Raw genomic sequence first — 115,343 nt, 5'->3', positions numbered from 1 at the left:
ACCGACGATACGCTCTTCGAGACGGCGATGCAGCGGACGCAGGTTCTTGCGGTCGTCGGGCAGCGCTTTCAGCGTTTCGCGCAGGATGCCGGCCAGATCGCCGATACCGTCCAGATTGCCTTGAAGATGCGCGGAAGGCGCTTCCGCCCACTGGCGGCAGGCAGACGAGACCGCAATCAGGTGACCGGCAAGGTTGCCGCTGTCCACCGCCGAAACGTAGCGGGGGCCAAGCGTCTGCAACGTGTCCGTATGATACCAGTTGTAGAGATGGCCGCGATGTTTCTCCATCTTCTCGACGGTCTGGATCGTGTTCTCGATCCGCTCGAGAGTATCGGCAAAGCTGATCCAGCCGAACTGGCGCGCCGAAATGATGGAAAGCAGGTAGACGCCGATATTGGTGGGCGAGGTGCGCGAAGCGACGATCGGCTCCGGCGTTTCCTGGAAGTTGTCCGGCGGCAGGTGGTTTTCCTGCGGCGTCACGAAGGCCTCGTAATAACGCCATGTGCGGCGCGCGATCTTGCGAAGCTCGAAGGAGACATGTTCCGAAACGAACAGCCGGTCTTCGGTTTCCGCCGACTGGCTGACATACCAGGCAACGGCTGGAGACAGAACCCAGAGCAGCGTGAAGGGAATGCCGATCAGGAAAGCATTGTCACCCGGCAACGCCGCAAACAACAGCCCGAGCATGGCCACAACAGGCGCATGCCACATCTGGCGGAAATAATAGGTGATGCCACCCTGCGCGCTCGACTGCATGCTGGCGGCGGTACGCCATTCCAGCATCAGCTTGTGGCTGACGAGCAGGCGATAAAGCGAACGGACAATCGCATCCGTCATCATGCAGGCAGCATCGGCAATGAAGACGATACGCAGCGCCACCTGCGCATTGGTGGCGCGGATTTCCGACCAGATGGTGTGGAAATGCGCCTGCGGCACGATGTCGGTGGAGCGCGGCACGAGGCCGGAAAGCAACGAGAGCGTCGGTGCGACGAACAGCGAGAAGATCAGCAGGATCTGCCAGATCAGCGCGCCGAGCGGGTCCATGAAATACCAGCCGAGAATAGAAGCGAAGAACCAGGCAATCGGCGTCAACGAACGACGCAGATTGTCGACCATCTTCCAGCGGCCGATGGCGGTAACGCCACGGGCGCGGTCAACGATATAGGGCAGCAACTGCCAATCGCCACGCGCCCAGCGATGCTGGCGCGAGACTTCCACCTCGTAGCGGGTCGGGAAATCCTCGACCAGTTCCACGTCGGTCACCAGCGCGCAGCGCGCGAAGGAGCCTTCGAGCAGATCGTGGCTGAGGATGGAGTTTTCCTCGATACGGCCCTTCAGCGCCGCCTCGAAGGCATCCACGTCATAAAGACCCTTGCCGGTGAAGGTGCCTTCGGAGGTCAGGTCCTGATAAACGTCGGAAACGGTGAAGACGTAAGGATCGATGCCGCGGTTGATCGAGAAGACGCGCTGGAAGACGGAGGCGTCCTTGCCGGTCGTGAGCGACGGCGTTACGCGCGGCTGCAACAGCCCGTAGCCTTCGACGACCCGGCCGGACACCGGATCGATCACCGGACGGTTGATCGGGTGATGCATCTTGCCGACGAGCTTGGTCACCGCATCGCGCATCAGGCGCGTATCGGCATCCAGCGTCATGACATACTTGACGTCGGTCGGCACGATATTGGCGCCACCGAGGAATGTCGTGTCCTTGTCGCCACGCAGCAGCATGTTCAGTTCATGCAGCTTGCCGCGCTTGCGCTCCCAGCCCATCCAGCAGCCTTCGGCCGGATTGTAGATGCGGCGGCGATGCAGCAGGTAAAAACGCGTCTTGCCATCAAAGGCATAACGGCTGTTCAGCGCCGCAAGTTCGCGCTTGGCATAGTCGAGAATCTCGAGGTCGTCGTCAGACTGTTCGTATTGCGCATCACGCCAGTCGCTGACCAGCGCGAAATAAATCTCACCATGCGGATTGGCGAGATAATGCACCTCGATATTGCGCATCATCTCGTCGACGCTGTCGCGGCTGGTCAACATGCAGGGCACAGCAACAAGCGTGCGGGCATCCTGTGGAATACCGTTCTTGAACTCGTATCCGACCAACCGGAACGGCTTCACGAAGAAAGTGACAAGCGTGTTGAACAGACCGGTAGCGCCTTCCGAAGCAGGCAATGCGAACATCAGCAGGAATGCGGTCACCACATACCAGGGCATACCCGCTTCCGCCAGGAACCAGCCGACAGCAAGCATGACGAGTGCGGTAATGAGAAACACCGGCGCCGCAATCGCGAGCCAGTTGAACTTGCGCATCGAGCGGACGATATGCTGCGATACCAGCGGCCGGTAACCCAGCACCTTTTCAAGCTCGAACCGGCGCTGGCCGACAAGCACGGAGCCGACATTGACGCGGTGGTTTTCGGCCACCTCGGCAGGCTCGACGGATCGCGCCATTTCGACGGCGGCGCGCGCGACCTCTACCTCGCTCTTGGGAGAGCGGCGCGCGAGAAGCTCGATCGTGTTGCGGTAGGTGTTGCGGGAACCGAAATCGAGAACCTCGTAGTCGGTTTCCTCACGCAGAACCTTGTCGATATGGCTGACTTCCTCGAACCACACCGACCATTCGGTATCGTCTATCTCACGCAGGCTCTTGACGATATTGCCCATCGTCACGTTGCCGGATGCCAGGCGATTGTGTTCCGACATCATGACATTTTCGGCGTCGGTGCCGGCAGCATGCAGGCGTTCTTCGAGCCAGGCCACCGCAAAACCAGAGGTCTGCGAGCCGTTGCGGAGACGATAGAGGAACTGCGTCGCAAAAGTCGGGTCATCGACCAGCGAATCGACCTGCTTGAGAAGCGCCGCGGAGGCCTCCGCATCGTTGAGACGAATGATCTCGTCGACAACTTCATTCGCCTTCTGGCGCATGCGGCGCGAGCGCTCCACGCGAATGGAGATGCGTCGAAGATTTTCGATGAGAACGAAACGGATGATGGAGGGCAGCGCCCACAATTCGCCGATCTGCAGCGTCTTCGACGTCTGGTAGCCATCCACCAGCGCCGTCATGTTTTCGCGCGAAACCGTGCTGTGCGTGTGTGCGACATAAAGCCAGCCGAGCGCCATGACCCGCGGGATCGTCACGCCGCCCACCGTCATTGTCGGCAGCTGGCGATAGAACTTGCGCGGAAAATCGCGGCGGACTTCCTGGATCGCCTCTTCGATGACGTAATGGTTGTCGAGCAGCCATTCCGCCGCCGGGGTTATCGTCGCACCATTTTCCGCGTCGACGGCCGTTGTGCGGTAGACCCGCAGGATTTCCTTCTCGTTCTCGCGGTGGCGCTCGAAGAAATCGAACTCCATGAAGCCGGGAAGATTGTCGGCACCATCGCGCGAAAGCGCGGCACCGGCATCATGCAGTTCCTCGACCGTCATATAGGACGCGCGGATCGAATCATTATGATCGATCTGCTTCGTCTCGGAATCACGGGCGGCGGCGGTCGGGGTGATATGAAATGACATCGGGCTCGTATTCTGAACTTTATGGAAACTTGTTCGACTTGACCGGCATTTCGTCCATGGCGGGAACACGCACGAAATCGGGCCACGCTATATTTATGATTTATCCTGAACCTTCGGTGAACCGGACCAGCCGTCGTGCGCAACGCATCGTCAAACGGCGCATATCCGCAAGCACGGCGTTTTTCGGCGCAATCCGCCCGATATCCCTGCAAAGCCAGGGATCGGTGCGAAGAATGGATTTTCGACGACAGGAAAATTTCGCCCTCTGGCCCGGCAATGCCGTTCCAAGCGGATTTCGCACCTTCCCCCACGGCGAAAATTGTTCGCGCAACGTCCGATAATCCCCCTTTGACACCTGAAGGGCAACACGGGACCGAGAAGGCCCGCGCTACATCCGAAAAAAGCTAATGCCCCAGGACGTCAATAGTTCCATGCCACCTGTCGCGATACGATGCAAGCGCTGAATTTCAAGGCCTTTCGGCTCCGGGAGCGTCCCTTATGTGCGCCCTTACATACGTCTGCATATGCTGCTATGCCCTTTGCAAAAGGCGCCGGAAAAAAGCGGCGTAACCAGGGACTTCGAAAATGACCAGACAGACCGCGAATATCGCATCCTTTGCCAATCATATGCCGGATGTGGTGGCGATCCGCCACCACCTGCACCGTCATCCCGAGATCGGTCTTTCCGAATTCCAGACGTCGGATTTCATTGCCGGACAGCTGGTGGAAATGGGCTACGAGGTAACGCGTGGGCTTGCCGGAACCGGCATCGTCGCCACCCTGCGCAATGGTGAGAGCACCCGCACGCTCGGCATTCGCGCCGATATCGATGCCCTGCCGATCCATGAGGAAACCGGGGCGGACTATGCGAGCGCCAATGAAGGCGTGATGCATGCCTGCGGTCACGACGGACACACGGCCATGCTCTTGGGCGCGGCGAAGATCATCGCCGAACGCAGGAATTTCGACGGAACCCTGCATCTGATCTTCCAGCCGGCCGAGGAGAATTTCGGCGGCGCCCGCATCATGATCGAGGATGGGCTGTTTGACCGTTTCCCCTGCGATGCGGTTTTTGCCCTCCATAACGATCCCGGCCAGCCCTTCGGACAATTCGTCCTGCGCGACGGGCCGATCCTCGCCGCCGTCGACGAATGCAAGATCACCGTCAACGGTTATGGCGGCCACGGCGCCGAACCGCAGGATGCGGCGGATCCCATCGTTGCCGGCGCAAGCATCATCATGGCCCTGCAGACGGTGGTTTCCCGCAACATCCATCCGCAACTTTCGGCCGTCGTCACCGTGGGCGCATTTCATGCCGGCGTGGCCAGCAACGTCATTCCCGAAACGGCGGAAATGCTGCTCACCATCCGCTCCTTCGACGCGGGCGTGCGCGACGAGCTGGAAAAGCGCATCCGGGCGATAGCCGAAGGCCAGGCCGCGAGCTACGGCATGAGCGTCACACTCGATTACCAGCGCGGTTATAACCCAACCGTCAACCACAAGGCGGAAACGGACTATGTCGCCGGTCTCGCCCGTCGTTTTGCCGGGGCGGAAAAGGTGGTTGAAATGCAACGCCCGTCGATGGGCGCCGAAGACTTCGCTTACATGCTGGAGAAACGGCCCGGCTGTTATTTCTTCCTCGGTACTGCACGCACCGATAACGACCCGCCGCTGCACCATCCGAAATTCGACTTCAACGACGAAATCCTGCCAATCGGAACCGCCTTCTGGGTCGATCTGGCAGAGGATTATCTCAAGGTGTGAATGAATATAAAAAGGCCGGTCGGAGGAGCGACCGGCCTTTTTTTCTCAAGTTTCCTGATGAGAATATCTGGGAGGATCAGGGAACGAGACCAAGTATGACCGCAGCCACGAAAGCCAGGCACACGCCGACAAGAGCTGCATGAACCGAATCTCTCCAGCTGCGCGGCGACTGGGGTTGCGAGACAAAGTCTTTTACTTTTCCGGCCTTGGAATAAGACATTGTACACTCCCTTCCTTGCTCGGCCCGTCAAAGCGGGCACTGCTCATTTCCCCTAAAGAATAGCTTTATTCCCCACTGTTTCAGTAGAGATAAAATTCCATAAGTTCGGCGCATTGGGAAAAATACGGATCGCGACTTGCCGCCGGACAAGCATCAATCTACCCATTGCGCAGGATCAACGTGGCGGACGGCATTTCCGTTCAAAACCATCGGAGGGCTTGGATAAGGACCATGACGGACATCGACGCCATCATCATCGGAGCCGGGGTGATCGGATTGGCGACAGCCCGCGAGCTGGCGATGCGCGGCCTTTCCGTCATCATCCTCGAAAGCGAAAAGGAATTCGGATCCGCAACCTCGTCCCGCAACAGCGAGGTCATTCACGCCGGACTTTATTATCCGGCCGGAAGTCTCAAGGCTCGCCTTTGCGTGGAAGGAAGAGAGCAGCTTTATGCGTTCTGCCAGAGCCACGGCGTTCCGCACCGTCGTTGCGGCAAACTCATCGTGGCAGCAGATGAGGCCGAGACCACTCTGCTGGCAGCGCTCAAGGACAAGGGTTATGCCAATGGCTGCGACGACCTCGAACTGATAGACGAGCGGCAGGCGCTCTCGCTCGAGCCTGCGCTCACCTGCGCTGCGGCCCTGATCTCACCCTCGACCGGCATCATCGACAGCCATGGTTATATGCTGGCGTTGCTTGGCGACGCGGAAGACCATGGCGCCGCCCTTGCCTTGAACGCACCCTTCGAAAGAGCGGAAGCGACCGGTAACGGTTTCCGGGTTCACGTGGGCGGGAAAGAGCCTCTCAGCCTGACATGCCGGCTGCTCGTCAACTCCGCCGGCCTTCTGGCGCCGATGGCAGCAAAAAAGATCGAGGGCTTGCCGGAGCACGCCATACCGGAAGCGCGTTTCGCCAAGGGCAGTTATTTTTCGCTTACCGGCAAATCGCCGTTTTCACGGCTCATCTACCCTGCACCGCATACTCACGGCCTTGGCGTGCATTTGACGCTTGATCTCGCCGGTCAGGCCCGTTTCGGACCTGACGTGGAGTGGGTGGAAACCATCAATTATGCCGTCGATCCCCGCCGCATGGAGGGTTTCGGCGACGCGATACGCCGCTATTGGCCGGGCCTTCCCGAAAATGCGCTGGCTCCGGCCTATTCCGGCATCCGGCCGAAGATTTCCGGGCCAGACGAACCGGCCATGGATTTCCGCATCGACGGGCCGGAAACGCATGGCCTTGCCGGCCTCGTCAATCTTTTCGGCATAGAAAGCCCGGGCCTCACCGCATCGCTGGCGATCGCCAACGAAGTCGCGGCACGGCTCGAGGCCTGATCTCAGCCCTTGCCTCTCAGCCGAAGCGGGATAGCGCGTCAGCCATAATTCCCGGATCGACATTGCCGCCAGAGGCAACCGCAATCACCGTTTCGCTCTCCAGCTCGTCACCATGAAACAGGGCCGCCGCAAGAGCCACTGCACCGCCGGGTTCAACGACGACCTTCAGCCGATTGAAGGCGAGAACCATGGCTCGCAGCGCCTCTTCTTCGGTCACGGCAAGGCCTTTTCCACAAAGCCCGGTCATGATCGGGAAGGTGATGATGCCGGGCTGCGGTGTGACGATTGCGTCGCAGATCGATCCCGCGGTGGTGGCGTTACGCTCGACCTTGCCCGAGGCAAGGGAGCGCGCCACATCGTCGAACCGCTCCGGTTCGGATGTCCTGACCTTGTAGTTCGGGGCTTTCGCCGCAAGTGAAAGGGAGATCCCGGATGTGAGGCCACCGCCACCGCAGGGCACCAGAACCTCGGCTGCATCGATACCCAGCTCCGCGCCCTGTTCGGCAATCTCCAGCCCTACCGTCCCCTGCCCGGCAATGACCAGCGGTTCGTCGTAGGGCCTGATCAACGTCAGCCCACGCTCGCGCGAAAGGCGATCTCCGATAGCGTCGCGATCTTCGTTCTCGCGATCATAGAGCACCACATCCGCACCATAGGCGCGGGTATTGTCGATTTTGATCTTCGGTGCATCGGACGGCATGATAATGACGGCAGGAACGCCGTGCAGACGGGCGGCCAGCGCCACGCCCTGCGCATGATTGCCAGAGGAAAAGGCGATCACGCCTTTGGCGCGCACATCGGCCGGCAGGCCGGATACCGCCGACCAGCCGCCACGAAATTTGAACGAACCCGTCCTTTGCAGGCACTCGGCCTTCACGAACAGCTTTCGCCCGGCAATCTCGTCCAGAAAAGGCGACGACAGAAGCGGTGTCCGCACTGCATGCTTGCCGATGCGCTCGCGCGCAGCCTCGATCATCGAAATATCTGTCATGCCCTGCCCCTGTAATGCGGATCTACGGGTACATTAGGAGGTCGCAATCAATTGCGAAACCGCCTGAGCAAGAAAAATCCCCGGTCGTGACCGGGGATTTTTCGTCGCGCTTGATTAGTGATTATGCCGGGGCATCTTCTCAGCAATCCGGCGGAAATCCGCAGCGCCTTCGAGCACCGCACCATCCGAAAGCTGGGTCACGGATTGGCGATAGATGCGCTGCCATGGGGTCGCATCCGCGGGCACGGCGGGAATGCCGTCTGCCTTGCGGGCCTCGATCTCTTCATCCGGCACCAGCACATTGCATTGACCCTGATTAAAATCGATGCGGATCACATCACCGGTGCGAAGCCATGCCAGACCGCCACCGGCGGCACTTTCCGGCGAGGCATTGAGGATCGACGGGCTGTCCGCCGTTCCCGATTGCCGGCCGTCGCCGATCGTCGGCAGGCTGGTGATGCCTTTTTTCAGGAGCGCATCCGGCGGCTGCATGTTGACGACCTCAGCAGACCCCGGCCAGCCAAGCGGCCCCGCTCCACGAATGACGAGAATGGTGCGTTCGTCGATATCGAGGGACGGATCGTTGATGCGGGCATGATAGTCTTCCGAACCATCGAACACCACACATTTGCCTTCGAAAATACCCTCACGGCCCGGCTCACTCAGATAACGCTGACGGAATTCCGCCGAAATCACGCTCGTCTTCATGATGGCGAAATCGAACAGATTGCCCTTGAGAACGAGGAAACCGGCCCGTTCCTTGAGCGGCTTGTTATAGGGCAGGATCACATCGCGGTCTGTCGATTCCCGCCCGTCCAGATTTTCCGCCACGGTCTTGCCGGTCACGGTCGGACAGCTTCCATCGAGCTTGCCCACTTGCAGAAGCTCCCACATGATGGCGGGCGTGCCGCCGGCGCGGTGGTATTTCTCGCCCAGCCATTTGCCGGCGGGCTGGACATTGGCAAGCAGCGGAATGTCGTAACCGTGGACCTGCCAGTCCTCTTCACGAAGCTCGACGCCCGCATGTTTCGCCATCGCCGCCAGATGCGGCTGGGCATTGGTCGATCCGCCGATTGCCGAATTGACGCGGATCGCGTTCAAAAACGCCTCGCGCGTCATGATGTCGGAAGGCTTGATATTCTCGACAACCAGTTCGACGGCGCGGCGGCCGGTGCGATAGGCCATCTGGCCGCGTTCGCGGTAAGCGGCCGGGATTGCGCCGCAGCCGGTCAGCGACATGCCGAGCGCTTCGGCAATGGCGTTCATGGTCGAAGCCGTGCCCATGGTGTTGCAATGGCCGACCGAAGGGGCGGATTCGAGCGCCGCCTGCAGAAATTCCTCGCGGGTGATTTCGCCAGCGCCGTATTTGCGGCGCATGCGCCAGATGACGGTGCCGGAGCCGACCAGATCGCCATCATGGTATCCGTCGAGCATCGGCCCGCCGGACAAGACGATGGCCGGAATATCGACCGTGCTTGCCGCCATCAGCGCCGAAGGCGTGGTCTTGTCGCAGCCAGTGGTCAATACGACGCCATCGAGCGGATAACCGTAAAGCACTTCCACGAGGCTGAGATAGGCAAGATTGCGGTCAAGCGCCGCGGTCGGACGTTTACAGTTTTCGAACATCGGATGGGTCGGAAACTCGATGGGGATGCCACCCGCATCGCGAATGCCGTCACGAACGCGCTTGACCAGCTCCACATGGACGCGGTTGCAGGGCGTCAGATCGCTGCCGCTCTGGGCGATGCCGATGACCGGCTTGCCGGAACGCAGCTCTTCTGGCGTGACGCCGTAATTCATGAAGCGCTCCAGATAGAGCGCCGTCATGTCGAGATGATCAGGGTTGTCGAACCAGTCCTGGGATCGCAGCCGCCGCACGGGTGTATTCTCGTCGCTCATGAGATCGCCTCAGCCCTGTTCGCGGTTGTTGAGTTTTTCGAGGTAAAGCAGGATGCCGCTATGGTCGATATCGGCTCCGCCATCGCTGACGAAATCATCGAATTCCCGCGTTACCTGCTGGGTCAGCGGCAGCGTCAGGGACAAATCCTTCGCCGTTGCCAGCACGCCATTCAGATCCTTGAGCTGGAACTTGGAGGGACCGCCCGGCACGAAATTGCGCTTCACCATGCGTTCGCCATGCAGTTCCAGGATCCGGCTTTCGGCAAAACCGCCGCGTATGGCATTGCGGAACCCTTCGCGGGATGCTCCGCCCGCTTCCACCAGCATCATCGCCTCGGCAACCGCGCCGATGGTGATGGCGACGATCTGCTGATTGGCGAGCTTGCAGAGCTGACCCGCGCCCGAAGGACCGACATAGGTGAGCCTGCCCATCGGCGCGAAGAAATCCGATAGGCTTGACACCAGCGCCTCGTCTCCGCCGGCCATGATGGCAAGCGTGCCCGCAGTTGCGCCCGGCACACCACCGGAAACCGGTGCATCGATATGATGAAGGCCCAGCGCCTCAAGCCGGGAGGAATGTTCACGCGCAATAGGCGGCGCAATCGAGCTGCTGTCGATGACAACAGCGCCTTTTTCCAGCGCTTCGGCCACACCCGCTTCGAACAGCACCTCGCCCACGGCCTTGCCATCGCTCAGCATGGTGATGACGATATCAGCACCCTTGGCGGCTTCGGCCGGCGATGCCGCAAGAACCGCGCCATCGGCAACCAGCGCCTCAGCCTTTTCGACGCTACGGTTCCAGACCGAAACCGAAAAGCCAGCGCCCAGTAGGCGTCGGGCCATCGGCCCGCCCATCAGGCCCGTGCCGATAAAGGCGACAGACCGCTTCTTCTCCTCCCCACTGATACTCATTTCAGTGAACCTCCCAGTTCGTCCTCGATATGAACCTGAATGATCTCTTCAAAGGAGCTTTCAGCGGTAAAGCCCAGCTCGCGGGCGCGCTTGGCCTCAAAACCGGGCGCCCAGCCTTCGCACATGCGCATGATCATCTCATTCGGCTCGCGGCGGATGAGGGCAACGGCCTTTTCGCCTGCAACCTTGCGCAGCGCTTCGATCTGTTCGCCGACGGTGGCGCTGAGGCCGGGCATCGACAGGTTGCGGCGCGGACCGACCTTTTCCACGTCGATCGTAGCACCGTGGAGAAGGAAACCAACGGCGGAGCGCGGCGAAGCGTGCCAGTGGCGAATGCTTTCCGGCACCGGCAGAACCGCTTCCTGGCCGACAAGCGGCTCGCGCAGGATATTGGAGAAAAAGCCGGAAGCGGCCGCATTCGGCTTGCCGGGACGAATGCAGATGGTCGGCAGACGAATGCCGATACCATCGAAGAAACCGCGACGGCTGTAATCGGACAGCAGCAGTTCGCAGATCGCCTTTTGCGTGCCGTAGCTGGTCAGAGGCGTGGTGTGAAACTCATCCGGGATAGGATAGGGAAGCGGCGCACCGAACACGGCGATCGAAGAGGTGAAGACCACACGCGGCTTGTATCCGTCCTTGCCGTTGGCAATGCGGATAGCGTCGAAGAGATAGCGCGTGCCATCGAGATTGATGCGATAGCCCTTGTCGAAATCGAGTTCGGCTTCGCCGGACACAATGGCGGCAAGGTGAAAGATGACATCGGGACGGGCCTCGACCAGCTTTTCGGCCTCGCCCGGCGCGGACAGATCGGCCGCGCGCGCATCGACCGCACCGGAGAAGCCGGCGGGCGCTTCAGGCTGAAACACGTCAATAAGCGTGAACCTGTCGATCGACTTGCCGCCAAGCGATCCGTCCTTGACGAGACGCTGCGTCAGCTTGCGGCCAACCATACCTGCGGCGCCGATGATTGCGATATGCATGTCTTCCTCCTCTTTGGCCCGGTCATTCTCCCGAGACCGAAAAAAATCATCGGCTTATCGACCGATAAATTAGCTTGTAAGGTTGTCTGATAACCTTATATGGTCTGATTGAAAATAGTATTTTTTCACAAACCGGCAAAAGCAAGGGCGAAAGACCTTTGCCCGGATATTTTAGGGCGGATTGGACGGAGAGGGTGGAATGACGATCGTGAGCGAACACGATATCGAGGAATTGCGGTTCTCGTTGAAAAACAGGCTCGGTGAGGCTTTGCTGCTGACATCGCAGGAAGACATGCTGCGCTATTGCCGCGACTGGCACGGCGACGTCACCAGCTCGGCTGTGGCCGTGATCCGCCCTCGATCGACCAAGGAAGTCTCCGACACGGTTCGTGCCTGCGCCGAACTCGGCCTCGCCATCATTCCCCAGGGCGGCAATACCGGACTGGTGCTCGGCGGCATTCCCGATGCCCCCAAACGTCAGGTCGTCCTCAGTCTCGAGCGCATGAACGCCATCCGCACCATAGACAGCGACGATTTTTCGGCTGTCGTCGAAGCGGGCTGCATTCTGTCGGAATTCAAGGATGCGGTTCAGGACAAGGGAATGTTCTTCCCGCTGTCGCTTGGCGCACAGGGCAGCTGCCGCATCGGCGGCAATGTCTCCACCAATGCCGGCGGCATCAACGTTCTGCGTTACGGCATGACCCGCGAACTGGTGCTGGGTCTCGAAGTGGTATTGCCTGACGGCACCATCTGGAACGGCCTGTCGACGCTGCGCAAGGACAATCGCGGCATCGATCTGAAGCAGCTGTTCATCGGCGCGGAAGGAACGCTCGGCATCATCACGGCCGTGTCCGTCAAGCTTTACCCCAATCCCGAACATGTCGAGACCGCGCTGCTCGGCCTCAATTCACTTGACGATGCCATCAAGCTTTACCGTCGCGCCCGCCGCGAATGCTGCGACCTGATGTCCGCCTTCGAATTCATGCCGCCGGTTGCCTTCACACTGGCAATCGAAGCCATACCCGACCTCAAGATGCCGATCGCTGGCGATTACCCGGCCTATGTGCTGATGGAAATTTCCGGTTCCGGACTGGTTGATACCGCCGACCTGATGGGGCGGTTCCTCGAGGGTGTCATGGAAGACGGCCTGGTGCTGGACGGCGTCATCGCCTCCTCGCGGGCACAGGCACAATCGCTGTGGCTCTTCCGCGAGGGCATGAACGAAGGTCAGGCGCTGCGCGGTTCCCATATGCGCACCGATATTTCGGTGCCGCTGTCGAAACTTGCGGCCTTCGTGGCCGAAGCCGAGGCCGAACTGGCGGAAAAGCTGCCGGAGTGCCTTGCGGTTTCCTATGGCCATGTTGGAGACGGCAATGTCCATCTCAACGTCCTGCCACCGAACGGCGCGACGCCGCAAGAGCGCGAGGCGTTCATCTACAAGTCCAAAACGCTCGTCAACGAAGTGCTCGACCGTTATGTCGGCAGCATCAGCGCCGAACACGGCATCGGCCGCCTGAAACGCTCCGATTTCGAAAGCCGGCTATCTGATGTACAGCGCCGGATGATCACGGGATTGAAAAACGCCTTCGACCCCGATTTGCGAATGAATCCCGGTTGCCAGATAACCCTGCAACCGGATAGCTAATCGAGAAATAACAGAGGTGGCCGAACGTGCCGCCTCTGAAAAACCCGCTGACGGCGAAGGAGGAAGTCGCCTGCCGCGGGAAAACAGACCAATCGTTTCTGTGGAACGGGAGCAATCATGACGTTGGAGTTCAATCAGATACATCGCAACGATCATCTGCCCGGCCGTATCGCCGCAGAGATCGCCCGCGAGATCAATGATTCGAAACTCGGGCCGGGCGACAGGCTGCCAACGGAACATGTTCTGGCAAAAACATTCGGCGTCAGCCGCTCGGTCATTCGCGAGGCGATCGCGCAATTGCGCAACGAGGGTTTTGTCGAAACGCGCCAAGGCGTGGGCGCATTCGTCACCGATCCCCGGCAGCGACTGTCCATTCGCATCGAGCGGTCGCGCCTGAACGATCCGGAAAATTTCCGCGATCTGTTCCAGCTTCGCATGCCGATGGAAATCGAGGCTGCGGGTCTCGCAGCACTCCACCGCAACCCGCAGCAACTGGCGCGTCTGGCGGCCGCACTGGAAAAGATGCGGACGACCGACGACTGGTCGACGGAAGGTGTTGCAGCCGATCTCGACTTTCACCGCATTCTGGCGGAGGCGACGCAGAACGAATATTTCCTGATGTTCCTCGGCTTCATCGCGGAACGCATCAGTTCCGCCATCAACATCGCCTTCTCCCGCGCTGTTTTCGGGGAGATCCTCGAGGTGACGATCGCCGAACATGTGGCGATCTACGAAGCCGTCGAGAAAGCCGATGCGACGGCGGCCAAGGACGCCATGCGCAAGCATCTGCTCGGCGCCGCAAGCCGGGTCAATCTCGAACTGGATATCTTCTGAACGGTAAACAGAGGTACGAGCATGAAAGCTATAAGACAGCTTTCATGCGATCCAGAGGCGAAAGACGATAATTTTGTCCGCGAGGCCGCTAGACTCGTCGCAAAAGTCATACTAAGAAGAATAAGATTAGGTTGTCAGACATCCAGACAATATGACCGCAGGAGGCGGCTGTCGGAGGGCTGAAGGGGAGGATATACATGACCGGTTCAAGGTCCATCGACGCTACCGCTATTTTGCCTGAAGATTTTGAAAGCGCGCTGCTCGTCGGTCGCGTCTGGTCGAAAAGCGAAGGCGGCCCCTGCCCCGTGCTGCTCAAAGGCGGCGTGCTTTACGACCTGACCTCTCTTTCGCCCACCATGTCCGAACTTCTGGAAAAGACGGATCTGGTTGAGCGTCTTGCCGACACCGGCACATTCGTGGCGCTTGGCACGCTTGAGGCCTTTCTGGATGGCTCCGCCGGCGAGCTTCTTGCCCCCAACGACATTCAGGCTGTCAAGGCAGCAGGCGTTACCTTCGCCGACAGCATGCTGGAACGCGTGATCGAAGAGCAGGCCAAGGGCGATCCGCTGCGCGCGCAGGAAATCCGCGGACGATTGGCGCCCGTTCTCGGCGACAATCTCAAGGGACTTGAGGCCGGCTCCGAAAAAGCGGCCGAAGTGAAGAAACTGCTCCAGGAAATGGGCCTCTGGTCGCAATATCTGGAAGTGGGCATCGGCCCGGATGCGGAAATATTCTCCAAGGCGCAGGCCATGGCCTCCGTTGGTTGCGGCGCGCTGATCGGCGTTCACCCGAAATCGCAATGGAACAACCCGGAGCCGGAAGTGGTGCTCGCCATCGCCTCCGACGGCCGCATCGTCGGCGCAACGCTCGGCAACGACGTCAACCTGCGTGATTTTGAAGGCCGCTCCGCCTTGCTTCTCAGCAAGGCGAAAGACAACAACGCATCCTGCGCGATCGGTCCTTTCATCCGCCTGTTTGACGGAAGCTTCACCATCGAAGACGTGAAAAAGGCGCAGATATCGCTTCTGGTCGAGGGTGATGACGGCTTCACCATGACGGGGGCGAGCGCGATGCAGGCGATCAGCCGTACGCCGGAAAACCTCGCCTCCCAGCTCTTGAACCGCAACCATCAATATCCAGATGGTGCCGTCTTTTTCCTTGGTACGATGTTCGCGCCGGTAAAGGACCGCAATGGCCCGGGCCTCGGTTTCACCCACTCCAAGGGCGACCGCGTTGAAATCTCCACGCCCAAGCTCGGCAAGCTGATCAACTGGGTCACGACGACAGACGAATGCCCGGAATGGACATTCGGCACGGCGGCCCTGATGCGCAACCTGGCGAAACGCGGGCTGCTCTAGGCAATCCGGCAAAACTGCATCGCGGTTTTGCCTCAGGCATTGCGAAACCAATAGGTGAAGCATTGACGGCGGTCCCTCGCCGAAAATGCTTCAAATATTCCTTCGGGAGGGGAAATGCAAAAGACCATCAATCTCTTTTACCGGATTCTCGAAGTCATTCTCGTCCTGCTGCTCGCCGGCATGTCGATCATGGTCTTTGTCAACGTCGTCATGCGTTACACGATGAATTCCGGCATCAACATCTCGGAAGAACTGTCGCGATACTTCTTCGTATGGCTGACCTTCATCGGCGCCGTGCTGACCTTCCGTGAAAACAGCCATATGGGCATCGAAACTCTGGTGATGTTCCTGTCGCGCCGCGCCCGCGTCGTCTGCATGATCGCGTCGAACATCATCATTCTGGCCTGTTCCGCCATCTTCTTCTGGGGAACGTGGAAGCAGTCCGGCATCAATGCCAGCATGCATGCTCCCGTCACCAAGCTGTCGATGATCTGGGTCTATGGCATCGGCATGTTCACCGGTGGCCTGATGTTCATCATCGCGCTGGAACGCCTGTACCGTTACTTGACGGGCCGCGTGACAGAGGACGAAATCGCCCAGTTCGCGGGCGAGAACCTGACGATCGAACAGCTTTCGGAGCGCTGATACTATGACACTTCTCGTTTTTGTCGGCTCTCTTCTAGGAGCCATGGCGATTGGCGTTCCCGTCGCTTTCTCGCTGATGTTCTGTGGCGTCGTGCTCATGTGGTACATGGACATGTTCAACACCCAGATCATCGCTCAGAACATGATTTCGGGCGCGGACACCTTTACGCTGCTCGCCATCCCTTTCTTCATTCTGGCTGGTGAGTTGATGAATTCAGGCGGTCTTTCCCGCCGCATCATCGACTTTGCAATCGCGCTCGTCGGCCATATCAGGGGCGGTCTCGGCATCGTGGCGATCGTCGCGGCCATCATCATGGCCAGCATCTCCGGTTCGGCCGCAGCCGATACTGCAGCCCTTGCCGCAATCCTCATCCCGATGATGGCGAAGGCCGGTTACAATATTCCGCGTTCCGGTGGCCTTATCGCCGCAGGCGGCATCATCGCCCCGGTCATTCCGCCGTCCATGGCCTTCATCGTCTTCGGTGTCGCTGCCAACGTCTCGATCACACAGCTGTTCCTCGCGGGTATCGTTCCCGGCATTCTGATGGGCATTTCGCTGATCATTGCCTGGCTGATCGTGGTCCGAAAGGACAACGTCCAGCCGCTGCCAAGAACCAGTGCCAAGGAACGTCTGGTTGTCACCGCTCGCGCGGGCTGGGCGCTCGGCATGCCGGTCATCATTCTCGGCGGCATCAAGGCGGGCATCATGACGCCGACGGAAGCTGCCGTCGTCGCGGCAGCTTACGCACTCTTCGTCGGCATGGTGATCTACCGCGAACTGAAGCCGGCGGATCTGTTCCACGTTCTTCTGCGCGCCGCCAAAAGCACCTCCATCATCATGTTCCTCGTCTGCGCCGCGCTCGTTTCCGCCTGGCTCATCACGGCTGCGAACATTCCGAACGAAATCGCAGGCTATATCGAACCGCTGATCGATCGCCCGATGCTTCTGATGGTCGTCATCATGGTGCTGGTCTTCGTTGTCGGAACCGCGCTCGACCTGACGCCGACCATTCTGATCCTGACGCCTGTTCTGATGCCCATCATCAAGCAGGCGGGCATCGACCCAGTCTATTTCGGCGTTCTCTTCATCGTCAACAACGCCATCGGCCTGATTACCCCTCCGGTAGGCGTCGTGCTGAACGTCGTCAGCGGCGTCGGGCGCATCCCGCTCGGCAAGGTCACGATCGGCGTCTGGCCGTTCCTCGTCGCCGAAACCATCGTTCTGGCGCTGCTCGTGATTTTCCCGGAAATCGTCATGGTTCCGTTGCAGTACCTTCGTTAATCGATACTTTTCTCGACAACAATCCAAGGGAGGATATTATGAGAAAGCTTCTTCTGACCACTACGGCGATCGCTTTTGCGGTCGGCGCTGCAGCACCGGCAATGGCTGAATTCAAAAGCCGCAACATCCGTCTCTCGAACGGCATCAACCAGGATCACCCGGTTGGCAACGGCGTCAAGGCCATGCAGGCCTGCCTCGATGAAAAGTCCGGCGGCAAGCTGAAGCTGACCGCATTCTGGGGCGGCGCTCTCGGCGGCGACCTTCAGGCGACGCAGGCCCTGCGCTCCGGCGTTCAGGAAGCGGTCGTGACGTCTTCGTCGCCGCTCGTCGGCCTGATCCCGTCGCTCGGCGTCTTCGACCTGCCGTTCCTCTTTGCCAACGACAAGGAAGCCGATGCCGTGATGGACGGCACCTTCGGCGACATGATGAACAAGAAGCTGGAAGAACAGGGCCTCGTAAACCTGGCTTACTGGGAAAACGGCTTCCGCAACCTGTCGAACTCCAAGCATGCCGTGAACAAGTGGGAAGACTTCTCCGGCCTCAAGGTTCGCGTGATGCAGAACAACATCTTCCTCGACACCTTCCAGAACCTCGGTGCCAATGCGACGCCGATGGCTTTCGGCGAAGTGTTCTCGGCGCTTGAAACCAACGCGATCGACGCACAGGAAAACCCCTATGTAACGATCGACACCTCCAAGTTCTACGAGGTGCAGAAGTACATCACCGAGACGAACCACGCCTACACACCGTTCCTCTTCCTCTTCTCCAAGCCGATCTTCGACAGCTACTCGCCCGAAGAACAGACGGCCCTGCGTGAATGCGCAGTCGTCGGCCGTGACGAAGAGCGTAAGGTCATCCGCGAACTGAACCAGAAGTCGCTGGAGAAGATCAAGGCTGCCGGTCTCGAAGTGAACACGCTGTCTCCGGAAGAACAGACCCGTATTCGCGAGAAGTCGATGGTCGTCTACGAAAAGCACAAGGCTGAAATCGGCGCTGACGTCGTTGACGCCGTTCTGGCGGACCTGAAGAAGATCCGCGGCCAGTAATCCTGTCAGGATAGAATTGAAAACACCCGGAGGTTCGCCTCCGGGTGTTTTTGTTTATGGACACGACAGCTAAGAAAAAAGGCTGCCGAAGCAGCCTTTCTCAATATGGTCGACCGTCAGGAGGCGGCCAGCCGGTTCTGCCGGTTGGCGATGAGATCCTCGACCACTGCCGGATCGGCGAGTGTAGATGTATCCCCCAGCGCACCGAAATCATCCTCGGCGATTTTCCGCAGGATGCGCCGCATGATCTTGCCGGAACGGGTCTTGGGCAGACCCGGCGCGAACTGGATCTTGTCGGGCGTCGCAACCGGCCCGATCTCGTTGCGCACGTGCTTTATAAGCTCCTCGCGCAGCGCATAATCGCCATTCTGCCCGGCCATCAGCGTGACATAACAATAGATGCCCTGACCCTTGATGGGGTGCGGATAACCGACCACGGCCGCTTCCGAAACCTGGTGATGCGATACCAGCGCCGATTCCACCTCGGCTGTGCCGAGGCGGTGGCCGGAAACGTTCAGCACGTCATCGACGCGGCCGGTGATCCAATAGTAGCCATCCTCATCGCGCCGGCAGCCGTCGCCAGTGAAGTACTTGCCCTTGTAGGTCGAGAAATAGGTGTCGATAAAGCGCTGGTGATCGCCATAGACGGTTCGCGACTGGCCCGGCCAGCTATCGATGATGCAGAGATTGCCGTCGGCCGGCCCTTCCAGCACATTGCCTTCAGCATCGACAAGCTGCGGCTGCACGCCGAAGAATGGCCGTGTCGCCGAACCCGGCTTCAGATCGGTCGCGCCCGGCAACGGCGATATCAGAATACCGCCAGTTTCCGTCTGCCACCAGGTATCAACAATCGGGCTCTTGTCCTCGCCGACCACATGGTAATACCACTCCCATGCTTCCGGATTGATCGGCTCGCCGACCGTTCCAAGCAGCCGCAGGCTGTCGCGCGACGAGCGCGTGACGAACTGGTCGCCCGCCCCCATCAGCGATCGGAGCGCCGTCGGCGCGGTATAGAAGATATTGACTTTATGTTTGTCGATAACTTCCCAGAAACGACCCTGATCCGGGAAGTTGGGAACACCCTCGAACATCAGCGTCGTCGCACAATTCGCAAGCGGCCCATAGACAATATAAGAATGTCCGGTAACCCAGCCGACATCGGCCGTACACCAGAAGACCTCGCCATCCTTGTAGTCGAAGACATATTCATGCGTCATCGACGTATAGACGAGGTAACCACCCGTCGTGTGCAGAACGCCCTTGGGCTTACCGGTGGAACCTGATGTGTAGAGGATGAACAGCGGATCTTCCGCTCGCATCTTCGCCGGTGGGCAATCCGGTTTCACCGTGGCGATTTCCTGATGGTACCAGATATCGCGGCCTGGCGCCCAGCCGGTCTTGCCGCCCGTGCGGCGCACGACAAGAACCTTGTTGACGATGACATATTGCTTGGCGGCGATATCGATCGCCTTGTCGGTGTTTTCCTTGAGCGGGATCGGCTTGCCGCCGCGCACGCCTTCATCGCAGGTGATGACGAAGGTTGATTCACAGTCGACGATACGGCCGGCCAGCGCTTCCGGCGAGAAGCCGCCAAAGACGACGGAATGCACGGCACCGATGCGGGCACAGGCAAGCATGGCATAGGCCGCCTCGGGGATCATCGGCATGTAGATGGTGACGCGGTCGCCCTTCTTGACGCCGTGCTTCTTCAGCACATTGGCCAGACGGCAGACATAATCGTAGAGCTGGTTATAGGTGATCTTCTTGTCGATATAGGGATTGTCGCCTTCCCAGATGATCGCCGTGCGCTCGCCATGCGTCTTCAGATGCCTGTCGATACAGTTATAGGAGACGTTGGTCAGGCCGTCCTCGAACCACTTGATCGGCACTCTTCCCTTGAAGGAGGTGTTCTTGACCTTGGTATAGGGCTTGAACCAGTCGATCCGCCGGCCATGCTTGTCCCAGAATTTTTCGGGGTTCTCGACGCTCTCCTGATACCATTTCTGGTAACGCTCATTGTCGATGAGCGTCCGGGCTTTTGCCGATTTGAGCACCGGGTAGATTTTGGCAGACATGAACTCCTCCTGGAACCAGATATAGCTAGATATGCGTGGCCTTGAGACTCCCACCTCAGGCATGTGTTGAATTCATAGCAGTTCAAATGCACACGGCAATTAGACAAAGGCATTTGTTTCGCAAAGAATTGCAATTATGATGCAATCCAGTTATAGAGCGCCAATTATCCCGGAAATCAGTGGTTGATACCACGCCCGCGACCCCGGCGCGGACGGACAGAAGGACTGTATCTATGGCTCAACAATTGCTCATGCCAAAAGCTACGGCTGTATGGCTGGTTGACAACACCGCGCTGTCGTTCGATCAGATCGCCACGTTCTGCAAACTGCATCCGCTCGAAGTCAAGGCAATTGCCGACGGTGAAGCCGCGCAGGGCATCAAGGGTCTGGATCCGATAGCGACCGGACAGCTTTCCCGCGACGAGATCGCCCGCGCTGAAGGCAATCCCAACCACAAGCTCAAGCTTTCCGAGCCGAAGGTCCGTGTGCCTGAATCCAAGCGCCGTGGCCCGCGCTACACGCCGGTTTCCAAGCGCCAGGATCGTCCGAACGCCATTCTCTGGCTGGTTCGTAACCATCCGGAACTGAAGGATGCGCAGATTTCGCGCCTCGTCGGCACCACCAAATCCACCATCGAGCAGATCCGCGACCGTACCCACTGGAACTCGGCCAACCTGACCCCGATGGACCCGGTAACGCTTGGCCTCTGCAGTCAGATCGATCTCGACCTCGAAGTCGAACGCGCATCGCGCGGCCGCCCGCTGCCGACCGCAGAAGAGCTTGGCAACACGCTGCAGCCGGCAACGGCGACGGAAGGTCTGGACTACAGCTTCCAGCGCGAAGAAGAAGAAAAGCAGATCGACGCGGACGCCGTCTTCAAGAAGCTCAGCTCGCTGAAATCGGCACCGAAGGACGAAGACGAGGACGATCACTACTGATCGAAAGTCTTTCCGTTTATGAAAACCCGGCCGCTGTGCCGGGTTTTTTGTTTTCAGAGCCTACCGCGCGCCGAAGATTGCCGAGCCGACGCGCACGCTGGTGGCGCCGAATTCTATCGCCGTCTCGAAATCGCCGGACATGCCCATGGAAAGCTTCTCAAGGCCGCATTGTTTGGCAAGCTTCGCCAGAAGCGCGAAATGCGGGCCGGGATTTTCCTCAGCCGGCGGAATGCACATCAATCCCTCGACCGGCAATTTCAGCTCGTCCCGGCAAAAAGCCACGAAAGCGACTGTCTCGCGCGGATCGATGCCCGCCTTCTGCGGCTCAAGCCCGGTATTGACCTGAACATAAAAACGAAGGCTGCGCCCCTGTTTGCCGCATTCCTCGGAAAGCGCACGGGCGATCTTTTCCCGGTCAATGCTCTGCACGACATCGAACAGCGCAACGGCATCCGCCGCCTTGTTGGATTGCAGCGGACCGATCAGGTGCAGCTCGATGTCAGGTGTCTTCTCTTTCAGCGCGGGCCACTTGCCCTGCGCTTCCTGCACGCGGTTCTCGCCGAACACGCGCTGACCGCTGTCGATCACCGGCTGGATCTCTTCCGCTTCGAACGTCTTCGAAACGGCGACGAGGGTAACATCCGCCGCCTTGCGGCCGGACTTTTCCGCTGTCTCCGCTATGCGCTGCCTGACATCCTCAAGACGTGCTTCGATTTCCATCACAGGACCTTTATTTGAACCATTCTGAACGCTAACTAGACGCCGATTGCCTTGATGCCAAGCGGCTTTAGCACCATTTGAGGAACGCTGGCCAAGATTGAACGCCCGAACGTCCCGCCAAACTTGACGCCCCGGTCGTTTCATGGTGAAGGTCAGCGCAAATTTTTCCCCTCGATACCCGGAATTCTAAACAATGGCCATCGAACGTTACAATCCTCGCGACGCCGAGCCGCGCTGGCAGCAGAAATGGAACGAAGACAAGGTTTTCGTAACCGACAACAGCGATCCGCGTGAGAAGTATTACGTTCTTGAGATGTTTCCCTACCCGTCGGGACGCATTCACATGGGTCACGTCCGCAACTACGCCATGGGCGACGTCGTCGCCCGTTACAAGCGCGCGCGCGGCTTCAACGTTCTGCACCCGATGGGCTGGGACGCCTTTGGCATGCCTGCCGAAAACGCTGCGATGCAGAACAAGGTCCACCCGAAAGACTGGACCTACCAGAACATCGCCACCATGCGCGACCAGCTGAAATCCATGGGCCTGTCGCTGGACTGGACTCGTGAATTCGCGACCTGCGATGTGGAATATTACCATCGTCAGCAGGCGCTGTTTGTCGACTTCATGGAAAAGGGTCTGGTCTACCGCAAGCAGTCCAAGGTCAACTGGGACCCGGTCGACCATACGGTTCTGGCCAATGAGCAGGTGATCGACGGCCGCGGCTGGCGTTCCGGCGCGCTGGTCGAACAGCGCGAATTGACGCAATGGTTCTTCCGCATCACCGATTTCAGCCAGGATCTGCTGGATGAGCTGGACACGCTGGACCAGTGGCCGGAAAAAGTGCGGCTGATGCAGAAGAACTGGATCGGCCGCTCCGAAGGCCTGTCGCTGCGCTGGCAGACCGTTGCTGGCACAGTGCCGGAAGGCTTTTCCGACATCACCGTTTATACGACGCGTCCCGACACCCTGTTCGGCGCATCCTTCCTGGCAATCGCCGCCGATCATCCGCTGGGGAGAGAGCTGTCGGAGAAGAACGCTGATATTGCCGAGTTCTGCGACGAATGCCGCCGCCATGGCACGTCTCTCGCAGCGCTGGAAACGGCGGAAAAGAAGGGTATCGATACTGGCGTTAAGGTCGTGCATCCGCTGGACCCGACGTGGGAACTGCCGGTCTATGTCGCCAACTTCGTGCTGATGGACTATGGCACCGGCGCAATCTTCGGCTGCCCCTCGGGCGACCAGCGCGATCTGGATTTCGCACGCAAATACGATCTGCCTGTTGTGGCCGTCGTTGCGCCGGAAGGTCCCGACGCTGCCAGCTTCACCATTGACGACATCGCCTTCACCGATGATGGCGTGATGATCAACTCCGGCTTTCTGAACGGCATGAACACGACCGATGCCTTTGAGGCGGTCGTGCAGAAACTCTCTGCCCAGACGCTGGGCAACACGCCGCAGGCCGAGCGCAAGGTCAATTTCCGCCTGCGCGACTGGGGCATTTCCCGCCAGCGTTACTGGGGTTGCCCGATCCCCGTCATCCATTGCGAAGTCTGCGGCGTGGTGCCGGTTCCGAAAAAGGACCTGCCGGTCAAGCTGCCGGACGACGTGACCTTCGACGTGCCCGGCAACCCGCTGGACCGGCACCCCACATGGCGTCACGTTGCCTGCCCGCAATGCGGCCATGACGCGCGTCGCGAAACCGACACGATGGACACCTTCGTCGATTCCAGCTGGTATTACACCCGCTTTACCGCGCCGTGGGAAGACCAGCCGACCGACCCGAAGGTCGCCAACCACTGGCTGCCCGTCGATCAGTATATCGGCGGCATCGAGCATGCCATTCTGCATTTGCTCTATTCGCGCTTCTTCACCCGCGCCATGCGCGAGACCGGCCATGTCGGCGTCAAGGAGCCCTTCAAGGGCCTGTTCACGCAGGGCATGGTGGTGCACGAGACCTACAGCCACGGTGAAGGCACCGGCCGCGAATGGGTGGCGCCCGCCGACCTGCGCATCGAAGAGACGGACGGCGCCCGCCGGGCATTCCTCCTGTCCTCCGGCGCGGAAGTGAAGATCGGCTCGATCGAGAAGATGTCGAAGTCGAAAAAGAACGTGGTCGACCCTGACGATATCATTGCATCCTACGGGGCGGATACCGCACGCTTCTTCGTTCTGTCGGACTCTCCGCCCGATCGCGACGTCATCTGGTCCGAAGCCGGTGTGGAGGGCTCAAACCGCTTCGTTCAGCGCGTCTGGCGCATCATCGGCGAAGTCGCCAATGAGCTGAAGAGTGTCACGCCGAAGCCCGCGAGCGAGGGTGAAGGCCTGGTAGCCTCCAAGGCGGCCCACAAGACACTGAAGGCCGTTCAAGAGGATCTGGACAAGCTCGCCTTCAACAAGGCGATCGCCCGTATTTACGAACTGGTCAACGCGCTCGCAGCCCCGCTTGCCGATGTTGCGGCCGGCGGCAAGCCTGAAGACGTCAAGGCGGCGGCACGCGATGCGGTCGAAATCCTCATCCGCATCATCGCCCCCATGACGCCACATCTGGCGGAAGAATGCTGGTCGGCGCTGGGCAACGAGGGTCTCGTCGCCCAAACGCCATGGCCAACCTTCGTGGCTTCGCTGGTCGAAGAAAACGATGTGGTCATGCCCGTTCAGGTCAACGGCAAGAAGCGCGGTGAATTGACAATCGCGCGCGATGCGGATCAAGATGCGGTCCGAGCGGCTGCCCTTGCGCTGGATGCCGTCAAATCCATTCTTGCCGGTGGCGAGCCCAAAAAAGTCATCGTGGTTCCGCAGAGGATTGTGAACATTGTTGTCTGACGTTTTTTCGAGATGGAGCCGCGTTGCGGCAGCAATTTCCGTCGTGATGATGGCCGGGCTTCTGGCTGGCTGCCAGGTGCGCCCGCTTTATGGCGAGGCGTCTGGAACCAAGGAGAGGCTGGCGGCTGTCAGCGTTTCGAATGCCGGTGACCGCATAACGCAGGAAGTGCGCAACCAGTTGATCTTTCTGATGTCCGGCGGCGCGGGCGAACCGGCCACTGCTCAGTACAACGTCAAGATATCCGTAAGCTCGAGCGCCACTTCCACGGAAGTCGAGAACTACGACCTGACGACCCGCACCAACAACAACTACAACGGCCCTTATCCCGGCCGCGTGGTGATGAATGGCAATTACGTTCTGACGCGCATTTCCGACGGCCAGATCCTGCGCTCCGCACGGCGCAACGTCACCGCGCAGGTGGATCTGCCACAGCAGGAGTTTGCCAAGATCAGGGCGATCCGCGACGCAGAAAACCGGGCGGCCCGCGAACTGGCTGAAATCATCCGCACCGATATCGCCGCCACTCTCGGCCGCTGAGAGCCGCGGCGGTGACGGAGATAAAATCGCATGAATTTGAGCGCTTCGCCGAAAATCCGGCGGAGCGCTTTCGCATTTTCGTGCTCTACGGCCCGGATCGCGGCCTCGTATCGGAGCGAGCCAGCTTCATTGCCAAAAGGACCGGCATCGATCCCGATGACGCCTTCGCATCACTGAAGCTTAACGCATCCGACCTGCAGGGTGATCCCGGTCGCCTTCTCGACGAGGTAAACGCTATCGGCCTTTTCGGCGGCGAAAAACTCGTCTGGGTCAAAAGTGCTTCGGCTGAAAAGGCGCTGGTGGATGCTCTCCAGATTCTGGCCGAGAGGCCACCCGAAGCGAGCTTCCTCATCATCGAGGCAGGCGATATCAAAAAAGGCACCGGGCTGCGCAAGATCGCAGAGCCCGCACGCTCGATCGCGGCAATCCCCTGTTATGCGGACGACGCCCGTTCGTTGAATGCGTTGATTGATCAGGAACTGTCCGCTGACAATCTGCGCATTGCTCCGGCCGCACGGCAGAGATTGATCGACCAGTTGGGCGGCGATCGTATTGCCTCGCGCAACGAGATCCGCAAGCTGGCGCTCTACTGCCGGGGCGCCGACGTGATCGAAGAAGACGATGTGCTGGCGATCATCGGCGATGCCAGTACGGTTTCGGCTGATGACGCTGTCGATGCCATCCTGAAGGGTGACAGAAACGCCTTTTTCCACGCGACCCAGAAGATCGTTTCGTCGAAGACGCCGATTTTTCTTGTGCTTCAGGGGTGCCTCAAGCAATTCCAGCTGCTGGACCAGATGCGGGCCGAAATGGACGAGAAAAAACAGCAGGCCGGGCAGGTCATGCAGACACTCGGACGCCACATCCATTTTCGCAGAAAGCCGGTCATCGAACGCGCACTGCGGACCTGGCAGCCGGCAGCGATCGCCCGCGAGATGAACCGTCTGCAAGCCGCCATATTGCAAAGCCGCCAGCGGCAAAGCCTGGAAGACAGTGTCGCGCTTTTGACGTTGCTGTCGACCACCTTGCAATCCGGCCGCGGCGGATAGCTGGCTGAAGGTCAGCAAAAAGCCCTCGTGCTTACGCTGCGAGGGCTTTTAAAATTACGGCATAAAAGACACCGGGGTGTCGGAAACTCAGTCGCCCTGACCGGGCTCGGCGGAGAAATAAAGCTCCAGCTTGCCTGTCACGCCGTCCATTTCCTTGGCTTCCGGCATGGGGTCACGCTTTATCGTGATATTCGGCCAGATCGCCGCATATTCCGTATTGAGCTTCAGCCATTTGTCGAGACCCGGCTCCGTGTCGGGCTTGATCGCTTCGGCAGGACATTCCGGTTCGCACACACCACAATCGATGCATTCGTCAGGATTGATGGCGAGGAAATTTTCACCCTCGTAAAAGCAGTCGACGGGGCAAACCTCAACGCAATCGGTATATTTGCAGCGAATGCAATTGTCGGTCACGACATATGTCATGATGAACTCCAGAATATGCAGGCCGGGTCTGTGGGCTTCGGAACACAAGCCGTCGCCCGGAATTCAGACAGGGCAATTTTGCAAGTGAGGTAATGCCTTTGCCTTCAGATAGCAAGGATAAACAATTCTGAAAAACGGGTATGACTTGGAGGTTTATTCTATTCTTTGCTTCCGTCGCTGTCCGACAGAAACTTGTCGATCGCCCGGCGCTCCTTTTTGGTCGGGCGGCCGGTGCCCGGCTGGCGTATCGCCTGCTCAAGGGGGCTAAAACGGTCGGAGGGCTCGCGTGGCGGCGTCAGGTCGTCGTAGAGAAGTCTGGCTTCCTCGTAGGGTCCACGCCGCTCACCCCCGGATTTGACGACGAGCACCTTGTCCATGCGCTCGAAACCGATATCGAGCCTGTCTCCCGCCTTCACCATATGGCTGGGCTGGCGGATGCCGACACCGTTGACCTTGACCTTACCCGACTGAATGTAGCTCTGGGCAAGTGAACGGGATTTGGCCATGCGGGCAAAGAACAGCCACTTGTCCAGACGCTGACGCGTGCTTTCGAGTGGCTGTTCGTTGCTCCCCATAGCTTACTTCTTCAGCTGCTCCTTGAGAGCAGCGAGCTTTGCGAAGGGCGAATCCGGATCGATCGGCTTTTCCTTACGCGGCGGCTTGGCTTCGAAACGCTGCTGACCCTGCGGTTTCCCACCACGATCGTTACGGTCCGGCCTGTCCTTGCGCTCCCCGCGATCCTGACGATCATTGTTGCGGTTGTTGCCACGGTCGGGACGTCCGCCATCACGCTTGCGTTCGCCTTCACCGCCTCGATTGGCAGCTTCGCGATTTGCTCCGTCACGATTGTCGCGACGGCCTTCGCCGCGACGTTCACCCTGCTCGCGTGGTGCCTGATCGCGACCCTCGCCACGGCCTTGATCGCGATTGCCGGGACGACGGTTTTCGCCACGCTGGTTTTCGTTGCGACCACCCGGACGCCACAACAGAACAGGCTTCGGCTCGGTAGCCTCAGTGCTCTCTGCGGACACGACCTCGCTTGCGACAACCTCTTCGCTGACGGCTTCCGCAACCGGAGCTTCCTCAGCGGTTTCGGTCTCCACAACAGCCGCTGCCTCGGAGACCTGCTCTTCGGAAGCCGGTTCATCCTGCTCGGTCTCTGCGCTCTCGTCTTCCGTTACCGCTTCAGAAGCGGCAGGAGCCGCAGCACCGGTCTGGCTGGCGAGGAAGGTCTGAGCCTCTTCCGCCGTTACCTGATCGGCACGGTAACCGAGGCCCTTGAGGATTTCTTCCATGTCGTCGAGCGTTGCGCCGAGAATGGAAAGCATCGCGGTCGTCGTCGTGAAACGGCGGCCGTCATAAGCGCCTTCCGGACGCGGCTGCTGGCCGGGTTTCCACTGCAACAGCGGACGGATGAGATCGGCCAGACGCTCGAGAATGTCGATACGCACGGCGCGCTTTCCGAGGAAACGGAAACCGGCGAGCTTGTAGAACATCCGCTCGAAGGTGGGGTCCGTCACAACAGAGGTGCGGCCGGCGGCAAGCACCGGAATGAGATCGCCATAACCCGGCTTGCCGAGACCATCGTTCTTCAGCGCCCAGAGCAACGTGACAAGCTCCGCCGGAGCGGGTTTCAGAAGCGCGGGCAGGAAGACGTGATAGGCACCGAAACGCACGCCGTAACGGCGCATGGAGGCACGGGCGTCCTGATCCAGAGACTTTACGTCTTCGGTGACGTCGCGGCGGAAGAGAACGCCAAGATTTTCGACCAGCTGGAACGCCAGGCCCTTTGCCAAACCCTGAAGGTCTTCGGCGCGCGAAATATCGTCCAGCGGCTTCAGCACGGTCGCAATCTGGTGATTGACGAAACGTTCGACGCGCGCCAGCGCATGATCACGGGCATTTCCGCTCAACTGCTCGTCGGCGAACAGGATCACGCGCGGCTTCATGATATTGTCGCCTGCCGAAAGGCGGGCCACCGGCTCGCCCAACCAGCGAACCAGACCATCGGAGCTCAAAGCGAGATCACCGTTTCCACTGGCGTGCAGACGCGCGGCACGCGCCTCGTATTCGAGCGCGAGCGCCTTCTGCGCCGCAGCCTGCACGGCCTTCTGATCCGGCCCTTCCATTCCCGGCACCGGCGTGAACCGGAACCCGGCCAACTGGCCGACGTGATGTCCTTCTACAAAGACATCACCATTTACACTGATTTCAGCTTCAAGCATCGTATTCTCTCTCAGGCGCCTCATGAGCACAGATGTCCTGCGATCAACAAAGCGTTTCGTCAACCTTTCATGTAGAGCATCGGACAATCGATCTTCGATTTCCCGCGTCTTTTCTTGCCAGTGTGTCGGATCGGCAAGCCATCCTGGGCGGTTCGATACATAAGTCCATGTTCTGATCTGCGCAATCCTTGCAGACAAGGTATCGATCTCTCCATCGGTACGATCGGCACGACGCACCTGTTCGCCCATGAAATCTTCGTTCACCGTGCCACGTTTTACCAGATCGAAATAGAGCGTTGAGATCAGATCCGCATGTTGAGCGGGCGCAATGCGGCGATAATCGGGAAGCGCACACGCCTCCCAGAGTTTTTCAACCCGTGCATCCGTCGTCGTCACGTCGATGATCTCAGGGTAACGCGACAAATATTCGAGCGCCTGCTGGTCGATCGCCGGCAAGGCCCGTGAAAGCCCCTGGATCGCCGGAGCAGCATCAAGGCTCAGGCGCAGATTGGCGATGGAGGAAAAATCGAAATTTTTCGTCCGCCATTGCAGCACCTTTACCGAATCGAACTGATGGGTCTCGATGCGCTCCACCAGCTCGTCGTCAAATGGATCGACGCGCCCCGTCACACCAAAAGTGCCATCGCGAAGATGGCGACCGGCGCGACCGGCAATCTGGCCGATCTCGCCCGGATTGAGATTACGGAACTGGTAACCGTCGAATTTGCGGTCCTGCGCGAAGGCAACATGATCGACATCGAGGTTGAGGCCCATGCCGATGGCATCCGTCGCCACGAGATATTCAACGTCGCCCGATTGGTAGAGCCCCACCTGGGCATTGCGCGTGCGCGGCGAAAGCGCGCCCATCACCACGGCGGCACCACCGCGCTGGCGGCGCACCAATTCGGCAATGGCATAGACCTCTTCCGCCGAAAAGGCGACGATTGCCGTGCGTTGCGGCAGGCGGGTTATCTTCTTCTGGCCCGCATAAAAAAGCTGAGACAGGCGCGGCCGCTCGACCACGGTAATTCCCGGCAGCAGCTTTTCGAGGATCGGGCGCATCGTACCGGCGCCGAGAAGCAGCGTTTCTTCTCGCCCGCGCAAGTGCAGCACGCGGTCGGTGAAAATATGCCCGCGCTCCAGATCGCCGGCCAGTTGCACTTCGTCGATTGCGACGAAAGCGGCCGTCGTCTCGCGCGGCATGGCTTCCACCGTGCAGACGGAATATTTGGCTTTTGGGGGTGAGATTTTCTCTTCGCCGGTAATCAGCGCCACATTCGGCGCGCCCACCTTTTCGACAAGACGGGTATAGACCTCGCGCGCCAGAAGACGCAACGGTAGGCCGATGACACCGTTGCCATGCGCCACCATCCGCTCGATTGCGTAATGGGTCTTGCCGGTATTGGTGGGGCCGAGAACGGCCGTGACACCGCGGCCGCTCAGGATCATGGGGCGAAAATTCAACGTACTATCCGCGAATCGACTTCATCTGCTTGCCGTGCCGCCCACAATCGCTGAATGCGGGCCGCACGCATCACACACATGGCAATGCCCGCCGACAAAGGCAATAGGCCTCGCCCGCAAACTGACATGAGGTATTTGCTTAGCCGAATTTTCCCTAAAGATTCAAATGGTTGAGTAAATAAAAAGAATCCGGCGAAACCGAGATCGATTCGGATACGGAACAGTCTGCGAACGAATCGAATACGAATCGCTGACTCGACGGGATTCAGCTTTTGTTCTCCGCAACATCTGGTTGGCAAATGCACGCGCCATACCAGATTGTGAATCCGGATAAGTCCTTGGCCGGATTCAGCTTTGCGGCACCGTCTTCCGGCGGAAAATGCCGGAATCGGCTGTCAAGCGGCAATCACAGGAGTTAGAGCGCCTCGCCGGCAAGCAGGCGCGGCGCGCCCGCATCCGTCGTGCCGGCGGCCTGACCGATGAAATAGGATTTCAGACCCGGCAAACGATCGACCACACCCAGGCCGAGATCGCGCATGATGCGAATGGGACCGACATCGTTGGAGAAAAGCCGGTTCAGCACATCGGTCGTCACGCCCATCCGCAACGTGTCGAAACGCCGCCAGGACTGGTAACGCTCGAGAACATTGAGAGAGCCGATATCGAGACCGAGCCGGTCTGCCTCGACCACGGTTTCGGCCAGCGCCGCAACGTCCTTGAAGCCGAGATTGAGGCCTTGGCCCGAGATCGGGTGAATTCCATGCGCGGCATCGCCGGCCAGCGCGAAACGCGGCGCGACGAAGGAGCGCGCCAGTGTCAAGCCCAGCGGAAAGGCGCGGCGGGGACCGACGGGACGGACAGGGCCGAGCTTGTGGCCGAACCGGCGCTCAAGTTCTTCCTCAAACACCAGATCATCGGCAGCCACCAGCCGGTCGGCATCGGCCGTGCGCTCGGTCCAGACAAGCGACGACCGGTTTCCCTTGAGAGGCAGGACGGCAAAAGGCCCCGACGGCAGGAAATGTTCCTCCGCGCAGCCTTCATGCGGCCGCTCGTGTTCAACGGTCGTGACGATACCGGACTGATCGTAATTCCAGTGCACGGTCTTTATGCCCGCCATATCCCGCAAGGCCGAGCGGACGCCGTCGCAGGCGATGAGCAACCGCGCTTCGAGCGACGAGCCGTCGGAAAGGGCAATGGCCGTCGATTGCGGGCCGGCGGTAAAGCCGGAAACACTGAGACCGTGGCGGATCTCGACGCCGAGGCGCTCGCACAGGCCTCGCAACGCACCGACCATAGCAACGTTCGGAACCATGTGAGCAAAGGGCCTGCCCTCTTCCACCGCGCCATCGAATGTCAGAAACACCGGGCGAACCGGATCGGCTGTCTTCGGATCGGTGACGATCATCTTGTGGATCGGCTGGGCTTCCGGCTCAATTTCGTTCCAGATGCCGAAAACGTCGAGCATGCGCGTGGCCGCCGCAATAATGGCGGAAGCACGGACGTCCTTCTTCCAGACATCCTCTGGAGCGGCCTCAACCACCTGCACATTCAGATGTCCGGCTGCCTGCTTAATTGCGACAGCAACGGAAAGACCGACATAACCGCCGCCTGCCACCACCACGTCCAGCATCGCGCTTCTCCTCAAATCTTGTGCACGCATCATTGGCGCACTATAGACCATGTGACGTCTTCCTACAGCCGGAGCAGGCCGAAAAAATGTCGCATCCTTCGCAAACGTCAGACCCGATGGCCAATCTGATCTCCACACTCGATCTCGAGAAGCTGGAGGAAAACCTGTTTCGGGGCGAAAGCCCGCAAATCGGCTGGCAGCGCGTCTTCGGCGGCCAGGTCATTGCCCAGGCCCTGATCGCGGCGCAACGAACCGTGGATGACGACCGCTTCGTGCATTCGCTACATTCCTATTTCATGCGCCCCGGCGATCCGCTGGTGCCCATTCTCTACCAGGTCGAGCGCATTCGCGATGGCGCGAGCTTCTGCACCCGGCGCGTGGTCGCCATCCAGCATGGCAAGGCGATCTTTTCCATGTCGGCGTCGTTCCAGATCGTCGAGGACGGCTTTAACCATCAGATAAAAATGCCTGATGTGACGCCGCCCGAAAAGCTGATGAGCGAAGAACAGATGCAGGCGGCCTTCCTCGCCAACGCACCCGCCTCGATCCGCAAATACTGGAGCAACAAGCGCCCGATCGAGATAAGGCCGGTTTCGCTGACCCATTATATTTCGAAAGAAAAGCTGGAACCGCAGCAGGATATCTGGGTTCGCGCCGTCGGCGATGTACCGGACAATGCGCATTTCCAGTCGGCCATTCTCGCCTATCTGTCGGACATGACCTTGCTCGACACATCACTCTACGCCCATGGAACGACGATCTTCGATCCGTCCATTCAGGTGGCGAGCCTCGATCATGCCATGTGGTTCCACCGCCCCTGCCGGTTGGACGACTGGCTGCTCTACACGCAGGATAGCCCCAGCGCCTCGGGAGCGCGCGGTTTGACCCGTGGCAATATTTTCACCAGACAGGGTGAACTCGTCGCCTCCGTGGCGCAGGAAGGTTTGATCCGCAAAAGGGCAAATGATTAAATAATGCGCTTTTTTCAAAAATCGCACATTTAATAGACGAAAATTTCGCGGCCCAGTGCCCCTTTTTCAGACGCTTGTCATATAAATTTTATATTTCAATAACTTAGAAGCCACATCAAAACTGGCACGCCCTTTGAATGTATGTCCGTAGTCGCTGTTACTGATCTGCCAGCGCGAGGAGAGTCGGCTCCGTGCCGAGGACAAACAAAGGATGGGAAACCAGATGAAAATTGTGATGGCCATTATCAAGCCGTTCAAGCTGGATGAAGTGCGCGAAGCGCTTACCGGCGTCGGCATCCAAGGCCTGACCGTGACCGAGGTAAAGGGTTACGGACGCCAGAAGGGGCATACCGAGATTTATCGCGGCACGGAATATGCGGTGAGCTTTCTTCCCAAACTGAAGATCGAGATCGCGGTTGCATCCGACGTCGTCGACAAGGCTGTCGAGGCGATCGCATCCGCCGCGAAGACCGGGCAGATCGGTGACGGCAAGATCTTCGTCTACTCTATCGAACAGGCCGTGCGCATCCGTACCGGCGAAACCAACACAGAAGCGCTTTGAAGCACGGCTGACAGGGAGTTTTCTAGATATGCAACTCAACAAGTTCTCAACACTCGGCAAACTGGGCGCCGGTGTGGCGGCCCTGATGGCCCCGGCAATCGCCTTTGCGCAGGATGCCGCGCCGGCAGTGGCAGCGGCGGCACCCGTTCCGGAAAAAGCCGACACCGCATTCATGTATGTCGCGACGATCCTCGTGCTTTTCATGATCATTCCGGGTCTGGCCCTGTTTTACGGCGGCCTCGTCCGCACCAAGAACATGCTCTCCGTTCTCATGCAGTGCACGGTCATCGGCGCAGTCATGATGCTCGTCTGGGTGATCTACGGTTATTCCTTCGCCTTCGGCGGCGGCACCGGCCCCTATTTCGGCGGCTTCGGCAAGCTGTTCCTGTCCGGCGTTTCGCTTGACAGCACCTCGGCAACCTTCTCCCAGGGCGTCGTGATCTACGAATACACCTTCATCGCCTTCCAGATGACCTTTGCGGCCATCACGCCTGCGCTGATCATCGGTGCATTTGCGGAACGCGTGAAGTTCTCGGCTGTCATCCTGTTCACCATCCTGTGGGCCACTTTCGTTTATTTCCCGATCGCTCACATGGTCTGGGACGCAAACGGCCTGATCTTCGGCATGGGCGCTCTCGACTTCGCCGGCGGCACGGTCGTTCACATCAATGCCGGCATCGCCGGCTTGATCGGCGCGATCATGGTCGGCAAGCGTACCGGCTTCGGCAAGGACATGATGGCACCGCACTCCATGACGCTGACGCTGGTTGGCGCAGCCATGCTGTGGTTCGGCTGGTTCGGCTTCAACGCCGGTTCCAACCTCGAAGCTTCGGGCGGTGCGGTTCTCGCAACCATGAACACCTTCCTCGCGACAGCAGCAGCCATCGTTTCCTGGTCGCTGGTTGAAAGCTTCACCCGTGGCAAGGCTTCCATGCTGGGCGCCGCTTCGGGCATGATCGCCGGCCTCGTCGCCGTAACACCTGCGGCCGGTTCTGTCGGACCCATGGGCGCGATCGTTCTCGGCCTCATCGTCTCGCCGATCTGCTACTTCTTCGTCTCCGTGGTGAAGAACAAGTTCGGTTACGACGACACGGCTGACGTCTTCGGCGTGCACGGCATCGGCGGCATTATCGGCGCCCTCGGCACCGGCATCTTCACCTCGCCGCTGCTTGGCGGCACAGGCAAGGCAGACTTCTCCATCTCCTCGCAGCTCTGGACACAGTTCGTTGCCGTGGCCATCACCATCGTATGGTGTGCGGTCGTCTCGGTCATCCTCTACAAGATCGTCGACGTGATCGTTGGTCTCAGGGTTCCGGTCGAAGCGGAACGCGAAGGTCTCGACCTTGCGACCCACGGCGAAGCCGCCTACCACTCCTAAGACCCGGGAAAAGGGGTTCTCCATCCCCTATCCCAAAAGAAGGCCCGCTTCGGCGGGCCTTTTTCTTTGCCGTAAATCCGCAAGTCGCCTCAAAAAACCGCATGGTTAACACGACATTAACCAGCGAGCTGTTAGTTTTCCCTGTCAATCCGGGATTGCGGTAGCCTGCCGTATCTTGCCGAAACCACAGAAACTACGGGTTCAGGGACATGGGCAGAATGAATTCTCCGACATTCGACGGCCGTCACACGCGTTTCGTGCTGACGGCGTTTTTCGTGCGGCAGGTCATGGCTCTGGCCGGTTTCGCATTGCTTGCCACCATTGCGCTGGGGGTTACGGCGCTCGCCACATGGAACGTAGCGGATCCGAGCCTGTCCTACGCCACGGGCAACCAGCCCACCAATCTGCTGGGATACGGCGGCGCAATCTTCGCCGATATCGTGATGCAGTTCCTCGGGCTCTCCGCGATCATCGCGCTTTTGCCAGTTATCGCCTGGGCAATCGCCCTGATCGCCGGACGCAAGTTCAACCGGATACCCGCCCGCCTTGTCGCCTGGGTCGCCGGCGCAATCGTCTGCGCCGCCTCGCTCGGCTGTTTTCCCGCACCCGTAACATGGCCATTGCCGAACGGCATTGGTGGCGTCATCGGCGATATGATCCTGCGCTTTCCCGCCCTTTTCATCGGTGCTTACCCAACCGGCACAATTGCGACGGTGCTGGGCGCGATATTCGCTGCTCCCGCCGCCTGGATGATGCTGTTTGCCGCCGGTCTCGTGGGGCGCCCTGAAGATGACCTCGAACAGGAAGAACGTGCGCCGGTCGCCAGCAAAGCCCGTGCTGCCCGTCAGGTCGAGGAAGAAGACGATGACGACGGCGAAGGCTTCTTCGCCAATATTCTCGCCTTCGGCGCGATCGCGCACTACTGGTACATCACCCAGGCCCGCCTTCGTCGCCTGTTCGGCCTGAAGTCGAAATCCCTGCACGGCGAATTCGAACACCCTTACGACTTCAACGAATATGAATTCGGCACGCTGAACGAGCCCTCCCGCCTCAAGACGGCGATCAACCGCCTCGACCAGCGCGCGGAACCGTCCTTCGAGGAACGCGCCGCCTCTCGCCGGCAGATGTCGCCTCCCTCCATCGCACTTGACGATGACGCAGACAGGGACGACGAACAGCCTTTTGACCACGACGGACGGCGGTTGCCCAACGGCATTCTCTCGGACGACGACAGTCTGGACGAGTCCGACCCGAAGTTCGTGGCAAGACAGGCGCCGGGACGCGGGCAGCCCAGAATAACCGCCCCTTCCGCACGCCCGAAGCCGAGCGAGCGCGTAGCGCGGGAGGCACAGGCCTCCTTCATCGCCGCGGACGGTTTCCAGCTGCCCACCGTGCATCTTCTGGCGGAACCCAAGAACGTCGTTCGCGACCATACGCTGAACGAGGAAGTGCTGGAGCAGAATGCCCGTCTGCTGGAAGGGGTTCTCGAGGATTTCGGCGTCAAGGGTGAAATCATTCATGTACGTCCCGGTCCGGTTGTCACGCTCTATGAACTGGAACCGGCACCCGGCATCAAATCCTCGCGTGTCATCGGTCTTGCGGATGACATCGCCCGCTCCATGAGCGCGATTGCCGCCCGTGTCGCCGTCGTTCCCGGCCGCAACGCCATCGGCATCGAGCTTCCGAACCAGACGCGTGAAACCGTGTTCCTGCGTGAACTTGTCGGCAGTCGTGATTTTGAAAACAGCAAGGCCAAGCTCGCCATGGCGCTCGGCAAGACCATCGGCGGTGAACCTGTTATCGCCGATCTCGCCAAGATGCCGCATCTTCTCGTTGCCGGCACCACGGGTTCGGGCAAGTCCGTCGCCATCAACACGATGATCCTGTCGCTCATTTACCGCATGTCGCCGGAACAGTGCCGCCTGATCATGATCGATCCGAAAATGCTCGAACTATCGATCTATGACGGCATTCCGCATCTCCTCTCCCCCGTCGTCACCGATCCGAAAAAGGCCGTCGTGGCGCTGAAGTGGACGGTGCGCGAGATGGAGGAACGCTACAAGAAGATGTCGAAGATCGGCGTGCGCAATATCGACGGCTTCAACAGCCGCGTACAGCAGGCGATCGACAAGGGCGAAATCCTCACCCGAACGGTGCAGACCGGTTTCGACCGTCAGACAGGCGAGGCGATTTACGAGACGGAAGAATTCGACCTGAAGCCCCTGCCCTATATCGTCGTCATCATCGATGAAATGGCCGATCTGATGATGGTCGCGGGCAAGGACATAGAAGGCGCCGTGCAGCGCCTCGCGCAGATGGCGCGCGCCGCCGGCATCCATGTCATCATGGCCACCCAGCGCCCGTCCGTCGATGTCATTACCGGGACCATCAAGGCGAACTTCCCGACCCGTATCTCCTTCCAGGTAACGTCGAAGATCGACAGTCGCACCATTCTGGGCGAACAGGGCGCCGAACAGCTGCTCGGCATGGGCGACATGCTCTACATGGCCGGCGGCGGCCGCATCCAGCGCGTGCACGGTCCCTTTGTGTCCGATAACGAGGTCGAAGAGATCGTCGCCTATCTCAAGACACAAGGGTCGCCGGAATATCTGGAAGCGATCACCGAGGAAGACGACGAGGAAGGCAATGGCGGCGGCCCGGCCGGCGCAGGCACTTTCTCCGATTCCGAAGACCCTTACGATCAGGCCGTAGCGGTCGTGCTCAGGGACGGCAAGGCCTCCACCTCCTACGTCCAGCGGCGTCTCGGCATCGGCTACAACCGCGCCGCCTCGCTGATCGAGCGCATGGAGCAGGAGGGCATCATCGGTCCAGCCAATCATGCCGGAAAACGCGAAATACTCGTACCGACGGAAGCAGACATCATCGAGCGATAGGATCGGCAACCAAGCGGGGCGCAGAAGCGTTAATACACGCTTTCAACGTCATGAAGCCGCCGCCTTTTATGCGGACAATCGCTGCGATGAAGGAGAACAGAATGAACGACCTCACCACCGGCGAAACTGCCACCGCAAACGCACCGGAAAACGGCGTGACGCGCCGTGGCGTGCTGACGGCATTTTCCATGGCCGCAGCCATGGCCGGCCTGTCGCCGCTCACCGCATTTGCGCAGGCCGCCGGCAACAGCGCGACCGCGCAGAAAATCGCCAACCACTTCTCGTCGGTCAAAACCATGATGGGAGAGTTCGTCCAGTTCGGCCCGCGCGGTGAACAGACCGGCGGCAAATTTTATATCGAGCGGCCCGGCAAGCTTCGCTTCAATTACGAAGACCCCTCGCCCATGCGGGTGATCTCCGACGGTAAGAATGTCGTCATCGGCAACACGAAGCTGAAGACGTGGGATCTTTATCCGCTGTCGAAGACCCCGCTCAGCCTGCTTTTGTCCGACAAGATCGATCTGGGTAACCAGAAGGTCCGAAACGTGAAGGAAGAGTCGGACCTGACCACCATCGTGCTGGGCGACAAGAGCGTATTCGGCGATTCCACCATCACCCTGATGTTCGACCCTAAAACCTTTGATCTCAGGCAATGGACCACCACCGACGCCCAGAACAAGGACACGACCGTCATGATCTTCAACGTCCAAACGGGCGTGAACCTTGACGAACGCGTCTTCAGCATCAATTACGAGGAAGTCCGCAAACGCGGCTGAGGCTTCCTCGCCCGTGGAAACCATTTGAAAGGCGGCCTTGCGGTCGCCTTTTTTATTTTGCCGCTAAAATACATTCCCGTTTTCATCGCGATGTTATAAGCCTGCGCCCCGGAAACATGTCTCGAAACAAAGCGGTTCGGGGCGATAAAAGCGGAGCACATGCATGTCGTTTTCGATAACCACCTGGAACATCAACTCGGTCAGGCTCAGAATGCCGATCGTTGAACAGTTTCTGGTGCGTTGCAAACCCGACATTCTCTGCCTGCAGGAAACGAAATGCCCGAATGGCGAGTTTCCGATGAAGCCGCTGAAAGCGCTCGGTTACGAGCACGTCATCATCCATGGCCAGAAGGGTTATCACGGCGTAGCGATCGCCTCGAAAATTCCGCTGACTGAGGACCACCGGCAGGATTATTGCGGTATCGGCGATGCGCGGCACATCTCCGCGATTTTTCAGGTTGGATCGCGCCGCGTGCGGCTGCACAATTTTTATGTACCGGCTGGCGGCGACGAACCCGACCGGTCGATAAACCCGAAATTCGGCCACAAGCTCGATTTCATTGAAGAAATGAAAGCGCTCCGTGCCGATGGTGTGCCCGGAACCTCGTCCATTCTCGTCGGCGATCTCAACATCGCGCCGTTTGAAAATGACGTCTGGTCGCACAAGCAACTGCTGAAGATCGTCAGCCACACGCCGGTGGAAACCGACGGGATGCTGGATATCATGAAGAAGGGCAACTGGCTCGATCTGATGCGACTGAATGTGCCGGAAAGCGAGAAGATCTATACTTGGTGGAGCTACCGCGCCAAGGATTGGGAAGCAGCCGACCGCGGTCGCCGTCTCGACCATATCTGGTCGTCGCAGGACCTCGGCCCATCGCTTGAAAAAATCGACATCCTGCGCGAGGCACGTGGCTGGAACCGGCCATCGGACCACGTTCCGGTTACGGCTCATTTCAGCTTCTGAACCGCTGGTCGGTTGAAATCAGGTGAAGCGGTTCTGCAAACGGGCCGCACCCGCCGCCAGAGAGGCGATATTGTCGCGAATGCGCGCCGATACGATATCGGCGACCTCCGGAAACTCCTCCACCAGCCGGTGAAAGAGGATACGCGTTATCCGGATGACCTCGGAATCCTCCGCGGCAATGGCGGTGAATTTCCGTTCGCAGAGTGTGAAAAGTGCCAACTCAGACAGCAGCGCGCCCTTGCCGGGCGTCGCCTGCAACACCGGCTTGCCGTCCCGTCCGGCCGTGAACAGCTCGAAATGGCCTGATGTCACCGCAAAGGCGCATTCGGCCGGCGAATGTTCCCGGAACAATGTCTGACCCGCCGACACGCGGCGGCGTTCCGCGCCGAAGGCGATCAGCCGCAACTGATCGTCGCTGAAGCCCGCAAACAACGGCACTTGCCCCAGAAGCATGATGTCGTCTGTCAAGGCCATGTTGATCGTTACTCCGGAAAACCGCCTGCACCACTATAGCGGTTTTCGGATATCGGCCTTCAAAATACAAGACGTTAGAATGTTCTGCGTCCTTTCGGACGCAGAAAGGGTGCCAGAGCGGCATCCGCTCAGGGAACGATCTTGTAGCCGCCGTTCTCGGTCACCAGAATTTCGGCATTGGAGGGATCCCGCTCGATCTTCTGGCGCAGACGATAAACATGCGTTTCGAGCGTGTGCGTCGTCACCCCGGAATTGTAACCCCAGACCTCTTCCAGCAGGACGTCGCGGGTAACGACGGCGCTTCCGGCGCGGTAGAGATAACGGATGATCGCCGCTTCCTTTTCCGTCAGCCGGATTTTTTTGCCGTCTTCCGTCGTCAGCAACTTCTGGCTGGGTTTGAACTGATAGGGGCCAACGGTGAAAACCGCATCCTCGCTCTGTTCGTATTGACGCAGCTGCGCCCGGATGCGCGCCAGAAGCACGGCAAAACGGAAAGGCTTCGTCACATAGTCATTGGCGCCGGCTTCAAGCCCGAGGATCGTATCGGAATCGGTATCGTGCCCGGTCAGCATGATGATCGGCGCCTTGAAGCCGCCCTTGCGCAGCAGCTTCACGGCTTCCCGGCCATCCATATCCGGAAGGCCGACATCCATGATCAGAAGATCAACCTGAGCAGTCTTTGCGGTCTGCATCGCCTGTGCGGCGTTTGCGCCGCTCAGGAGCGAGAATTCCTCATAGGGAGATAATTGCTCGGTCAGCGTCTCCCGAAGATCGTCGTCGTCGTCCACCAAAAGGATAGTGCGAGCCGTCATTCGGATTCTCAGCCTTTCTTACTTTAGCGCATCAACCCGAAAATCGAGCTCGATTTTGGGAAAGCACGATGCGTAGTTTAAAAGAGTTAGAGCGTCCATTGCGCGTCCGAAAGGACGCCCGGCGCTCTAATTGTCAGCCAATTCAGCGGTTTGCCCATGAAAGGTCAACCCATTGCCATGATATTACGAAGTGCTATGACTTCACGTTAGATAACCTGCAAAGCAAAATCTCGTGAAAAACATGAGCAAACAGCCCGTAAAACAACATAAACGCGCATCGACGCTCATGGTTCGGCCCGCACCTTTGAAAATAAGCCGTGCCATCGTCCAACTCGGGCATCTCACCTTTCCCGCCGCGATCGGTCGCAATGGCCGCACCGTGCTGAAACGCGAGGGAGACGGAAAGTCACCCATTTCCCTCACCCGCCTGCTGCACGGATTTTATCGAGGCGACCGTAACCCCGGAATCGCCACAGCATTGCCGATGCAACGGACGCGACAATCAATGCTGTGGTGCGATGCACCCGGCGACGCCAATTACAACAGGCTGGTTACGGCACCCTTTGCGTCGAGCCATGAGGAGATGATGCGGAAGGACGGCCTGTACGACGTCTGCCTGGTGCTTGACTGGAACATTACCTCGCGCAGCCGCAACCGCGGCTCTGCAATCTTCATGCACATGATCCGTCCGGGATATGAACCGACCGCTGGCTGCGTCGCTCTCCACCCCCGCGATATGCGCCGCATCCTGCCCCATATGCGCAAGGGTACGAAAATTCGCATTCTATAAATCGGGCAACAAAAAACCCGCCATTGTTGGCGGGTTTTTTAAAAAGGAGAAAGCCGGTAAATTACGCGGCTTCTTCCTGAGAATCGTCTTCTTCGACGGCCTTGCCGCGCTTGGGACCCTTGGCAAGGTTGACTTCCACCAGGCGAACAGCCTCGGTTTCGGACATCTTGTTGACGGCGGCAATTTCGCGCGCCATGCGATCGAGAGCAGCTTCGTAAAGCTGACGCTCGGAATAGGACTGCTCCGGCTGATTTTCCGCACGGTAAAGATCGCGCACAACTTCCGCAATCGCGATAAGATCGCCGGAATTGATTTTCGCATCATATTCCTGCGCACGGCGCGACCACATGGTACGCTTCACACGCGCCTTGCCCTGCACCACTTTCAGTGCCCGCTCGACAAAATCGCCTTCGGAAAGCTTGCGCATACCGATGCTGACGGCTTTAGCGACGGGAACTTTAAGACGCATCTTGTCCTTTTCGAAATCGATGACAAAAAGCTCAAGCTTCATGCCAGCGACTTCTTGTTCCTCGATGGCAGAAATGGTACCGACACCATGAGCGGGATACACAATCGCTTCACCGGTCTTGAAACCGTGATGTGCTGGAGATTTCTTCTGCTGGGTCGTCATTCGTTCTAAAAACTCCCTGTTACATACCCGGCGACGCCGGGGTTGGGTCGGTCAGGCCCTGATGAGACGGGGGAACCGTCAGGTGACTCCGCACTGGTCCAGCCGTGCACGCAAAAACACACCTTCCCGCATTGCGGGATTCGATAACGTAAACGCTCGATATGTCACGGAAACCGCGTGCAAAAGAGGTGTTGCTTTCGTGGTGTTTTTGGGCACACAAATGCCACGCTGTGGATCAGTGTCGTTGGTGTACCACAAAAATAGGCACAAATCAATAATTTGCTTCGACCGTGGCCGCAACATCACATGGCGGTCAAAGAACCACCTATAAATGGGCTACCGAAATACTGTCAAATGCTTCGTGACAGGCCCTCATGGCATAAGAAGCAAAAAAATTTCGTTCTCCGACTGAAGAAACACGAAAGCCTCTTAAACTCTTCGTAATTACACGCCAATATCCGATTCGACTGAAAAGGCAAATTCCGTAAATTGACGGTGCTTTTTTGTATTTAAAGTGTGATTTTTGGAGGAATCCACGTCAAATGGGCTACAGAAACAATCCAAAACGCGAAAAACAGATCGAAAAAGCGCGCCAGCAGGCAATTGCCGAAAATGCGCCATTTCTTGATCCGGGTATTCTCTATGGAAGAGCAAGCGCCGACGACATAGAATATTATTCCGCCGAAATGCTGGCCGCAAGCGCGGCGCACAGTTTCGAGGCTCTTTCGCGCTGGACTGGAGATGCACCCCATATCAGCATTGCCCAGGTTGAGGGCGTTACCCCGCGGGATATTCCGGTAACGGTTCTGACGATTATCGGCCGCAATATGCCCTTCCTCTACGATTCCGTCATGGGGGAAGTCACCAACAGCTATCGCGGCCTTTATCTGGCGGTCCATCCCATTCTGGTGCCGGACGCGACCGCGCAGGCGGGTTACCGCCTTGCGGAACCCGATGACAACCCCGCCGAAAACATCAGCCTTATTCAGCTGCATATTGCACCGCTGACCCAGCAGGCCGCAGCGGCGCTGGAAGAAAGGCTGCGCTTCGTCCTGGCACAGGTCCAGTCCGCCTATAGCGACTGGCGGCCCATGCTGGCAAAACTCGACGAAGCTCTCGACGAATTGTCGAAACGCGGCTCCTCGCGGCGCAAGACCGAGCGAACGGAAGCGGTCGAGTTTCTCAACTGGCTTCGCAACGACAATTTCACCTTCCTCGGCATGCGTGACTACACCTATTCCGGAACGGGAAAGAACGCGAAGATCGAACGCGGTGACGGCGTCGGCCTCGGAAGCCTGAGCGATCCGGATGTGCGTGTGCTGCGCCTCGGCAAGGACGCCGTGACGACGACGCCTGAAATCCTCGCCTTCCTCGACGGCCCGGATTTCCTCATCGTCACCAAGGCGAATGTGAAATCCATCGTGCACCGCCGCGCCTATATGGATTACATCGGCATCAAGCGCTTCGACGAGGACGGCAATGTCATCGGCGAATTGCGCATCGTCGGCCTTTTCACCGCTACCGCCTATACGCGCTCGGTAAAGCACATACCGCTGCTGCGCGCCAAGGTCGCGGATGTGGAGCGGCATTTCGGTTTCGATCCGAACAGCCACTCCGGCCGCATCCTGCAGAACACGCTGGAAGCATACCCTCGCGACGATCTCTTCCAGATCGAGACGGATCTGCTGATCCGCTTCATCGAGCAGATCATGGAACTGAGCGACCGCCCGCGCGTGCGCGTCCTTGCACGCATCGACCGTTTCGACCGTTTCGTCTCGGCAATCATCTTCGTGCCGCGTGAAGAGTACAATTCCTATGTGCGCGAAAAGATCGGCGATTATCTGAGCAAGGTCTATGACGGGCATATTTCCGCCTATTATCCCGCCTTCCCCGAAGGCGCTGTCGCGCGCGTCCACTTCATTGTCGGCCGCACGGAAGGCAAGACACCGCGCATCGCACAGGACAAGCTCGAAGATGCCGTCAGCGATATCGCGGCGCGCTGGATAGACCACTTCATCGCGCTCTCCGAACCGGGTGCACCAGTGCTGGAGGTGGATCAGGCCTATCAGGAAGCTTTCACGCCGGAAGAAGCCATTGGCGACATGGCGGATATTCTGGCCACCGTGAAAGGCGAGCCAGTCCGCATCGAATTTTACCAGCAGGAAGGCCAGTCGGCTGAAACGCTCTCGCTGAAGATCTTCCATCGCGACGGTCATCTGCCGCTTTCGCGGCGCGTGCCGCTGCTCGAAAATCTCGGTTTCAATGTCATCAGCGAGCGCACCTTCGACATCGGTGTCATCTCCGATGGCGAAAAACGCGACATCGTGCTGCATGACATGGAACTCGCGGTCGCCAAGGGCGTGACGCTCGATCTGCCGCATTATGGGCCGAAGCTCGAAGAGGCATTTCTTGCCGCCTTCTCGGGCAAGGTCGACAACGACAATTTCAACCGGCTGATCCTCGCCTGCGGCCTTACCGTGCGTGAAGTGTCCGTCCTGCGGGCCTATGCCCGCTATCTGCGCCAGACCGGCATCGTTTATTCGCAGGAGCATATTTCCGAAACGCTCTTCAAATATCCGGCCATTTCCCGCAGCATTTTCGCTCTCTTCAAGGCCGGGTTCGATCCGTCGATCGCTGAAAAAACCCGACTGAAAAAGCTTGGCGATATTCACAAGTCGATCGAGACGGCATTGAGCGGCGTCCCCAATCTCGACGAAGACCGCACTTTGCGGCGTTACGTCAACGCAATCGACGCTACGCTTCGCACCAACTACTTTCAGAAGAATACCGACGGCACGCCGCGTGACCTCTTGGCGTTCAAGTTCGATCCAAAGCATCTGGATGGCCTGCCCGATCCGCGTCCTTTCCGCGAAATCTTCGTTTATGGAACCGAGGTCGAAGGCGTGCATCTGCGCTTCGGCAAGGTCGCGCGCGGTGGTCTGCGCTGGTCGGATCGCGGCCAGGATTACCGCACCGAAGTGCTCGGTCTCGTCAAGGCGCAGCAGGTCAAGAACGCGGTGATCGTGCCGGTTGGCGCCAAGGGTGGCTTTTTCCCGAAGAGCCTGCCCGTCGGCGGCTCCCGCGACGAAGTCTTCAACGCCGGTCGCGAGGCCTACAAAACCTATATCCGCACCCTGCTGTCCATCACCGACAACATTGTCGATGACGCCATCGTGCCGCCGGCCGATACGTTGCGGCTTGACGGCGACGACCCCTATTTCGTCGTCGCTGCCGACAAGGGAACCGCAACATTCTCCGATACGGCAAACGGCCTTGCCCACGATGCCGGCTTCTGGCTGGACGATGCCTTCGCATCGGGCGGCTCCGCCGGTTACGACCACAAGAAGATGGGCATCACCGCGCGCGGTGCATGGGAAACGGTGAAACGCCACTTCCGCGAAATGGACACCGATATCCAGACCACGCCCTTCACAGTGGCAGGTGTCGGCGACATGTCCGGTGACGTTTTCGGCAACGGTATGTTGCTGTCGGAAAAGATCAGGCTGATTGCCGCCTTCGATCACCGCGACATCTTCATCGATCCGGACCCCGATACCGACAAATCCTTCGCTGAGCGCAAACGGCTTTTCGAATTGCCACGTTCCAGCTGGCAGGATTATGACCGCTCGACCCTCTCCGGCGGCGCGATGATTATCTCGCGTTCCGAAAAATCGGTGACGCTGACGCCGGAAGCCGTGGCCGCCATCGGCCTCGACAAATCAGTCGCCACGCCCTTCGAGATCATGACCGCCATCCTGAAGGCACCCACCGATCTCCTGTGGTTCGGCGGCATCGGCACCTACATCAAGGCGGCGGTGGAAACCAACGCCGAAGTGGGTGACAGAGCCAACGACCCCATCCGCGTTAACGCCACGGAGCTGCGTGCCAAGGTCATCGGCGAAGGCGCCAATCTTGGTATCACCCAGAAGGGCCGCATCGCCTATTCGCTGGCTGGCGGGCGTTGCAATTCCGACGCCATCGACAACTCGGCCGGCGTGAATTCCTCCGACGTCGAGGTCAATATCAAGATCGCCCTCGCCTCCGCCGTTAATAGCGGTCGTCTGACGATGCCGAAACGCAACCAGCTTCTCGCCTCCATGACGCCGGAAGTGGCGCAGCTGGTGCTGCGCAACAACTACCTGCAATCGCTGGCGATCTCGCTGACGGAACGACTTGGGCTCTCGAACCGCGAAGAACTTGGCCGCCTGATGGGCGCACTGGAGGCTGCCGGACAGTTGAACCGCAAGGTCGAAACCCTGCCGGACAACGCCGAATTCAGCGAAAGATACGCCACCGGCAAGCCGCTGACCCGGCCGGAAATCGGCGTGCTTCTGTCCTATGCCAAGCTGACCCTGTTCGATGCGCTGGTGGCAAGCCCGCTGCCCGACGAACCCTATCTCCAGCATCTGCTCGTCGATTATTTCCCGGCCAAGATGCAGAAGAACTATGCGGACGATATCAAGTCGCACCGCCTGCATCGTGAAATCGTCGCGACAGCACTCGCCAATGCCGTGGTGAACCGCGGTGGCCCGGGCTTCGTGCAAAAGCTCGCGGATGCAAGCGGCCTTCTGGCGGCCGATGTCGTCAAGGCGGCGGTGATCGTCGAGGACGGTTTCGGTCTGAAACGCCTGTGGAGCGAGGTCGACGCGCTTGACGGGAAGATTTCGGGTGAAGTCCAGAACGGGCTTTATGCCACGATTACCCGTATCTTTTCCGATGCGAGCAGGCTTTACCTGCAAACCCGAAGCGCGGGCGCTGGAACGAGCGATATGGCGACCGAGATCGAGCGCTTGAAAACCGCCATCAAGACGCTGTCGCCGGCAGCGGCGAAATATCGCCGCGAGCTTGGTGCCACGGAAATCGCCGGCGTTCCCTCCGGTCTTCTGGAGGAACTGGATACGCTTTCCCTGCTGGTCTACGTGCCGGAGATCATGCGCATCGCCGAAAGTGCGGGCACCACACTTGCCCGCGCCGCCGAGAGCTACGCCACCGTATCCTCAACCTTCCGTGTCGCGCGTCTGCTGGATGCCAGCCAGCGCATCGCGCCGGCCGATCATTACGAGAGCCTCGCCCTTCTGCGCAGCCAGGATCAGATCGCCTCGTCGAGACGCCGGATCGTCATCTCCGCACTGACGGAGCATGCGAAGGAAAAGGACCCGGTTCAGGCCTGGTATGCGGCCGACCGTGTTCGCGTCAACCGCATCGTCTCCGAACTGGGTGCGCTCAGCGAAAGCGGCGACACCAACCTCGCCCGCCTCACCGTGGCGGCAGGACTGCTTGGCGATATCGTTCAGGCGCGCTGATCGACCAACTGAAAACGCCATCCGGGTTACTCGCCCGGATGGCGACAGATAGAACGCTTGCGCCGACATCCCGCATTTTATTCTCCCCCGACTTGCCGATAGGACGATGAATGACTGTCCCCTCCCCGACTGCGGAAACAGTGGTTGCCAAACGCGGCATCTGGGGCTGGATCATGTTCGACTGGGCGGCGCAGCCCTTTTTCACAGTCGTTACGACCTTCATTTTCGGGCCTTATTTCGTCGCCCGCCTCACCGATGACCCGATTTCCGCGCAGGCGACATGGAGCAATATGGCGACGGTATCGTCGATCATCATCGCCCTGTTCTCGCCCATCCTTGGCTCCATCGCCGACCAGTCCGGTGCGCGCAAACCGTGGATCGCGTTTTTTGCCGTCATCAAGATCGTCAGTCTCCTCTTCCTTTGGTTTGCGGCACCAGGCTCTCCGCTCATCCTGCCGATCGTCTGCATGATCCTCGCCTCCATCGCGGCGGAATTTTCGATCGTCTTCAACGATTCCATGATGCCGCGACTCACCAATCCGCAGAATGTCGGACGCATTTCCAATCTTGCCTGGGGGCTCGGTTATCTCGGCGGCATGGTGGTGCTGATTGCCGTCGTGGCGCTTCTGGCCGCAAACCCGCAGACCGGGCTGACCATCGCCGGCATCAAGCCGCTTTTCGGTCTCGATCCGGCAAGCGGTGAGGACGCCAGAATAACCGGCCCGATCGCCGCTGTCTGGTATCTGCTCTTCATCCTGCCGATGTTTCTTCTCACCCCGGATGCCGACAAGGGCCTGCCCTTCGGAGCAGCGATCCGCTCGGGGCTTTCCGAGCTGAAGACAACCCTGCGCGAGCTTCGAAACCGACCTGTCCTGCTGCGATTCCTGATCGCCCGTATGCTCTATCAGGACGGCGTCAACGGTGTGCTTATTCTGGGCGGAGTATTCGCCGCCGGGATGTTCGGTTGGGCAACGATGGAAATCGGCCTCTTCGGTATCCTGCTCAATGTCGTCGCCATCGCCGGTTGCTTTGCTGCCGGACGCGTCGACCAGAAACTTGGCTCGCGCGTCACCATCCTCATAAGCCTGGTTCTCTTGCTCGTGGCCACGCTTGGCATCGTCTCGACGGAAAAGGGCTCAACCCTGTTCGGCTGGATACAATTATCGACGGCAGACAATGGCGGCATCTTCGCGACTGGTGCGGAAAAGGCCTATCTGCTCTACGGCATATTGATTGGCCTGGCCTTCGGTCCCGTTCAGGCCTCGTCGCGCTCCTATCTGGCGCGCAATATTACTGTTGCCGAGGCGGGACGCTATTTCGGCATCTACGCGCTCTCGGGACGCGCCACCAGCTTCATGGCGACGCTGTCGTTTTCAATAGCAACCTATATAAGTGGCTCCGCCCATATCGGCATGGCCACCCTCATTGTGTTTCTGGGGTCGGGATTTCTGCTGTTGCTGCGCGTACCGGAACGGGCAGCAAACTGAAGAGCCGAGGAGAGCATTGAGGGGTCCCACCCGAAATGCTCCGGCCTCCGTCAGAGCTGATCAAGTTTTTGCTGCAATGCGCGCAGCTGTGCCTTCAACTCATCGATTTCGGATGCATTCGGCTTGCGGTTTTCCTTGGGCGCCTGCGGCATTGCAAAAGGTGTGAAACCCTGCATTGCCTGCCGGAACAGTTCCGTATTACGACGGATCTGCTCTTCCATCATCTGCAGCGGCGCCTGAAAATTGCGGGCAAGCGAACCGTCGCCGAAAGCCTTGGCCATATGCTCCTGCATCTGGCTCTGCTGATCGGAGAAGGTTTTCATCGAATGTTCGAGAAATGTCGGCACGACCATCTGCATCTGATCGCCGTAATAGGAGATCAATTGCCGCAAAAACGCCGTCGGCAGCAGCGTATTGCCGGTTTTGGCTTCCTGCTCGACGATGATTTGCGTCAGAACCGCATGGGTGATGTCTTCGGAAGATTTGGCGTCCTGAACCTTGAAGTCCTCACCGCGTTTGACCATCTGCGCCAGATCGTCCAGCGTCACATAGGTGCTGGTTCCGGTATTGTAGAGCCGCCGGTTGGCATATTTTTTAATGATTGTTTCGCCGTCGTGTTTTGCCATGCCCGCCTCCTCGCGATGATGGTATTTTCTTGTTTTTTGGTGTTATTGCTCTTCCCGCGCGAAGTGTATGCGCAAAACAAGCTCCGTGACAAATGTTTTGTGCATCGCAACAGTTTGTTTTTTGCGCAGCAATTTTCCGCAAGATTCCGGCGTGATTTAGCAACATCTTTTAAAGCAACTTTCGGCATTTGACTTGTATTGAAAGCTTTGCCAGTCTCCGCCCGCAAGTGAGGAGAAAACAGATGACGCCTTCAATCGTGATTGCCAGCGCTGCGCGCACTGCTGTCGGTTCCTTCAATGGTGGCTTTGCCAATACGCCCGCCCACGAGCTTGGAGCAACCGTCATCAGTGCCGTGCTGGAACGCGCTGGGGTTGCGGCTGAGGAAATCGATGAAATCATCCTCGGTCAGGTGCTGACGGCAGGCGAAGGGCAGAACCCGGCGCGGCAGGCGGCGATGAAAGCCGGTATTCCGCAGGAGGCAACCGCCTTCGGCATCAATCAGCTCTGCGGTTCGGGCCTGCGCGCCGTTGCCCTTGGCATGCAGCAGATCGTTACCGGCGACGCGGCGATAATCATTGCCGGCGGCCAGGAATCCATGTCCATGGCGCCCCACTGCGCCCATTTGCGCGGCGGCGTGAAAATGGGTGATTTCAAGATGATCGACACCATGCTGAAGGACGGCCTGACCGACGCCTTTTACGGCTACCACATGGGGATAACCGCCGAAAACATTGCCCGGCAATGGCAGCTTTCCCGCGATGAACAGGACCAGTTCGCCGTCGCATCGCAAAACAAGGCCGAAGCCGCGCAAAGCGCCGGCCGTTTTGCAGACGAGATCGTGCCTTTCACAGTAAAGGGCCGCAAGGCCGATATCATCATCGATGCGGACGAACATATCCGTGCCGGCGTCTCGCTGGAAACCATGGCAAAGCTGCGTCCCGCCTTCGACAAGGAAGGCACGGTAACGGCAGGCAACGCCTCCGGCCTCAATGACGGCGCGGCGGCCACACTTTTGATGTCGGAGCAGGAAGCGGCAAAGCGCGGTATCAACCCGCTGGCCCGCATCGCCTCCTGGGCAACGGCCGGCGTCGATCCGCAGATCATGGGAACCGGCCCCATCCCCGCTTCGCGCAAGGCGCTGGCCAAGGCAGGCTGGTCGATCGGCGATATCGGCCTCGTCGAGGCCAATGAAGCTTTCGCTGCGCAATCCTGCGCGGTGGTGCGTGAACTTGGTCTTGATCCTGGTATCGTCAACGTCAACGGCGGTGCGATCGCCATCGGCCATCCGATCGGCGCTTCCGGTGCACGCGTCCTGAATACACTGATTTTCGAGATGCGCCGCCGCAACGTATCAAAGGGTCTTGCAACGCTCTGTATCGGCGGCGGCATGGGTGTCGCAATGTGCATCGAGGCGCTCTGAAAAATCGCTGCACGGCTCTCCAGAAAGCAATTCCGGTTCAGCGGGCAATAGGGTAGAAGCAGCCTCCCATTGGCCGCATTTCTGTGGCCGTTGAGCACGGCAAAAGCAGTTCAGGAAATGGAGGCCGATATGAGCCGGGTTGCGTTGATTTCCGGCGGGACGAGCGGCATAGGCGCCGCAATCGCCCGCGCCTTGCAGGCCGCCGGCTACCGGGTGGCCGTCAACTATGCCTTCACGACGGACAGGGCAGAGGCCTTCCAGAAGGAAACCGGCATCCCCGCGTTTCAATGGGACGTGCGCGACTACGACGCCTGCGCAAACGGCATCGCGCAGGTGGAAGAAACCTTCGGGCCGGTCGAGGTCCTCGTCAACAATGCCGGCATCACCCGCGATGCGATGTTTCACAAGATGACGCCGCAACAATGGCGCGAAGTAATCGACACCAACCTCACGGGCGTGTTCAACATGACGCATCCCGTCTGGCCGGGCATGCGCGACCGCGGCTTCGGCCGCATCGTCAATATTTCCTCCATCAACGGCCAGAAGGGTCAGGCGGGTCAGGCCAACTATTCCGCCTCAAAGGCGGGCGATATCGGCTTCACCAAGGCGCTCGCCCAGGAAGGCGCCAGCCGCAACATCACCGTCAACGCCATCTGCCCCGGCTACATCGGCACGGAGATGGTGAGAGCCATACCGGAAAAAGTTCTGGCCGAGCGCATCGTGCCGCAAATTCCCGTCGGTCGGTTGGGCGAGCCGGAAGAAATCGCGCGCTGCGTTCTGTTTCTCGTATCCGACGAGGCCGGCTTCATCACCGGCTCCACTATGACCGCCAATGGTGGGCAATATTTCGCCTGAGATCGGCGCGCTTGCCTCTCCGACTAGAGGCAAGCAGTAAACTTTTTGTGATATTAGCTGCCGTGAGATTGCCGCGCACAAAAACTTGAACGCAAAACACCGCAATAATGCAACCGCTAAACCAATGAAAATACGATAGTTTTTGTATAGTTTAGAATGAGTCTAGAAAAATGACAGACGTGTCGCCGGAGGTTTTTCTTGACAGTTGGTGTCCTGTTTTGGTTTAAGAACGAAAACAACGTGTTGCGTCATACAGGCAGTCCATCATGCTGGTTTGCAGCTGCAATTACATTACCGACCACGATATCCGGGACGTCATTAACGAGCTCCTGGACGAGGACTGTTGGCAGCTCATCGTTCCCGCAAAAGTGTATCACGCCATGGAGAAACGCGGTCGCTGCTGCGGCTGTTTCCCAACCGTCGTCGACCTGATCATCCAGACCACGGAAGAATATCACGCCCGTCGCCACTCGACGGAGGCCGATGTTTTTGATTTTATGTCCCGCTTGAAGCGATTCCATGAAGACAACAGGAGAGCGGACATTGAAAGGCGACAAAAAAGTCATCGAGCGGCTTAACGAAGCCCTTTTTCTAGAACTCGGTGCAGTAAACCAGTATTGGCTCCACTACCGGCTTCTGAACGATTGGGGCTACACCAAGCTCGCAAAGAAGGAGCGTGCGGAATCCATCGAAGAGATGCAGCACGCCGACAAGATCATCGATCGTATTATCTTCCTGGAAGGCCATCCCAACCTCCAGACCCTGGCTCCGCTGCGCATCGGCCAGAACGTCAAGGAAGTGCTTGAAGCGGATCTGGCTGGCGAATACGACGCCCGGACCTCCTACAAGAAATCGCGTGATATCTGTTCCGAAGCTGGAGACTACGTCTCCATGAAGCTGTTCGAAGCCCTGCTGATCGACGAAGAAGGTCATATCGACTTCCTCGAAACCCAGCTCGATCTGCTCGGCAAGATTGGTGCAGAAAAATACGGCCAGCTCAACGCCGATTCCGCTAACGAAGCGGAATAAGCTTTCGCACGTGATCAAAGAAAAGGCGGCCACTGGCCGCCTTTTTTATTTTCCGGAGAGGTGCCGGAATTCTGTAACCACCTTCTCGTAGACAGCCCTCTTGAAGGGCACGATCAGCTCCGGAAGGCTTTCCATCGGCTTCCAGCCCCAGGCGTCGAATTCAGCCGTATGCCCGGTCGGTGGAGGATCGATCTGGATTTCGCTTTCGTCGCCGTCGAAACGGAAGGCAAACCAGCGTTGCGCCTGCCCGCGATATTTGCCCTTCAGGCCGATACCGATCAGTTCGGGCGGCAGATCATAATGAATCCAGTCGCTCGCTTCCGCCAGCAACGTCACCGTCTTCATTCCCGTTTCTTCGTAGAGTTCGCGAATGGCGGCCGTCAAAGGCCGTTCACCATCATCAATTCCGCCCTGCGGCATCTGCCACAATTGCGGTGAACCGTCATATTCGGAGTTGCCTTCCCTGATCCGCCTGCCGGCCCAGACGAGGCCTTCGGCGTTCAAAACCATAATCCCCGCACAGGGACGGTAAGGCAAATCTTCTGCTTTGATTGTCATAGGAAACCCGCACTGTCTGGGCGCCGAAAAGGCGCTAAGGAATGGCCGCGCAGAAGGTTTACTGCCCCGCCTGCTCCGAAACAAGCGCAGAAACACCGACAATCTCGATACCGCGACCACCGGCCTCCCGCGACCACTTCGCGATTGCGCCGATGCTTTCGTCAAAAGCCGAGGCCACGCCGATCGCCTGACCGTTGCGGCGCGCGATCCGCTCCAATTCATCCAGCTTGCGCAGGATAGCGGCTTCGGTAACCTCGCCATCGAGCAGAACATCGGCAAAGCCCTGCGGCGCGGAGATGGCCTTTGCAATCCCGCCGCTCAGCGACTGCGCCGAGGAGGCATCATCCAGGAAAAGCAGCCCACGCTTGCCGATATCGCGCATCACCGGTTCCAACGCCGCCTGCTCGGAAAGGAAACGCCCGCCGAGATAATTCATGATGCCGGTATAATTGGTAATTTTCGCCATGGAGCGATGCAGCCGGTCGATATTGACCTTCGCCGGATCGCCCGCCAGCAGCGTGTCCGGGCCGGGATTGGTGCCGGGATAACCGAAAGGCTCCAACGGTATCTGGAGGAGAATTTCATGCCCCTCACGGCGCGCTTCCTGCATCCAGCGCTGCAGGCTGTTGCCGCTTGCGGCAAAACCGAGCGTCACCTCCGGCGGCAAGTCCCGGATCGCCTTTTGTGAACCCGTCTGGCTGAGGCCGAGGCCGCCGACCACGATCGCTATCCGCGTGCCACGCGCGCCGGACCATGGCCTTGCATATTGCTCCATCGGCCGCAAACCGTCGGCACCGACAACCGGCAACCTGCCGAATGCGGTCTCTTCCAGCAATGCATCATTGGGCCGCGTTGCCATGCGCGGATCCTGACCATAGGTCTGGCCGCTCATCAGCACCGGCCCATCGCTATCACGGGGGCGGGGAGAATAGACCGACACGACATTGCCGTCCGGCATCGTCGCCCGGTTGATATTGGCGCCAGAGCGGCCGCTTTCGGGCTTCAGGCCTGCCGTGTCGCCGGTAGCCGCCACATCGGCCTCTGCCGTTTTCGGCGTGTTTTCGGGAAGCACCGGCTGGATATCCGGCCCGCTCGCCGTCTTCTGCAGATTGCCGGGCGACAAGGCCGTATAGACGGAAAGCCCGCCAATCGTCAGAACGGCAAGCGCAGACACGACCATAATGACGGAAAAGCGCCGGTTGATACCGGCGCTTTTTTCTGACGACCCAGAAGCGGTTTTCGCAGGTCAGAAGGCAATGAACGATCCGTTCAAACGGTTAGGCAATCGAGAAAATGCGCCGGCTGACCGGCGCATCTATCTTACTGCTTGTTGACCACAGCCTTATCCGGGTTCGGCGGGAACGACGGATCCGTCTTGGTACCGCGCAACAGGTCCAGCGCATAATTGAGCTGGATATCGTCCTTGGCTTCCGGCGGAACATAGGCGGAGGAACCCGAACCTTCGTCGGTTTCGCTCTGACCCTTGATATGGCCAGTCAGGCTGGATTCGCCCTCGGTCGTGACGCGACCCTGCAATTCCGGCGGCAACGGCTGTTCGACCTTGATATCAGGCGTAATGCCCGTGCCCTGGATCGATTTGCCCGACGGCGTGTAATAAAGCGCCGTGGTCAGACGCAGCGCACCGGCTTCGCCAAGCGGAATGATCGTCTGGACCGAACCCTTACCGAAGGAGCGCGTGCCGACAACAGTCGCGCGACGCAGATCCTGCAGCGCACCGGCAACGATTTCAGACGCCGAGGCCGAACCACCGTTGATCAGCACGATTACCGGCTTGCCATCGGTCAGATCGCCTGCCGTCGCGTTGAAGCGGCGGGTCTCGTCCGGGTTGCGACCACGGGTCGAAACGACTTCGCCACGCTCAAGGAAGGCGTCGGAGACATTGATCGCCTGATCGAGCAGACCACCCGGGTTAAGACGCAGGTCGAGCACGTAGCCCTTCAGCTTGTCAGCCGGCACATCCGTCTTGATCTTCTTGATCGCCTTTTCGAGATCATCATAGGTCTTCTCGGTAAAGGAGATGACGCGCAGATAACCGACATCGCCCTCGACGCGGGACTTGACCGCGCGCACGGCAATGACATCACGCATGACGGTGAATTCGAGCGGCTTGTCGGCGCCCTGACGGATGATCGTCAGCTTGATCGGCGTCTTGACCGCGCCGCGCATCTTTTCGACCGCCTGCTCCAGTTTAAGACCGCGAACCGGCGTACCGTCGATTTCCGAAATATAGTCGCCGGCGAGAATGCCTGCGCGCGAAGCCGGCGTGTCGTCCATCGGCGAGATGACCTTGACCAGCTCGTTTTCCATGGTCACTTCGATGCCGAGACCGCCGAACTCACCCTTGGTCTGGGTGCGCATGTCGTTGGCGTCCTTGGCGTTCATGAAGCTCGAATGGGGATCGAGCGAACTGAGCATGCCGTTGATGGCATTTTCCACCAGCTTCTCGTCATCCGGCGGCGTCACATATTGTGCACGCACACGCTCGAACACGTCGCCAAAGATGGATAGTTCCTTATAGGTCGAAGGCCCGGCCGCCTGTGCCGGCATGCTCGCCGAATAAATCACACTCATCGCCGTGGCGCCCATAAGCCCACCGATAAGGAGAAGCGAAACCTTACGGATCATTGTGCGCCCTTCCGGTATTTTTTGCGGTCCACCAAGGTTGGGAATCAACCGGCACACCATCTTTCCTGAACTCAATGTAGAGCGTTGGCCTGTCGGTTTCCAGCGCCAATGCTGCTGCACTCGCTACTCTTTTTGCACCCATGGAGGCGATAGGCTCTCCGGAGAACACAAACATTCCCTGTCGTGTCCTCACATTGTCCATGCCCGTCATGACTACGTGGTATCCGTCACCCGTATTGAGGATGATCATTCGGCCGTAACTGCGAAAATCTCCGGCAAATACAACAAAGCCGTCTGCGGGTGCCGTAACGATAGCTTCGGGTCCGGTCGCGACGACAATTCCCTTGGAAAAGTGGCCCGTACCATCCGCATCACCGAAACGACGCAACACATCTCCAGCCACCGGCATGTCCAGCTTTGCCTTCAAACTCGCGAACGGATATGCGGGCGCAATGCGGTTTTTATCGGGCATTCCCGCCTCGGCTGCGGCACGCTCTTTCTCACGTTCCGCTTCGGAAAGACGGGCCACGCGCTGCTCTTCCGCACGCGCCTTTTCCATCGCTTCCCGCACCGAGGAAATCTCGCCTTCAAGCGAACCGACGAGACCTTCGAGGCTGGTCGCCTTGCTTGCAAGCTCCTCGGATCGCTTGCGTTCCGCCTCCAGCGCCGACGCCGTCTGGGAATTTCTGCGGTCGTTTTCCGCAAGCAGCAGGTCGAGGCGTTTATCCTCTTCCAGACTTGCCGTCATCATACCCGTAAGATCGTCCTTTTCGCGAGCGATTGCCTGCCGGACGTCGGTCAATTCTTTGAGAGCGGCAACCAGCTTGTCGGTTTCACCGCGAATGCCAGGAACAACGGCACCGAGAAGAATGGCGCTACGTACCGAAGCCAGCGCATCCTCCGGCGAAACGAGAAGGGCCGGGGGCGGGTTTCTGCCCATGCGTTGCAGCGCGGCCAGAACCTCCGCCAAAACGCCGCGCCTTTCGCGCAACGATGCCTTGACGCCGTCTTCGCGAACCGAAAGCTTGGCCAGACGATCCTCGCCGTCGCTGATCTTGGTTTCCAGCGCCTTGCGGCGCGCGGCCGACGCGATCAGCTCTTCGCGGATACGGGCGCTGTCCTGATTAAGGGAAGCGATGCTTTCTTCGAGATTGCGGGTCTTGTCTTCCGAAAGACCGATGCTGTCGACCAGCTCTTCCAGATCCTGCCGGTTCTGGTCACGGCGCTTTTCCAGCGTCTGAAGTGCCTCCGGCGACGAATCGTTCTCACCAGCTGGTACAGCACCCGCGTCATCGCGCGAAAAGGCGCGGTCAACGGGGAAAATCCCCATGACAAGGGCAGCGAAAACCGCGCCCGCAAGGGCAGCGTGGCGTTTTCGGTGAGGCCTCTTGTCCATTTGAACTTTCTTTGATGCCGAAGCAGGATCGCCGATATTAGGGATTTTGCGGTGATCTTCCAAGAGGCCTTAAAGAGGCCGCCGGCAAAGCCATTCGCATATGGCCGTGTCGCGGAGCTTCATGTTAAAATTGAGACGATTATCCGCATCAAAACCCGGCTCAAACGCGATGATAGGGATGGCCTGAGAGGATGGTGACGGCACGGTAGAGTTGCTCGGCGATCAGAATGCGAACGATCTGATGTGGCCATGTGAGCTTGCCGAGATTGAGAACGGCCGCCGCCCTGTCGTAAAGGGCCGGATCAAGGCCGTCGGCACCGCCGATCGCGATGATGAGATCGCGCTTGCCGCTATCGCGCAGATCACCAAAAAACGTAGCGAAGGCCGGGCTGTCCAGCGCCTTGCCGCGTTCGTCCAGCAGCACGAGCACCGCGCCGTCTGCCAGATGTTTTTCCAGCATCGCCGCTTCTTCGCGCTTGCGCGTCTCCGCATTCGACGCCCGACTTTCCGCGACCTCGATCACACGCGAAAACTCCAGCCCGATTGCCGGGCCAGTCTTGGCGAGGCGCTCAATATAACGGGTCGCAAGATCCTTTTCCGGGCCGGATTTCAGCCGTCCCACCGCAAAAATCGAAATCCGCATCGCAAACCTGTATTCGTCGTGACCCAACAGGGTCACGCTCTTAACAGCATAGCCTACGGATTCCTATGCGGCCGGCTCGCTTTCCGGCCAAACACATCGCCCCGAAATCAAACAGGATATTCGGAAGACCCGATGTGCAACGTCAAAGGCTCACCGCATCAATGCAGCGTGTCTTCCGGCATTTCCGGTGTCGCCCACATTTTTTCAATGTTGTAGAAGACACGGATTTCCGGACGGAACACATGAACGATGATATCGCCGGTATCGATCAGCACCCAATCTCCGGTCTCGAGACCTTCGACGCGGGCGCTTCCAAACCCTTCATCCTTCATATCCTTGAGAAGATGCTCGCAGATCGCCGAAACATGCCTGCTCGATCGCCCGGAGACCACCACCATGTAGTCCGCAAGCGCCGATTTTCCGGCAATGTCGAGAGATACGATATCTTCAGCCTTGGAGTCCTCGAGGCTCGCGAGGACGGTTTCGAGGGCATGATCGGCGGCATCGACGCCACTGTCTTGACCCTTCGGGATAGCAACAAATGCTCTTCCCTTGGCGTGTACTGTTGTCAGAGGGTTTCCCTTTCCAAGAATGACAAAACAGGTACTGGCGACGCGAATCTGTGCGTCACCAGATTAAGGTGGCACCAAAGCATTAACTTTTCAAGATATGGAGCCTTCAACGGCTGTCGCATACATCATTTGTGATTATTGCGGAGCGCCGTGGAACTGAGCGTCGAACGAGGACCATGGATAAAGACCCAGGCGGGCGCCTTTTTTTTCCACAAAACACCGGCATCATCCTCATCGATCCGTGCCTGGCTGAAGGCCTGCGCCATGGTGGAGGAGAGGTAGGACAGGGTGGAACCCGGTCGGTCGATCACCGCAATCGGAAAGGTCTCGGCGATCCGTCGCCATTGCTGCCAGCGATGGAAGCTTTTCAGATTGTCGGCGCCCATGATCCAGATGAAGCGGACATGCGGATTTCTCGCTTTCACCTTGGCGAGCGTATTGGCCGTGTAGCTGATGCCCAGCGATTTTTCAAAGGCCGTCACCTTGATGCGCGGATCGCTGACGAGCCTTTCGCAGGCGGCGATGCGATCCTCTAAAGACGCCAGTTCTGAGCGACTTTTCAGCGGATTGCCCGGCGTGACCATCCACCAGAGCTGATCGAGACCCAGCCTGCGCAGCGCGATTTCGGCGACAAGGGCATGGCCGGCATGCGGCGGATTGAAAGAGCCGCCGAACAGCCCGACGACCATGCCGCGTTCCGCATGCGGCATGGTGAGATAACGTCTGTCGAGGCGTGTTTCGACCGGCAACTATCAGGTCCGTGTCTGGCCGGTGCCATGCACGCGGTATTTGAATGAAGTGAGCTGCTCGACGCCAACGGGGCCGCGTGCATGCATCTTACCCGTGGCGATGCCGATTTCTGCACCCATGCCGAATTCACCGCCATCGGCAAATTGCGTCGAGGCATTGTGCAGCAGAATGGCCGAATCGAGCTCGTTGAAGAAACGCTCGACCACAACAGGGTCCTCTGCGATCACCGCTTCGGTGTGATTGGACGAATAGGTGCCGATATGGTCGATCGCGCCGGAAATACCGTCGACGACAGTGACGGAAATGATCGCATCGAGATATTCGGTGCGCCAGTCCTCTTCCGTCGCGGGCACTACACCTGCAACGGCATTGCGAACGGCCTGCGAACCGCGCACTTCGCAGCCAGCGTCGATCAAGGCCTTGACGAGCGGCGTGAGATGCGTGGAAACGGCAGCGGCATCCACCAGCAGGGTTTCGGCTGCGCCGCAAATGCCGGTGCGGCGCATCTTGGCGTTGACGACAATGCGTGTGGCCATGTCGAGATCGGCTGACCCGTCGACATAGATATGGCAGATACCTTCCAGATGCGCAAAGACCGGCACCCGCGCTTCAGACTGCACGCGCGCAACGAGGCTTTTGCCACCGCGCGGTACAATCACGTCAACCGTGCCATTCAATCCGCCCAACAAAGCGCCCACGGCAGCGCGGTCGGTGACCGGCACCAGTTGAATGGCATGCTCGGGAAGACCGGCAATCTTCAGGCCTTCAACGAGGCAGGCATGGATAGCACGTGATGAATGTTGCGAATCCGATCCGCCGCGCAGGATGACCGCGTTACCCGCCTTGAGGCAGAGCGCGCCGGCATCCGCCGTCACATTCGGGCGGCTTTCGTAAATCACCCCGATAACGCCAAGCGGCGTGCGCACGCGCTCGATCTTCAGCCCGTTGGGTCTATCCCAGGCGGCAATGACTTCGCCGACCGGATCGGACAGCGCCGCAACCGAGCGGATGCCTTCGGCAATGCCGGCAATCCGTGCATCATTGAGGGTGAGCCTGTCGATGAAGGAAGCGGCAAGGCCGGCATTGTCCGCCGCCGCCAGATCTTTGCCATTGGCGGCAAGGATCGTTTCCCTGGACGCCTCGATGGCGGATGCCATGGCAAGCAGCGCGCGGTTCTTCTGATCCGTGCCTGCGATGGACAACGGTCGCGAAGCAGCTTTTGCCTGTGCACCGATGGTCATCATCAGCGCATCGATATCATGGCTCTGCTTCACGGCCTGTTCAGGCATGGACCTCATCCTTCTCAGTATTTTTAACTTTGACGGCAGCGCCGGTCATCACCAGATCGTCGCGATGGATCATTGCCGCACGCCCGACATAACCGAGGATAGCCTCGATCTCGTTGGACTTGTGACCGATGATAAGGCGCGCCTCTTCCGCATCGTAACCCGCAAGACCGCGTGCGACCTCGCGGCCTTCGACGCCGATGATGGCAATCGCATCGCCGCGTCCGAAATTGCCCTTGACCACCCGCACGCCCGCGGGAAGCAGGCTCTTACCGGCATAGAGCGCTTTTTCAGCGCCCGCATCCACATGAATTTCGCCAGCCGGCTGCAATTGTCCGGCAATCCAGGTCTTGCGCGCCGTCACCGGCGTGCCTGATGGCGCAAACCACGAGGAGCGAGCCCCGTTTTCGATTGCCTTCAGCGGATTGAGTGTCTTGCCGGAAGCGATAATCATGCCACAGCCTGCAGCGGTCGCGATCTTGCCCGCATCGATCTTGGTGCGCATGCCGCCGCGCGAAAGCTCGGAGGCAGCGCCGCCGGCCATGGCCTCGATCTCGGGGGTAATGTGTGCAATCGTCTCAAGAAATTTCGCATCCGGATCGAGATGCGGCGGAGCGGTGTAAAGCCCGTCAATATCCGAAAGCAGCACCAGAAGATCCGCGCCCGTCATGGTGGCCACGCGGGCCGCCAGACGATCATTATCGCCATAGCGGATTTCGGTGGTCGCCACCGTGTCGTTTTCATTGATGATCGGAATGGCACCGATCTTCAGTAGCTGGTTGATGGTGGCGCGCGCATTAAGGTAACGGCGACGCTCCTCGGTGTCCGACAGCGTCAGCAGGATCTGGCCCGCAACGATCTCATGCCGCGACAGGCTTTCCGACCATGCCCTTGCCAGAGCGATCTGACCGACCGCCGCAGCCGCCTGGCTTTCCTCCAGCTTCAATGCGCCAGAGGGCAGGCCGAGCACCGTACGGCCGAGCGCGATGGCGCCCGAAGACACCACCTGAACATCGACGCCGTTTTTCTTCAGCGCAGCGATGTCCTCGCAGATGGCGTCGAGCCAATCCTTTTTCAGCCCACTTTTCCGGTCCACCAGTAGTGCCGAACCGATCTTGATGACGATCCGGTGGTGGCTGCCCAGCGGTTTGCGGGTGAGACTCATAGGCGATCGTCCTCTTCCTCGGCCTCGCTATCCACGGGCATTGAGCGGTCGGGAAGGGCGGTCTCGCCGCCATTGCTCGCCGAGACGATGATATCGCGAAGGGAGCGCAGCGCCTCCGTCATGCCGATATGGGCGGCAGCGGACAACAGGAGCGGAGGACGGCCGCAGGCCTTTTCCAGCTCCTTTGCCTTCTTTTTCAATTCTTTTTCATCCAGCACGTCGATCTGCGACAGCGCCACGATTTCCGGCTTGTCGGTCAACCCGCCGCCATAGGCATCCAGCTCGGCCTTGACCGTTTTATAGGCCTGTCCGACCTTTTCTTCCTGCGCGGAGACGAGATGCAGAAGTACGCGGGTGCGCTCCACATGGCCGAGGAACCGGTCGCCAATGCCCACGCCCTCATGCGCGCCTTCGATCAGACCGGGAATATCGGCCAGCACGAATTCGCGGCCGTCGATGGTCGCGACGCCGAGGTTAGGATGCAGGGTAGTGAAAGGATAGTTGGCGATCTTCGGCCGCGCGCGCGTGACGGTCGCGAGGAACGTCGATTTGCCAGCATTCGGCAGACCAACGAGACCGGCATCGGCGATCAGCTTCAGGCGAAGCCAGAGCGTCTTTTCTTCGCCCGCAAGGCCCGGATTGGCATGGGTGGGCGCCTGATTGGTCGAAGACTTGAAATAGGCATTGCCGAAACCACCATTGCCGCCGGCGGCAAGACGAAAGCGCTGGCCTTCCTTGGTCAGGTCGATAATCAGCGTCTCGTTGTCTTCCTCGAAAATCTGGGTACCGACGGGCACTTTCAGAACCACGTCCGAACCCTTGGCGCCGGTGCGGGTCTTGCCCATGCCGTGCTGTCCGATCGAGGCCTTGAAATGCTGCTGGAAGCGGAAGTCGATCAGGGTATTGAGACCGTTGACCACCTCGATCCAGACATCGCCACCGCGGCCGCCATCGCCGCCATCAGGACCGCCGAACTCGATGAATTTTTCGCGCCGGAAGGAAACGGCGCCCGCGCCGCCGTCACCGGACTTGATATAGATTTTTGCTTCATCGAGAAATTTCATCGGACTGCCGTTCTATCGGTTTGCGGGCACACCGGCTAATCGCGTTGTGCCAAACAAAAATATCGTCGTTTCGAATACAAGCGCTTCTCCACAAGGTCAAAGACTATCGTGCGTGAAGCCCATGCGTGAGACAAGGCCGGTTTGGAGCAAACCGGCCTTGTTTTGATTGTCAGCGGTGCGGCAGAATGAAATCCTCAGCCGTGATCGCCGTATTGATATGCGCCACCATGGCGGCACGTGCCGTGGCGTAAATCTGGTGGCAGCCGGTCACCCGGAAGCCCAGTTTTTCCTGCACGCGCAGCGAAGCCGGATTATCCGCAAACACACCGGAATGGAGAACCACCCCCGGCATGCGGCGGAAGAACCGCTCGACCACGGCGGCCACCGCCTCGGTCATGTAACCCTTGCCCCAGTAGAAGCGGTTCAGCCAGTAGCCGAGATGCCACTCGCCGTGCCGCAATTCGACCGAGACGACGCCAATAAGGGTATCGTCACCGCTGGTGATGGCGAAATCCCAGTCGGGCAGGGTGCCGGATGTGCGTAAGACCAGCCATTCCAGCGCATCCTGTCGGTGATAGGGCGCGGGAACACGGGCCAGCATTCTGGTCACAGCAAAATCGCCAAGCGATTCCGCAATGCTGCCGGCATCGGAAAGCCGCTGCGGACGCAGCAGCAGTCGCGACGTCTCGATGACAGGGCAGGGGCCGGGCGGTGCCACGGTAGCGGCAGCCCGGCGACGGGAAAGCTCCAGCGTGCTCATCCCATGTCCCCCCAGCTCTTCAGCGAAACCCAGGTCTTGCGGTCCAGCCTGTACCATTCGACCGGTACCATGCCGCCAAGCGCCAGCGAACCGACCATTCCGGAACCCTGAAACTGGAAACCGCACTTCTGGATGACGCGGCGCGAAGCGATGTTGGTAACCCGGCAGCGGGCATCGATCTGGTCGATTTCACGCGTGCGGAAGGCCATGTCGATCAGCGCATGTGTGGCTTCGGTCATATAGCCCCGGTTCCAGTAGGGTTCCCCCAGCCAGTAACCGATCTCAAGCGTCTTTTCGTCTTCCTGCGGTTCAAGCGCGCAGCAACCCAAAAACTCGCCATTGTCCATGCGGGTAATCACATAGACGCACTTGCCGATCTCGCCAGCATTGGTGCGTCGCACGAAGTCCGCGGCGTCTTTGGCCGTGTACGGGTGCGGCATACGCGACACCATGGTCGCGATATTGGCATTGTTGGCAAGATGGGCAAGGGCGTCGATGTCTTCTTCGTGAGGCTTGCGTAAAACCAGCCTCTGCGACAGTAAAACGGGGCAATCGCTCCTCGACCGATCGGGCCGCGGCCGCTCTTCGGGTGACCGTGATTGGTCAACCCTCAACAATTCAGCTTGCATGGTTCAGTCCCTCCTAGGGGTTAAAGAAAAAGGGGAGTTGGGTGGTACCCCATCTCCCCTGTTTTCTTGACTGAACCTGATACGTCTCAGCCGGGTCGATGGGACACCGGCTGCATATGACGCTTACCGGCTTATTCTGCGGCTTCGGCTTTCGGAGCCACGGATACGAACACGCGACCGTTGGCCTTCGTGCGGAAGTTCACGTTACCAGCCGTCAGTGCGAAAATCGTGTGGTCCTTGCCGATGCCAACGTTGGCGCCCGGATGCCACTGCGTGCCGCGCTGACGCAGAATAATGTTGCCTGGAATGACAGCTTCGCCGCCGAACTTCTTTACGCCAAGGCGCTTGGATTCGGAATCGCGACCGTTACGCGAGGAACCGCCAGCTTTTTTGTGTGCCATTGGAGTTCTCCTTTAAACCTTGTTTCCCGTGTCGCGCCGATTAGGCAGCAACGATGTCCGTGATGCGGACGACAGTGTGATGCTGACGATGGCCGCGCGAACGCTTGGAGTTCTGACGACGACGCTTCTTGAAGGCGATGACCTTCTTGCCGCGGTTGTGCTCGACAACTTCAGCCTTGACGATAGCACCCTTAACGAAGGGAGCACCGAACTTGGCGTCAGCGCCTTCGCCGATCACGAGAACTTCGGTGAATTCTACAGTTGCGCCTGCCTCTGCTTCCAGCTTTTCGATGGTCAGCACGGCGTCGGCTGCTACGCGGTACTGCTTACCGCCGGTCTTGATGACTGCGAACATTTGTTATCCTTTCATGTTCGTTCCGGCTCTGCCCGCAAATGCAAGCTGGCCGTCTTTTTATCAGTCGGAGTAGCGGAAATCCGTGAGGACTGAATGCCCTTTTGAATGTCTGCCGGTGAAACCGCCTTTTTAGAGGGCGGAATAAACGGAAGGCGCAATACGCCATCAATTTGGGTGCGAATTACGCGAGACATCAGTTTATGTCAAGATGACGAACGTTTGAAAAGTAACTGTAACGCCAAGAATTTCATGCTTTTTCGGCAGGCGGAGCAGTCAGGTCTCGAAATTTGCGCAGCAAGTGTTTATATGGGCCTTCAACAAGGAGCAGAAATGGCCCGCATAGACCAGACCGACGATTGGCGGGACCGCCATGCGCCGACACTTTCCGCCTTCGAGTCGCTTGCGATCGAGGCATATGGCCACCTGCCAGATGAATTCCGTGCATTGACGAAGGATCTCATCATCGAGATCGCGGATTTTCCGACCGACGAAGTGTTCGAGGACATGGCGCTCGAAACCCCCTTCGACCTGCTTGGATTGTTCGAGGGGCGCGGCATCTCCGAACGTTTCACCATGGAAACCGGCGAGATGGTGAACCGCATCACGCTATATCGTCGCCCCATTCTCGACTACTGGGCCGAGAACGAGGAAACGCTGGGTGATATCATCACCCATGTCCTCATCCACGAGATCGGCCACCATTTCGGCCTGTCGGACGACGACATGGAGCGGATCGAAGAAAGCGCCGACGAGGCCGCCGCGGAGCGCTGACCCCGCCGGCGGCGACGCCTTTTTATTGCTCGCCGAGCTTCATATCCGGATGGTATTCCTTGCCCTCGACCACCTTGGTCACGGCCTGGCCGCAATGCATGACACCGCTTGCGGCGTTGAAGGCATAGCTCGGGGAGCCGGCAAGCTCCCATCCCTTGTTCAACGCGTCGGTGACCCGGTGACAGAACTTTGCGTCATCGGGACCGGTTATGAAACGATAGACCTTCACGTCTTTTTTGCCTTTCGTTGTGCGATGATACCGGCCATGGCGACCAGCCTTTCGGCCTGCCCCACATGCAGCCGTTCGATCATTCGCCCGTTCATGTTGATGACGTTCAATTCCACAGATTCGGGTTTTGCGAAAGCGGCAATAATCTCTTTGGCTTCCGCGACCATCGCCTCATCGGGAGCAAAGTACTGGTTGGCCGCTTCTATCTGGGCCGGGTGGATCAGCATCTTGCCATCGAAGCCCATGGCGCGGCCCTGCTCGCATTCGCTGCCAAAAGCCACGAGATCGCGAAAATCATTCGAAACGCTGTCGATAACATCAAGCCCGTAGGCGCGGGCGGCGAGCACCACCTGCATCATCCACGGCACAAGATAGGTTCGGCCGGGCAGGGCCGGAACCCGTGTTTCCTTGCGCAGATCATTGAGCCCGATGACAAAGGCGGCAAGCCGCGCATCCGGCGTATGGGCAGCGTCGGCGATAGACGCGGCATTCAAGACACCAAGCGGAGTCTCGATCATCGCCCAGATTTTCAAACCCTGCGGCGCATCCGCCTCCGCCAGAAGGTCGGCAACCTCGTGAATATCGGCCGGCTGCTCCACCTTGGGCAATAAAACCGCATCTGGTCGACAGGAAAGCACAAGTTTCAGATCCGCCTGCCCATCCGGCGTAGAGAACGGATTGATGCGGATGATGGTCTCGCATCCGACAAAAGGCGCGTCAGAAAATAGCCTGTCCAGATTTTCCCGAGCCTTGTCCTTCATGTCGGGCGCGACGGAATCCTCCAGATCGAGGATCACGCCGTCGCAATCGAGACCGTAGATTTTTTCGAGCGCCCTGACATTGATGGCCGGAACCGACAGCAACGAACGGCGCGGCCTCACAAGAATATTTTCGAAAAAATTAGCCATGCCGCACTTGTGTCAAGCTTTTGTGACATCTGCAACCTGACAATCCACTGAATCCTCTTGCAAGCCGGAAGAAGAAGGCCCACATTCGTCTGGAAAGAAAGGTTGAATCATGCAAGGCATCCGTTCATTTTTCATCGCCGCATCCGGCATCGCACTTCTGGCTTTGGTGGCTCTTTTCACCGCCTCGCTCACGGTCGCTTTTATCGGCGTGCTCGCCGTTTTGAGCGCTGCCCGTCTGCTTTCCGCGCGTCTGAAGCCGGCCCCCATTCCGGTCAAGCCCCGCAACCAGCGTGATATGCGCGTCTGGAACGACGGCAAAGGCACGATTATCGATCTCTGAGATCGTTTAATCCGGTCAAAATGCGAGAACGCCCGATGAGGCGTACCGAAGAGTGCGGGTTTGCGCTTCTAAAGCGATCCGTTTTGCAGTATTTCCCGGCAGAGAACATCCGGCGCGCTTCGGCTGACGCCGGATTTTGTTCAAGGGAAACTCGGGAAGCGACAGATGGAAAAATTCACCAAGCTGACGGGCGTCGCGGCGCCCATGCCGGTTGTCAATATCGACACCGATATGATCATTCCGAAAGATTATCTGAAGACCATCAAGCGCACGGGTCTCGGCACCGGCCTTTTTGCCGAGTCGCGTTATCTCGAGGATGGCTCGCCGAATCCCGATTTCGTGCTGAACAAGCCCGCTTACCAGAACGCCCAGATCCTTGTCGCGGGCGACAATTTCGGCTGCGGCTCCTCGCGCGAACATGCACCATGGGCGCTTCTCGATTTCGGCATCCGCTGCGTGATCTCCACCAGCTTCGCCGACATCTTCTACAATAACTGTTTCAAGAACGGCATCCTGCCGGTCGTCGTCAGCCCCGAGAACCTCGAAAAGCTGCTGGACGACGCCTCGCGCGGATCGAACGCCGTTTTGTCCGTCGATCTGGAACGTCAGGAAATCAGCGGCCCTGACGGTGGCACGATCACCTTCGAGATCGATGAATTCAAGCGCCATTGCATGCTGAACGGCCTCGACGACATCGGCCTGACGCTGGAACATTCCGGCGCCATCGACACGTTCGAAAAGGCAAATGCCTCGGTTCGCCCCTGGGCCTGATCACATTTCCATGCCTTTAAAAGTCGATCCCGTACAAAACCGTACCGGATCGGCTTTTGCTTTGCTTGAAAAGCCCTTGAGGCGGAGATAAGAAGCCCTCGATCCCGTCCGGCTGGCGATATGACTTGACCTGCGGCAGGACGGAAACGAGTTTGACGCCGCGCTCGCCGCAATCGAAAACCCTTCATGACGGTTTCCGGCGCGCCGCCCAAGGAGGGTTCTCATGACAGTCCGCACGCTTTTCCTTCTGCCCGGTGATGGCATTGGCCCGGAGGCCATGGCCGAAGTCCGCAAGCTGATCGATTACATGAACAGCGCGAAAAATGCCGGCTTCACAACGCAGGAAGGTCTGGTCGGCGGCTCCGCTTATGATGCCCATGGCGTGGCTATTTCCGATGCGGATATGGAAAAGGCGCTCGCCGCCGATGCAATCCTGTTCGGCGCCGTCGGTGGGCCGAAATGGGATGGCGTTCCCTACGAACACCGCCCTGAAGCCGGCCTGCTTCGCCTGCGCAAGGATCTCGAACTCTTCGCCAACCTGCGCCCCGCCATCTGCTACCCGGCACTCGCCGCCGCCTCCTCGCTGAAGCCGGAACTGGTCGAAGGTCTCGATATCCTCATCGTTCGCGAACTGACGGGCGGCGTCTATTTCGGTGAACCGAAGCAGATCATCGACCTCGGCAACGGCCAGAAGCGCGGCATCGACACGCAGATCTATGACACCTTCGAAATCGAGCGCATCGCCAGCGTCGCATTCGAACTGGCGCGCACCCGCGACAACCGCGTCTGCTCGATGGAAAAGCGCAACGTCATGAAATCGGGCGTTTTGTGGAACCAGGTCGTCACCGAAACCCACGCCGCCAAGTACAAGGACGTTCAGCTGGAGCATATGCTGGCCGATGCCGGTGGCATGCAGCTGGTGCGCAAGCCAAAGCAGTTCGACGTGATCGTGACCGACAACCTCTTCGGCGACATGCTCTCCGACGTCGCCGCCATGCTGACCGGCTCGCTCGGCATGCTGCCATCGGCTTCGCTCGGCGCACCTGACGCCAAGACCGGCAAGCGCAAGGCCATGTATGAGCCGGTACACGGTTCGGCGCCGGATATTGCCGGCAAGGGCATTGCCAACCCGATCGCCATGATCGCATCCTTCGCCATGTGCCTGCGTTATTCGTTCAACATGGTGGATGAGGCAACGAAGCTTGAAACGGCAATAGCGAACGTGCTCGACAAGGGGATCCGCACCGCCGACATCATGTCCGACGGTTCCCGTCAGGTCAGCACGTCCGAAATGGGTGACGCGGTTCTCGCCGAATTCAAGGCGCTTTCGGCGTAACACTGACAGGAACCGGCTGGGCAGGCGGCACGGTCGTCTGCCCATCTTCCTTCGGCAAAAGATGCTCGTATCTTTTGTCGGTCAACGTCTTCAAGAATGCGACGACGGCATCCACACGCTTGTCATCCAGCGCCGGCGCGGAAGTCAGCTCCGTCATGGCAATGTTCTCAGGCACTTCCGGCGCATCCCATGTCTTGCCGGTTTCCGGATTGATTTGCCGGCTGGGCTTTTTGCTTTTGTATTTCACATAAAACAGCACCACCGTGCGCAGATCCCTGAACACGCCGTTGTGCATGTAGGGACCAGTAACGGCGACGTTGCGCAATGTCGGCACCTTGAACTTACCGCGCTGAGCCAGATCACCGGCCACAACAGGATTTTGCGCGAGCCCAAGATCAACCGCATCCGGCTTCGAGCCGTTGGCGGCTCTCACCGCCGTGTTAGCCGGAACGCCAATGTTGAAATATTTGTGATTGGTGAAGAGGCCGTCTTCCAGCCCCTTGGCGCCACGGATTTCATGGCAGGTATTGCAATTGGTAAATTGCGTCGAAGAGATCAGCACCCGGCCTAACTCCTCCTGATCGGTCAGCTTTTCCTCGCCGCGCAGGAAACGGTCATACTTGGAATCGAAGGTGGAGAATTCATCCGAACGCTCGAAGCTTGCCAACGCCTTGGTCATCGCGGCATAGGCGGTTTCGTCGTTCTGGAAAACATTATTGCCGAACTGCGTGCCGAATGCCGCGACATAGTCTGGGTTTTCCTTAAGTCGTTTCACGACGGAAGCCTTATCCGGCATACCCATTTCGATCGGGTTGAGGGGAGGGCCGCCCGCCTGATCTTCCAGCAGGGAAGCGCGCCCGTCCCAGAATTGCCCGCCGATATACTCTCCCGCAGCGTTCCTGCCGAAAGGCGGCGTGAACCGGGCATAGGCAGCCGTGGGCGCATTGCGGTCGCCCAGCGAAATCCCGTCATCGCCGAGCGATACGTCCCGTCCGACCGTGTCACTTTCGCGCGCATCGGAAAAACCCGCCGCCTGCATATGGCAGGTGGAACAGGCCATCGTGCGGTTCATCGAAAGATTGGGATCATCGAACAGGGCTGCGCCGAGCTTTTCCATCGCCGTATAATTTTCGCCACCGTGAGCCTGCATGTTCCCAGGACCGATGCCAAGCGGAACCGGCACTATAGCCACGGCGAGGGCAGCGGAAATGAGCAGGCGCAGTCTTTTCATTGGGGTAGCGTTTTCGGAAACTGTGAGGGACAACGGCTATATAGCACTTTCCTGCTACACCAGACTACAAACTTTCACTGCCCGCTCCACTTTGCCGCAGCCATGCCTATTCGCCGATTTTGCTTACTCGCCCTTGGCAATGGCGTGAAAGAATGTGCCGGAAACGAGACCCCGCCTGCCGCCCGAAGGCCCAAGTGGGCGGCCCTGCCCGTCAGCAATCTGGGCGAAGGCTTCGTCGTAACCAGGGTCAGTGACGCGGGCATAGTGAAATTCATGGCCGCGCAAAACCTCGCCCGCCTTGCCAAGGGGGCCCTTCGCCGCGATCGTCGCTTGCCGGTAGCCGAGATTCATCTTGCGCGTTGCAAAACTGGTGGCATGCGACAGAAGCCCGGTCATGGCATGGGTCGCGCCATCGGCATCTTCGAGAGCCTCTCCCAGCACCATATAGCCGCCGCACTCGCCATGCACCGGCCTTGTCTCGGCAAAACGGGCGATACCCGTCTTGAAACGGGCAGCTGCAGCAAGCTTTCCGGCATGAAGCTCAGGATAGCCACCGGGCAGCCAGCAAATATCGCAGGTCTCGTCGGGCGCCTCATCGGCGAGCGGCGAGAACGGCACGATCTCTGCCCCGGCTGCGCGCCAATGGTTCTTGAGATGCGGATAAAGGAAAGTGAAAGCCGCATCCTCCGCCAAGGCGATGCGCTGGCCGGGCGGTGCAATCGCCGCCTCCACCGAGCCGGAGGGCACATCCACAGGCGCAGCGAGCGAAAGCAAGGCATCGAGATCAATAGACCTTTCCATCGCATCCGCCAGCCGTTCTATATGCGCGTCGATTTCCGGATGTTCGCTGGCCTGCACCAGCCCCAGATGCCGTTCCGGCAGGATGAGTGACGGATCACGCAGGACACATCCTGCGACAGGCAGACCGATTTTTTCGATGGCCTCCGTGCACAGCGTCCGGTGTCTTTCGCTGCCGGCTCGGTTCAGCACCACCGCCGCCATGGTGACGACAGGATCATAGTGGGCAAAACCATAGGCAACAGCAGCGGCTGTCTGCGACTGGCCCGACACATCCAGCACCAACAGCACGGGAATGCCGAACAGCCGCGCCAGATCCGCCGCAGAACCGGTGCGGTTTTCCGCCACCGGAATGCCATCGAACAGGCCCATGGCGCTTTCGATCAGAATAAGGTCTGCGCCGTCAGTCTGCTGCAAAAACAGGTGCCGCAACAATTCCGGCTGCATGGCCCAGCTGTCCAGATTGAGGCCGGATGTGCCAGTGGCAAAGGCATGGAAACCGGGGTCGATATAGTCGGGCCCGGTCTTGATGCCCCGCACCTTGACGCCACGCCGGGCAAAAGCCCTGAGCAGACCGATGGTCACGCTGGTCTTGCCGGAACCAGAGCGCGGTGCACCGACGATGATCGCCCGGGCCGTCATGAACCGTCCCTACCGAGACGGCTTCGCATCGAGACGATTTCGCCGATGACGATCAGAGCCGGTGCTTCGAAATTCTCCCGCTTTGCATCGTCAGCTATGCTTTCCAGTGTTCCGATAAAAATGCGCTCCTCAGCCGTCGTTGCCGACATGATGACGGCGACCGGCGTTATGCCTGAACGGCCGCCCTGCATCAGCAGCCCGGCAATGACGCTGATATTCTTCAGCCCCATATAAACGACAATGGGTTCCTGTGTTTTCGCCAGCGCCAGCCAGTCCAGATCCTCTTCGGTACCGGCGGCATGGCCCGTGGCGAGCGTGACGGCGCGGCTGATGCCGCGCATGGTGGCCGGAATACGCGCTGAAGCAAGGGCTGCGAGTGACGAGGTCATGCCCGGCAGGATACGGAACGGAATGCCGGCTAGGACCAGCGCCTCCGCCTCTTCACCGCCACGCCCGAAAATAAAGGGATCGCCACCCTTAAGCCGCAACACCTTTTTACCCTGCCGGGCGAGATCGATCAGCGAAGCGGTAATGTCGTCCTGCGTTGCCGAAGGCTTGCCACCGCGTTTACCAGCAAAAACAATCTCTGCCTGAGGGCCAAGAGCAACGACATCGTCGCTCACCAGCGCATCGCGCACGATGACATCGGCCTGTGAGAGCGCCAACGCCACTTCGAGCGTCAGATAACGCACGTCGCCCGGCCCCGCGCCGGCAAGCCAGACGTGACCGCCCTCGAAGATCGGGCCTTTTGCGGCAATGTTGTTTAAGACCTCTGCTATCGACATTCTCTCGGCTGCTTTTTTAACGATGACGGAAAAAGCCGTCCCGGCTATAGGAATTCATATGGAAACAGATGGAAAGACCCTTCGCCGCGGCTGGACCACGGGCACCTGCGCGGCGGCAGCCTCGAAGGCGGCTTGCGCTGCCCTTTTGACCGGCGAGTTTCCTTACCCTGTCGAAGTCCAACTTCCAAGCGGCGCACGGCCGGCATTTTCCCTCGCCACCGAGGAAAAAGGCGAAAACTTTGCCCGTGCCGGTGTCGTCAAGGATGCGGGCGACGATCCCGACGTTACCCACGGCGCGCTGATCGAAAGCACGATCAGACGAGGCAAACCGGGAAGCGGCATCACCTTCAAGGCCGGAAAAGGCGTCGGCACCATCACCCGGCCGGGATTGCCCCTGCCGCCGGGCGAACCTGCCATCAACCCCGTACCGCGCAAGATGATCGAAACCGCCATTCACGAGGTAGCCGGAGAAGATGCCGATTTCGAAGTCGAGATTTCCGTGCGTGACGGTGAGAAACTCGCGGAAAAGACCCTGAATGGCAGGCTCGGCATCATCGGGGGCATTTCCATTCTCGGCACCACCGGCATCGTCATCCCGTTTTCCTGCTCGGCCTGGATACATTCCATCTGGCGCGGCATCGATGTGGCGCGCGCCACTGGCTGCACCCATCTGCTCGGCGCAACCGGCAATACCTCGGAAAAAGCCGGACAGGCACTGTACGACCTGCCGGAGACCGCACTGATCGACATGGGCGATTTCATCGGCGGCATGCTGAAATATCTGCGCAGTCACCCTGTCGAGCGGGTCACGATTGCCGGTGGTGTTGCCAAGATGACCAAACTCGCGCAGGGCATGCTCGACGTGCATTCCAAGAAAGGCCTTGCCGATCTCGACGCGCTGGCGGCACTGGCAACCGAAGCGGGCGGAGATGAAAATCTCACCGCGGCCATCCGTCAGGCCAATATGGTCGCACATGCCTTCGAACTGGCCGAAGGAGCCGGCATAGACCTCGGTGCGATCGTTGCGGAGAAAGCCTGGGTAACCGCAGCCGCCGCGCTGAAGACGCCCGGCATCGCGCTTGATATTCTGGTGTTCGATCGTCAGGGCACGCTCAAGGGGCGCACCGCCTCCACGCCGTCGCATCAACCCTTCGCATCTTCCTTCGGAGACCGGAACCGGCGTACATAATCGGTACTATAGAGCGCGCTTTCGCGAAAATCCGTCGAGGCGAGCCCGTGTCCGACGAAAATCAGCGCCGTTCGCTCCACCGGTTCGGCCACCAACTTGTCCTCAATGTCGAACAACGTGCCGCGAATAACCCGCTCATCCGGCCATGAGGCGCGAACGACGATAGCAACCGGACAATCGGAACCGTAAAGCGGCGTCAACTCTTCCACCACCTTGCCGATGGCGTGGATGGCGAGGTGGATGGCAAGCGTCGCACCCGTTGCGCCGAAGGCTTTCAGCGTCTCACCATCAGGCATTTTCGAAGCGCGGCCTGAAATACGGGTCAGCACAAGGCTTTGCGCTACTTCCGGCACCGTCAGTTCCCGCTGCAGGGTGGCAGCCGCAGCAGCGAAGGAGGGCACGCCGGGCGTCACGGTATAATCGAGACCCAGCCGTTCCAGCCGGCGGATCTGTTCACCCATCGCGCTCCAGACGGAGAGATCACCGGAATGCAGCCGTGCCACATCCTTGCCCGCTTTTGCCGCCGCAACGAATTCCGCCTCGATCTCATCCAGCGAAAGTGCGGCCGTATCAACGATGCGCGCACCCGGCGGGCAATAATCGATCAGCGCCTTCGGAACCAGCGAACCGGCATAAAGGCAAACCGGGCAGGCTGCGATAAGATCGCGCCCGCGCACCGTGATGAGATCGGCAGCACCCGGACCGGCACCGATAAAATGAACTGTCATTGTTGTTCTCCATGTTCGATGGCACGGTCGCGGTCATGTGACGCGTCGCTTGTCGTGGCGATTGCCACGGTCACATCGCCAACCACAAGACGCGCTGCAACGAGTCGCGCATTTTTTCCGGCTGCGGCAAGTGCCGCCGCTTCACTGACGCTGGGCGTCCCGGCATGATCGAGGCTAATCTGTGAAAATGTCATTGTTTTCGAAGCAACCGCCTCGAGCCGTTCCTGCGATACGATTTCAAGCGGCAGCGAAAGGCGTTTTGCCGCTTCCGCAAGACCCGCTTCTTCTGCCTTGAGTGGCGCAGTCGCCAAGCATTCGACGGTCATGCCGAAAGCAAGTTCGGCAGCGCGCACGGCTGCTATAATTGCATCCGAACCCGTACCTTTACGGCAGCCTATGCCAGCGACGGTCAACATGGCTTGACCCAGCTCCACTGCGTCACCGGCATTGCCGGACGCCATCCGGACATGGAGCCGACAGCAACAACGCGCGACACGTCCAGACGGATCATAGAACCGCCAAGTCGGGCATGGGCATCGAGCAACAACGCTTCCATTTCCAGCGTCACAGCATTGGCGACCAACCGCCCGCCCGGTTTCAAGACCTCCATGGCGCCTTCCAACACACCCGTTTCGCTGCCGCCACCGCCAATGAAGATAGCATCCGGTTGAGGCAGGCCTTCAAAAGCCGCAGGTGCTGCGCCGATCAGGACCTCAAGCCCCGGAACGCCAAACGCCTCGGCATTACGGGCGATACGTTCCGCCCTTTCCGGGTGCTGCTCTATGGCGATGGCACGAAGCGATGGGTGCGACAGCATCCATTCGATACCGATCGAGCCCGAACCGGCACCCACATCCCATAAAAACTCTCCCCGGCGCGGAGCCAGCGTAGAGAGCGTCACGGCACGGATTTCACGCTTGGTGATCTGCCCGTCATGCTCGAACAGGCTGTCATCCAGCCCCTGCGTAAAAGGCAGGACGCGTGCGCCCTCAGCCGCGACGACATCGACGGCCACGACGTTCAAAGGATCTATGTCGTCAAAGGCAAAATCAGCCGCCCTGACCAGCCGTCGCCTTTCCCGCTGTCCGCCCAAAGCTTCAAGCAGGACAAATTCCGACTGGCCGAAACCCGAACTGGCCAGCAGTTCCGCGATCAGAGCCGGCGCGCGTTCATCTGAAGTCAGCGCGATGATCCTTGCACCCAGATGCAGATGCGGTCGCAAAAGATCGATGGAACGCCCGTGCAACGACACGCAGTCGACCGACTGCAAGGCCCAGCCAAGCCGCGCCGCGGCGAGAGAAAAAGCGGAAGGTGAGGGGTAGCAGACTGTCTCCTCCGCATCGATCCGCCGCAGAAGTGTAACGCCGACACCATAGAAGAACGGATCGCCGGAGGCGAGCACGCAGACTTTGCTGCCGCGTAACGCCACGACATCACTCATCTCCGCATCAAACGGCACCGGCCAAGGGCGCGCTTCGCCACGAATGGCTGCAGCCGCCAGTTCCAGATGGCGTTTGCCGCCGAAGACCACCTCGGCCGCCTCTATCGCCGCAATCGCGTTTCCGCCGAGCCCTTCAAGCCCATCTTCGCCTATACCGACGATGGAAAGCCACCGTGTTTCTTTCTTTTCAGTGGAAGCATCGCCCGTTCCGGAATATTCAGACGTCATGACACGCTCCATACTCATCCTTGGCGGCACGGCAGATGCCCGCATTCTGGCCGGCAGGCTGGCAGAGGACTCCGGCTACCGAATTCTGCTCTCCATGGCCGGGCGTACGCTTTCGCCAGTGGAACAGCCAGTGCCGATGCGCAGCGGCGGGTTTGGCGGTGCGACGGGTCTTGCGGACTTCATTCACGCCGAAAGCTTCGATATTCTCGTGGATGCCACCCATCCCTATGCGGCAAGGATTTCCGCCAACGCCATCGAGGCGGCCCGACTTGCCAAAGTACCGCTCGTAGCGCTTTCGCGCCCCGCCTGGCAGCGCCAACCGGGTGACGTGTGGCAGAGCGTCGATACCATTGAACAAGCCGTTACCGCGCTCGGAGACGAAGGCAAACGTGTGTTTCTGGCACTGGGACGGCAGGAGCTTCTTCCTTTCGCAGCCGCGCCCCAACACAGCTATCTCATCCGCAGCGTCGACCCGGTGGAGCCGCCGCTGAAAGTGCCGGATGCGCGTTACATCACCGCGCGCGGCCCTTTTGTGCTGGATGAAGAAATCCGAATGCTGGAAGAAAACCGCATCGAGACGATGGTTTCCAAAAACTCCGGCGGCAGTGCCAGTTACGGCAAGATCGAAGCGGCGAGGCGACTCGGCCTGCCGGTCATCATGATCGAGCGGCCGCCACAGCTGAACGACGCCAATGGCGCGAACGTGCCTGATGTAGCGACTGCGCTCACCGCCATCCGCCATCAGCTTTCTCTTTTCGAAAAACGTGGCGAATAGACCAGCGGGTCTTTCTCGGAGCGTTCTATCAGACGCGTTTCCACCGAACCGACGATGATGCAGGTGGCCATATCCGCCATGTCGCTCGATGCTTCCGACAGGGGCACGACCCGGATGCGTTCATCCGCCCGGCCTGCCGCCCGGCCGAAGATCACCGGCACCGAGCCGGGCAAATGCGCCCGCAAAAGATCGAAGGCCGTGCCAAGCTGGTGCGGACGCGCCTTGCTAACGGGATTATAGAAGGCCATCACGAATCCGGCTTCCGCCGCCGCGATAAGCCGCTTTTCGATGATGCCCCAGGGCTTCAAATTGTCCGACAACGAAATGGCGCAGAAATCATGCCCGAGCGGAGCGCCGGCTCTTGCGGCAACCGCTAGCATGGCCGTCACGCCCGGCACGACCGAAAAGTCTATCTCGCGCCATTCAGACGGGCCGTTTTCAATCGCCTCACAAACCGCCGCCGCCATGGCGAAAACGCCCGGATCGCCGCCCGAAACCACGCAGACTTTACCGCCAGCGGCGGCAAGCCGCAGCGCCTGCTCGGCGCGGGAAATTTCCTCGCGATTATCAGAGGCATGGCGGCGCTGATCGGGTCTGAGCGCCAGACGGTCGAGATAGGGAATATAACCGAAGAAATCCTCTGATGCCTCGACGGCGGCGAGGGCCTCCGGTGTCACCTGCGCCGCACTGCCGGGGCCGAGGCCTACAACGACCAGCCGGCCGGTCATGGCGTTTCACCACCAGCGGGTCTGGTTTTCCAGCCCGGCACCAGAACCAGTGAAAAATAGGGGGCAGGCGATGCGTCGCGCTCGATCAGCGGCACGGCATGGCTGTTCGCCATGGTGCCACGCTCGACATAAAGCGCCTCTTTTAGCTTGCCGGCCTTTTCCAGCGCCCGGCGGATCTTCGGCAGGTTGCGCCCCACCTTCATGATCACGGCGCCATCCGTGCCGGACAGACGCTCTGTCAGCACATCCTCTGCCAGCGTGCCGGGAAGCACGCTCAAGATATCGTCACCCTGCACCAGCGGTAAACCGGCCATCGACCAGCAGCCGGACATGGCGGTAATGCCGGCGACGACCTCCGCGTCATAGGAGGGCGCAAGCCGCAGATGAAGATGCATATAGGAGCCGTAAAACAGCGGATCGCCTTCCGACAGCACGGCGACATTGCGCCCGGCATCGAGATGGGCAGCAATATCCATTGCCGACTGATCGAAAAATGCGGCGATCGCGCCGCGATAATCCTCGCCGTTTTTATCGCTCTCGACGGTCACCGGATAGACCAGCGGCATTTCCAGCGTGCCCGGACGAATGAAAGCCTCAACGATGCTGCGACCATTACCGCTACTGCCTTTCTTGCAGAAGAAGGCGAGGACATCGGCATTTTCAATGGCGCGGACGGCTTTCAGCGTCAGAAGCTCGGGATCGCCGGGGCCGGTTCCGACACCGACCAGTTTACCCTTGGTGTGTTCAAAAAGAGCCGCGCTCACAGACCTGCCCTCGCAACCGCGTTGACGGCGGCAGCCGTCATGGCCGAGCCACCCATGCGTCCCTTGACGATGGCATAGGGAATGCCGAGTGAACTTGCCTCCAGCGCATCCTTCGATTCCGCCGCGCCGACAAAACCGACCGGCATGCCGATGATGGCAGCCGGACGGGCAGCACCTTTCTCCAGCATATCCAGAAGATAAAACAGCGCTGTCGGCGCGTTACCGATGGCAACAAGAGCGCCGTCCAGCTTGTCCGCCCAGAGATCGAGCGCAGCGGCGGAACGGGTATTGCCGATCGTTTTCGCAAGTTCCGGCGTGCGCGGATCGCGAAGGGTGCAGATGACGTCGTTAGCGGCCGGAAGCCGGGCACGGGTCACGCCGTGGGCAACCATTTCCGCATCGCAAAGTATGGGCTTGCCCGCTAACAAAGCGCCGCGTGCGGCGGCAACGAAATCCGGCGAGAACCGGAAATGGCTGGCCGCCTCCACCTGCCCGCAGGCGTGGATCATGCGAACGGCAATATCCGCCTGTTCTTCGGTAAAGGCGGATAAATCCGCTTCTTCGCGGACAATGGCGAAGGAGCGCTCATAGATCGCATTGCCGTCGCGAATATAGTCATGGTCGGTCATCGGTCATCCTGTCGAAGCGCCGCAGCGATTGCCTCTTTGCCCAAGCGGGCAATGAGGTTGGCAGCGTTTTCCCCGGGCTTATGTTCTTTTTCGTAAAGACGGGCAAGCCGCGAAAGCGCCGTCCTCTGTTGCTCTAAAGGTAAAATACCGTCCTGCGGGTCGCAGGCGCGGCCCGAAATCGAAAAGACCAGCCCATCGGCGGTGCCGGAAAAGGTCAAAAGCGAAGGGGCGGGATGCGCGCAACCCTTGCCGCAGCCGGAGATATGCAGCGTGAAGGAGCCGTCGAGCAGCGAGGCGCATTCCTCGGATGCAAAGGCGGCCAGATCATGTGTGGGAAAGAAAGCCGAAGCGCATCCCGGCGCGCCGGGACAGACGGCGATGGAAGATCGCACATCATCTGCCGCTGTGATGAAACCGGAACTACCCGCGGTCTCCAGCAACGCACCGCCAGCATCCTCTGACCCGAAAAATAGCAGGCTATGATTGAGCGAGGGCCGCAATGTTTCGATATCGAGCGCGCGCGCCCGGTCGCAGAGCCTCGACAAATCGGAGGCACGGACTTGCGCGAAAGCAGGCGTGATACAGACAGCGAAAGCACCGCTACCGGCCGCCATCAGCCCCAGCGGCGACGAAGGCGCAAGCGTCTCGCCTCCAATCGCTCTATCCAACAAGCAGTTTCCGCAAATCGCCTTTATCGTCTGCAAATCCAGATCACGGCCCCGGACAAGCGGTCCCTCGCCGGCCAGATGAACGAGCAGCAACAGGACAACATCCGCCGCCTTGTCGGTCTCGACAAATCCCGCGCGCAGCGCCTTGCTTTCCGGGCCTCCGACAAACAATTGCCAGAAAACGCGGCCCTCAAGCCGCATCGCTTTCAGACGGATATCGGCCAGCAAATCGCCCATGGAAAGACGGCCGCCCCCATCGATGACGACGGACATTTTGGCGGCAAGCTTTTCATGCAGCGCCAGCGCGGCAGCCTCTCTGCAGATCTCGCCCGCAAGAGAACTGCCATCGGCGATTTCCTGATCATCCCGGCCGGCAAGAGGTGAGGTCTCGACTGCCAGTCCGTCGCGAAGCGGCAAGCCGAGCGCCAGAACATCATTCTCCAGGCCGCAGGCGCTTTCGGGCGTCAGGCCGCGAAATTGCAGGCTGCCGCGTGCCGTGATGTCTATCAGCCCGTTGCCGTGCCGCTCAGCAAGTTCGCATAGCGCTATCATGCCATGGGGCGCAATGTCCGCCTCGAATGCGATGCGCGACAGATACCCATCACCGGTCAGCATCGGGGCCGATAAGGCCGGACACGTCCCACGGCGGCCAAACGGCTGGACCGGATCGGAAGGGGCCGTCCTCATGTGCCGACCCTTTCAGAACGGGGCAGGATCAGCATTTCAAGTTCCGCATCCACCGCATTGCGGCGGCTGTGCCACAGCCCGCGACGGCGGGCAGATAAAAAGCGCGTCGCCATCACCTCCGCCGCCTTAGGATTTTCCCGCAGGATGAAATCGCGCACGTCCTCGTTGCCGAAATAGGCGTCGTAAAGCGCCTCGATCAGCGAGGAGGAAACCGCATGGGTGGTTTCGGCAAAGCCGATCAGCCGGTCAACCGTCTCGGCAAATTCCGCCGCCCCGCGCGGACCGTGCCGCATCTGGCCGGCTATGAAGCGCGGATTGACGGCGCGGGCCCGCACCACGCGCGTCAGCGCCTGCGAAATGGATCGCGCGCGCGGACGCGCGGGATCAGTCGTATCCAGCGCCACAATATCGGCAACGCCGCCAAGGACTGCTTTTGCGGCGGAAAAACCGCCAATGAAGGCGACGTCGGAAGAGCCGTCGAGAAGATCCCGGCCCGGATCGTCACCGGTGTGAACGAGCAGATCTGCACGGCGCACCAGCTCAACAAAACCGGCATTCTCGAAAATCTCAAGCCCGTCCGCACCGCCGAAGGCGTGACTTGCCGCATCGAGATAGGCCTGGCCGAGTTCCTCACGTTCATCCCATTTTCCGCTGGCGAGTTTCTCCTCAGTGCCTGCACCATAGGTGCCGGGTGCGGAGCCGAAGATGCGTGCCGGTATATGCCCGAGCGCGGCCGCCTCTTCCGCCAGAGGATTGTCACCCGGCGCTTCATCCCGTCGCGCGACGGCCTTTGCGGCAGCGTCTAGAAGAGCGATCAACGCCGGAAACATGTCGCGGAACAGGCCGGAAATCCGGAATGTGACATCAACACGTGGCCGCCCGATACTGGCCGGCGGCAGAACCTCGATGCCGGTGACGCGACCCGTCGCCGGGTCATGGATCGGTCTCGCCCCCATCAGATGCAGCGCCTGCGCCACATCCTCGCCGCCATTGCGCAGGCTGGCGCTGCCCCAGAGATCAAAAACCAGATGTTTCGGCCAGTCGCCATGGGATTGCAGATGGTGCCGAAGCACCTCTTCACCCGCCATGCGGCCGAGCTCGAAAGCCGTCGGCGTCGGCATGGTGCGCGGATCGGCGGCATAAAGATTGCGGCCGGTGGGCAGCACATCCAGACGTCCGCGTGCGGGTGCGCCTGACGGGCCGGGGACAATATGGCGGCCATCGAGCGCAGCAAGCAGCGATGCTTTTTCCGCCTCAGCGCTTTCGAGCCTCAGAAGATCGATTTCGCCTTCAGGGCTGCGGCCAAAAACATGCTGGCCATCCTTGATGGCGAAATCTTTCAGGTCGCAGAGAAAGGCATCGATGCGCGACAGCGCCGCATCAGCATCGTCCTTAGCCCCCACGCCAGCATCGGCCGCGAGCCCGGTTTCCAGCGCCTTCTCTACGATCAGTTTCGCCAGCCGGTCACGGCGGCGGCGATCCAGCCCGTCCGCCTGCGCATATTCATCGACAAGCTGCTCCAGAGCCGATTGTTCAGGCGAAAGCCCGGCATCTACCAGCACCGGCGGCACATGGCCGATGGTGACCGCAGCAATCCGCCGTTTGGCGACGGCCGCCTCGCCCGGATTGGAAACGATGAACGGATAGACCACCGGCAACGAACCGGTGACGATTTCGGGAAAACAATCGCGGGAAAGCGCCACCGTCTTGCCCGGCAACCATTCAAGCGTGCCATGCGCACCCACATGCACGATGGCATGCGCCCCCGCGACCCGCTGCATCCAGGCGCCAAAAGCGATCAGCGCATGACGTGGCGGCAGGGCAGGGTCGTGGTAATCCACCCGACGGTCCTCGTTGCGTCCACGGTCCGGCGCCAGCGCCACAAACACCTGGCCGAAACGGGCGACGCGAAAACGGAATGCGCCGTCTGTGAGCGCATCATCCTGTTCGGCGGAACCCCACGTGGCATCCACGGAGGCAGCAGCCCCCTCAGGCAAACCCGCAAGAAAATCCTGATAGTCTGAAAGTTCGATAGCCGCTTCCTGCTGCTCGACACAATCCAGCAAAGCCCGTGCCGTTTCGGGAATATCCGAAACCGCATATCCGGCCGTGGCCAGATCGCGCAGCATTTCAAGCACGCTCTGCGGCACATCGAGACCAACGGCATAACCGGTGCGCCCCGGCGCAGCACCCGGATAATCCGGCATCAGGATAACGATCCGCCGTTCCCGTGGCGCAGACTGTTTCAACCGCAGAAACGCAGCGATGCGGTTTGCCACCTGCGCGACACGATCAGCCTCCGGTGTGTTAACGAGGCTGACGCCGCCATCGGCCCGCACCTGCTTGAACGAAATCGCACCGGCAAGAATCCGGCCATCGAGTTCCGGCAGGACCACATGCATGGCGAGATCGGACGGGTTGAGGCCCCGCGCATTCTCCACCCAGCCGTCCCGCCGCGTCGTCGCCATAACCACCTGAAACACCGGCACGCCGAGGCGGTCAAACAGAGTCTTACCGCCATCGTCCGTCTGACTGGCGAAAGCCGTGGCGGCAATAATGGCGGCGGGCATGAGATCGGGCAGCACGGTTTCGAGAAAGCGGATCGCCTCCCCATCCTTGAGGCCGCTGACGAAAATCGGCAAGGGCGCAAAACCGCGCTGCGAGAGCGCATGAAAAAGCGCATCGACGGGCGCGGCATCCGTCGCCAGAAGCATGGAGCGGTAAAAGAGAATGGGCAGAATAGGTGCATCGGCGGGGGAACCCGCGCAGGCTTCGGCCTGATCCACGACGCCTCTACCGGGCCGGTAGAAGCCCGCTTTCGGCAGCGGTTGAGCCTCGATATCTGGCCATGCGTCATCACTTGCAAGGGAAGCAAGACCAATGGCAAGCCGGTCCATATTTTCCCGCCCGCCCTCGCGGAAGAAGGAGAGGACCGACGCCAACGTCTGGCGATCAACAGTCGAGGCCGCTTCGAGCTTTTCGTCTCTCTCGCTGCATTCGCCCGGCAGGAGCAGAAGTTTTACGCCGCGTCGCCGCGCCATAATGGAGAGTTGATCGACACCGTAACGCCAGCGCTCCGCGCCGCCCAGAATCCGGATAAGGATGACACGGGCATGTTCCGCCGTCTTTTCGATCCACAGATCGACTGACATCGGATGTCGAAGCTCGGAGAGGTTGGCGGCGGAAAGGGAAGGAAGTCTGGACCCCGCCTGCCGCCATGCCTGTTCCAACCCGGCAAGATCGCTTGCCGAAAAGGACAGCATCACCACATCCGATCGCGGCTGGTTGAGATCAACCGGCTCGATCAGGTCGTCCAGAGACGAGGATGTGGTGGCGAGAATATGCATCTAAAGCATTTCCAGTAAAAGCGCGGTGCGGTTTTGCGTCTGAACAATGCGCAAAAACAATAGAGCACGTCCCGTTTAAACCGGACGTGCTCTATGTCACGCGGCCAGCATCTGTTCGATCTTTTCGCGGTTGAGGCCCTTCTCGCCGATGACGACGAGGCGGCTGCGGCGCTCCTCACCGGCTGCCCATGGCCGATCGTAATAGTGATTGACGCGGCTGCCGACGGCCTGCACCTGCAGGCGCATCGGCTTGGAAGATACCTCGACGAAACCCTTGATGCGCAGAACGTTTTCGGCAGCGGCCGTTTCGGCGATACGCACCGCCAGCGCTTCCGGATCGGTCACGGCCGGCAGATCGATGACGAAGCTGTCGAAATCATCATGTTCGTGGTCAAGCTCACCATCGTGATGGGTGCGACGGTTTTCGATATCCTCCTCCACCGCAAGGCCGAGGCCGATCAGAACGGCGGGGTCAATTGCGCCATTCGAGGCGACGACGATCTTTGCGGCCCGCGGCAGATGCTCGAGAATATGAGCCTTCGCCTTTTCCAGACCGGCACTATCAAGGAGATCGGCCTTGGTCAGGACGATGAGATCGGCACAGGCAATCTGGTCCTCGAAAACCTCTTCGACCGGATCGTCGTGATCGAGAGCTTCGTCATTCGCCCGCTGGGCAGCAAGTGCTTCCATGTCATGCGCCACCTGCCCCTCGGCAAGGGCAGCGCCATCCACGACGGCCACCACGGCGTCCACCGTTACGCGGCTCTTGATCGCAGGCCATTGAAACGCCTGCACCAGGGGCTTCGGCAGGGCAAGGCCCGAGGTCTCGATGAGGATATGCTCCACCTTCGGCTGGCGGCTGAGGATCTGCTCAATGGCCGGCTGGAAATCATCCGCCACCGTGCAGCAGATGCATCCATTAGCCAGTTCCACGATGTTTTCCTCCGGGCAGCTCTCAATGCCGCAGCCTTTGAGGATTTCGCCATCGATGCCGATATCGCCGAATTCGTTGACGATGATGGCCAGTCGCTTGCCATCAAGCTTTTCGAGAAGACCGCGCAGCAGCGTGGTTTTTCCGGCCCCCAGAAAGCCGGTGACGATGGTGCAGGGAACGCGGTCCAGAAGGGTGCTCATGATCTCTCCTCGGTAAAATCGAATGGGGGAATGCGCGCCACCATGCCGCGCTTCAATGTGTCGGGGCGGCCACGCCAGGGCATCAATCCATCTGCGGAGGCGGCCAGCATGCGAGCGCCGGTCAGCAGGTCTTCCGCATCGTCGGGCGTCAGCCCGCCGAATACATAGGACCAGCCATCGGCACCGCGCAGCACGGCACTGAGGCCGCGTTTGCAATTGGCAAGGCAATTGACGGAGCGAACATCGATGCCGGAGTCACGCGCTTTTGCGATGGCAGCTTCCGCAAGGATGGTGCCGGGGCGCGGCTCCGCATTGGGATCGGTGTCGTCGCGACAGCTTCGGCAGACAAAAACGACCACGCCGGAAGCTGTGTTGACTTCCATTGTCCCGTCCGCACAAGAAGATGTTGTGGTAATATCCAAACCGTTCCGCTTTCCGCGCCTTTAAACTCATCGGGGTGCGGATGTCGAAAACAGCGCACTGAAAAGCGCGACTGCAAATCAATTCGACCGGCTGACCGGAGCACCCCGCCCGGCAGACGTTTTTTCCTGAAACGGCAGGTCTCCTGGCTTGCGGCTTTAAAACACCCTGCACCACCTTCCCGGACCAATTTTATGGTCCAGTGGCTTCACAGTGCGGGCTTACCGCTTACAGTTGCGGGGGCAGCCACGGAATGACCCTCTATCAGGGTTGAACCGTGTTCCCTCTTAGCTTTTCCCGTTGCCGGGAAAAGACCGTCAGTCCTTCTACCCTTAGGCTGAACGGGCGCGGGGGTCAATGCTGCGGCCCTCCGGCTGGAGCATTGCCGGGTGCGGCAAATTGAGTATAGTCGCCGCTCCGAATGGCGGGGGCATCCGGTCCCCATGCCGCTGGATGAGAAGGAAAACGCGATGACACGCGACATCAGCGACAACGAGGCCGAGCGTCACCGGCAGAAAATGGTCAACCGCAAGACGGTTCAGGATGCCGAAGTTGCGGAAAAGACCATCGAAAAAGGTCTGCTGATGATCAATACCGGTCCCGGCAAAGGCAAGTCCACGGCCGCTTTCGGCCTCGCTTTGCGTATGCTCGGCACCGGGCGACGGGTGGGCGTGGTGCAATTCATCAAGGGCGCATGGTCGACGGGCGAACAGCAGGCGCTGACGCTCTTCGGCGACAGGGTCATATGGCGCACGATGGGTGAGGGCTTCACCTGGGATACGCAGGATCTGAAACGCGATGTTGCGGCAGCCGCAAAGGCCTGGGAGGAAGCAAAAACCCTGATGGCCGACGAAACGATCGGCCTGTTGATCCTCGACGAACTGAACATTGCGCTCCGCTATGATTACCTGCCGCTGGAAGAAGTCGTCGAAACGCTTTCCAACCGCCGACCCGATCTGCATGTCATCGTCACCGGCCGCAACGCCAAGCAACCGCTGATCGGCGCCGCCGACATGGTGACCGAAATGACCCTCGTCAAACATCACTTCAAGGCAGGCGTGAAGGCGCAGGCGGGGATAGAATTCTGACATGACTGCACGCGTGCTGATGTTTCAGGGAACCGGCTCCGATGTCGGCAAATCGCTGATGGTGGCTGGCCTTGCCCGCGCCTTCGTCAGGCGTGGCCTGTCCGTCATGCCGTTCAAGCCGCAGAACATGTCGAACAATGCGGCGGTCACCGCCGATGGCGGCGAGATCGGTCGCGCGCAGGCGCTGCAGGCGCGGGCAGCAGGCGTTCCGCTGTCGGTTCACATGAACCCGGTGCTTTTAAAGCCGCAGAGCGAAACCGGCGCACAGGTCGTCGTACAGGGTAAAATTGTCGGCAATGCCAAGGCTGCCGATTATCAGCACATGAAAGCCGGGCTGATGCCGCGTGTGCTGGAGAGCTTCGAGCACCTGAAACAACAGGCCGATCTGGTGCTGGTGGAAGGGGCAGGAAGTGCTTCCGAAATCAACCTCCGCGCCAACGACATCGCCAATATGGGTTTTGCCCGCGCCGCAGATGCTCCCGTGATCCTGATCGGCGATATCGACCGGGGCGGGGTCATCGCGAGCCTCGTGGGCACAAAAACCGTTCTCGAACGCGATGATGCCGCGATGATAGAGGGCTTCATCGTGAACCGCTTTCGCGGTGACCCTGCGCTGTTTTCAGACGGCATGCGGATGATCGCGGAAAAGACCGGCTGGGCGTCCATCGGGCTGTTGCCGCATTTTTCCGATGCTGCGAAATTGCCGGCGGAGGACGCCTTTGGGCTTACCGGCCCGGCGCAACAAAAGCCCGGCGCGAAAATCCGCATTGCCGTGCCGATCCTGCCGCATATCTCCAATTTCGACGATCTGGATCCGCTAGACATGGAGCCGGATGTGGAGCTGATCCGAGTGCGGCAGGGCGAGACCATTCCCGCCGATTGCCGGCTGGTTCTGCTCTGCGGTTCGAAATCCACCATAGCTGATCTCGCCGTGCTGAAAAATGCAGACCTCGACATCGACATCAAGGCACATGTGCGCCGCGGCGGTTATGTTCTCGGTCTCTGCGGCGGATACCAGATGCTTGGAAAAACTGTTGCCGATCCTGACGGCATCGAAGGGCCACCAGCGACGGTGGAAGGGCTTGGCCTGCTGGATGTGACGACGGTTTTGACGGGCGACAAGAGGCTCGTCTCCGTGCAGGGCAAGAGCTTCGACGGAATTAATTTATCCGGCTATGAAATGCATGTCGGCGAAACGACGAGCGTAACGGGCAACCTTCCGTTTTCGACTATTGACGGGCATGCAGACGGCGCCATCTCGCCCGATGGCCGCATCTTCGGCACCTATATACACGGTCTTTTTGCGGATGATCGCCAGCGTGGTGCATGGCTTGAGCGACTTGGTGGAGAGAGCACGGAACTGAACTATGATGCACAGGTGGACGCGGTTCTTGACCGCCTGGCTGAGCATATGGAACAGCACCTCAATCTCGACAGGCTGCTTTCTATAGCGCGATAAGGATCGCCAGTAACCCGAACAGTCCGATCAGCAAGAAGTCCGCGATCCTTGCGAGCCGAAGCGCCTTGCGAATATCGCCGGCAACCAGCGCTGCTCTTCCGCCTTCGCCCATGAAACGCGCCTCGATCATCTGACCGCCGTAGGAACGCGGACCGGCGAGCGCGAAGCCGAGGGCACCCGCAAGCGCCGCCTCCGGCCAGCCGGCATTTGGCGAACGGTGGTGACGCGCATCGCGACGTATCGCGGCAATGGCCCCACTCGGCGAAGCGCCTTTCACAAAAAATGCAGCAACCACGAAAAGACCGCCGCTCAATCTCGATGCTGGCAGGTTGACCAGATCGTCCAACCGCGCCGATGCCCAGCCGAAGGCTTCATGGCGCGGCGAGCGATGGCCGATCATGCTGTCGGCCGTATTGATCGCCTTGTAACTTGCGCCGCCCGGCAGCCCCAGAAGCCCGAGCCACAGGGAAGGGGCAACGATGCCGTCGGAAAAATTCTCGGCTAGGCTTTCGATCGCCGCCCGGCAAATCGCGGCCTCATCCAGCGCCTGCGGATCGCGGCCAACGATCATCGAAACAGCTTTGCGGCCGCCTTCCACCCCCTCGCGCTCCAGCGCAATGGCGACGGCCTCCACATGCTGTTCCAGACTTTTTTGTGCCGGAAGCGACGCGCCTAGCAACGAAACAAGCAACAGACCGAAGGGGAGGAACATAAGAACCGACTGCGCAAACCATGCAAGAAATACAGTCAGACCTACAAAAACAGCCAGCGCCGCAACGCCTGCCGCCTTACGCTGCGAAAATGAGGCACTCTCCCGGTTCCATTTTTTGTCCAGCAGCGCGATAAGCGAACCGATCCAGGTGACGGGATGGCCGATACGTTTGAACAGCCAGTCCGGATAACCGGTCAGGCGTTCGATGACGAGCGACAGGAAAGCGAGAGCAAAGAACATGGGCGAAACAGTACCAGAAAAGGCGCAGACTTCGATCCGTCACGGCGGCAATCTCGGCAGGGCGCGCCTGATGTTTCCTGAAGCGCCGGAACCGTGGATCGACCTGTCGACCGGGATCAATCCGCACTCCTACCCGCATTCGCCCATTCCCGCCAGAGCATTTGCCCGCCTGCCGGAGCCTGATGCGACCGAGGAATTGAAGCGACTTGCCACCACAAGTTTCGGCGCACCGTCCGACCGGCATGTGGCTCTCTCCCCCGGGACCCAAATGCTGATGCCATTGCTCGCTCATATCGCACTCGCCCGCGGAGCAAAAAACGGCGCCGTGCTTTCGCCCGCCTATGCGGAACATGCCCGTACCGCCCGCATGGCCGGACTGACTGTGGCCGAAGTGGAGGACATCAGCGGCCTGGCGGCATCTGATTATGCCGTGGTCGTTAATCCCAACAATCCCGATGGCCGCGTTATCGATCGCGAAGACTTGTTGTCGTTGGCCGAGACCATGCGCCGCAAGGGCGGCCTGCTCGTGGTGGATGAGGCCTTCATCGAAACGGGAGGTGCCGAAAGCCTCGCAAATGTTGCCGGTCACGACGCGCTGGTGATCCTGCGATCCTTCGGCAAGTTTTACGGTATGGCGGGTGTCCGGCTCGGTTTTGCGCTCGCGCATCCAGACCTTGCTGCTGAACTGGAGGCAAGGCTTGGCCCGTGGGCAGTTTCCGGCCCGGCTCTGCATATCGCAACGCAAGCTTTGGCGGACAAAGAATGGCAATCGTCCATGCGTCTCCATCTCGCGGAAGAGGCACGGCGTATGAATGGCTTGCTGGAAAAGGCGGGGCTAACGATTGCCGGCGGCACGTCCCTGTTTACTCTGGTAAGGGACCACCGCACCGTTGACCTGTTCGATCATCTTGGCCGGCGCGGCATTCTGGTACGCATTTTTGATGAAAGACCGAACGACATGCGCCTCGGCCTTCCCGGTGGCGAAGAGGAATGGCAGCGCCTCGGTGAAGCGCTGTCATCCTTTTGATTATTCTTCGAACGTATAGGTCTCGATAGACTCCGGCTTCATTTCGATGGAGAAGCCGGGCAGTTTTGGCGGCATATAAGCCGCATTTCTGATATCGCAGGGTTCGATGAAATGCTCGTGCAGATGGTCGACATATTCGATCACGCGGCCTTCCTTGGTACCGGAAACCACGAGATAGTCGATCATCGACAGATGCTGGACATATTCGCAAAGGCCAACGCCACCGGCATGCGGCCAGACCGGCAAATTGTATTTGGCAGCGATCAGCAGAACCGCCAGTACCTCGTTCAGACCACCCATGCGGCAGCTGTCGATCTGCACCACATCGATCGCGCCTTCGGCAATGAACTGCTTGAACATGATGCGGTTCTGGCACATTTCGCCGGTCGCCACCTTCACGGAGCCGATGGCCGCGCAGATCTTGCGATGGCCGACGATATCGTCCGGGCTGGTGGGCTCTTCGATGAAGAAGGGCTTGGCGAAGGCAAGCTTATTGACCCAGTCGATCGCCTGATCCACTTCCCACACCTGATTGGCGTCGATCATCAGATAACGGTCGGGACCGATCACCTCACGGGCGATGGTGAGACGACGGATATCGTCTTCCAGATCGCGGCCGACCTTCATCTTCACATGGTTGAAGCCGGCGTCGATCGCTTCCTGGCAAAGACGGCGCAGCTTGGCGTCGTCATAACCGAGCCAACCGGCGGACGTGGTGTAGCAGGCATAGCCTTCGTTCTTCAGCGTCTCGATACGTTCCTTTTTGCCGCTTTCGGCTTTTCTGAGGATCGCGAGCGCATCGTCCTTTGTCAGCACGTCGGTCAGATAACGGTAATCGACGATGTCGGCGATTTCTTCCGGGCTCATATCGGCAACAAGCTGCCAGACGGGTTTACCCGCCTTCTTGGCAAGCAGGTCCCACACCGCGTTGACGACAGCACCGGTAGCGAGATGCATCGCGCCCTTGTCCGGGCCGATCCAGCGCAGCTGGCTATCACCGGTCAGATGACGCCAATATTTGCCGGGGTTCTCGGTCACGGTGGCGAGATCGGTTCCAACCACCAGATGGCGCATCGCCTCGATGGCCATGCAGCAAATCTCGTTGCCGCGGCCGATGGTAAAGGTCAGCCCGTGGCCTTTCAGGCCCAGCTCGTCAGTGTCGAGAATGACATAAGCCGCCGAATAATCCGGGTCGGGGTTCATCGCATCCGAACCATCAAGGCTCTGGGAGGTAGGAAAACGCAGGTCGAAAACACGCAGATCTGTAATTTTTGTCATGGCCGTTCACTCGCGGTCAGTGTGTATGGATATCGTTCAATCGAGGTGGAATGTTTCTTCCATCATGGCCCACCACTCACCTTCCTTGCGGCTTTCGAGCGGTTGCTGGCAGGGTATGGTGAAAGACCACCATTCCAGGTTCTTCGGGCTTGCGGCGATCTTCGCCATGTCGGCGCTGAAATCGGTGCCGTGATATTCCCAGTATCCGAACAGCAGATTTTCCGGCTCGCGCAGGAAAATCGTGTAGTTGCGGATGTTGCAGTCGCTGATAAGCGCCAGAATCTCGGGCCAGACGGCGGTGTGCAGTCTTTTATATTCCGCAATCATGTCCGGTTTGACGCCGATGACCATGCCCATACGCTGCATGAAAAACTCCGTTATTGCTTGATGGTAGCGAGCGCCGCACGCAGCTTCTGCTGCGGCAGGTTTAGTCCCAGACGTTCCGCCGCAGCGATGACCGGGACGAAACGGCGTCGTTTCTTTTCGTCGTGATTGCCGGCAATGTCGGCGAGCCGGTGCGCGAGAAAGGGGTTCATGAAACGCTCCCGCACCGCGCGGATATAGGCTTGGGCTTCTTCTCCCATGCCTTCTGCGGCAAAGACCGGCAGAACCTCGTCCCGCCAGAGCGTTTCCAGATCCCCGACGAGCGCCTCGTCAGCCATCGCCTGCCGCACTGTCTCGTCTTTCGCACGGACATCCTGCAACCAGCGCTCGGCGAGGTAGGAATGGCCGAGATTGAGCAGGAACAGCTTCAGCTTTTCGTAATGGTCGAGATCATCAGTCAGCACCACCGCAGGGTGGGTGCAGGGAAGAACGAGACCTTCCTGCCGCTCGACCGCCCAAAGTGCGTAGGGCTCGGCAACCGCACCAACGGGATCGATCGGCTCGGAGACGATGCGGTCCACCAGACTGTTGGCGAAACGGCATTTTTTATTCAGGTAGAAGCCGAAACCCGCAGGCAGCTGCCACTCGTCGGCAAGCTGGCGAACAACCTCTTTCAACCGGTCGCCATTGCGCGGAACAAGCTCGCAGGGAAAGATCGATACAGGTGCTTCCGGATTGGTCTGAAAACGTTCCAGCAGCAACATGCAGAGCTTGGCCGGGAAACTCTTCGGCATGTGGCTGAAATCTACCGCCAGGCCGGGACCATCGGACGAATCCAGCTCATAACCGCGATCACCCGTATTGGACAGAATGACCTCGGCCACACAGGCGATGCGCCGCACCTCTGCCCAATCAGCAGCCGCCGTCAACGCCAGCGCAACAGCCTTGCCCGGAATTTCCTCGTCCACCTCTTGCCCGTCGCGAATGCCGCGAACACGCACCGGATAGGGTGCGCCGCCATTCAACGCCGCAACGCGCTTCAGGCTTTCGGCATTGCCGGTCGTCTGGACGATTGCAATACGGCCTAAAGCCTCGCCTTTATCCAGCGCCCGCGAAATGAACAAATCCGCATGCGCCAGAAGAAAGCGGCTGGTACCAAATTGCAGGATGGGCGTGTCAGCCGTCATGCGACCTCCACCATGCCCTTGATGACGCCGGCTTTCGGATCGGTCAGCCCGGCGAATTTGGAAGGCACATCAGCAAGCGTCATGCGGTGGGTAATGAGTGCTTCCGGTACTTTGCCTTCACGCAAGGCCTGCAACACCCGCTCGAAATCCTCCGGCGTGGCATTGCGGCTGCCGAGCAGCGTGGTTTCCCGCTTGTGAAACTCCGGATCGTTGAAAGCGATATCGCTGGCAACGATGGAAACCAGTACGTAGGAGCCACCGTGGCCGACGAAGGAAAAGCCGCGTTCCATGGCTTTCGGATTGCCGGTCGCATCGAAGACAGCATCGAAGAAATCACCGCCGGTAATATCCGACAGTCGATCCTTGTCGCCTTCACCGAGCGTTACCGTATGGGTGACGCCGAGATGATCCTTGCAGAAATCCAGCCGGTCGGTACGCCCGTCAATCATCGTCACTTCGCCGCCATCTAGAACGGCAAAAACAGCAACCGCCATGCCGATCGGACCGGCACCGACGATCAGAACCTTCTGGCCTTTTTCCACCGACCCACGGCGCACGGCATGCGCGCCGATCGCCAGAAATTCGGTCATTGCCGCCTGATCGAGGCTCAAGCCCTCCGCTTTCAACACGAATTGCTGAGGAACGCTCAGATATTCGACCATGCCGCCATCGCGATGAACGCCGAGCACGCCGATATTGCGGCAGCAATTGCTCTTGCCCTTAAGGCAGGCGCTGCATTCGCCGCAGGAAATATAAGGGATGACTGTAACAACATCGCCTGCCGACAGGTGGCTGCCTTCCGGCGCCTCTTCCACCGTACCGGAAAGCTCGTGGCCCATGATACGCGGATAGGAAAGATAAGGCTGATTGCCGGTGAAAATATGCAGGTCCGTGCCGCAGACGCCGATGCGACGGATGCGCACGAGCACTTCACCTTCACCACGCGCGGGTTTCGGTAGTTCCTTGGGGACAAGTTGACCGGGGGTCTCGCAGAAAATAGCCAGCATGCATCACCTGTGGGAAAGGGAATAAAAACGAACGGCGTTACCGCCAAAAACTGCCGCATGGTCCTGCTCAGGCACGATCTCGCGGCAGAAATCCAGCCATTCCTGATAGTCGCCGGCCAGCCGTAACACCGGCCAGTCGCTGCCGAAGATCACGCGGTTGCCACCGAACAGTTCCAGCATGGTTTCGGCATAGGGCCGGACCGCTTCCGGTCTCTGCTCGCCGCGCTCGGTCAACAGGCCGGACAGCTTGCAATGGAGGTTGGGAAGGGCCGCCAAGGCAGCCATGTCCCTGCGCCAGTCACTATAGTGACCGGTGGCAATAAGTGGCTTCGCACCGTGGTCGATAACAACAGGCAATTGCGGATGACGGCGCGCGAAGGCCAGAAGATGCGGCAGGTGCGGCGGCAGGACCAGCGCATCAAACACCAGCCCATGTTTCACCAGCGCATCCACGGCGGCATCAAGCGCGGGATCGTCGATCCAGGTCACATCCTCCATGCCTTGCAGCATCGGGCGCACGCCCTTGAAGGCCGGATGTTCTGCCCGGCGAGCGATTTCCGCCGCCGCGTCCGTGGACTTCATGTCCACCCAGCCGACCACGCCCTTGATGAAATCGGTGCTATCCGCCAGATCCAGCATGAAATCCGTGTCAGCCGCACTTTCCATCGTCTGCACCAGCACCGTGCCGGAAACCCCGGCCTTTGCCAGCAGAGGCGTCAGGTCTGGCGGAAGGAAATCCCGGTAGATCGCAGCCAGAGACGGCGGCGGCCATTGCCCGGCACGATCCTTCATCAGCCAGAAATGCTGGTGGGCATCGATGATCATCGCGTCAGGCCTTTTTGCCGGGCACAGGAGCGCCCTCAGGGATCAGGCCGCGCTTTTGCAGCTCGGACCAGAATTCATCCGGAATAGCCTGTTCGAACCATTCGATGTTGGAGGTAAGCTGTTGCGCATTGCGCGCGCCCGACACGACGGTCACCGAAGCCGGATGTGCGAGCGGAAATTGCAATGCGGCAGCCGGCAGCGACACGCCCAGTTCGTCGCACACGCCCTGCAGCGCATCCACGCGCGCAATGATGTCGGCAGGCGCGTCGGCGTAATTGAATTTGCGGTTACCCGCCAGAATGCCCGAATTGAAAACGCCAGCGGCAACGATGGCAACGCCGGTTTCCGCGCAGCGGTTCATGAAGGCAAGGCTCTGCTGCTCCAGAAGCGTATAACGGCCGGCGAGCATGGCGACGTCGATGTCGAAAACATCCATGGCATCGTTGACGATTTCCCACTCGTTGACGCCGAGACCGATAGCCCCCGTCGATCCTTCTTCGCGCAGCTTGCCGAGTGCCCGGAAGCCGCCGCCGGTGGTCAGCTGCTCCCAGTAATGCTGGTGCTTTTCGCCATGGGTGAAGGAGCCGATATCGTGCACATAAAGAATATCCGGCTTCAGAACGCCGAGCCGCTGCTGGCTCGCCTCGAAGGAACGCAGGATACCGTCATAGGAATAATCATAGACCGGGCGGAAAGGCAGCGGCGCAATATAGGCGTCCTCTTCCGGGCCAACCGTTTCGTCCGGAACCATGACACGGCCGACCTTGGTGGAGAGTGTGTACTCGCCACGGTCATGCTCCGTCACCATTGTTCCAAGACGACGCTCCGAACGCGTGTAACCGTAAAAAGGCGCGGTATCGAAATAGCGAATGCCGCTTTCCCATGCCTTGTCGAACGCGCCTTTGGATTCCTCATACGGCGTGACGCGGTAGAGATTACCCATCTGGGCGCAACCGAGGCCCATGACCGTGACTTCCACGGCGCGGCGCGGCAATTTACGTGTATCGGAGACTTTCATCGCAGGGGGCTTCCTGAATTTTTAGGTAGAGCGGGACGGGCCAAAACCGTGTGTGGTTGCCTGAAATACCGCTTCTCAAATTTGTGAGGCGCGCCGCCGGTAAAGCGGCGCGCCATTATACAATCAATAAAGAACGTTCTTGGCTTCCGGCTTTTCGATATTGTCCTTGGTGACAACAACGACGCCCGTGTCGACGAACTTCTCGACCTTTTCCTTCTTGATGAGCTTGGAAACGGTTTCGATGCCCTTTTCACCCATCTGATAGGAACCCTGAACGACGATACCGGTCAGCGTGCCGTCCTTGACGAAGCCCTGAAGGTCCTGGTTGCCGTCAAAGCCGATGCCGACAACCTTGCCTGCCTTGCCGGTCTGGGCGAGAGCACGACCAACACCGATGGCGGTGGGTTCGTTCGCTCCGAAGATGCCCTTCAGATCGGCATTGGCGGCCAGAACGTCGGTCGTCTGGTTCAGCGCGGTCGCCATCTGCGACTGCGAATAGAACGGGCCGACGATCTTAAGGTTGGAATGCATCTGGATGTAGTCGGTGAAACCGCCAACGCGGCCGATTTCCGAACCGGCACCTGCGACGTAGGACATGACGGCGATCTTGCCTTCCTTGCCCACCTTGTCGATCAGCGCCTGTGCAGCCAATTCGCCGGCTTTCTTGTTATCGGTCGCCAGGAAGGACTGGTAATACTGCTCGGAACCCTGAGCGAGCTGCGAGTCGATCAGAACCACGGGAATACGGGCTTCCCAGGCTTTCTTGACAGCCGGAACCAGCGCGTCAGGATCGGAAGGAGCCAGCACGATACCCGAAACCTTACGGTTTACGGCGTTTTCAACCATGTTGACCTGATCGGCGATGGCCGATTCGGAAGCCGGACCCTGGAAGGTCATGGTGTTGCCGGCAGAGTCCTTCATCGCCGCATCGGCGCCCTTCTGAACGTTCTGCCAGAAGGTGGAATTGACGGTCTTGACGATGACGGCGATTTCACCGGCCTGCACGGTGGAGACGCTCCACAGCGCGATTGCGGATGTCAGAAGGGCGGTCGTAAGCTTGTTCATTTCTTCCTCCGTGATGTCGGCATACCGGGCCTCCCGTGCCGATCTTGTTTGCGGATAGGGTCCGCAGCCCTATATCAGCGGCGGTTGCGCAACTGGTCGATCCAGACGGTGACCAGAATGACAAGGCCGATGATGATCTGTTGCGTGAAGGCGGACACGCCGTTCATATTGAGACCGTTGCGCAGGATGCCGATGACGAAAGCGCCGATAGCCGTGCCCGAAATCGTACCCACGCCGCCGATGAGCGATGTGCCGCCGATAACGGCGCTGGCGATGGCATCCAGCTCATACATCACGCCCTCATTCGGCTGAGCGGTGACGAGGCGCGACATCAGCACGCAACCCGTCAACCCGGCGAGTGTACCGGACAGGATGTAGGTGAAATTGGTGACGCGTGCGACATTAACACCGGAAAGGCGCGCAGCATCCGCATTCGAACCGACGGCATAGATATGACGGCCAAGGATCGAGCGGTTGAGCATGAAGGAAACCGCGAGCGCAATCACCACCATCAGGATGACGGGGTAGGGAATGCCCGGAAACACCACGTTCGGAAAACCGTCGTCGCCAATATTGACGATGCGGAAGAGAGCGCCGTTACCGAGTTCACCGAAGGATTCGCCGAGACCGGAAACGGCGCGAGCACCGGTGATCTGCAGCGCGACGCCACGGGCGATCAGCATCATGCCGAGCGTGGCGATGAAGGGCGGCAGCTTGAAACGCGTGACCATGAGGCCGTTGATGAGACCGCAAAGCGACCCCGTCAGAATGCCGAGCAACATGCCGACCGGAACCGGCATCCCCAACTCCTTCACCGCAAGTGCAGCGACGACGCCAGCCAGAGCAAGCACAGAACCGACGGAAAGATCGATGCCACCGGTGATGATGACGCAGGTCGCACCGATGCCAAGAAGGGCAATGGAGGTCACCTGAAGCGCAATGGTCATGGCGTTGTTGACGGAGAAGAAGGCGCTGCTGGTGGCGGAAAACACCATGACCAGCGCAACGAGACTGCCAAGAGCCGCAAACTTCTGGATGATGTCCTTCTGGCGGTCGCTGAAAGCGAAGCTCTTCTTGGGTTCTGCAATATTAGCCATGTCGTTCCTCACTGCGCAGTCCGGCCGTAACCGGACGCGTACCGCATGATTTCTTCTTGATTGGTCTTGGCGGTCTCAAGCACGCCCGTGATCCGGCCCTGGTGGAAAACGGCGATACGATCCGTCAACCCCAGAATTTCCGGCAGTTCCGAACTGATGAGAATGACGCCGATGCCCTGCGCGGCAAGCTCGTCCATGATCTTGTAGATCGCGAACTTCGCGCCGACATCGATGCCGCGTGTCGGCTCGTCGAAGAACAGCACGCGCGACTGCCGGAACAGCCATTTGCCGATGATGATTTTCTGCTGATTACCGCCCGAAAGCAGCCGCACCGTCTGTTCGATAGAGGGGGTGCGGATATTCAGGAGATCGACATAACGTCTGGCGACATCATCATGTTTCTTGAAGTCGATCAGTCCGAAGCGGTTGGAAACCTCGCCGATATTGGCAAGCGTCGTATTGGCCGCAACCGACATCTTGATGGCAAGGCCATCGCTTTTGCGGTCTTCCGAGAGATAGGCGATGCCCTCCTCGATAGCGTCGCGCGGAGAACTGATAGAAAGCTCCCGCCCGTTGAAAACGACCTTGCCCGCATCCAGAGGATCGGCGCCGAAGATTGCGCGCGCAACTTCCGTGCGACCTGCGCCCATCAACCCGGCGAAACCGAGAATCTCGCCGCGACGCAGCGAGAAACCGACATCGTGGAAAACGCCGGTGCGCGTCAGCCCTTCGGCGGAGAAAATAATCTCTTCCGTGGGGCGCGAAGTGCGCTCGGGGAACTTGTCCTCCAGCGAACGGCCAACCATGCGGGTGACGATATCGTCAACGGTGATCGACGCAAAATCGTCGGTCGAAATATAACGTCCGTCCCGCAGAACCGTCACACGGTCGACGATTTCGGCCATTTCATCGAGGCGGTGGGAAATATAGACAATGCCGACGCCGGATGCCTTGAGATCGCGGATCACCTTGAACAGCAGCCGCGTTTCCTGCTCGGTCAGCGAGGAGGTCGGCTCGTCCATGATGAGCACTTCCGCATCCAGCGACAGCGCCTTGGCGATTTCCACCATCTGACATTGGGCGACCGAAAGACCGCGAACGATCTGGTCGGGGTCGATATCAACGCCGAGCCGGTCGAGACAGCGCTTGGCGTCAAGGCGCAGCTTCTTGCGGTCGACGAGGAAACCCCGGCGAGGCTCACGCGCGAGATAGATGTTCTCGGCGACGGAAAGATGCGGAACGAGGTTGAGTTCCTGATGGATGATGGCGATGCCGGCGGCTTCGGACTCCAGCGGCGATGCATATTGCACTTTCACACCCTTATGCAGGATGGTTCCTTCGCTCGGCTGGTAGACGCCGCTGATGATTTTCATCAGCGTCGATTTTCCGGCACCGTTCTCGCCGCAAACGGCATGAACCTCGCCGCTGCGCAGATCGAAATGCACATTCGACAACGCTTTGACGCCCGGAAATTCCTTGCTGATGTTTTCAAGACGCAGGAGACCTGAACCTAGGCCGCGCGCCGTCTCCTCAGGCGAAAAATCGCCTCGAATTGTCGATGCGCCCTGCGACATCTAGAAACCTCCACCCGCGCTCCCCGCTCCACTGGGGGCAATAATGAGCCAAATGGTTAGGCCGGTTTTTTAGAATGGTCAAGCCAATTAGCCCAAAATTTGAATCGGGATTCTGAAACGCACAAAACGCTCTCAAGAGAAAATGTTAAATAACGTTGCAAATTCTCATATTTAAGTAATTTCTTGCGTATTGGTACGCTTGGCGTTACGGTAAGGCCAAATCCAGACAGCAGACAAGGTTCGTCAGAAAACACATGAATGGTCAGGCCAAAATAGCGGAACCGCGCAGGCTTTATCAGCAGATTGCGGACCAGATACGCGAACTCATCGATATGGGTGAGTTTCTGCCCGGAACGCGGCTTCCTGCTGAACGGGAACTGGCACAGAAGCTCGGAGTTTCAAGACCGTCATTGCGCGAAGCGCTGATTGCGCTTGAAATCGACAACACCGTCGAAATCCGCATGGGTTCCGGTGTTTACGTGTCCACCGAGGCTCTTCAAACGACCCATAACACCAAGTCGCTGGGCGACAGCCCGTCAGAACTGATGCAGGCGCGCGCGGCGCTGGAAGGCGCGACCATCGTGCTGGCGGCAAGCCGCATGACGGATGAGACGCTCGCAAGCCTTCGCCAGATCCTGAACACGATGCAGCGGGAAATCGAGGCCGCGCGCAAGCCTCTCGATCAAGACCGGCTTTTTCACGTCACCATTGCCGAGCAATCCGGCAACAGCGTTCTGGCGCGGCTGGTGGCAAACCTCTTCGATGAGCGCCACAGCCCAATTTCGGCGCAATTGCGCGTGAAATTCGAGGATCGCGATACCTGGACCCAGGCCCTTCAGGAGCACGAAGCCATTCTGGCGGCACTGGAGCTGAAAGACCCGCTTCTGGCGCAGGCGGCCATGCACACCCATCTTGAAGGCTCCAAGAGACGCTGGGTAGACAACTGAGTTCAAAACATAGCAGGCAATGTATCGGGGAGGAGAAAAACCCGTGAGTGAGAATTCCGAGGCAACCATTTTGCTGAACGCCAACGACAATGTCGCGGTGGCGCGCCGGTCCATTCCGGCCGGTGGTGCGACAGGTAGAGGCGATCTGGCCGCGCTGGAGCTGATCGGGCGCGGCCACAAGGTGGCCCTGACGTTCATCAAATCCGGAGACGAGGTCCTGAAATACGGGCAGGTGATCGGCATCGCCACACAGGATATCGAGCCCGGCCGACATGTGCATTTGCACAATCTTGCCATGGTGCCCTCCGAACACGCGCATCAGTTCAGCGTCGATATCGAGGAAAAAGGCATGCTGCCCGAGGGCGAGCGCCGGACCTTCAAGGGTTTTGACCGCGGTCTCGGCGGCGTGGGTACGCGCAACTACATCGGCGTCATCGCTTCCGTGAACTGTTCCGCCACCGTATCGCGTTACATCGCCGATTATTTCAACAAGCAGGGCGGTCTTGATGGCTTCTCCAATGTCGACGGCGTTGTGGCGCTGACGCATGGCGGCGGCTGCGCGCTCAATACGAAATCGGAAGGTTACCGTCTTCTGATCCGTACCATCCAGGGTTATGCCCGTCATCCGAATTTCGGTGGCATTTTGCTGATCGGCCTCGGCTGTGAAACCAACCAGATCGCCCCCATCCTCGAACATTACAAGATGGAAGAGGGTGAACGGCTGCGCACCATGACGATCCAGCAGCATGGCGGCACGCGCAAGACGATCGATGCGGCCATTGCCGAGATCAAGGCGATGCTGCCGATGGTCAATGCTGCCGAGCGCACCGAACAGCCGCTTTCAAAGCTGAAGTTGGCACTGGAATGCGGCGGTTCGGACGGTTATTCCGGCATATCCGCAAACCCTGCGTTGGGTTATGCCTCCGATCTCATTGTCCGCAACGGCGGCACGACGGTTCTTGCCGAAACTCCCGAGATTTACGGCGCCGAACATCTGCTCACGAAGCGCGCTGTCACGCCTGCGGTTGCCGAAAAGCTGTTGCAGCGTATCGACTGGTGGCGCGATTATACCGCCCGCAATGGCGATGAGCTGAACAACAACCCCTCCCACGGCAACAAGCTCGGCGGCCTGACCACCATTCTGGAAAAATCACTCGGCGCGGTGGCCAAGGGCGGTTCGATGCCGCTGAAAGCGGTCTACGAATTCGCCGAGACCGTGACCGAGCAGGGCTTCGTCTTCATGGATACGCCCGGTTACGATCCCGTTGCGGTGACCGGCCAGGTTGCCGGCGGCTGCAATGTCATCTGTTTCACCACTGGCCGCGGCTCCGTATCGGGCTTCAAGCCTGCGCCCTGCATCAAGATCGCCACCAATTCCGAAATGTATGAGCACATGAAGGAAGACATGGACCTGAACTGCGGCGAGATCGTCACCGGCGCGGAAACCATCGAGGAATCCGGCAAAAAAATCTTCGAACACATTCTGGCGGTAGCCTCCGGCGACAAGACCGTCAGCGAGATTTACGACTACGGCGATAACGAATTCGTGCCGTGGCAGGTGGGGGCGGTTACCTGAGGCTGGGGCATTTCCAGTAAAAGTGCATCGCGGTTTACGTCCTGAAAATGCGAAACCCAAAATCCAGACTGTCCCACGTGAAACAAAAGGCCCGGAAATTGCTTTCCGGGCCTTTTTTAGTTCTCTGCGGGTCCTGCTCAGTGGCGGAAGTGACGCATGCCGGTAAAGACCATCGTCACATTGTGCTCGTTGGCCGCGTCGATCACCTCCTGATCGCGCATGGAGCCACCCGGCTGGATGACCGCAGTGGCACCTGCAGCAATAGCGGCAAGCAGACCATCAGCGAACGGATAAAACGCTTCGGAAGCCACGGCAGAGCCGCGCGTCAGCGGTTCGGCAAGACCGAGCGCCTTGGCGGCATCTTCCGCCTTCTGGGCGGCGATACGGGCGGAATCCACACGGCTCATCTGGCCTGCGCCGATACCCGCCGTCTGGCCATCCTTGGCATAGATCACCGCGTTGGACTTCACATGCTTGGCGATCTTGAAAGCGAATTTCATGTCTTCAAGTTCCTGCAGCGTCGGCGCACGCTTGGTGACGACCTTCAGTTCCAGATCCTCAACCATGGCATTGTCACGGCTCTGAACAAGCAGACCGCCGGAGACCGTCTTCGCTGTAATGCCGGCCGCACGCGGATCTGGCAGGCCACCCGCTACCAGCAGGCGCAGGTTGGGCTTGCGGGCAATAATGGCCTTGGCCTCTTCCGTCACGTCAGGCGCGATGATGACTTCGGTGAAGAGTTTGACGATTTCTTCCGCCGTTTCCGCATCCAGCGTGCGGTTCAAGGCAATGACGCCGCCAAATGCCGAAACGGAATCGCATGCCAGCGCCCGACGGTAAGCTTCGGCAAGCGTCGGGCCTGTCGCGACACCGCAGGGGTTGGCGTGTTTGATGATCGCAACGGCAGGCGCATTTTCCGGCAGGAACTCCGCCACCAGCTCGTAAGCCGCATCCGTATCATTGATGTTGTTGTAGGAAAGCTGCTTACCCTGGAGAAGTGTCGCCGTTGCGACGCCGGGGCGCTTTTCGCCGGTCAGGTAGAAACCCGCGCTCTGGTGCGGGTTCTCGCCATAACGCATCTTTTCCTTCAGCGAACCGCCAATGGCGCGATAGTCAGGCGTCTCGATCGCAAGCGCCTCTGCAAACCAGTTGGAGATCACCGCATCATAGGCAGCCGTGCGGGCATAGGCCTTGGCGGCAAAGGTTTGACGCAGCGCATAAGAAGTCTGACCGTCATCGGCCTGCAGGGCTTCGACAAGCGCAGGGTAATCGGACGGATCGGTGACAACCGTGACATAGGCATGGTTCTTGGCCGAAGCGCGGATCATTGCCGGGCCGCCAATATCAATATTCTCGACAGTCGTAGGGTAGTCGCCGCCCTTGGCGCGGACTTCCTCGAAGGGATAAAGATTGATGACGGAGAGGTCGATCGCCTCGATACCGTGCGCCTTCATCGCCTCCACATGGTCCGCATCATCCCGGATAGCCAGAAGACCGCCATGCACGTTGGGATGTAGGGTCTTGACACGGCCATCCATGATTTCCGGGAAGTTGGTCACATCGGAAACATCCGTTACCGGCAATCCCGCATCAGCGATGGCCTTTGCCGTTCCGCCCGTCGACAGGAGCTTGACGCCAAGCTTGGACAGAACCGTCGCCAGCTCGATGATATCAGTCTTGTCGGACACCGAAAGAAGCGCAGTGCGGATTTTGACCTTATCGGGAGCGGGGATTTTTTTGGACACGACAGCCATCAGGCATACTCCGTTCAACGGGGAGGACAGGCTGGACTGGGATTGATCCAGCAATTGCCGCCGCGTTAACACAGCTTGCAGGATTAATAAACAGCGTCGATGCGGGACAGCGAAAACTATGGGCGGTTTTTGTCTGAAACCTCGCTGAAACAGCTATGCCTTACGTTCGATGATCCAGCGGATTTCCCGCGTATTCGCCAGATTGAACGGCAGCTCGATCTGCTGCGAAGGCCGCATGCCTGATGCATCGGCCATGAAGACATCCTCGGTAACGAAAAGCTCCAGTCCCGGCGCCGAAAACAGCCAGGTCGTTCCATCCGCCGCCTCCAGATAAACCGACTCCTCGTCCTGCTGGTGCAGCTGGATGTGGGGATGGATGTGGAAACGCGACACCGCCGAGATGGATTGCAATTGCGTCTTCGCCACATTCTCGTCGGCCCGCAGCAGATCGCGGCCCTTTATCTTTGTGCCGGCTGCATTCATCTCGATTTCCCGATCGTGATAACAGCCGAAATTCTGCAAATAACCGTCATGCGACGCCCACAGGACGTCATTGCCGTTTGCATCGGTTCCGCGACGGCTATCCACCTGACTGACACCGGAAATCATGATCGGCCCGAGCAGCCTTGAACGGGACAGTCTACAAGACGACGTGTCCGCAAGCGTGACGGTCGAATGGGCTGCCGTCGAGCGGCTCGCCCGCTGATATTCAGGTGCTGCATTTTTCGGAAAACCGGAATTGACGATGAACCGGTTCTTGCCACAGGACATTTCAAAGGACAGGCAACCCGAATGGGCATTGCGCGAAAGCTCCGCAGAGCCGGGATGGCCCGTGTCCACGATGATGACCGTCTCATCGGTCGCAAGCCGATGGTAATTCACATCCGACAGCATCTTGGAAGGCCGGCCCGCCGTTTCATCATAACGAAGTACCGAGACAAGCTCGTTGGCGAGTGTTGCGGTCGCACCGTTAAACAGCGCCAGATCACCGCCCTGATGCCGGAAAAACCGGATGGCCGGGAACATCCGGTCTATCGCCGGCACTAGCCCAGACGGCAGATCGTGACCGAGATTGATGTAGCTTTGCCGAAGCGGCAAAAGATCGAGCAGCAAATCCAGCATGACCCGCGGATTGCGGGAAACATGTCCGCCATCGGGAAGAATCTGGCGCTCCATTTCCTGAGCCAGCTTCATTCCATGCCGTGTAATGCGGGACAGGCGGGTCGGCATCGCTATGGACGCGACGGCTAGCGCAATCCTGATCCGCAGTCTCGCTTCGCCATCCGGCGCGTGTTTGACGATCCTGTCGAGATAGCGCACGTGAAAGGCGAGACTTTTCAGGAAACGGCGATAAAACCCCGCATCGGCCTCATATAAAACGACGGGAGAGTGAGAAAGCCAGGCGATCAGCCTCTGTGCCGCGATCTCCGGAGACCAGGCGATACCCGCAATGCGCTTGCCATGAATAGTCATCCATTCGGCGACGATACGGCGCGCCCGCTTGCTGGCCTCACTCGATCTGTCGGAGCGGATATGCCGCAACCAGCCGAATGCATGCAGCCGCTCTTCAAACACTAGCGAGGGGTAATCCACCTGAAATGGCGAGAGGCCGCCGGTTTCGACGACGCGACCGGCAAGTGCTATCCGGCCCCGCAGCAATTCCTCGGCAAAATACGGATCGATCGCCCTGAGATCAGTCGGCGCCGCCACCAGACCATCGGGAACCCGATTGGCAAACCGGGATACATGCAGGCGCAAAGGCGCAAGGCCCACACACAAATGACGATACGCCATCCGTGAAAGAAGACCGGCGGCATTGATGCTGCCTGCAAAGGACCCTGACAAGCTGTGTTTCCCGTTTCACATGTTTTGTTTTTATGAGTGAACCGTGATGATCGGAACGTTATCGGCAATTATCCAATGATTCGCGGAAGCTTGGCTTTTTTCTACTTCTTACGCAAGACACTGCTAAAAAACCCATCGATGCCGCCGAACATATCCGGCGTCGTGCGAAGATCGCCCTCGGCACTGACGGCTACTTCCATTCCCGGCCAATCCTCCTTACGGACGGCAACACGCTCGAAGGCGGGGTTTTCCACCAGGACCTGCGCAATCATCGCTTCCCCTTCCGAAGGGTCGAGCGAGCAATTGGAAAACACCACAATGCCACCGGACCCCACCAGCGTGAGCGCATGGCGCAACATCTGGCCCTGAAGAGCGGCAAGTTTGGCGATGTCGTTCTCATCCTTTGTCCAGCAAACATCGGGATGTTTGCGCAGCGTGCCGGTTGACGAACAGGGTGCATCGAGAAGGACGGCGTCGAAAAGCTGTTCCGGCTGGTACTTCAGCATATTGGCTTCGACGGTTTCGGCATGAAGACCAAGTCGGTCGAGATTTTCCCTGAGGCGGCGAAGACGATTGCCGGACTGGTCCAGCGCGGTCACCTTCGCACCCGCAAGCGCAAGCTGGGCTGTCTTGCCACCCGGAGCGGCACAGAGATCGGCAACTCGCTTGCCGGAAATGTCGCCCATCAGCTTCACCGGCATGCTAGCCGCAAGATCCTGCACCCACCAGGCACCCTCGGCAAAACCTTCAAGCGAGGGAATCTGGCCTTCGAATTCACCGAGGCGGACGCTGCCATTCGGCAAAACCGTACCGCCCAGCTTTTCCGCCCAGAGGGCAGGGTCAGCCTTTACCGTGAGATCGATGGAGGAGGGCGTCAGCTGCGCCTCGGAAATCCGTTTGGCAACCTCATCCCCGTAAGCCGAAACAAGCCGATCGTAGAACCAGTCCGGCAACACCGGCACGTCAGCGATCGCCCTCTCGATTTCAGCCTTTTCCCGGCCCAATCGTCTGAGAACGGCATTCACCAGCTTGGCAAAGCGCCTGTTGCGCGGATCGCGATGGGCTTGTTCCACGGCAAGATCGACCGCGGAATGATCAGGGACATCGAGATGAAGCACTTGCGCCGCGCCGACGACAAGGACGTGATGCAGCGACCGCGCGCCCTGTGGTAGCGGCCCGTCAAGCAGCATCGACAATGCCGCTTCGATGCGCGGAAGGTGGCGAAGCGCGCTGTTGACGATGGCCCTTACCAACGCCCGGTCCGCAAGAGACAATGCACGATAGACAGGATTGCCGTTTTCGCTATCCAGCATACCGTCCAGCGAGGTTTTCTTTTCCAGAACGGCTGCGAGAATGCGGGTCGCGGCAACGCGTGCGGCAAGACCGGGTTTATCCTCGAAAGACGAAGGGCCGTCTTCACGGCCCCTTCCATGGTCCTGCCTCGGCTTTTTGGACCGCGACGGCTTATTCTGAATATCGGATGTCAAGACCACGGTCCCTTACGCTCGTTTTCTTTGCCTCGTCCCCAGCCCGTATTGGGAACGGAGCCTGATTTGCGCTGAGGTCTATCACCCGATGGCGGCGGCGTCGATCCTCGCGGGGAAAACTCCTGTGCCATGGCGTGAAGTGCTGCCACCCGGTTTTCCGTATTCGGATGGGTGGAAAAGAAATTATCCATACGCTCGCCGGACAGGGGATTGATGATGAACATATGCGCCGTTGCCGGGTTACGCTCGGCATCGTCATTGTGAATCTGCTGCGCCATGCCTGAAATTTTCTGCAATGCCGAAGCGAGCCAGAGAGGATTACCGCAGATTTCCGCGCCCCGCCGGTCGGCGGAATATTCCCGGGTGCGGCTGATCGCCATCTGCACCAGCATCGCGGCCAGCGGCGCAACAATCATTGCGACCAGCACGCCAATGAAACCGAGCGGATTATTGTTGTTTCCACGATTGCCGCCGAAGACGAAGGCGAAATTACCGAGCATGGAGATAGCGCCCGCCAGCGTCGCGGTGACAGTCATCGTCAGCGTATCGCGGTTCTGCACATGTGCCAACTCATGCGCCATCACACCGGCCACCTCTTCAGGGGTGAGGCGCTCCAGCAGACCCGTTGACGCCGCCACAGCGGCATTCTGCGGGTTTCTTCCCGTCGCGAAGGCGTTTGGCTGCGGGCTGTCGTAGATATAAACCTTGGGCATCGGCAGGTCGGCATTATGCGAGAGATCGCGGATCATGTGAAAAAATTCAGGCGCATTTGCCTCATCGATCTCCCGCGCACGATAGGCCGAGAGAACCATTTTGTCTGAATTCCAATAGGAGAACAGATTCATACCGGTAGCGAAGAGCAAGGCGATCATCATGCCGCCCGTGCCGCCAATCAGAAAACCGACACCCATGAACAATGCCGTCATGAAAGCCAGAAGCATTGCCGTGCGCATCATGTTCATATGTCAAATTCTCCTTCTCACCCATCAGGGAATATTCCGGGGTTTATAAAACCTGTCTGATTATATAATCTGGTGAACGGCAAACATATTTCAATATCCCGTCATAGGGAGGATTTCTCATGCAGGATGCGGATAATGACAACGGCGCGGAAATGCTCAGGCGGCTTTCGCCGGCGGCAGAACGTGCGTTGAAGGAAGCGGAAGAACGGCGCAAACAACAGGCGGATCTTCAATTGCCGCTGGAAACCGGCGGTCGCGGCGGCGCAGAACCGGTTCGTTTCGGTGACTACGAAATAAACGGTCGCGCCATCGATTTTTAAGCACCACAACATAAAAATACCCGCTAAAAGCGGGTATTTTATCAATTAAAACAGATACTTGATTATTTTTGTTCCAACAGCCGGCACACGGCTTCCAGCTGCTCGAGCGTGCGGTATCCGATGCGGATTTGCCCTGATCCACCTTTGTGGTTGATCTTCACGTCCAGACCGAGAGCATCCGACAGGCTGCGTTCAAGCGCGACCGTATCGGAATCCTTCTCAGCCGAGGGTCGATTCTCGGAGACGTCACCTTGCGACTTGATATCGTTTTGGGCCAAGCGCTCGGCATCACGTACCGAGAGACCCTTGGAAACGATGGTCCGCGCCAGACCTGACGGATCGGAAGTCGAAACAAGCGCCCGCGCATGGCCGGCGGAAAGCGAACCATCCGCCAACATATCCCGCACCGGATCGGGCAACTTCAAAAGCCTAAGGCTGTTTGCAACATGGCTTCGGCTCTTGCCGATGATTTCACCAAGATCGTTCTGCGTATAGCCGTGCTCGGCAATCAGCTGCTCATAACCCATGGCTTCTTCAAGCGGATTGAGATCGGAACGTTGGACGTTCTCGACAATCGCCAGCTCCAGCGCCGTACGGTCATCCACATCCCGAACGATGACGGGCACGTCGGTAAAACCTGCCAGCTGCGCAGCCCGCCAGCGCCGTTCACCAGCGATAATCTCGTAACGGTTGACGCCAATCGTCCGCACGACCACAGGCTGAACAATTCCGTGTTGACGAATGGATGAAGCAAGATCCTGCAATTCATTCTCATCAAAATGACGTCGCGGGTTTCTCTGGCTGCGAGCGATGAACTCAATAGGAATTGCGCGATCCGCACTGACAGCACGCTGCGGCTCACCCACCGGCACGGGCTGATCCATTTCGCCGATCAACGCCGCTAGACCGCGTCCGAGTCGACGCTTGGAAAGATCATCACTCATAAGATATTACTCCATACATTCCGGCAACGTCAGGCCGCCTTGCGCAGACGCTCTCTCTGGATCACTTCGGACGCCAGTTGCAAATAGGCCTGGCTGCCGGCGCACTTCAGATCGTAAAGAATTGCCGGTTTACCATAAGATGGTGCCTCGGAAACACGAACATTACGCGGAATGAGAGTGTGGTAAACCTTTTCTCCCAGATGCGTCCGCACATCGGAAACCACCTGCTGCGCCAGATTGTTGCGCGCATCGAACATCGTCAGAACGATACCCTGTATATCAAGCTGCGGATTGACCGAACCGCGTATCTGACTGACCGTATCCAGCAACTGACTGAGACCTTCCAGCGCGAAGAACTCGCATTGCAGCGGCACAAGCACGGAATGGGCGGCCGTCATGGCATTCATGGTCAGAAGATTGAAGGAAGGAGGGCAATCGACGAGAATGTAGGAATAATCTCTGGCTTCCTGTGTCTCCATGGCAGCACGCAAAAGAAAGACGCGATTGGCCACATTCGCGACCTGCATCTCAAAGCCGAGCAAATCCATCGTCGAGGGTACAATATCGAGGTTCGGAACCGCCGTCGGAACCGCAACTTCGGCGACGCTGTGGTCACCCACCAGAAGATCGTAAGACGAAAGCTTGCGCTCTTTACGGTCGATTCCAAGGCCGGTACTGGCATTACCCTGCGGATCGAGGTCAATGATCAGCACACGCTCACCAATTGCCGCCAGCGCAGTGGCCAGATTGATGGCCGTCGTCGTTTTACCAACGCCGCCCTTCTGGTTTGCAACTGCGATAATCCGGTTTTTTTCAGAAGTCATGCCGCACCTGGTCAGTTCGTCAGTGCCTCAAAATGAGGTTTCTGATTTCAAGAACAACAGAATCTGCCTCAATGGCACTCTGATGTTTTACCAGATCAAACTGCCAGCGGCCATGCGCTTTCTTCACTTCGGAATCATAATCCCGGCCTTTATTAAAATAAGCCTTGAGATTTGGATTATTCTGCGCCCAAGGAAGAATATAGTCGAAAAGCAAATCCATCTCGGCGAGGGCTCGCGCGGAAACCGCATCGCAATTTTTGATGGTTTCGGGTGCTTTTTCAATTCTGACTGGATGAACTGCGCCCCTTGCGCCGGTTTCCTTCAGCGCAACCCGCAAAAACGCAGCCTTTTTATTATTGCTCTCAACCAGATCGACCCAACCATCTCCCAATTCCGCCAGAAAAATCGCCGTGATGACACCAGGAAAGCCGCCGCCACTACCCAGATCAATCCATTTTTGCGGTTGAGGAGAGAGCTGAAATATCTGCGCACTGTCGGCCACATGCCGGCTCCAGAGCTCGGTCAGAGTTGAAGGCGCCACCAGATTTGTGGTTCTATTCCACTTCTTGAAAAGCTCGACAAAATGTTCGAGCCTCTCCTGTGTTTCACGTGAAACACTCTGGCCGTTTATCTTCATTGTCCGACTCGCTATTGGTGCATGCGTAATTTTTCACTTCGTGTTGCGGTGCTTTTCCGCAGAAGTGCGAGAAGCAGCGATATCGCAGCAGGTGTCATACCGTCAACACGGGCAGCTTGAGCAATGTTCTCCGGACGCGCCTTTTCCAGCTTTTGTTTCAGTTCGTTGGAGAGACCAGACAAGGCTTGAAAATCGAAGTCGTCAGGTATTTTTCTGTCTTCATCGCGCTTGATATCGACAATATCCGCACTCTGTCGCTGCATATAGACGGCATAACTTGCCTCGATCTGCAAAACCTCGGCGACTTTGCTGCCAAGCGCACCAAGTTCCGGCCAATGCGTCGTAAGAGCTTCCATGGTGATATCAGGGTAAGCGAGCAACTCATAGACGGAGCGGCGCTGACCGTCCTGGTTGAGTTTCAATCCCTGCTTCGCGGCCTGAGACGGGCTGATGGAAATGCTCTTCATCATCTCCCGGCCACGGTCCAGATCGGAAATGAAGTTTGCGAAGCGTTTTTCCCGGTCACTGCCAATAATACCAGCCATCTGGCCAATGGGCGTGAGCCGTAGATCGGCATTATCAACGCGCAGCGAAAGGCGATATTCAGCTCTCGACGTAAACATACGATAGGGTTCGCTAACACCCTTCGAGGTAAGGTCGTCGATCATCACGCCGATGTAGGACTCCGTACGGCTGAAATGGATTGGGTCAGCATCTCCCGCATAAAGCGATGCGTTCAGTCCGGCAACCAGACCCTGAGCACCGGCCTCCTCATAACCTGTCGTGCCATTGATCTGTCCAGCGAGAAACAATCCAGCAATTTTTCGGCACTCTAGGGAGGGCTTCAGCTCGCGCGGATCGACATAATCATATTCAATCGCGTAGCCAGGCTGGATAATGGCGACTTGCTCAAGACCGGGTATGGTGCGGATAAATTGCTCCTGAACGGACGCGGGAAGCGACGTCGAAATCCCGTTCGGATAAATGGTGTGGTCGTCCAGGCCTTCCGGTTCCAGAAATATCTGATGACCGTCGCGCTCTCCGAAGCGGGTAATCTTGTCCTCAATCGACGGGCAATAACGCGGGCCGACGCCTTCGATCTGTCCCGAATACATCGCCGATAGATGAATATTGTCCTGAATGATCTTGTGCCCGGCTGGCGTCGTCCGGGTTACACCGCATTCGATCTGCGGGTTGAGAATGCGGTTCGTCATGAAGGAAAACGGAACCGGATCCTCGTCGGCCGCTTGTCGATCCACGGCGTCCCAATCGATCGTACGCCCGTCAAGTCGGGCAGGGGTACCGGTCTTCAGCCGGCCCATGGCGAGGCCCAGACGCGCAAGCGTGTCGGAAAGGCCGAGAGAGGGTTTTTCACCGACCCGGCCGGCAGGAATCTTTTCGGAACCGATATGAATAAGGCCCCGCAAAAAGGTGCCGCTGGTCAATACAACAGCGCCACAGGGAATCCGGCTACCGTTTCCCATGATTACGGCGGAGACCTTATCATCCGCCATTTCAATATCGAAAGCATCGCCTTCAATAATAGTCAGGTTTTCAATTGCGTTGATTTCCCGCTGCATGGCCTCGCGATAAAGCCGCCGATCAGCCTGCGTGCGCGGTCCGCGGACGGCCGGACCCTTTTTGCGATTGAGCATACGGAATTGAATTCCCGCTGCATCGGCAACCCGGCCCATCAAACCGTCCAGCGCATCAATTTCGCGGACCAGGTGTCCTTTGCCGAGACCACCGATTGCCGGGTTACAGGACATCACCCCAATTGTCTCTCGCTTATGGGTAACGAGAGCGGTTTTAGCGCCATGTCGTGCAGCGGCAGCCGCAGCTTCACTGCCGGCATGTCCACCACCGATAACAATGACATCAAATGACTGGTGCATATCCCTGCGCCTTATCCTAAATCATCGGCTTTGCCGTATTGGCCACCAATGTTTCACGTGAATCATTTTCCTATGCAGAATTCCGAGAAGATCACGCCCAGCAAATCTTCCACATCGACGCGGCCAGTAATGCGTCCAAGCGATGTTGCTGCGAGTCTCAAATATTCCGACCTTATAGCAAGGTCCATGGTCTCGGAATTGAGCGCATCACTAACATAGTTCAGCGTCTCTTCAAGTCGTTTTTTGTGACGGGCGCGGGCAGGGACCAATGTCTGGGCGACACCCACTCTGCTTTCAATCTCCTGCTTGATCAACAAACGCAACTCATCCAGACCAAAACCTTCCTTGGCCGAGATAGAGAGATCAAAATCATTATCCACAGCAGACGATGAGAGCGCCAATTTGGTCCGCACACGCAAACGGCGCGCGTTTTTAAATGAAACGATTGATTGTTTCGGAATCGAATCGTTGTCTTGCAACAGCAGAACGAGATCTGCGGTTTCCGCTGTCAAAACGGCGCGCCGCACGCCTTCCTTTTCGACAACATCCTGCGTCTCCCGAATTCCGGCCGTATCAAATATCCGGACGAGATAGCCATCCAGATTGATATCCACACTCAGGACGTCTCTGGTTGTGCCGGCAATGTCAGTGACAATGGCAACATCGCGACCGCTCAGAGCATTGAGAAGCGTGGATTTGCCCGCATTGGGCTCTCCTACCAGCGCGACCTTGAACCCGTCGCGAATGATTTCGCTGCTTCCACCGCTCTGCAGGTGATCCGCGATTTCACCCTTCAGCTGCTTCATTGTATCCCAAACCTGAACGGCAACCGAATCCGGCACGTCCTCCTCGTCAGCGAAATCCAGCTCCGCCTCGATCAGGGCGCGCGCGCGCGTCAACCGGCTTGCCCAGCCGTCGTAGAGCGCCGACAATTTGCCGGTGCTCTGTTCAACCGCCAGCCGCCGCTGCATCTCCGTTTCAGCCTGTAGCAGATCCGCAAGACCTTCAATTTCGAGAAGATCCATCTTGCCGTTTTCAAAGGCGCGGCGGGAAAACTCACCGGCTTCCGCGGGCCGGAATCCATCGAGCGCTTCAAGTTCCGCAAAAATGGAGGCGACAACCGCACGGCTGCCGTGACTGTGGATTTCGATACAGTTCTCACCCGTGAAAGAATTCGGACCGGGAAAAACGATCATCAGCGCCTGGTCGATGATCTCATTATTTCGGTTTCAGATCGATTCGAGTACTGCCCGCCGGGGTGTGGGAAGTTGCCCACCTGACAACCTTACATAAGCTTCGAAGGCTTTAAGCCCGCTGATCCTGATGATCGCGACACCGGCCGGCAGTGCCCCGCTTGAAAGCGCATAAATGGTATCGGCGGAAGCTGGCATCATTCACCTCGGTTAAAACAGTCAAGCCGCATCCGAGCAAACGGATGCGGCTTTAAAGCTTTGTCGATGGAGCCAGTTAAACTCCGGATCAGGTATTCATGGATTCGAAGAAATCCGAGTTGGTCTTGGTCTGCTTCAGCTTGTCGATCAGGAACTCGATGGCGTCCATCGTTCCCATCGGAGCAAGAATTCGGCGAAGCACAAAGATCTTCTGCAGGTCCTGACGCGGTACGAGCAGGTCTTCCTTACGCGTACCGGACTTCAGAATATCGAGCGCCGGGAAGATGCGCTTGTCTGCGACCTTGCGATCGAGAACGATTTCCGAGTTGCCCGTACCCTTGAATTCTTCGAAGATCACTTCGTCCATACGGCTGCCGGTGTCGATCAGCGCGGTCGCGATAATCGTCAGCGAACCACCTTCTTCGATGTTACGCGCGGCACCGAAGAAACGCTTCGGCCGCTGCAGCGCGTTGGCATCCACACCACCGGTCAGAACCTTGCCGGAAGACGGAACGACCGTGTTATAGGCGCGGCCAAGGCGGGTAATGGAATCGAGCAGGATGACAACGTCACGGCCGTGTTCGACAAGGCGCTTCGCCTTTTCGATGACCATTTCCGCGACCTGGACGTGGCGTACAGCGGGTTCGTCGAAGGTGGAGGACACAACCTCACCCTTCACCGAACGCTGCATGTCGGTGACTTCTTCCGGGCGTTCGTCGATCAGAAGAACGATCAGGTAACATTCCGGATGGTTCGCCGTGATGGAATGGGCGATGTTCTGCAACAGTACCGTT

The 115,343-nt window shown here is 59.0% G+C and carries 99 protein-coding genes, 2 pseudogenes and 1 riboswitch (2 of these 102 running past the window's edge); of the genes and pseudogenes, 37 read left to right on the top strand and 64 right to left on the bottom strand.

Annotated elements, in window-relative coordinates:
• Positions 1-3,513 carry the beginning of a GH36-type glycosyl hydrolase domain-containing protein gene (locus tag RBH10_RS23165; protein ID WP_281038289.1) on the bottom strand. Its footprint begins 4,983 nt before the window's first position, so 3,513 of the gene's 8,496 nt are visible here — the first part of the coding sequence; the start codon lies at positions 3,511-3,513; the stop codon falls past the left edge of the window.
• A gap of 585 nt (positions 3,514-4,098) precedes the next feature.
• On the opposite strand from RBH10_RS23165, the gene RBH10_RS23160 reads away from it, so the two are divergent.
• Positions 4,099-5,277: a M20 aminoacylase family protein gene (locus RBH10_RS23160; RefSeq protein ID WP_281038290.1), complete on the top strand. Its 1,179-nt coding sequence runs from the start codon at positions 4,099-4,101 to the stop codon at positions 5,275-5,277.
• A 451-nt stretch (positions 5,278-5,728) separates the two neighbouring features.
• Positions 5,729-6,832, top strand: coding sequence for an NAD(P)/FAD-dependent oxidoreductase (locus tag RBH10_RS23155; RefSeq protein WP_281038291.1), 1,104 nt, complete (start codon positions 5,729-5,731; stop codon positions 6,830-6,832).
• 16 nt (positions 6,833-6,848) lie between these two features.
• Here RBH10_RS23155 and RBH10_RS23150 read toward each other — a convergent pair whose 3' ends face one another.
• The 4 genes from RBH10_RS23150 to denD all read right to left on the bottom strand — a co-directional run bounded on the left by RBH10_RS23150 (position 6,849) and on the right by denD (position 11,617).
• Positions 6,849-7,823: a threonine/serine dehydratase gene (locus RBH10_RS23150; RefSeq protein ID WP_281038292.1), complete on the bottom strand. Its 975-nt coding sequence runs from the start codon at positions 7,821-7,823 to the stop codon at positions 6,849-6,851.
• A gap of 114 nt (positions 7,824-7,937) precedes the next feature.
• Positions 7,938-9,722, bottom strand: coding sequence for an IlvD/Edd family dehydratase (locus RBH10_RS23145; RefSeq protein ID WP_281038293.1), 1,785 nt, complete (start codon positions 9,720-9,722; stop codon positions 7,938-7,940).
• 9 nt (positions 9,723-9,731) lie between these two features.
• Positions 9,732-10,634 carry an NAD(P)-dependent oxidoreductase gene (locus RBH10_RS23140; protein ID WP_281038294.1) on the bottom strand — a complete coding sequence of 301 codons (903 nt, stop codon included), beginning with the start codon at positions 10,632-10,634 and terminating at the stop codon, positions 9,732-9,734.
• Positions 10,631-11,617 (bottom strand): D-erythronate dehydrogenase, encoded by a 987-nt coding sequence (denD, locus tag RBH10_RS23135; RefSeq protein WP_003516536.1) that lies wholly within the window; start codon positions 11,615-11,617, stop codon positions 10,631-10,633. The genes RBH10_RS23140 and denD overlap by 4 nt, the downstream gene beginning before the upstream one ends.
• A 199-nt stretch (positions 11,618-11,816) precedes the next feature.
• On the opposite strand from denD, the gene RBH10_RS23130 reads away from it, so the two are divergent.
• The 6 genes from RBH10_RS23130 (at position 11,817) to RBH10_RS23105 (ending at position 18,427) form a co-directional block, all read left to right on the top strand.
• Complete coding sequence (locus tag RBH10_RS23130; RefSeq protein WP_281038295.1) at positions 11,817-13,262, top strand: FAD-binding oxidoreductase; 1,446 nt, start codon at positions 11,817-11,819, stop codon at positions 13,260-13,262.
• 117 nt (positions 13,263-13,379) lie between these two features.
• Positions 13,380-14,096: a FadR/GntR family transcriptional regulator gene (locus RBH10_RS23125; protein WP_045020267.1), complete on the top strand. Its 717-nt coding sequence runs from the start codon at positions 13,380-13,382 to the stop codon at positions 14,094-14,096.
• Between the two features lie 197 nt (positions 14,097-14,293).
• Positions 14,294-15,454: a fumarylacetoacetate hydrolase family protein gene (locus tag RBH10_RS23120; protein ID WP_281038296.1), complete on the top strand. Its 1,161-nt coding sequence runs from the start codon at positions 14,294-14,296 to the stop codon at positions 15,452-15,454.
• A 114-nt stretch (positions 15,455-15,568) separates the two neighbouring features.
• Positions 15,569-16,099, top strand: a complete 531-nt coding sequence (locus RBH10_RS23115) for a TRAP transporter small permease (RefSeq protein WP_045020270.1) — start codon at positions 15,569-15,571, stop codon at positions 16,097-16,099.
• Positions 16,100-16,103: 4 nt separating this feature from the next.
• Positions 16,104-17,381 carry a TRAP transporter large permease gene (locus RBH10_RS23110; protein ID WP_045020272.1) on the top strand — a complete coding sequence of 426 codons (1,278 nt, stop codon included), beginning with the start codon at positions 16,104-16,106 and terminating at the stop codon, positions 17,379-17,381.
• A gap of 38 nt (positions 17,382-17,419) precedes the next feature.
• Complete coding sequence (locus tag RBH10_RS23105) at positions 17,420-18,427, top strand: TRAP transporter substrate-binding protein (protein ID WP_045020274.1); 1,008 nt, start codon at positions 17,420-17,422, stop codon at positions 18,425-18,427.
• Between the two features lie 116 nt (positions 18,428-18,543).
• Here RBH10_RS23105 and acs read toward each other — a convergent pair whose 3' ends face one another.
• Positions 18,544-20,502: an acetate--CoA ligase gene (gene acs / locus RBH10_RS23100; RefSeq protein WP_281038297.1), complete on the bottom strand. Its 1,959-nt coding sequence runs from the start codon at positions 20,500-20,502 to the stop codon at positions 18,544-18,546.
• A 233-nt stretch (positions 20,503-20,735) separates the two neighbouring features.
• On the opposite strand from acs, the gene RBH10_RS23095 reads away from it, so the two are divergent.
• Complete coding sequence (locus tag RBH10_RS23095; RefSeq protein ID WP_045020277.1) at positions 20,736-21,440, top strand: DUF1013 domain-containing protein; 705 nt, start codon at positions 20,736-20,738, stop codon at positions 21,438-21,440.
• Between the two features lie 60 nt (positions 21,441-21,500).
• Here the strand turns inward: RBH10_RS23095 and RBH10_RS23090 are convergent, their stop codons facing one another.
• A complete protein-coding gene (locus RBH10_RS23090) occupies positions 21,501-22,160 on the bottom strand; it encodes a YggS family pyridoxal phosphate-dependent enzyme (protein WP_281038298.1) in 660 nt (219 codons plus the stop codon).
• A 193-nt stretch (positions 22,161-22,353) separates the two neighbouring features.
• Here RBH10_RS23090 and leuS point away from each other — a divergent pair, with 193 nt between their 5' ends.
• From leuS to holA, 3 genes are read left to right on the top strand one after another with little or no spacing between them, the layout of a single operon-like run.
• On the top strand, positions 22,354-24,984 hold the full coding sequence (gene leuS / locus RBH10_RS23085) for a leucine--tRNA ligase (protein WP_281038299.1): 2,631 nt from the start codon (positions 22,354-22,356) through the stop codon (positions 24,982-24,984).
• Positions 24,977-25,522, top strand: a complete 546-nt coding sequence (lptE, locus tag RBH10_RS23080) for an LPS assembly lipoprotein LptE (protein WP_281038300.1) — start codon at positions 24,977-24,979, stop codon at positions 25,520-25,522. The genes leuS and lptE overlap by 8 nt, the downstream gene beginning before the upstream one ends.
• Before the next feature lie 11 nt (positions 25,523-25,533).
• Entirely contained in the window at positions 25,534-26,571 is a 1,038-nt protein-coding gene (gene holA, locus RBH10_RS23075; protein WP_281038301.1) for a DNA polymerase III subunit delta, read from the top strand.
• A gap of 87 nt (positions 26,572-26,658) precedes the next feature.
• Here holA and fdxA read toward each other — a convergent pair whose 3' ends face one another.
• The 4 genes from fdxA to RBH10_RS23055 all read right to left on the bottom strand — a co-directional run bounded on the left by fdxA (position 26,659) and on the right by RBH10_RS23055 (position 32,454).
• Positions 26,659-26,997 carry a ferredoxin FdxA gene (fdxA, locus tag RBH10_RS23070; protein ID WP_045020564.1) on the bottom strand — a complete coding sequence of 113 codons (339 nt, stop codon included), beginning with the start codon at positions 26,995-26,997 and terminating at the stop codon, positions 26,659-26,661.
• A 158-nt stretch (positions 26,998-27,155) separates the two neighbouring features.
• Positions 27,156-27,572, bottom strand: coding sequence for an RNA-binding S4 domain-containing protein (locus RBH10_RS23065; protein WP_281038302.1), 417 nt, complete (start codon positions 27,570-27,572; stop codon positions 27,156-27,158).
• A gap of 3 nt (positions 27,573-27,575) precedes the next feature.
• Entirely contained in the window at positions 27,576-30,671 is a 3,096-nt protein-coding gene (locus tag RBH10_RS23060) for a helicase-related protein (RefSeq protein WP_281038392.1), read from the bottom strand.
• Positions 30,672-31,101: 430 nt separating this feature from the next.
• On the bottom strand, positions 31,102-32,454 hold the full coding sequence (locus RBH10_RS23055; protein ID WP_372339799.1) for a ubiquinone biosynthesis hydroxylase: 1,353 nt from the start codon (positions 32,452-32,454) through the stop codon (positions 31,102-31,104).
• On the opposite strand from RBH10_RS23055, the gene tesB reads away from it, so the two are divergent.
• The 6 genes from tesB (at position 32,403) to RBH10_RS23025 (ending at position 39,864) form a co-directional block, all read left to right on the top strand.
• Positions 32,403-33,287 (top strand): acyl-CoA thioesterase II, encoded by an 885-nt coding sequence (gene tesB / locus RBH10_RS23050; RefSeq protein WP_045020293.1) that lies wholly within the window; start codon positions 32,403-32,405, stop codon positions 33,285-33,287. The two genes, RBH10_RS23055 and tesB, sit on opposite strands and share 52 nt — an antisense overlap.
• Before the next feature lie 211 nt (positions 33,288-33,498).
• Complete coding sequence (locus RBH10_RS23045) at positions 33,499-33,849, top strand: P-II family nitrogen regulator (protein ID WP_019565993.1); 351 nt, start codon at positions 33,499-33,501, stop codon at positions 33,847-33,849.
• Positions 33,850-33,877: 28 nt separating this feature from the next.
• Positions 33,878-35,227 carry an ammonium transporter gene (locus tag RBH10_RS23040; protein ID WP_045020294.1) on the top strand — a complete coding sequence of 450 codons (1,350 nt, stop codon included), beginning with the start codon at positions 33,878-33,880 and terminating at the stop codon, positions 35,225-35,227.
• Between the two features lie 218 nt (positions 35,228-35,445).
• A complete protein-coding gene (locus RBH10_RS23035; RefSeq protein ID WP_281038303.1) occupies positions 35,446-38,121 on the top strand; it encodes a DNA translocase FtsK in 2,676 nt (891 codons plus the stop codon).
• A gap of 50 nt (positions 38,122-38,171) precedes the next feature.
• Positions 38,172-38,897 carry an outer membrane lipoprotein carrier protein LolA gene (locus tag RBH10_RS23030; protein WP_045020298.1) on the top strand — a complete coding sequence of 242 codons (726 nt, stop codon included), beginning with the start codon at positions 38,172-38,174 and terminating at the stop codon, positions 38,895-38,897.
• Positions 38,898-39,060: 163 nt separating this feature from the next.
• Entirely contained in the window at positions 39,061-39,864 is an 804-nt protein-coding gene (locus tag RBH10_RS23025; protein WP_281038304.1) for an exodeoxyribonuclease III, read from the top strand.
• An 18-nt stretch (positions 39,865-39,882) separates the two neighbouring features.
• Here RBH10_RS23025 and RBH10_RS23020 read toward each other — a convergent pair whose 3' ends face one another.
• Entirely contained in the window at positions 39,883-40,338 is a 456-nt protein-coding gene (locus tag RBH10_RS23020; RefSeq protein ID WP_281038305.1) for a cyclic nucleotide-binding domain-containing protein, read from the bottom strand.
• 128 nt (positions 40,339-40,466) lie between these two features.
• Positions 40,467-41,150, bottom strand: a complete 684-nt coding sequence (locus RBH10_RS23015; RefSeq protein WP_003492637.1) for a response regulator transcription factor — start codon at positions 41,148-41,150, stop codon at positions 40,467-40,469.
• Between the two features lie 286 nt (positions 41,151-41,436).
• Between RBH10_RS23015 and RBH10_RS23010 the strand changes: the two genes are divergently transcribed.
• Entirely contained in the window at positions 41,437-41,940 is a 504-nt protein-coding gene (locus RBH10_RS23010; RefSeq protein WP_281038394.1) for a L,D-transpeptidase, read from the top strand.
• Positions 41,941-42,001: 61 nt separating this feature from the next.
• On the opposite strand, the gene RBH10_RS23005 is transcribed toward RBH10_RS23010, so the two are convergent.
• Positions 42,002-42,571 carry a CarD family transcriptional regulator gene (locus RBH10_RS23005; RefSeq protein ID WP_003492641.1) on the bottom strand — a complete coding sequence of 190 codons (570 nt, stop codon included), beginning with the start codon at positions 42,569-42,571 and terminating at the stop codon, positions 42,002-42,004.
• Positions 42,572-43,113: 542 nt separating this feature from the next.
• Between RBH10_RS23005 and RBH10_RS23000 the strand changes: the two genes are divergently transcribed.
• A complete protein-coding gene (locus tag RBH10_RS23000; RefSeq protein WP_281038306.1) occupies positions 43,114-47,874 on the top strand; it encodes an NAD-glutamate dehydrogenase in 4,761 nt (1,586 codons plus the stop codon).
• Positions 47,875-47,984: 110 nt separating this feature from the next.
• Positions 47,985-49,361, top strand: a complete 1,377-nt coding sequence (locus RBH10_RS22995) for an MFS transporter (protein ID WP_281038307.1) — start codon at positions 47,985-47,987, stop codon at positions 49,359-49,361.
• Between the two features lie 50 nt (positions 49,362-49,411).
• Here RBH10_RS22995 and phaR read toward each other — a convergent pair whose 3' ends face one another.
• Positions 49,412-49,987, bottom strand: a complete 576-nt coding sequence (phaR, locus tag RBH10_RS22990; protein ID WP_045019398.1) for a polyhydroxyalkanoate synthesis repressor PhaR — start codon at positions 49,985-49,987, stop codon at positions 49,412-49,414.
• A gap of 242 nt (positions 49,988-50,229) precedes the next feature.
• Between phaR and RBH10_RS22985 the strand changes: the two genes are divergently transcribed.
• From RBH10_RS22985 to bfr, 4 genes are all read left to right on the top strand, one after another.
• Positions 50,230-51,408, top strand: a complete 1,179-nt coding sequence (locus RBH10_RS22985; protein ID WP_281038308.1) for an acetyl-CoA C-acetyltransferase — start codon at positions 50,230-50,232, stop codon at positions 51,406-51,408.
• A 129-nt stretch (positions 51,409-51,537) separates the two neighbouring features.
• Positions 51,538-52,263, top strand: a complete 726-nt coding sequence (gene phbB / locus RBH10_RS22980) for an acetoacetyl-CoA reductase (protein ID WP_281038309.1) — start codon at positions 51,538-51,540, stop codon at positions 52,261-52,263.
• A gap of 266 nt (positions 52,264-52,529) precedes the next feature.
• A complete protein-coding gene (locus RBH10_RS22975) occupies positions 52,530-52,841 on the top strand; it encodes a bacterioferritin-associated ferredoxin (RefSeq protein ID WP_082065849.1) in 312 nt (103 codons plus the stop codon).
• Complete coding sequence (gene bfr / locus RBH10_RS22970; protein WP_045019385.1) at positions 52,807-53,292, top strand: bacterioferritin; 486 nt, start codon at positions 52,807-52,809, stop codon at positions 53,290-53,292. The genes RBH10_RS22975 and bfr overlap by 35 nt, the downstream gene beginning before the upstream one ends.
• A gap of 45 nt (positions 53,293-53,337) precedes the next feature.
• On the opposite strand, the gene RBH10_RS22965 is transcribed toward bfr, so the two are convergent.
• From RBH10_RS22965 to rplU, 14 genes and pseudogenes are all read right to left on the bottom strand, one after another.
• A complete protein-coding gene (locus tag RBH10_RS22965) occupies positions 53,338-53,850 on the bottom strand; it encodes an RNA pyrophosphohydrolase (protein WP_052675439.1) in 513 nt (170 codons plus the stop codon).
• 58 nt (positions 53,851-53,908) lie between these two features.
• Positions 53,909-55,030, bottom strand: coding sequence for a divergent polysaccharide deacetylase family protein (locus RBH10_RS22960; RefSeq protein ID WP_306180903.1), 1,122 nt, complete (start codon positions 55,028-55,030; stop codon positions 53,909-53,911).
• A gap of 140 nt (positions 55,031-55,170) precedes the next feature.
• The gene (locus RBH10_RS22955; RefSeq protein ID WP_045020346.1) at positions 55,171-56,496 is read right to left on the bottom strand and encodes a S41 family peptidase; all 1,326 of its coding nucleotides are present in this window, start codon (positions 56,494-56,496) and stop codon (positions 55,171-55,173) included.
• Positions 56,486-57,892: a murein hydrolase activator EnvC gene (locus RBH10_RS22950; protein ID WP_306180901.1), complete on the bottom strand. Its 1,407-nt coding sequence runs from the start codon at positions 57,890-57,892 to the stop codon at positions 56,486-56,488. Before RBH10_RS22950 ends, RBH10_RS22955 begins: the two co-directional genes overlap by 11 nt.
• 160 nt (positions 57,893-58,052) lie before the next feature.
• Entirely contained in the window at positions 58,053-58,535 is a 483-nt protein-coding gene (gene rlmH / locus RBH10_RS22945; RefSeq protein ID WP_149900403.1) for a 23S rRNA (pseudouridine(1915)-N(3))-methyltransferase RlmH, read from the bottom strand.
• Between the two features lie 158 nt (positions 58,536-58,693).
• Positions 58,694-59,138 (bottom strand): annotated as a pseudogene (gene rsfS / locus RBH10_RS22940) (ribosome silencing factor).
• Between the two features lie 94 nt (positions 59,139-59,232).
• Positions 59,233-59,856: a nicotinate-nucleotide adenylyltransferase gene (locus tag RBH10_RS22935; RefSeq protein ID WP_045020353.1), complete on the bottom strand. Its 624-nt coding sequence runs from the start codon at positions 59,854-59,856 to the stop codon at positions 59,233-59,235.
• A 3-nt stretch (positions 59,857-59,859) separates the two neighbouring features.
• Entirely contained in the window at positions 59,860-61,146 is a 1,287-nt protein-coding gene (locus RBH10_RS22930) for a glutamate-5-semialdehyde dehydrogenase (protein ID WP_045020355.1), read from the bottom strand.
• On the bottom strand, positions 61,139-62,308 hold the full coding sequence (proB, locus tag RBH10_RS22925) for a glutamate 5-kinase (RefSeq protein ID WP_045020356.1): 1,170 nt from the start codon (positions 62,306-62,308) through the stop codon (positions 61,139-61,141). The genes RBH10_RS22930 and proB overlap by 8 nt, the downstream gene beginning before the upstream one ends.
• Complete coding sequence (obgE, locus tag RBH10_RS22920; protein WP_045020358.1) at positions 62,305-63,372, bottom strand: GTPase ObgE; 1,068 nt, start codon at positions 63,370-63,372, stop codon at positions 62,305-62,307. The genes proB and obgE overlap by 4 nt, the downstream gene beginning before the upstream one ends.
• Positions 63,373-63,541: 169 nt before the next feature.
• Positions 63,542-64,132 (bottom strand): GNAT family N-acetyltransferase, encoded by a 591-nt coding sequence (locus tag RBH10_RS22915; RefSeq protein ID WP_281038312.1) that lies wholly within the window; start codon positions 64,130-64,132, stop codon positions 63,542-63,544.
• Positions 64,129-64,761 (bottom strand): GNAT family N-acetyltransferase, encoded by a 633-nt coding sequence (locus RBH10_RS22910; RefSeq protein WP_045020362.1) that lies wholly within the window; start codon positions 64,759-64,761, stop codon positions 64,129-64,131. The genes RBH10_RS22915 and RBH10_RS22910 overlap by 4 nt, the downstream gene beginning before the upstream one ends.
• A 131-nt stretch (positions 64,762-64,892) precedes the next feature.
• Positions 64,893-65,162 (bottom strand): 50S ribosomal protein L27, encoded by a 270-nt coding sequence (gene rpmA / locus RBH10_RS22905; protein WP_003492686.1) that lies wholly within the window; start codon positions 65,160-65,162, stop codon positions 64,893-64,895.
• Between the two features lie 40 nt (positions 65,163-65,202).
• Entirely contained in the window at positions 65,203-65,517 is a 315-nt protein-coding gene (gene rplU / locus RBH10_RS22900; protein ID WP_045020364.1) for a 50S ribosomal protein L21, read from the bottom strand.
• Between the two features lie 330 nt (positions 65,518-65,847).
• Here rplU and RBH10_RS22895 point away from each other — a divergent pair, with 330 nt between their 5' ends.
• Entirely contained in the window at positions 65,848-66,288 is a 441-nt protein-coding gene (locus RBH10_RS22895; RefSeq protein WP_045020570.1) for a metallopeptidase family protein, read from the top strand.
• A 22-nt stretch (positions 66,289-66,310) separates the two neighbouring features.
• Here RBH10_RS22895 and RBH10_RS22890 read toward each other — a convergent pair whose 3' ends face one another.
• Together RBH10_RS22890 and RBH10_RS22885 are read right to left on the bottom strand one after the other, a co-directional pair.
• Positions 66,311-66,517: a DUF1737 domain-containing protein gene (locus RBH10_RS22890; protein WP_045020366.1), complete on the bottom strand. Its 207-nt coding sequence runs from the start codon at positions 66,515-66,517 to the stop codon at positions 66,311-66,313.
• Complete coding sequence (locus tag RBH10_RS22885) at positions 66,514-67,425, bottom strand: CoA ester lyase (RefSeq protein WP_281038313.1); 912 nt, start codon at positions 67,423-67,425, stop codon at positions 66,514-66,516. The genes RBH10_RS22890 and RBH10_RS22885 overlap by 4 nt, the downstream gene beginning before the upstream one ends.
• Positions 67,426-67,534: 109 nt before the next feature.
• Here RBH10_RS22885 and RBH10_RS22880 point away from each other — a divergent pair, with 109 nt between their 5' ends.
• The 3 genes from RBH10_RS22880 to leuB all read left to right on the top strand — a co-directional run bounded on the left by RBH10_RS22880 (position 67,535) and on the right by leuB (position 69,872).
• Positions 67,535-67,765 (top strand): hypothetical protein, encoded by a 231-nt coding sequence (locus tag RBH10_RS22880; RefSeq protein ID WP_281038314.1) that lies wholly within the window; start codon positions 67,535-67,537, stop codon positions 67,763-67,765.
• A 165-nt stretch (positions 67,766-67,930) separates the two neighbouring features.
• Positions 67,931-68,536 carry a 3-isopropylmalate dehydratase small subunit gene (gene leuD / locus RBH10_RS22875; protein WP_281038315.1) on the top strand — a complete coding sequence of 202 codons (606 nt, stop codon included), beginning with the start codon at positions 67,931-67,933 and terminating at the stop codon, positions 68,534-68,536.
• Positions 68,537-68,759: 223 nt separating this feature from the next.
• Positions 68,760-69,872 carry a 3-isopropylmalate dehydrogenase gene (gene leuB / locus RBH10_RS22870; protein WP_045020373.1) on the top strand — a complete coding sequence of 371 codons (1,113 nt, stop codon included), beginning with the start codon at positions 68,760-68,762 and terminating at the stop codon, positions 69,870-69,872.
• Here the strand turns inward: leuB and RBH10_RS22865 are convergent.
• From RBH10_RS22865 to cobA, 3 genes are all read right to left on the bottom strand, one after another.
• Positions 69,853-71,103, bottom strand: a complete 1,251-nt coding sequence (locus RBH10_RS22865) for a cytochrome-c peroxidase (RefSeq protein WP_281038316.1) — start codon at positions 71,101-71,103, stop codon at positions 69,853-69,855. The genes leuB and RBH10_RS22865 overlap by 20 nt on opposite strands.
• A gap of 123 nt (positions 71,104-71,226) precedes the next feature.
• A complete protein-coding gene (locus RBH10_RS22860; RefSeq protein ID WP_281038317.1) occupies positions 71,227-72,543 on the bottom strand; it encodes a cobyrinate a,c-diamide synthase in 1,317 nt (438 codons plus the stop codon).
• Positions 72,540-73,328 carry a uroporphyrinogen-III C-methyltransferase gene (gene cobA / locus RBH10_RS22855; RefSeq protein WP_281038318.1) on the bottom strand — a complete coding sequence of 263 codons (789 nt, stop codon included), beginning with the start codon at positions 73,326-73,328 and terminating at the stop codon, positions 72,540-72,542. The genes RBH10_RS22860 and cobA overlap by 4 nt, the downstream gene beginning before the upstream one ends.
• A 58-nt stretch (positions 73,329-73,386) precedes the next feature.
• On the opposite strand from cobA, the gene RBH10_RS22850 reads away from it, so the two are divergent.
• Positions 73,387-74,517: a cobalt-precorrin-5B (C(1))-methyltransferase gene (locus tag RBH10_RS22850; protein ID WP_281038319.1), complete on the top strand. Its 1,131-nt coding sequence runs from the start codon at positions 73,387-73,389 to the stop codon at positions 74,515-74,517.
• On the opposite strand, the gene cobM is transcribed toward RBH10_RS22850, so the two are convergent.
• Genes cobM through cbiE form a run of 3 tightly spaced genes read right to left on the bottom strand, consistent with a single transcriptional unit; the run spans position 74,472 to position 76,914 of the window.
• The gene (cobM, locus tag RBH10_RS22845; protein WP_281038320.1) at positions 74,472-75,245 is read right to left on the bottom strand and encodes a precorrin-4 C(11)-methyltransferase; all 774 of its coding nucleotides are present in this window, start codon (positions 75,243-75,245) and stop codon (positions 74,472-74,474) included. The two genes, RBH10_RS22850 and cobM, sit on opposite strands and share 46 nt — an antisense overlap.
• Positions 75,242-75,661, bottom strand: a complete 420-nt coding sequence (locus RBH10_RS22840; protein ID WP_281038321.1) for a cobalamin biosynthesis protein — start codon at positions 75,659-75,661, stop codon at positions 75,242-75,244. The genes cobM and RBH10_RS22840 overlap by 4 nt, the downstream gene beginning before the upstream one ends.
• Positions 75,655-76,914, bottom strand: a complete 1,260-nt coding sequence (gene cbiE, locus RBH10_RS22835; RefSeq protein ID WP_281038322.1) for a precorrin-6y C5,15-methyltransferase (decarboxylating) subunit CbiE — start codon at positions 76,912-76,914, stop codon at positions 75,655-75,657. The genes RBH10_RS22840 and cbiE overlap by 7 nt, the downstream gene beginning before the upstream one ends.
• On the opposite strand from cbiE, the gene RBH10_RS22830 reads away from it, so the two are divergent.
• Positions 76,913-77,689, top strand: coding sequence for a cobalt-precorrin-6A reductase (locus RBH10_RS22830; protein ID WP_281038323.1), 777 nt, complete (start codon positions 76,913-76,915; stop codon positions 77,687-77,689). The two genes, cbiE and RBH10_RS22830, sit on opposite strands and share 2 nt — an antisense overlap.
• On the opposite strand, the gene RBH10_RS22825 is transcribed toward RBH10_RS22830, so the two are convergent.
• The 7 genes from RBH10_RS22825 to RBH10_RS22795 form a co-directional block, all read right to left on the bottom strand.
• Positions 77,656-78,417 carry a precorrin-3B C(17)-methyltransferase gene (locus RBH10_RS22825; protein ID WP_216330409.1) on the bottom strand — a complete coding sequence of 254 codons (762 nt, stop codon included), beginning with the start codon at positions 78,415-78,417 and terminating at the stop codon, positions 77,656-77,658. The two genes, RBH10_RS22830 and RBH10_RS22825, sit on opposite strands and share 34 nt — an antisense overlap.
• Positions 78,414-79,181 (bottom strand): precorrin-2 C(20)-methyltransferase, encoded by a 768-nt coding sequence (locus RBH10_RS22820; RefSeq protein WP_281038324.1) that lies wholly within the window; start codon positions 79,179-79,181, stop codon positions 78,414-78,416. Before RBH10_RS22820 ends, RBH10_RS22825 begins: the two co-directional genes overlap by 4 nt.
• Positions 79,178-79,810 carry a precorrin-8X methylmutase gene (locus RBH10_RS22815; protein WP_281038325.1) on the bottom strand — a complete coding sequence of 211 codons (633 nt, stop codon included), beginning with the start codon at positions 79,808-79,810 and terminating at the stop codon, positions 79,178-79,180. Before RBH10_RS22815 ends, RBH10_RS22820 begins: the two co-directional genes overlap by 4 nt.
• Positions 79,807-81,165, bottom strand: coding sequence for a precorrin-3B synthase (cobG, locus tag RBH10_RS22810; protein WP_306180894.1), 1,359 nt, complete (start codon positions 81,163-81,165; stop codon positions 79,807-79,809). The genes RBH10_RS22815 and cobG overlap by 4 nt, the downstream gene beginning before the upstream one ends.
• Positions 81,162-84,512: a cobaltochelatase subunit CobN gene (cobN, locus tag RBH10_RS22805; RefSeq protein WP_281038327.1), complete on the bottom strand. Its 3,351-nt coding sequence runs from the start codon at positions 84,510-84,512 to the stop codon at positions 81,162-81,164. The genes cobG and cobN overlap by 4 nt, the downstream gene beginning before the upstream one ends.
• Positions 84,513-84,608: 96 nt before the next feature.
• A complete protein-coding gene (gene cobW / locus RBH10_RS22800) occupies positions 84,609-85,646 on the bottom strand; it encodes a cobalamin biosynthesis protein CobW (RefSeq protein WP_281038328.1) in 1,038 nt (345 codons plus the stop codon).
• A complete protein-coding gene (locus RBH10_RS22795) occupies positions 85,643-86,029 on the bottom strand; it encodes a DUF1636 family protein (protein ID WP_281038329.1) in 387 nt (128 codons plus the stop codon). Before RBH10_RS22795 ends, cobW begins: the two co-directional genes overlap by 4 nt.
• Before the next feature lie 154 nt (positions 86,030-86,183).
• Positions 86,184-86,400, bottom strand: a riboswitch (cobalamin riboswitch).
• 136 nt (positions 86,401-86,536) lie between these two features.
• On the opposite strand from RBH10_RS22795, the gene cobO reads away from it, so the two are divergent.
• Together cobO and RBH10_RS22785 are read left to right on the top strand one after the other, a co-directional pair.
• Entirely contained in the window at positions 86,537-87,154 is a 618-nt protein-coding gene (cobO, locus tag RBH10_RS22790; RefSeq protein WP_281038331.1) for a cob(I)yrinic acid a,c-diamide adenosyltransferase, read from the top strand.
• A gap of 1 nt (position 87,155) precedes the next feature.
• Positions 87,156-88,613 (top strand): cobyric acid synthase, encoded by a 1,458-nt coding sequence (locus RBH10_RS22785; protein ID WP_281038332.1) that lies wholly within the window; start codon positions 87,156-87,158, stop codon positions 88,611-88,613.
• On the opposite strand, the gene cbiB is transcribed toward RBH10_RS22785, so the two are convergent.
• Positions 88,600-89,565, bottom strand: coding sequence for an adenosylcobinamide-phosphate synthase CbiB (gene cbiB / locus RBH10_RS22780; RefSeq protein WP_281038333.1), 966 nt, complete (start codon positions 89,563-89,565; stop codon positions 88,600-88,602). The genes RBH10_RS22785 and cbiB overlap by 14 nt on opposite strands.
• Here cbiB and cobD point away from each other — a divergent pair.
• Entirely contained in the window at positions 89,564-90,592 is a 1,029-nt protein-coding gene (gene cobD / locus RBH10_RS22775; RefSeq protein WP_281038334.1) for a threonine-phosphate decarboxylase CobD, read from the top strand. The genes cbiB and cobD overlap by 2 nt on opposite strands.
• On the opposite strand, the gene RBH10_RS22770 is transcribed toward cobD, so the two are convergent.
• The 9 genes from RBH10_RS22770 to RBH10_RS22730 all read right to left on the bottom strand — a co-directional run bounded on the left by RBH10_RS22770 (position 90,593) and on the right by RBH10_RS22730 (position 99,967).
• Positions 90,593-91,870: an L-fuconate dehydratase gene (locus RBH10_RS22770; protein ID WP_306180891.1), complete on the bottom strand. Its 1,278-nt coding sequence runs from the start codon at positions 91,868-91,870 to the stop codon at positions 90,593-90,595.
• A gap of 36 nt (positions 91,871-91,906) precedes the next feature.
• Positions 91,907-92,236 carry an L-rhamnose mutarotase gene (locus RBH10_RS22765; protein ID WP_281038337.1) on the bottom strand — a complete coding sequence of 110 codons (330 nt, stop codon included), beginning with the start codon at positions 92,234-92,236 and terminating at the stop codon, positions 91,907-91,909.
• A gap of 11 nt (positions 92,237-92,247) precedes the next feature.
• Complete coding sequence (locus tag RBH10_RS22760; RefSeq protein WP_281038338.1) at positions 92,248-93,381, bottom strand: mannitol dehydrogenase family protein; 1,134 nt, start codon at positions 93,379-93,381, stop codon at positions 92,248-92,250.
• Positions 93,378-94,388: a zinc-binding alcohol dehydrogenase family protein gene (locus RBH10_RS22755; protein WP_045020427.1), complete on the bottom strand. Its 1,011-nt coding sequence runs from the start codon at positions 94,386-94,388 to the stop codon at positions 93,378-93,380. Before RBH10_RS22755 ends, RBH10_RS22760 begins: the two co-directional genes overlap by 4 nt.
• Before the next feature lie 3 nt (positions 94,389-94,391).
• A complete protein-coding gene (locus RBH10_RS22750) occupies positions 94,392-95,213 on the bottom strand; it encodes an amidohydrolase (RefSeq protein ID WP_281038339.1) in 822 nt (273 codons plus the stop codon).
• Positions 95,214-95,217: 4 nt separating this feature from the next.
• Positions 95,218-96,231 carry an aldo/keto reductase gene (locus tag RBH10_RS22745; RefSeq protein WP_045020431.1) on the bottom strand — a complete coding sequence of 338 codons (1,014 nt, stop codon included), beginning with the start codon at positions 96,229-96,231 and terminating at the stop codon, positions 95,218-95,220.
• 123 nt (positions 96,232-96,354) lie between these two features.
• Entirely contained in the window at positions 96,355-97,296 is a 942-nt protein-coding gene (locus tag RBH10_RS22740) for an ABC transporter substrate-binding protein (RefSeq protein WP_045020433.1), read from the bottom strand.
• Between the two features lie 74 nt (positions 97,297-97,370).
• A complete protein-coding gene (locus tag RBH10_RS22735; RefSeq protein ID WP_045020435.1) occupies positions 97,371-98,393 on the bottom strand; it encodes an ABC transporter permease in 1,023 nt (340 codons plus the stop codon).
• An 8-nt stretch (positions 98,394-98,401) separates the two neighbouring features.
• Positions 98,402-99,967, bottom strand: a complete 1,566-nt coding sequence (locus tag RBH10_RS22730; protein ID WP_281038340.1) for a sugar ABC transporter ATP-binding protein — start codon at positions 99,965-99,967, stop codon at positions 98,402-98,404.
• 254 nt (positions 99,968-100,221) lie between these two features.
• Here RBH10_RS22730 and RBH10_RS22725 point away from each other — a divergent pair, with 254 nt between their 5' ends.
• Together RBH10_RS22725 and RBH10_RS22720 are read left to right on the top strand one after the other, a co-directional pair.
• Positions 100,222-100,914: a FadR/GntR family transcriptional regulator gene (locus RBH10_RS22725; RefSeq protein WP_281038341.1), complete on the top strand. Its 693-nt coding sequence runs from the start codon at positions 100,222-100,224 to the stop codon at positions 100,912-100,914.
• Between the two features lie 43 nt (positions 100,915-100,957).
• Complete coding sequence (locus tag RBH10_RS22720; protein ID WP_306180888.1) at positions 100,958-102,490, top strand: UxaA family hydrolase; 1,533 nt, start codon at positions 100,958-100,960, stop codon at positions 102,488-102,490.
• 137 nt (positions 102,491-102,627) lie between these two features.
• On the opposite strand, the gene purH is transcribed toward RBH10_RS22720, so the two are convergent.
• The 4 genes from purH to htpX all read right to left on the bottom strand — a co-directional run bounded on the left by purH (position 102,628) and on the right by htpX (position 108,538).
• On the bottom strand, positions 102,628-104,244 hold the full coding sequence (gene purH, locus RBH10_RS22715) for a bifunctional phosphoribosylaminoimidazolecarboxamide formyltransferase/IMP cyclohydrolase (protein WP_281038343.1): 1,617 nt from the start codon (positions 104,242-104,244) through the stop codon (positions 102,628-102,630).
• Between the two features lie 153 nt (positions 104,245-104,397).
• A complete protein-coding gene (locus RBH10_RS22710; protein ID WP_372339809.1) occupies positions 104,398-106,038 on the bottom strand; it encodes a heparinase II/III family protein in 1,641 nt (546 codons plus the stop codon).
• A 152-nt stretch (positions 106,039-106,190) separates the two neighbouring features.
• On the bottom strand, positions 106,191-107,576 hold the full coding sequence (locus RBH10_RS22705) for an RsmB/NOP family class I SAM-dependent RNA methyltransferase (RefSeq protein WP_281038344.1): 1,386 nt from the start codon (positions 107,574-107,576) through the stop codon (positions 106,191-106,193).
• A complete protein-coding gene (htpX, locus tag RBH10_RS22700; RefSeq protein WP_281038345.1) occupies positions 107,573-108,538 on the bottom strand; it encodes a zinc metalloprotease HtpX in 966 nt (321 codons plus the stop codon). Before htpX ends, RBH10_RS22705 begins: the two co-directional genes overlap by 4 nt.
• A gap of 119 nt (positions 108,539-108,657) precedes the next feature.
• Between htpX and RBH10_RS22695 the strand changes: the two genes are divergently transcribed.
• Positions 108,658-108,858, top strand: coding sequence for a DUF1674 domain-containing protein (locus RBH10_RS22695; protein ID WP_045020448.1), 201 nt, complete (start codon positions 108,658-108,660; stop codon positions 108,856-108,858).
• A 62-nt stretch (positions 108,859-108,920) separates the two neighbouring features.
• On the opposite strand, the gene RBH10_RS22690 is transcribed toward RBH10_RS22695, so the two are convergent.
• From RBH10_RS22690 to rho, 6 genes and pseudogenes are all read right to left on the bottom strand, one after another.
• Positions 108,921-109,802 (bottom strand): ParB/RepB/Spo0J family partition protein, encoded by an 882-nt coding sequence (locus RBH10_RS22690; protein ID WP_281038346.1) that lies wholly within the window; start codon positions 109,800-109,802, stop codon positions 108,921-108,923.
• A gap of 29 nt (positions 109,803-109,831) precedes the next feature.
• Positions 109,832-110,626: a ParA family protein gene (locus RBH10_RS22685; protein WP_281038347.1), complete on the bottom strand. Its 795-nt coding sequence runs from the start codon at positions 110,624-110,626 to the stop codon at positions 109,832-109,834.
• Positions 110,627-110,645: 19 nt separating this feature from the next.
• Complete coding sequence (gene rsmG / locus RBH10_RS22680; protein ID WP_281038348.1) at positions 110,646-111,263, bottom strand: 16S rRNA (guanine(527)-N(7))-methyltransferase RsmG; 618 nt, start codon at positions 111,261-111,263, stop codon at positions 110,646-110,648.
• A gap of 11 nt (positions 111,264-111,274) precedes the next feature.
• Positions 111,275-113,158 carry a tRNA uridine-5-carboxymethylaminomethyl(34) synthesis enzyme MnmG gene (gene mnmG / locus RBH10_RS22675; protein ID WP_281038349.1) on the bottom strand — a complete coding sequence of 628 codons (1,884 nt, stop codon included), beginning with the start codon at positions 113,156-113,158 and terminating at the stop codon, positions 111,275-111,277.
• 62 nt (positions 113,159-113,220) lie between these two features.
• Positions 113,221-114,552 (bottom strand): annotated as a pseudogene (gene mnmE / locus RBH10_RS22670) (tRNA uridine-5-carboxymethylaminomethyl(34) synthesis GTPase MnmE).
• Between the two features lie 85 nt (positions 114,553-114,637).
• Positions 114,638-115,343: the 3' portion of a transcription termination factor Rho gene (gene rho / locus RBH10_RS22665; protein ID WP_082065852.1), read on the bottom strand. Its footprint extends 560 nt past the window's final position; only the last 706 of its 1,266 coding nucleotides appear in the window; the start codon falls outside the window, past its right edge; its stop codon occupies positions 114,638-114,640.

The sequence above is a fragment of the Rhizobium sp. AN73 genome (assembly GCF_030757975.1).
Taxonomy (GTDB): Bacteria; Pseudomonadota; Alphaproteobacteria; order Rhizobiales; family Rhizobiaceae; genus Agrobacterium; species Agrobacterium arsenijevicii.
Note: the sequence above shows the minus strand (reverse complement) of the source record. Positions and strands in the feature narration are given on the sequence as shown.

What these genes read in the sequence shown, in the direction of transcription:
- RBH10_RS23160 (WP_281038290.1), top strand. Translation starts at nt 4,099, where the DNA reads ATGACCAGACAGACCGCGAATATCGCATCCTTTGCCAATCATATGCCG.
- RBH10_RS23155 (WP_281038291.1), top strand. Translation starts at nt 5,729, where the DNA reads ATGACGGACATCGACGCCATCATCATCGGAGCCGGGGTGATCGGATTG.
- RBH10_RS23150 (WP_281038292.1), bottom strand. Translation starts at nt 7,823, where the DNA reads ATGACAGATATTTCGATGATCGAGGCTGCGCGCGAGCGCATCGGCAAG.
- RBH10_RS23145 (WP_281038293.1), bottom strand. Translation starts at nt 9,722, where the DNA reads ATGAGCGACGAGAATACACCCGTGCGGCGGCTGCGATCCCAGGACTGG.
- RBH10_RS23140 (WP_281038294.1), bottom strand. Translation starts at nt 10,634, where the DNA reads ATGAGTATCAGTGGGGAGGAGAAGAAGCGGTCTGTCGCCTTTATCGGC.
- denD (WP_003516536.1), bottom strand. Translation starts at nt 11,617, where the DNA reads ATGCATATCGCAATCATCGGCGCCGCAGGTATGGTTGGCCGCAAGCTG.
- RBH10_RS23130 (WP_281038295.1), top strand. Translation starts at nt 11,817, where the DNA reads ATGACGATCGTGAGCGAACACGATATCGAGGAATTGCGGTTCTCGTTG.
- RBH10_RS23125 (WP_045020267.1), top strand. Translation starts at nt 13,380, where the DNA reads ATGACGTTGGAGTTCAATCAGATACATCGCAACGATCATCTGCCCGGC.
- RBH10_RS23120 (WP_281038296.1), top strand. Translation starts at nt 14,294, where the DNA reads ATGACCGGTTCAAGGTCCATCGACGCTACCGCTATTTTGCCTGAAGAT.
- RBH10_RS23115 (WP_045020270.1), top strand. Translation starts at nt 15,569, where the DNA reads ATGCAAAAGACCATCAATCTCTTTTACCGGATTCTCGAAGTCATTCTC.
- RBH10_RS23110 (WP_045020272.1), top strand. Translation starts at nt 16,104, where the DNA reads ATGACACTTCTCGTTTTTGTCGGCTCTCTTCTAGGAGCCATGGCGATT.
- RBH10_RS23105 (WP_045020274.1), top strand. Translation starts at nt 17,420, where the DNA reads ATGAGAAAGCTTCTTCTGACCACTACGGCGATCGCTTTTGCGGTCGGC.
- acs (WP_281038297.1), bottom strand. Translation starts at nt 20,502, where the DNA reads ATGTCTGCCAAAATCTACCCGGTGCTCAAATCGGCAAAAGCCCGGACG.
- RBH10_RS23095 (WP_045020277.1), top strand. Translation starts at nt 20,736, where the DNA reads ATGGCTCAACAATTGCTCATGCCAAAAGCTACGGCTGTATGGCTGGTT.
- RBH10_RS23090 (WP_281038298.1), bottom strand. Translation starts at nt 22,160, where the DNA reads ATGGAAATCGAAGCACGTCTTGAGGATGTCAGGCAGCGCATAGCGGAG.
- leuS (WP_281038299.1), top strand. Translation starts at nt 22,354, where the DNA reads ATGGCCATCGAACGTTACAATCCTCGCGACGCCGAGCCGCGCTGGCAG.
- fdxA (WP_045020564.1), bottom strand. Translation starts at nt 26,997, where the DNA reads ATGACATATGTCGTGACCGACAATTGCATTCGCTGCAAATATACCGAT.
- RBH10_RS23065 (WP_281038302.1), bottom strand. Translation starts at nt 27,572, where the DNA reads ATGGGGAGCAACGAACAGCCACTCGAAAGCACGCGTCAGCGTCTGGAC.
- RBH10_RS23060 (WP_281038392.1), bottom strand. Translation starts at nt 30,671, where the DNA reads ATGATCCTGAGCGGCCGCGGTGTCACGGCCGTTCTCGGCCCCACCAAT.
- tesB (WP_045020293.1), top strand. Translation starts at nt 32,403, where the DNA reads ATGTCGCATCCTTCGCAAACGTCAGACCCGATGGCCAATCTGATCTCC.
- RBH10_RS23045 (WP_019565993.1), top strand. Translation starts at nt 33,499, where the DNA reads ATGGGAAACCAGATGAAAATTGTGATGGCCATTATCAAGCCGTTCAAG.
- RBH10_RS23040 (WP_045020294.1), top strand. Translation starts at nt 33,878, where the DNA reads ATGCAACTCAACAAGTTCTCAACACTCGGCAAACTGGGCGCCGGTGTG.
- RBH10_RS23035 (WP_281038303.1), top strand. Translation starts at nt 35,446, where the DNA reads ATGAATTCTCCGACATTCGACGGCCGTCACACGCGTTTCGTGCTGACG.
- RBH10_RS23030 (WP_045020298.1), top strand. Translation starts at nt 38,172, where the DNA reads ATGAAGCCGCCGCCTTTTATGCGGACAATCGCTGCGATGAAGGAGAAC.
- RBH10_RS23025 (WP_281038304.1), top strand. Translation starts at nt 39,061, where the DNA reads ATGTCGTTTTCGATAACCACCTGGAACATCAACTCGGTCAGGCTCAGA.
- RBH10_RS23020 (WP_281038305.1), bottom strand. Translation starts at nt 40,338, where the DNA reads ATGGCCTTGACAGACGACATCATGCTTCTGGGGCAAGTGCCGTTGTTT.
- RBH10_RS23015 (WP_003492637.1), bottom strand. Translation starts at nt 41,150, where the DNA reads ATGACGGCTCGCACTATCCTTTTGGTGGACGACGACGACGATCTTCGG.
- RBH10_RS23010 (WP_281038394.1), top strand. Translation starts at nt 41,437, where the DNA reads ATGGTTCGGCCCGCACCTTTGAAAATAAGCCGTGCCATCGTCCAACTC.
- RBH10_RS23005 (WP_003492641.1), bottom strand. Translation starts at nt 42,571, where the DNA reads ATGACGACCCAGCAGAAGAAATCTCCAGCACATCACGGTTTCAAGACC.
- RBH10_RS23000 (WP_281038306.1), top strand. Translation starts at nt 43,114, where the DNA reads ATGGGCTACAGAAACAATCCAAAACGCGAAAAACAGATCGAAAAAGCG.
- RBH10_RS22995 (WP_281038307.1), top strand. Translation starts at nt 47,985, where the DNA reads ATGACTGTCCCCTCCCCGACTGCGGAAACAGTGGTTGCCAAACGCGGC.
- phaR (WP_045019398.1), bottom strand. Translation starts at nt 49,987, where the DNA reads ATGGCAAAACACGACGGCGAAACAATCATTAAAAAATATGCCAACCGG.
- RBH10_RS22985 (WP_281038308.1), top strand. Translation starts at nt 50,230, where the DNA reads ATGACGCCTTCAATCGTGATTGCCAGCGCTGCGCGCACTGCTGTCGGT.
- phbB (WP_281038309.1), top strand. Translation starts at nt 51,538, where the DNA reads ATGAGCCGGGTTGCGTTGATTTCCGGCGGGACGAGCGGCATAGGCGCC.
- RBH10_RS22975 (WP_082065849.1), top strand. Translation starts at nt 52,530, where the DNA reads ATGCTGGTTTGCAGCTGCAATTACATTACCGACCACGATATCCGGGAC.
- RBH10_RS22965 (WP_052675439.1), bottom strand. Translation starts at nt 53,850, where the DNA reads ATGACAATCAAAGCAGAAGATTTGCCTTACCGTCCCTGTGCGGGGATT.
- RBH10_RS22960 (WP_306180903.1), bottom strand. Translation starts at nt 55,030, where the DNA reads ATGGTCGTGTCTGCGCTTGCCGTTCTGACGATTGGCGGGCTTTCCGTC.
- RBH10_RS22955 (WP_045020346.1), bottom strand. Translation starts at nt 56,496, where the DNA reads ATGATCCGTAAGGTTTCGCTTCTCCTTATCGGTGGGCTTATGGGCGCC.
- RBH10_RS22950 (WP_306180901.1), bottom strand. Translation starts at nt 57,892, where the DNA reads ATGGACAAGAGGCCTCACCGAAAACGCCACGCTGCCCTTGCGGGCGCG.
- rlmH (WP_149900403.1), bottom strand. Translation starts at nt 58,535, where the DNA reads ATGCGGATTTCGATTTTTGCGGTGGGACGGCTGAAATCCGGCCCGGAA.
- RBH10_RS22930 (WP_045020355.1), bottom strand. Translation starts at nt 61,146, where the DNA reads ATGCCTGAACAGGCCGTGAAGCAGAGCCATGATATCGATGCGCTGATG.
- proB (WP_045020356.1), bottom strand. Translation starts at nt 62,308, where the DNA reads ATGAGTCTCACCCGCAAACCGCTGGGCAGCCACCACCGGATCGTCATC.
- obgE (WP_045020358.1), bottom strand. Translation starts at nt 63,372, where the DNA reads ATGAAATTTCTCGATGAAGCAAAAATCTATATCAAGTCCGGTGACGGC.
- RBH10_RS22915 (WP_281038312.1), bottom strand. Translation starts at nt 64,132, where the DNA reads ATGAGCACGCTGGAGCTTTCCCGTCGCCGGGCTGCCGCTACCGTGGCA.
- RBH10_RS22910 (WP_045020362.1), bottom strand. Translation starts at nt 64,761, where the DNA reads ATGCAAGCTGAATTGTTGAGGGTTGACCAATCACGGTCACCCGAAGAG.
- rpmA (WP_003492686.1), bottom strand. Translation starts at nt 65,162, where the DNA reads ATGGCACACAAAAAAGCTGGCGGTTCCTCGCGTAACGGTCGCGATTCC.
- rplU (WP_045020364.1), bottom strand. Translation starts at nt 65,517, where the DNA reads ATGTTCGCAGTCATCAAGACCGGCGGTAAGCAGTACCGCGTAGCAGCC.
- RBH10_RS22895 (WP_045020570.1), top strand. Translation starts at nt 65,848, where the DNA reads ATGGCCCGCATAGACCAGACCGACGATTGGCGGGACCGCCATGCGCCG.
- RBH10_RS22885 (WP_281038313.1), bottom strand. Translation starts at nt 67,425, where the DNA reads ATGGCTAATTTTTTCGAAAATATTCTTGTGAGGCCGCGCCGTTCGTTG.
- RBH10_RS22880 (WP_281038314.1), top strand. Translation starts at nt 67,535, where the DNA reads ATGCAAGGCATCCGTTCATTTTTCATCGCCGCATCCGGCATCGCACTT.
- leuD (WP_281038315.1), top strand. Translation starts at nt 67,931, where the DNA reads ATGGAAAAATTCACCAAGCTGACGGGCGTCGCGGCGCCCATGCCGGTT.
- leuB (WP_045020373.1), top strand. Translation starts at nt 68,760, where the DNA reads ATGACAGTCCGCACGCTTTTCCTTCTGCCCGGTGATGGCATTGGCCCG.
- RBH10_RS22865 (WP_281038316.1), bottom strand. Translation starts at nt 71,103, where the DNA reads ATGAAAAGACTGCGCCTGCTCATTTCCGCTGCCCTCGCCGTGGCTATA.
- RBH10_RS22860 (WP_281038317.1), bottom strand. Translation starts at nt 72,543, where the DNA reads ATGACGGCCCGGGCGATCATCGTCGGTGCACCGCGCTCTGGTTCCGGC.
- cobA (WP_281038318.1), bottom strand. Translation starts at nt 73,328, where the DNA reads ATGTCGATAGCAGAGGTCTTAAACAACATTGCCGCAAAAGGCCCGATC.
- RBH10_RS22850 (WP_281038319.1), top strand. Translation starts at nt 73,387, where the DNA reads ATGGAAACAGATGGAAAGACCCTTCGCCGCGGCTGGACCACGGGCACC.
- cobM (WP_281038320.1), bottom strand. Translation starts at nt 75,245, where the DNA reads ATGACAGTTCATTTTATCGGTGCCGGTCCGGGTGCTGCCGATCTCATC.
- RBH10_RS22840 (WP_281038321.1), bottom strand. Translation starts at nt 75,661, where the DNA reads ATGTTGACCGTCGCTGGCATAGGCTGCCGTAAAGGTACGGGTTCGGAT.
- RBH10_RS22830 (WP_281038323.1), top strand. Translation starts at nt 76,913, where the DNA reads ATGACACGCTCCATACTCATCCTTGGCGGCACGGCAGATGCCCGCATT.
- cbiE (WP_281038322.1), bottom strand. Translation starts at nt 76,914, where the DNA reads ATGACGTCTGAATATTCCGGAACGGGCGATGCTTCCACTGAAAAGAAA.
- RBH10_RS22825 (WP_216330409.1), bottom strand. Translation starts at nt 78,417, where the DNA reads ATGACCGGCCGGCTGGTCGTTGTAGGCCTCGGCCCCGGCAGTGCGGCG.
- RBH10_RS22815 (WP_281038325.1), bottom strand. Translation starts at nt 79,810, where the DNA reads ATGACCGACCATGACTATATTCGCGACGGCAATGCGATCTATGAGCGC.
- cobG (WP_306180894.1), bottom strand. Translation starts at nt 81,165, where the DNA reads ATGAGGACGGCCCCTTCCGATCCGGTCCAGCCGTTTGGCCGCCGTGGG.
- cobN (WP_281038327.1), bottom strand. Translation starts at nt 84,512, where the DNA reads ATGCATATTCTCGCCACCACATCCTCGTCTCTGGACGACCTGATCGAG.
- cobW (WP_281038328.1), bottom strand. Translation starts at nt 85,646, where the DNA reads ATGAGCACCCTTCTGGACCGCGTTCCCTGCACCATCGTCACCGGCTTT.
- RBH10_RS22795 (WP_281038329.1), bottom strand. Translation starts at nt 86,029, where the DNA reads ATGGAAGTCAACACAGCTTCCGGCGTGGTCGTTTTTGTCTGCCGAAGC.
- cobO (WP_281038331.1), top strand. Translation starts at nt 86,537, where the DNA reads ATGACACGCGACATCAGCGACAACGAGGCCGAGCGTCACCGGCAGAAA.
- RBH10_RS22785 (WP_281038332.1), top strand. Translation starts at nt 87,156, where the DNA reads ATGACTGCACGCGTGCTGATGTTTCAGGGAACCGGCTCCGATGTCGGC.
- cobD (WP_281038334.1), top strand. Translation starts at nt 89,564, where the DNA reads ATGGGCGAAACAGTACCAGAAAAGGCGCAGACTTCGATCCGTCACGGC.
- cbiB (WP_281038333.1), bottom strand. Translation starts at nt 89,565, where the DNA reads ATGTTCTTTGCTCTCGCTTTCCTGTCGCTCGTCATCGAACGCCTGACC.
- RBH10_RS22770 (WP_306180891.1), bottom strand. Translation starts at nt 91,870, where the DNA reads ATGACAAAAATTACAGATCTGCGTGTTTTCGACCTGCGTTTTCCTACC.
- RBH10_RS22765 (WP_281038337.1), bottom strand. Translation starts at nt 92,236, where the DNA reads ATGCAGCGTATGGGCATGGTCATCGGCGTCAAACCGGACATGATTGCG.
- RBH10_RS22760 (WP_281038338.1), bottom strand. Translation starts at nt 93,381, where the DNA reads ATGACGGCTGACACGCCCATCCTGCAATTTGGTACCAGCCGCTTTCTT.
- RBH10_RS22755 (WP_045020427.1), bottom strand. Translation starts at nt 94,388, where the DNA reads ATGCTGGCTATTTTCTGCGAGACCCCCGGTCAACTTGTCCCCAAGGAA.
- RBH10_RS22750 (WP_281038339.1), bottom strand. Translation starts at nt 95,213, where the DNA reads ATGATCATCGATGCCCACCAGCATTTCTGGCTGATGAAGGATCGTGCC.
- RBH10_RS22745 (WP_045020431.1), bottom strand. Translation starts at nt 96,231, where the DNA reads ATGAAAGTCTCCGATACACGTAAATTGCCGCGCCGCGCCGTGGAAGTC.
- RBH10_RS22740 (WP_045020433.1), bottom strand. Translation starts at nt 97,296, where the DNA reads ATGAACAAGCTTACGACCGCCCTTCTGACATCCGCAATCGCGCTGTGG.
- RBH10_RS22735 (WP_045020435.1), bottom strand. Translation starts at nt 98,393, where the DNA reads ATGGCTAATATTGCAGAACCCAAGAAGAGCTTCGCTTTCAGCGACCGC.
- RBH10_RS22730 (WP_281038340.1), bottom strand. Translation starts at nt 99,967, where the DNA reads ATGTCGCAGGGCGCATCGACAATTCGAGGCGATTTTTCGCCTGAGGAG.
- RBH10_RS22725 (WP_281038341.1), top strand. Translation starts at nt 100,222, where the DNA reads ATGAATGGTCAGGCCAAAATAGCGGAACCGCGCAGGCTTTATCAGCAG.
- purH (WP_281038343.1), bottom strand. Translation starts at nt 104,244, where the DNA reads ATGGCTGTCGTGTCCAAAAAAATCCCCGCTCCCGATAAGGTCAAAATC.
- RBH10_RS22710 (WP_372339809.1), bottom strand. Translation starts at nt 106,038, where the DNA reads ATGGCGTATCGTCATTTGTGTGTGGGCCTTGCGCCTTTGCGCCTGCAT.
- htpX (WP_281038345.1), bottom strand. Translation starts at nt 108,538, where the DNA reads ATGAACATGATGCGCACGGCAATGCTTCTGGCTTTCATGACGGCATTG.
- RBH10_RS22695 (WP_045020448.1), top strand. Translation starts at nt 108,658, where the DNA reads ATGCAGGATGCGGATAATGACAACGGCGCGGAAATGCTCAGGCGGCTT.
- RBH10_RS22690 (WP_281038346.1), bottom strand. Translation starts at nt 109,802, where the DNA reads ATGAGTGATGATCTTTCCAAGCGTCGACTCGGACGCGGTCTAGCGGCG.
- RBH10_RS22685 (WP_281038347.1), bottom strand. Translation starts at nt 110,626, where the DNA reads ATGACTTCTGAAAAAAACCGGATTATCGCAGTTGCAAACCAGAAGGGC.
- rsmG (WP_281038348.1), bottom strand. Translation starts at nt 111,263, where the DNA reads ATGAAGATAAACGGCCAGAGTGTTTCACGTGAAACACAGGAGAGGCTC.
- mnmG (WP_281038349.1), bottom strand. Translation starts at nt 113,158, where the DNA reads ATGCACCAGTCATTTGATGTCATTGTTATCGGTGGTGGACATGCCGGC.